Origin of the sequence: Acidovorax temperans, assembly GCF_028596105.1 — a bacterium.
In the GTDB taxonomy this organism is placed as follows: Bacteria; Pseudomonadota; Gammaproteobacteria; order Burkholderiales; family Burkholderiaceae_C; genus Acidovorax; species Acidovorax temperans.
Genome location: NZ_CP117193.1, coordinates 4,230,866 through 4,346,208, shown reverse-complemented (window position 1 = coordinate 4,346,208; position 115,343 = coordinate 4,230,866). Strand labels below are relative to the sequence as shown.

92 protein-coding genes, 8 pseudogenes, 1 CRISPR repeat array and 3 riboswitches (2 of these 104 running past the window's edge) are annotated in these 115,343 nt (G+C 61.1%); of the genes and pseudogenes, 62 read left to right on the top strand and 38 right to left on the bottom strand.

The window, feature by feature from the left end:
- From PQV96_RS20380 to PQV96_RS20365, 4 genes are all read left to right on the top strand, one after another.
- Positions 1-415 carry the final stretch of a ribonucleoside triphosphate reductase gene (locus tag PQV96_RS20380; RefSeq protein WP_066787456.1) on the top strand. Its footprint begins 1,604 nt before the window's first position, so the window shows 415 of its 2,019 coding nt (coding positions 1,605-2,019); its start codon lies beyond the left edge, outside the window; its stop codon occupies positions 413-415.
- Between the two features lie 98 nt (positions 416-513).
- On the top strand, positions 514-705 hold the full coding sequence (gene nrdD, locus PQV96_RS20375) for an anaerobic ribonucleoside-triphosphate reductase (protein ID WP_044397112.1): 192 nt from the start codon (positions 514-516) through the stop codon (positions 703-705).
- Positions 695-1,411, top strand: coding sequence for an anaerobic ribonucleoside-triphosphate reductase activating protein (locus tag PQV96_RS20370; RefSeq protein ID WP_244939159.1), 717 nt, complete (start codon positions 695-697; stop codon positions 1,409-1,411). The genes nrdD and PQV96_RS20370 overlap by 11 nt, the downstream gene beginning before the upstream one ends.
- 170 nt (positions 1,412-1,581) lie before the next feature.
- Positions 1,582-3,819: an NADP-dependent isocitrate dehydrogenase gene (locus tag PQV96_RS20365; RefSeq protein WP_273624060.1), complete on the top strand. Its 2,238-nt coding sequence runs from the start codon at positions 1,582-1,584 to the stop codon at positions 3,817-3,819.
- A 101-nt stretch (positions 3,820-3,920) separates the two neighbouring features.
- On the opposite strand, the gene recQ is transcribed toward PQV96_RS20365, so the two are convergent.
- Entirely contained in the window at positions 3,921-5,786 is a 1,866-nt protein-coding gene (recQ, locus tag PQV96_RS20360) for a DNA helicase RecQ (protein WP_273625291.1), read from the bottom strand.
- Positions 5,787-5,953: 167 nt separating this feature from the next.
- Positions 5,954-6,187, bottom strand: a pseudogene (locus tag PQV96_RS20355) (helix-turn-helix domain-containing protein); the annotation flags it as partial.
- A 421-nt stretch (positions 6,188-6,608) separates the two neighbouring features.
- Between PQV96_RS20355 and PQV96_RS20350 the strand changes: the two are divergent.
- The 3 genes from PQV96_RS20350 (at position 6,609) to PQV96_RS20340 (ending at position 9,657) form a co-directional block, all read left to right on the top strand.
- Positions 6,609-7,625 (top strand): TRAP transporter substrate-binding protein, encoded by a 1,017-nt coding sequence (locus tag PQV96_RS20350; protein ID WP_273624057.1) that lies wholly within the window; start codon positions 6,609-6,611, stop codon positions 7,623-7,625.
- Positions 7,626-7,765: 140 nt separating this feature from the next.
- Positions 7,766-8,374, top strand: a complete 609-nt coding sequence (locus PQV96_RS20345; protein WP_273624056.1) for a TRAP transporter small permease — start codon at positions 7,766-7,768, stop codon at positions 8,372-8,374.
- 2 nt (positions 8,375-8,376) lie between these two features.
- Positions 8,377-9,657 carry a TRAP transporter large permease gene (locus PQV96_RS20340; RefSeq protein WP_273624055.1) on the top strand — a complete coding sequence of 427 codons (1,281 nt, stop codon included), beginning with the start codon at positions 8,377-8,379 and terminating at the stop codon, positions 9,655-9,657.
- Between the two features lie 192 nt (positions 9,658-9,849).
- On the opposite strand, the gene dld is transcribed toward PQV96_RS20340, so the two are convergent.
- From dld to PQV96_RS20325, 3 genes are all read right to left on the bottom strand, one after another.
- On the bottom strand, positions 9,850-11,607 hold the full coding sequence (dld, locus tag PQV96_RS20335; protein ID WP_273624053.1) for a D-lactate dehydrogenase: 1,758 nt from the start codon (positions 11,605-11,607) through the stop codon (positions 9,850-9,852).
- Positions 11,604-13,202 (bottom strand): aldehyde dehydrogenase (NADP(+)), encoded by a 1,599-nt coding sequence (locus PQV96_RS20330; protein WP_273624052.1) that lies wholly within the window; start codon positions 13,200-13,202, stop codon positions 11,604-11,606. Before PQV96_RS20330 ends, dld begins: the two co-directional genes overlap by 4 nt.
- An 89-nt stretch (positions 13,203-13,291) precedes the next feature.
- The gene (locus PQV96_RS20325; RefSeq protein ID WP_273624051.1) at positions 13,292-14,428 is read right to left on the bottom strand and encodes an iron-containing alcohol dehydrogenase; all 1,137 of its coding nucleotides are present in this window, start codon (positions 14,426-14,428) and stop codon (positions 13,292-13,294) included.
- Between the two features lie 144 nt (positions 14,429-14,572).
- Here PQV96_RS20325 and PQV96_RS20320 point away from each other — a divergent pair, with 144 nt between their 5' ends.
- The 5 genes from PQV96_RS20320 to PQV96_RS20300 all read left to right on the top strand — a co-directional run bounded on the left by PQV96_RS20320 (position 14,573) and on the right by PQV96_RS20300 (position 20,568).
- Positions 14,573-15,502, top strand: a complete 930-nt coding sequence (locus PQV96_RS20320) for a LysR family transcriptional regulator (protein WP_197506420.1) — start codon at positions 14,573-14,575, stop codon at positions 15,500-15,502.
- A 24-nt stretch (positions 15,503-15,526) separates the two neighbouring features.
- Positions 15,527-16,591 (top strand): homocysteine S-methyltransferase family protein, encoded by a 1,065-nt coding sequence (locus PQV96_RS20315; RefSeq protein WP_273624049.1) that lies wholly within the window; start codon positions 15,527-15,529, stop codon positions 16,589-16,591.
- Between the two features lie 205 nt (positions 16,592-16,796).
- Entirely contained in the window at positions 16,797-17,750 is a 954-nt protein-coding gene (gene ttcA, locus PQV96_RS20310; protein WP_207374880.1) for a tRNA 2-thiocytidine(32) synthetase TtcA, read from the top strand.
- Positions 17,751-17,786: 36 nt separating this feature from the next.
- Positions 17,787-19,223 (top strand): prephenate-dependent tRNA uridine(34) hydroxylase TrhP, encoded by a 1,437-nt coding sequence (gene trhP / locus PQV96_RS20305; RefSeq protein WP_273624048.1) that lies wholly within the window; start codon positions 17,787-17,789, stop codon positions 19,221-19,223.
- Between the two features lie 247 nt (positions 19,224-19,470).
- Positions 19,471-20,568 carry a hypothetical protein gene (locus PQV96_RS20300; RefSeq protein ID WP_273624047.1) on the top strand — a complete coding sequence of 366 codons (1,098 nt, stop codon included), beginning with the start codon at positions 19,471-19,473 and terminating at the stop codon, positions 20,566-20,568.
- Between the two features lie 245 nt (positions 20,569-20,813).
- Here PQV96_RS20300 and PQV96_RS20295 read toward each other — a convergent pair whose 3' ends face one another.
- Positions 20,814-22,121 (bottom strand): Glu/Leu/Phe/Val family dehydrogenase, encoded by a 1,308-nt coding sequence (locus tag PQV96_RS20295; RefSeq protein WP_207374883.1) that lies wholly within the window; start codon positions 22,119-22,121, stop codon positions 20,814-20,816.
- A 312-nt stretch (positions 22,122-22,433) separates the two neighbouring features.
- On the opposite strand from PQV96_RS20295, the gene PQV96_RS20290 reads away from it, so the two are divergent.
- Together PQV96_RS20290 and PQV96_RS20285 are read left to right on the top strand one after the other, a co-directional pair.
- The gene (locus tag PQV96_RS20290; RefSeq protein WP_273624046.1) at positions 22,434-23,834 is read left to right on the top strand and encodes a zinc ribbon domain-containing protein; all 1,401 of its coding nucleotides are present in this window, start codon (positions 22,434-22,436) and stop codon (positions 23,832-23,834) included.
- Between the two features lie 73 nt (positions 23,835-23,907).
- Positions 23,908-25,134, top strand: coding sequence for a zinc ribbon domain-containing protein (locus PQV96_RS20285; RefSeq protein ID WP_207375398.1), 1,227 nt, complete (start codon positions 23,908-23,910; stop codon positions 25,132-25,134).
- 63 nt (positions 25,135-25,197) lie between these two features.
- Here the strand turns inward: PQV96_RS20285 and PQV96_RS20280 are convergent, their stop codons facing one another.
- Together PQV96_RS20280 and PQV96_RS20275 are read right to left on the bottom strand one after the other, a co-directional pair.
- Positions 25,198-26,109 carry a PPK2 family polyphosphate kinase gene (locus PQV96_RS20280; protein WP_207375399.1) on the bottom strand — a complete coding sequence of 304 codons (912 nt, stop codon included), beginning with the start codon at positions 26,107-26,109 and terminating at the stop codon, positions 25,198-25,200.
- A 130-nt stretch (positions 26,110-26,239) separates the two neighbouring features.
- Positions 26,240-27,181 carry a LysR family transcriptional regulator gene (locus PQV96_RS20275; RefSeq protein ID WP_198847996.1) on the bottom strand — a complete coding sequence of 314 codons (942 nt, stop codon included), beginning with the start codon at positions 27,179-27,181 and terminating at the stop codon, positions 26,240-26,242.
- Positions 27,182-27,251: 70 nt separating this feature from the next.
- Here PQV96_RS20275 and PQV96_RS20270 point away from each other — a divergent pair, with 70 nt between their 5' ends.
- A complete protein-coding gene (locus PQV96_RS20270) occupies positions 27,252-27,755 on the top strand; it encodes a PACE efflux transporter (protein ID WP_370541321.1) in 504 nt (167 codons plus the stop codon).
- Between the two features lie 110 nt (positions 27,756-27,865).
- Here PQV96_RS20270 and PQV96_RS20265 read toward each other — a convergent pair whose 3' ends face one another.
- The gene (locus PQV96_RS20265; RefSeq protein WP_207375400.1) at positions 27,866-28,609 is read right to left on the bottom strand and encodes a hypothetical protein; all 744 of its coding nucleotides are present in this window, start codon (positions 28,607-28,609) and stop codon (positions 27,866-27,868) included.
- 112 nt (positions 28,610-28,721) lie between these two features.
- On the opposite strand from PQV96_RS20265, the gene PQV96_RS20260 reads away from it, so the two are divergent.
- The 7 genes from PQV96_RS20260 (at position 28,722) to cas2 (ending at position 38,431) form a co-directional block, all read left to right on the top strand.
- Positions 28,722-28,961 (top strand): helix-turn-helix domain-containing protein, encoded by a 240-nt coding sequence (locus PQV96_RS20260; protein ID WP_198847994.1) that lies wholly within the window; start codon positions 28,722-28,724, stop codon positions 28,959-28,961.
- 16 nt (positions 28,962-28,977) lie between these two features.
- Positions 28,978-29,065, top strand: a riboswitch (S-adenosyl-L-homocysteine riboswitch).
- A 29-nt stretch (positions 29,066-29,094) separates the two neighbouring features.
- The gene (gene metH, locus PQV96_RS20255) at positions 29,095-31,830 is read left to right on the top strand and encodes a methionine synthase (protein WP_420482169.1); all 2,736 of its coding nucleotides are present in this window, start codon (positions 29,095-29,097) and stop codon (positions 31,828-31,830) included.
- A 226-nt stretch (positions 31,831-32,056) separates the two neighbouring features.
- Positions 32,057-32,326, top strand: a complete 270-nt coding sequence (locus PQV96_RS20250; protein ID WP_066698200.1) for a helix-turn-helix transcriptional regulator — start codon at positions 32,057-32,059, stop codon at positions 32,324-32,326.
- Between the two features lie 5 nt (positions 32,327-32,331).
- Positions 32,332-33,678, top strand: coding sequence for a type II toxin-antitoxin system HipA family toxin (locus PQV96_RS20245; RefSeq protein ID WP_273624037.1), 1,347 nt, complete (start codon positions 32,332-32,334; stop codon positions 33,676-33,678).
- A gap of 323 nt (positions 33,679-34,001) precedes the next feature.
- Positions 34,002-37,139 carry a type II CRISPR RNA-guided endonuclease Cas9 gene (gene cas9, locus PQV96_RS20240; RefSeq protein ID WP_337931148.1) on the top strand — a complete coding sequence of 1,046 codons (3,138 nt, stop codon included), beginning with the start codon at positions 34,002-34,004 and terminating at the stop codon, positions 37,137-37,139.
- 5 nt (positions 37,140-37,144) lie between these two features.
- On the top strand, positions 37,145-38,074 hold the full coding sequence (cas1, locus tag PQV96_RS20235; protein WP_273624033.1) for a type II CRISPR-associated endonuclease Cas1: 930 nt from the start codon (positions 37,145-37,147) through the stop codon (positions 38,072-38,074).
- 30 nt (positions 38,075-38,104) lie between these two features.
- On the top strand, positions 38,105-38,431 hold the full coding sequence (cas2, locus tag PQV96_RS20230) for a CRISPR-associated endonuclease Cas2 (protein WP_211360840.1): 327 nt from the start codon (positions 38,105-38,107) through the stop codon (positions 38,429-38,431).
- Positions 38,432-38,501: 70 nt separating this feature from the next.
- Positions 38,502-41,176: a CRISPR direct-repeat array (repeat unit 36 nt; unit sequence AGTCTAGATCACTGGGATATGCGCACTGGCCGGAAC).
- 35 nt (positions 41,177-41,211) lie between these two features.
- Here cas2 and PQV96_RS20225 read toward each other — a convergent pair.
- Positions 41,212-41,601 (bottom strand): RidA family protein, encoded by a 390-nt coding sequence (locus tag PQV96_RS20225; RefSeq protein WP_273624029.1) that lies wholly within the window; start codon positions 41,599-41,601, stop codon positions 41,212-41,214.
- Positions 41,602-41,734: 133 nt separating this feature from the next.
- On the opposite strand from PQV96_RS20225, the gene PQV96_RS20220 reads away from it, so the two are divergent.
- Positions 41,735-42,643 (top strand): LysR family transcriptional regulator, encoded by a 909-nt coding sequence (locus tag PQV96_RS20220; protein WP_273624027.1) that lies wholly within the window; start codon positions 41,735-41,737, stop codon positions 42,641-42,643.
- A gap of 173 nt (positions 42,644-42,816) precedes the next feature.
- Entirely contained in the window at positions 42,817-43,176 is a 360-nt protein-coding gene (locus tag PQV96_RS20215; RefSeq protein ID WP_273624025.1) for a response regulator, read from the top strand.
- Positions 43,177-43,195: 19 nt separating this feature from the next.
- On the opposite strand, the gene PQV96_RS20210 is transcribed toward PQV96_RS20215, so the two are convergent.
- The 3 genes from PQV96_RS20210 to PQV96_RS20200 form a co-directional block, all read right to left on the bottom strand.
- Positions 43,196-43,459, bottom strand: a complete 264-nt coding sequence (locus tag PQV96_RS20210) for a hypothetical protein (RefSeq protein WP_273624023.1) — start codon at positions 43,457-43,459, stop codon at positions 43,196-43,198.
- Positions 43,460-43,694: 235 nt separating this feature from the next.
- The gene (locus PQV96_RS20205) at positions 43,695-44,855 is read right to left on the bottom strand and encodes a serine hydrolase domain-containing protein (RefSeq protein ID WP_273624021.1); all 1,161 of its coding nucleotides are present in this window, start codon (positions 44,853-44,855) and stop codon (positions 43,695-43,697) included.
- A gap of 139 nt (positions 44,856-44,994) precedes the next feature.
- On the bottom strand, positions 44,995-45,558 hold the full coding sequence (locus PQV96_RS20200; protein ID WP_066784512.1) for a shikimate kinase: 564 nt from the start codon (positions 45,556-45,558) through the stop codon (positions 44,995-44,997).
- A gap of 224 nt (positions 45,559-45,782) precedes the next feature.
- Between PQV96_RS20200 and PQV96_RS20195 the strand changes: the two genes are divergently transcribed.
- Together PQV96_RS20195 and PQV96_RS20190 are read left to right on the top strand one after the other, a co-directional pair.
- On the top strand, positions 45,783-46,595 hold the full coding sequence (locus tag PQV96_RS20195) for an outer membrane lipoprotein (protein ID WP_242638276.1): 813 nt from the start codon (positions 45,783-45,785) through the stop codon (positions 46,593-46,595).
- 171 nt (positions 46,596-46,766) lie between these two features.
- Complete coding sequence (locus tag PQV96_RS20190; protein WP_125958944.1) at positions 46,767-48,098, top strand: IS4 family transposase; 1,332 nt, start codon at positions 46,767-46,769, stop codon at positions 48,096-48,098.
- Between the two features lie 49 nt (positions 48,099-48,147).
- On the opposite strand, the gene PQV96_RS20185 is transcribed toward PQV96_RS20190, so the two are convergent.
- Positions 48,148-48,921: a ferredoxin--NADP reductase gene (locus PQV96_RS20185; RefSeq protein ID WP_142085304.1), complete on the bottom strand. Its 774-nt coding sequence runs from the start codon at positions 48,919-48,921 to the stop codon at positions 48,148-48,150.
- Between the two features lie 187 nt (positions 48,922-49,108).
- On the opposite strand from PQV96_RS20185, the gene PQV96_RS20180 reads away from it, so the two are divergent.
- From PQV96_RS20180 to PQV96_RS20160, 5 genes are all read left to right on the top strand, one after another.
- The gene (locus tag PQV96_RS20180) at positions 49,109-50,317 is read left to right on the top strand and encodes an ABC transporter substrate-binding protein (protein ID WP_142085306.1); all 1,209 of its coding nucleotides are present in this window, start codon (positions 49,109-49,111) and stop codon (positions 50,315-50,317) included.
- Positions 50,318-50,335: 18 nt separating this feature from the next.
- Positions 50,336-52,228, top strand: a complete 1,893-nt coding sequence (locus PQV96_RS20175; RefSeq protein ID WP_207374937.1) for an ABC transporter permease — start codon at positions 50,336-50,338, stop codon at positions 52,226-52,228.
- Positions 52,225-52,992, top strand: a complete 768-nt coding sequence (locus PQV96_RS20170) for an ABC transporter ATP-binding protein (protein ID WP_207374938.1) — start codon at positions 52,225-52,227, stop codon at positions 52,990-52,992. The genes PQV96_RS20175 and PQV96_RS20170 overlap by 4 nt, the downstream gene beginning before the upstream one ends.
- Positions 52,989-53,726 (top strand): ABC transporter ATP-binding protein, encoded by a 738-nt coding sequence (locus tag PQV96_RS20165; RefSeq protein ID WP_207374939.1) that lies wholly within the window; start codon positions 52,989-52,991, stop codon positions 53,724-53,726. Before PQV96_RS20170 ends, PQV96_RS20165 begins: the two co-directional genes overlap by 4 nt.
- A 181-nt stretch (positions 53,727-53,907) precedes the next feature.
- Positions 53,908-54,936, top strand: a complete 1,029-nt coding sequence (locus tag PQV96_RS20160) for an IS30 family transposase (RefSeq protein ID WP_207374940.1) — start codon at positions 53,908-53,910, stop codon at positions 54,934-54,936.
- An 85-nt stretch (positions 54,937-55,021) separates the two neighbouring features.
- Here PQV96_RS20160 and PQV96_RS20155 read toward each other — a convergent pair.
- Positions 55,022-55,693, bottom strand: a pseudogene (locus PQV96_RS20155) (ATP-binding protein); the annotation flags it as partial.
- A gap of 91 nt (positions 55,694-55,784) precedes the next feature.
- Between PQV96_RS20155 and PQV96_RS20150 the strand changes: the two are divergent.
- The 5 genes from PQV96_RS20150 (at position 55,785) to PQV96_RS20135 (ending at position 61,865) form a co-directional block, all read left to right on the top strand.
- On the top strand, positions 55,785-56,507 hold the full coding sequence (locus PQV96_RS20150) for a TnsA endonuclease N-terminal domain-containing protein (protein ID WP_236748875.1): 723 nt from the start codon (positions 55,785-55,787) through the stop codon (positions 56,505-56,507).
- The gene (locus tag PQV96_RS20145) at positions 56,485-58,434 is read left to right on the top strand and encodes a Mu transposase C-terminal domain-containing protein (RefSeq protein ID WP_086914268.1); all 1,950 of its coding nucleotides are present in this window, start codon (positions 56,485-56,487) and stop codon (positions 58,432-58,434) included. Before PQV96_RS20150 ends, PQV96_RS20145 begins: the two co-directional genes overlap by 23 nt.
- Entirely contained in the window at positions 58,434-59,330 is an 897-nt protein-coding gene (locus tag PQV96_RS20140; RefSeq protein ID WP_273624011.1) for a TniB family NTP-binding protein, read from the top strand. Before PQV96_RS20145 ends, PQV96_RS20140 begins: the two co-directional genes overlap by 1 nt.
- Positions 59,302-60,270: a TniQ family protein gene (locus PQV96_RS22365; protein ID WP_086914270.1), complete on the top strand. Its 969-nt coding sequence runs from the start codon at positions 59,302-59,304 to the stop codon at positions 60,268-60,270. Before PQV96_RS20140 ends, PQV96_RS22365 begins: the two co-directional genes overlap by 29 nt.
- A 638-nt stretch (positions 60,271-60,908) precedes the next feature.
- Complete coding sequence (locus PQV96_RS20135; protein WP_086914271.1) at positions 60,909-61,865, top strand: hypothetical protein; 957 nt, start codon at positions 60,909-60,911, stop codon at positions 61,863-61,865.
- A 3-nt stretch (positions 61,866-61,868) separates the two neighbouring features.
- On the opposite strand, the gene PQV96_RS20130 is transcribed toward PQV96_RS20135, so the two are convergent.
- A complete protein-coding gene (locus PQV96_RS20130; RefSeq protein WP_273624008.1) occupies positions 61,869-63,515 on the bottom strand; it encodes a hypothetical protein in 1,647 nt (548 codons plus the stop codon).
- A gap of 205 nt (positions 63,516-63,720) precedes the next feature.
- Positions 63,721-64,137, bottom strand: a pseudogene (locus PQV96_RS20125) (IS30 family transposase); the annotation flags it as partial.
- Between PQV96_RS20125 and PQV96_RS20120 the strand changes: the two are divergent.
- The gene (locus PQV96_RS20120; protein ID WP_273624007.1) at positions 64,112-64,954 is read left to right on the top strand and encodes a coiled-coil domain-containing protein; all 843 of its coding nucleotides are present in this window, start codon (positions 64,112-64,114) and stop codon (positions 64,952-64,954) included. The pseudogene PQV96_RS20125 and the gene PQV96_RS20120 overlap by 26 nt on opposite strands.
- A 33-nt stretch (positions 64,955-64,987) precedes the next feature.
- Here PQV96_RS20120 and PQV96_RS20115 read toward each other — a convergent pair whose 3' ends face one another.
- Positions 64,988-65,290, bottom strand: coding sequence for a hypothetical protein (locus tag PQV96_RS20115; RefSeq protein ID WP_273624006.1), 303 nt, complete (start codon positions 65,288-65,290; stop codon positions 64,988-64,990).
- A 35-nt stretch (positions 65,291-65,325) separates the two neighbouring features.
- Between PQV96_RS20115 and PQV96_RS20110 the strand changes: the two genes are divergently transcribed.
- The gene (locus tag PQV96_RS20110) at positions 65,326-65,697 is read left to right on the top strand and encodes a hypothetical protein (protein WP_273624005.1); all 372 of its coding nucleotides are present in this window, start codon (positions 65,326-65,328) and stop codon (positions 65,695-65,697) included.
- Positions 65,698-65,829: 132 nt separating this feature from the next.
- The gene (locus PQV96_RS20105; RefSeq protein WP_273624004.1) at positions 65,830-66,021 is read left to right on the top strand and encodes a hypothetical protein; all 192 of its coding nucleotides are present in this window, start codon (positions 65,830-65,832) and stop codon (positions 66,019-66,021) included.
- 599 nt (positions 66,022-66,620) lie between these two features.
- Here PQV96_RS20105 and PQV96_RS20100 read toward each other — a convergent pair.
- Entirely contained in the window at positions 66,621-67,256 is a 636-nt protein-coding gene (locus tag PQV96_RS20100) for a cation efflux transmembrane domain-containing protein (RefSeq protein ID WP_273624003.1), read from the bottom strand.
- 26 nt (positions 67,257-67,282) lie between these two features.
- Positions 67,283-69,448 (bottom strand): protein-disulfide reductase DsbD family protein, encoded by a 2,166-nt coding sequence (locus PQV96_RS20095; protein WP_273624002.1) that lies wholly within the window; start codon positions 69,446-69,448, stop codon positions 67,283-67,285.
- A 172-nt stretch (positions 69,449-69,620) separates the two neighbouring features.
- Between PQV96_RS20095 and PQV96_RS20090 the strand changes: the two genes are divergently transcribed.
- The 4 genes from PQV96_RS20090 to PQV96_RS20070 all read left to right on the top strand — a co-directional run bounded on the left by PQV96_RS20090 (position 69,621) and on the right by PQV96_RS20070 (position 75,928).
- Positions 69,621-69,863: a hypothetical protein gene (locus PQV96_RS20090; RefSeq protein ID WP_273624001.1), complete on the top strand. Its 243-nt coding sequence runs from the start codon at positions 69,621-69,623 to the stop codon at positions 69,861-69,863.
- A gap of 114 nt (positions 69,864-69,977) precedes the next feature.
- Complete coding sequence (locus PQV96_RS20085; RefSeq protein ID WP_003049965.1) at positions 69,978-72,893, top strand: Tn3-like element IS1071 family transposase; 2,916 nt, start codon at positions 69,978-69,980, stop codon at positions 72,891-72,893.
- A gap of 1,070 nt (positions 72,894-73,963) precedes the next feature.
- The gene (locus PQV96_RS20075) at positions 73,964-74,926 is read left to right on the top strand and encodes an IS5 family transposase (protein WP_046462844.1); all 963 of its coding nucleotides are present in this window, start codon (positions 73,964-73,966) and stop codon (positions 74,924-74,926) included.
- A gap of 363 nt (positions 74,927-75,289) precedes the next feature.
- Positions 75,290-75,928, top strand: a complete 639-nt coding sequence (locus tag PQV96_RS20070) for a trimeric intracellular cation channel family protein (protein ID WP_092701314.1) — start codon at positions 75,290-75,292, stop codon at positions 75,926-75,928.
- A gap of 117 nt (positions 75,929-76,045) precedes the next feature.
- Here the strand turns inward: PQV96_RS20070 and PQV96_RS20065 are convergent, their stop codons facing one another.
- From PQV96_RS20065 to PQV96_RS20055, 3 genes and pseudogenes are all read right to left on the bottom strand, one after another.
- Positions 76,046-77,320, bottom strand: coding sequence for a D-amino acid dehydrogenase (locus tag PQV96_RS20065; protein WP_044398507.1), 1,275 nt, complete (start codon positions 77,318-77,320; stop codon positions 76,046-76,048).
- A gap of 61 nt (positions 77,321-77,381) precedes the next feature.
- A riboswitch (glycine riboswitch) is annotated at positions 77,382-77,494 on the bottom strand.
- A riboswitch (glycine riboswitch) is annotated at positions 77,495-77,584 on the bottom strand.
- 10 nt (positions 77,585-77,594) lie between these two features.
- Positions 77,595-78,508: pseudogene (locus tag PQV96_RS20060) on the bottom strand (amidohydrolase); the annotation flags it as partial.
- A 2-nt stretch (positions 78,509-78,510) separates the two neighbouring features.
- A complete protein-coding gene (locus PQV96_RS20055) occupies positions 78,511-79,341 on the bottom strand; it encodes an AraC family transcriptional regulator (RefSeq protein WP_044398509.1) in 831 nt (276 codons plus the stop codon).
- 107 nt (positions 79,342-79,448) lie between these two features.
- Between PQV96_RS20055 and PQV96_RS20050 the strand changes: the two genes are divergently transcribed.
- The 3 genes and pseudogenes from PQV96_RS20050 to PQV96_RS20040 form a co-directional block, all read left to right on the top strand.
- Complete coding sequence (locus tag PQV96_RS20050; RefSeq protein ID WP_044398511.1) at positions 79,449-79,988, top strand: carboxymuconolactone decarboxylase family protein; 540 nt, start codon at positions 79,449-79,451, stop codon at positions 79,986-79,988.
- Between the two features lie 199 nt (positions 79,989-80,187).
- Positions 80,188-80,442, top strand: coding sequence for a hypothetical protein (locus PQV96_RS20045; protein WP_052521058.1), 255 nt, complete (start codon positions 80,188-80,190; stop codon positions 80,440-80,442).
- Between the two features lie 108 nt (positions 80,443-80,550).
- A pseudogene (locus PQV96_RS20040) lies at positions 80,551-80,694 on the top strand (class II aldolase/adducin family protein); the annotation flags it as partial.
- Positions 80,695-81,227: 533 nt separating this feature from the next.
- On the opposite strand, the gene PQV96_RS20035 reads toward PQV96_RS20040, so the two are convergent.
- Genes PQV96_RS20035 through PQV96_RS20015 form a run of 5 tightly spaced genes read right to left on the bottom strand, consistent with a single transcriptional unit; the run spans position 81,228 to position 84,755 of the window.
- Complete coding sequence (locus tag PQV96_RS20035; protein WP_081770863.1) at positions 81,228-81,719, bottom strand: DM13 domain-containing protein; 492 nt, start codon at positions 81,717-81,719, stop codon at positions 81,228-81,230.
- Positions 81,720-81,727: 8 nt separating this feature from the next.
- Positions 81,728-82,429, bottom strand: coding sequence for a haloacid dehalogenase type II (locus tag PQV96_RS20030; protein ID WP_044398513.1), 702 nt, complete (start codon positions 82,427-82,429; stop codon positions 81,728-81,730).
- 20 nt (positions 82,430-82,449) lie between these two features.
- Complete coding sequence (locus PQV96_RS20025; protein WP_044398515.1) at positions 82,450-83,148, bottom strand: glutathione S-transferase N-terminal domain-containing protein; 699 nt, start codon at positions 83,146-83,148, stop codon at positions 82,450-82,452.
- Positions 83,149-83,151: 3 nt separating this feature from the next.
- Positions 83,152-83,847 carry a glutathione S-transferase family protein gene (locus PQV96_RS20020; RefSeq protein ID WP_043387357.1) on the bottom strand — a complete coding sequence of 232 codons (696 nt, stop codon included), beginning with the start codon at positions 83,845-83,847 and terminating at the stop codon, positions 83,152-83,154.
- Positions 83,848-83,879: 32 nt separating this feature from the next.
- Positions 83,880-84,755, bottom strand: a complete 876-nt coding sequence (locus PQV96_RS20015; RefSeq protein WP_044398520.1) for an AEC family transporter — start codon at positions 84,753-84,755, stop codon at positions 83,880-83,882.
- Positions 84,756-84,848: 93 nt separating this feature from the next.
- Between PQV96_RS20015 and PQV96_RS20010 the strand changes: the two genes are divergently transcribed.
- Together PQV96_RS20010 and PQV96_RS20005 are read left to right on the top strand one after the other, a co-directional pair.
- Positions 84,849-85,613, top strand: coding sequence for a helix-turn-helix domain-containing protein (locus PQV96_RS20010; RefSeq protein ID WP_084601294.1), 765 nt, complete (start codon positions 84,849-84,851; stop codon positions 85,611-85,613).
- 87 nt (positions 85,614-85,700) lie between these two features.
- Positions 85,701-86,636: pseudogene (locus PQV96_RS20005) on the top strand (IS5-like element ISAte1 family transposase); the annotation flags it as partial.
- Positions 86,637-86,697: 61 nt separating this feature from the next.
- On the opposite strand, the gene PQV96_RS20000 reads toward PQV96_RS20005, so the two are convergent.
- Entirely contained in the window at positions 86,698-87,645 is a 948-nt protein-coding gene (locus tag PQV96_RS20000; RefSeq protein ID WP_043009032.1) for an IS5 family transposase, read from the bottom strand.
- A 187-nt stretch (positions 87,646-87,832) separates the two neighbouring features.
- Between PQV96_RS20000 and PQV96_RS19995 the strand changes: the two genes are divergently transcribed.
- Positions 87,833-88,678, top strand: coding sequence for an AraC family transcriptional regulator (locus PQV96_RS19995; protein WP_003464995.1), 846 nt, complete (start codon positions 87,833-87,835; stop codon positions 88,676-88,678).
- Positions 88,679-88,707: 29 nt separating this feature from the next.
- Here PQV96_RS19995 and PQV96_RS19990 read toward each other — a convergent pair whose 3' ends face one another.
- Complete coding sequence (locus PQV96_RS19990) at positions 88,708-89,226, bottom strand: YkgB family protein (RefSeq protein WP_003464991.1); 519 nt, start codon at positions 89,224-89,226, stop codon at positions 88,708-88,710.
- Between the two features lie 762 nt (positions 89,227-89,988).
- A pseudogene (locus PQV96_RS19985) lies at positions 89,989-91,065 on the bottom strand (transposase); the annotation flags it as partial.
- Positions 91,066-91,201: 136 nt separating this feature from the next.
- On the opposite strand from PQV96_RS19985, the gene PQV96_RS19980 reads away from it, so the two are divergent.
- Complete coding sequence (locus tag PQV96_RS19980; protein ID WP_003049965.1) at positions 91,202-94,117, top strand: Tn3-like element IS1071 family transposase; 2,916 nt, start codon at positions 91,202-91,204, stop codon at positions 94,115-94,117.
- Positions 94,118-94,213: 96 nt separating this feature from the next.
- Here the strand turns inward: PQV96_RS19980 and PQV96_RS19975 are convergent, their stop codons facing one another.
- A complete protein-coding gene (locus PQV96_RS19975; RefSeq protein ID WP_273623991.1) occupies positions 94,214-94,477 on the bottom strand; it encodes a hypothetical protein in 264 nt (87 codons plus the stop codon).
- On the bottom strand, positions 94,474-94,875 hold the full coding sequence (locus PQV96_RS19970) for a disulfide bond formation protein B (protein ID WP_273623990.1): 402 nt from the start codon (positions 94,873-94,875) through the stop codon (positions 94,474-94,476). The genes PQV96_RS19975 and PQV96_RS19970 overlap by 4 nt, the downstream gene beginning before the upstream one ends.
- A 99-nt stretch (positions 94,876-94,974) precedes the next feature.
- Here PQV96_RS19970 and PQV96_RS19965 point away from each other — a divergent pair, with 99 nt between their 5' ends.
- The 5 genes from PQV96_RS19965 (at position 94,975) to PQV96_RS19945 (ending at position 98,802) form a co-directional block, all read left to right on the top strand.
- Positions 94,975-95,853: a permease gene (locus PQV96_RS19965; protein WP_273623989.1), complete on the top strand. Its 879-nt coding sequence runs from the start codon at positions 94,975-94,977 to the stop codon at positions 95,851-95,853.
- Between the two features lie 27 nt (positions 95,854-95,880).
- Positions 95,881-96,117, top strand: coding sequence for a thioredoxin family protein (locus PQV96_RS19960; RefSeq protein WP_044399295.1), 237 nt, complete (start codon positions 95,881-95,883; stop codon positions 96,115-96,117).
- 136 nt (positions 96,118-96,253) lie between these two features.
- Positions 96,254-96,652 carry a bacteriohemerythrin gene (locus PQV96_RS19955; RefSeq protein ID WP_273623988.1) on the top strand — a complete coding sequence of 133 codons (399 nt, stop codon included), beginning with the start codon at positions 96,254-96,256 and terminating at the stop codon, positions 96,650-96,652.
- Positions 96,653-97,084: 432 nt separating this feature from the next.
- Positions 97,085-97,690: a hypothetical protein gene (locus PQV96_RS19950; protein ID WP_273623987.1), complete on the top strand. Its 606-nt coding sequence runs from the start codon at positions 97,085-97,087 to the stop codon at positions 97,688-97,690.
- Positions 97,687-98,802, top strand: a complete 1,116-nt coding sequence (locus PQV96_RS19945) for an XRE family transcriptional regulator (RefSeq protein WP_273623986.1) — start codon at positions 97,687-97,689, stop codon at positions 98,800-98,802. The genes PQV96_RS19950 and PQV96_RS19945 overlap by 4 nt, the downstream gene beginning before the upstream one ends.
- Before the next feature lie 431 nt (positions 98,803-99,233).
- Here the strand turns inward: PQV96_RS19945 and PQV96_RS19940 are convergent, their stop codons facing one another.
- Positions 99,234-100,655: a UvrD-helicase domain-containing protein gene (locus PQV96_RS19940; protein WP_273623985.1), complete on the bottom strand. Its 1,422-nt coding sequence runs from the start codon at positions 100,653-100,655 to the stop codon at positions 99,234-99,236.
- Entirely contained in the window at positions 100,642-102,420 is a 1,779-nt protein-coding gene (locus tag PQV96_RS19935; RefSeq protein ID WP_273623984.1) for an ATP-dependent nuclease, read from the bottom strand. The genes PQV96_RS19940 and PQV96_RS19935 overlap by 14 nt, the downstream gene beginning before the upstream one ends.
- Before the next feature lie 297 nt (positions 102,421-102,717).
- Here PQV96_RS19935 and PQV96_RS19930 point away from each other — a divergent pair, with 297 nt between their 5' ends.
- On the top strand, positions 102,718-104,328 hold the full coding sequence (locus tag PQV96_RS19930; RefSeq protein WP_273623983.1) for a hypothetical protein: 1,611 nt from the start codon (positions 102,718-102,720) through the stop codon (positions 104,326-104,328).
- Positions 104,329-104,558: 230 nt separating this feature from the next.
- On the opposite strand, the pseudogene PQV96_RS19925 reads toward PQV96_RS19930, so the two are convergent.
- A pseudogene (locus tag PQV96_RS19925) lies at positions 104,559-105,764 on the bottom strand (Y-family DNA polymerase); the annotation flags it as partial.
- A 345-nt stretch (positions 105,765-106,109) separates the two neighbouring features.
- Positions 106,110-107,543 (bottom strand): short-chain fatty acyl-CoA regulator family protein, encoded by a 1,434-nt coding sequence (locus tag PQV96_RS19920; RefSeq protein WP_273623982.1) that lies wholly within the window; start codon positions 107,541-107,543, stop codon positions 106,110-106,112.
- A gap of 128 nt (positions 107,544-107,671) precedes the next feature.
- Here PQV96_RS19920 and PQV96_RS19915 point away from each other — a divergent pair, with 128 nt between their 5' ends.
- The 5 genes from PQV96_RS19915 (at position 107,672) to PQV96_RS19895 (ending at position 114,137) form a co-directional block, all read left to right on the top strand.
- Positions 107,672-108,085 carry an acyl-CoA thioesterase gene (locus PQV96_RS19915; protein ID WP_034692764.1) on the top strand — a complete coding sequence of 138 codons (414 nt, stop codon included), beginning with the start codon at positions 107,672-107,674 and terminating at the stop codon, positions 108,083-108,085.
- Positions 108,066-109,235, top strand: a complete 1,170-nt coding sequence (prpC, locus tag PQV96_RS19910) for a bifunctional 2-methylcitrate synthase/citrate synthase (RefSeq protein WP_008903190.1) — start codon at positions 108,066-108,068, stop codon at positions 109,233-109,235. The genes PQV96_RS19915 and prpC overlap by 20 nt, the downstream gene beginning before the upstream one ends.
- Positions 109,236-109,347: 112 nt before the next feature.
- Complete coding sequence (gene acnD / locus PQV96_RS19905) at positions 109,348-111,972, top strand: Fe/S-dependent 2-methylisocitrate dehydratase AcnD (protein ID WP_008903189.1); 2,625 nt, start codon at positions 109,348-109,350, stop codon at positions 111,970-111,972.
- Between the two features lie 33 nt (positions 111,973-112,005).
- Positions 112,006-113,202: a 2-methylaconitate cis-trans isomerase PrpF gene (gene prpF / locus PQV96_RS19900; protein ID WP_420482168.1), complete on the top strand. Its 1,197-nt coding sequence runs from the start codon at positions 112,006-112,008 to the stop codon at positions 113,200-113,202.
- 74 nt (positions 113,203-113,276) lie between these two features.
- Positions 113,277-114,137 (top strand): isocitrate lyase/PEP mutase family protein, encoded by an 861-nt coding sequence (locus PQV96_RS19895; protein ID WP_008903187.1) that lies wholly within the window; start codon positions 113,277-113,279, stop codon positions 114,135-114,137.
- On the opposite strand, the gene PQV96_RS19890 is transcribed toward PQV96_RS19895, so the two are convergent.
- A complete protein-coding gene (locus PQV96_RS19890; RefSeq protein ID WP_273623979.1) occupies positions 114,128-115,015 on the bottom strand; it encodes a LysR family transcriptional regulator in 888 nt (295 codons plus the stop codon). The genes PQV96_RS19895 and PQV96_RS19890 overlap by 10 nt on opposite strands.
- Before the next feature lie 103 nt (positions 115,016-115,118).
- Between PQV96_RS19890 and msuE the strand changes: the two genes are divergently transcribed.
- Positions 115,119-115,343, top strand: partial view of an FMN reductase gene (gene msuE / locus PQV96_RS19885; RefSeq protein WP_034692759.1) — the 5' end (the start) only. 369 nt of this gene lie beyond the right edge of the window; the window shows 225 of its 594 coding nt (coding positions 1-225); its start codon is at positions 115,119-115,121; its stop codon lies beyond the right edge, outside the window.

Genomic DNA, 115,343 nt, shown 5'->3' with positions numbered 1-115,343 from the left:
GGAAGCCACGCCCGCCGAGGGCACGACCTACCGCTTTGCCAAAGAAGACAAAAAGCGCTGGCCCCACATCTTGCAAGCGGGCACGGCCGAGCAGCCGTACTACACCAACAGCTCGCAACTGCCCGTGGGCTTCACCGACGACCCGTTCGAGGCGCTGATGCGGCAAGAGGCGCTGCAGTCCAAATACACCGGCGGCACCGTGCTGCACCTGTACATGGGCGAGCGCGTCTCCAGCGGCGCCGCCTGCCGCGAGCTGGTCAAACGCGCGCTCACCAACTTCCGCCTGCCCTACATCACCGTCACGCCCACGTTCTCCATCTGCCCCACGCACGGCTACCTGGCGGGCGAGCACCCGTTCTGCCCGCGCTGCGATGAAGAGCGGCTGGCCGCCAAGCGTGCGCAGCTGGCGGCGTAGTACAAGCCAAATAGGCCTCTAGCGCTTATCCATCAAGCGCCACCAGCTATTGTTTTTGAAGCAACCTCATTCCCAACCACCCACCAAGGAGTTTTGCCATGACCCACGTTTCCACCACCGAGAACACCGCCCTGGCCGCCGCCGTGCAGTTGACCGACGCCGAACGCCAGCCCTGCGAGGTGTGGACCCGCGTGATGGGTTACCACCGCCCCGTGGCCAGTTTCAACACCGGCAAGCAGGGCGAGCACCACGAGCGCCAGTTCTTCAGCGAGCGCGGCTGTGCCCGCTAACCCCAGCCCTGCCCCGGCGCACACGCTGCGCATTGGCGGCATCACGCCGCTGACCACCATCGACTTCCCCGGTCGGCTGGCGGCCGTGCTGTATTGCCAGGGCTGCCCCTGGCGCTGCAGCTATTGCCACAACCCCGAACTGCTCGACGCCACCACGCCCGCCGAGATGGACTGGCCGCAGGTGCTGGCCTTCCTGCGCAAGCGCCAGGGCTTGCTGGACGGCGTGGTGTTCTCGGGCGGAGAGCCCACCCTGCAAGCGGGCCTGCCGCAGGCGCTGGAAGAAGTGCGCGCCCTGGGCTTTGCCACGGCCCTGCACACCGGCGGCATGTACCCCGAGCGCCTAGCCGCTGTGCTGCCCCTGCTCGACTGGGTGGGGCTCGACATCAAAGGCCCAGAGCACCGCTATGCCGACATCACCGGCGTGCCGGGCAGCGGTGCCCGTGCGTTTGAATCGCTGACCCTTTTGCAGGCCAGCCCCGTCGCGTTTGAATGCCGCACCACCTGGCACGCCGGGCTGTATGAGGCGCAAGAACTTCAGGCCCTGGGCGACCAGCTGGCTGGCCAGGGCGTGCGCCACTGGGCCGTGCAGGTTTGCCGCCGTGTCCCCGGCGCGCCCGATGTGACGCCCTCGACCGTGGCGGCCCCGGTGGGGGCGCAAATCCCGCGTTTTGAGGTTCGGGGCGGCCAAAGAGGGGCTGTTGGGTAAAAAAACTGGCCTCCGATGGCTGTTTTTTTGCATTATGAGAATCCATTGCAAAAAAAGGGCATTTAGACAGCCCGGCGCAAGCAGAATCGGAGACCATTCGAATTTGATCGCTGTCGCTGGTCTGTTTTGCGGGCCGGTGGCTTTTCCACTCCTGTTCCTCGAGACAAGTCATGAGTACACAGCAACCCTCCATCATCTACACCCTGACAGACGAAGCGCCACGCCTGGCCACTGCGTCTTTCCTGCCCATCGTTCGCAGCTTTACGGCCCCGGCGGGTATCAACGTGACCGAGAGCGACATCTCGGTCGCAGCACGGGTGCTGGGGGAGTTTCCGGAGTACCTGAAGGAAGAACAGCGCGTGCCCAACACGCTGGCCGAACTGGGCAAGAAGACCCTGCAGCCTGATGCCAACATCATCAAGCTGCCCAACATCTCTGCTTCGGTGTCTCAGCTCAAGGCGGCCATTGCCGAGCTGCAGTCCAAGGGCTATGCGCTGCCCGACTATCCCGACCAGCCCAAGGACGACAAAGAGAAGGAAATCAAGGCCCGCTACGGCAAGTGCATCGGCTCTGCCGTGAACCCCGTGCTGCGTGAAGGCAACTCCGACCGCCGCGCCCCCAAGGCCGTCAAGGAATACGCCCGCAAGAACCCCCACAGCATGGCCGAGTGGAGCCAGGCTTCGCGCTCGCACGTCTCGCACATGCACGCTGGCGACTTCTACCACGGCGAAAAGTCCATGACGCTGGACCGCGCCCGCGACGTGAAGATGGAGCTGATCACCAAGAGCGGCAAGACCATCATCCTGAAGCCCAAGGTCAGCCTGCTCGACCGCGAAGTGATCGACAGCATGTTCATGAGCAAGAAGGCCCTGCTGGCCTTCTACGAAAAGGAAATCGAAGACGCACGCAAGACCGGCGTGATGTTCTCGCTGCACGTGAAGGCCACGATGATGAAGGTGTCGCACCCCATCGTGTTCGGCCACTGCGTGCGCATCTTCTACAAAGACGCATTCGCCAAACACGCCAAGACCTTTGAAGAGCTGGGCGTGAACGTGAACAACGGCATGGTCGATCTGTACACCAAGATCGAATCGCTGCCACAAAGCCAGCGCGACGAGATCAAGCGCGACCTGCACGCCTGCCACGAAAACCGCCCCGAGCTGGCCATGGTCGATTCCGCCAAGGGCATCACCAATTTCCACTCGCCCAACGACATCATCGTGGACGCTTCCATGCCCGCCATGATCCGCAACGGCGGCAAGATGTGGGACGCCAACGGCCGCCTCAAGGACGTGAAGGCGGTGATGCCCGAATCGACCTTTGCCCGCATCTACCAGGAGATGATCAACTTCTGCAAGTGGCACGGCGCGTTCGACCCCAAGACCATGGGCACCGTGCCCAACGTGGGCCTGATGGCCCAGCAGGCCGAGGAATACGGTAGCCACGACAAGACCTTCGAGATCCCCGAAGACGGCGTGGCCAACATCACCGACCTGGCCACCGGCGAAGTGCTGCTGAGCCAGAACGTGGAGCAAGGCGACATCTGGCGCATGTGCCAGACCAAGGACGCCGCGATCCGCGACTGGGTGAAGCTGGCCGTCACCCGCGCCCGCAACTCCGGCATGCCCGTGGTGTTCTGGCTCGACTCGTACCGTCCGCACGAGGCGCAGCTCATCACCAAGGTGAAGATGTACCTGCACGAGCACAACACCACCGGCCTGGACATCCAGATCATGAGCCAGGTGCGTGCGATGCGCTACACGCTGGAGCGCGTGATCCGTGGCCTGGACACCATCAGCGCCACCGGCAACATCCTGCGCGACTACCTGACCGACCTGTTCCCCATCATGGAACTGGGCACCTCGGCCAAGATGCTGTCCATCGTGCCTCTGATGGCTGGCGGCGGCATGTACGAAACCGGTGCAGGCGGCTCGGCTCCGAAGCACGTGCAGCAGCTGGTGGAAGAAAACCACCTGCGCTGGGATTCGCTGGGTGAATTCCTGGCACTGGCCGTGTCGCTGGAAGACCTCGGCATCAAGACCGGCAACGCCAAGGCCAAGGTCCTGGCCAAGACGCTGGATGCCGCCACCGGCAAGCTGCTGGACAACAACAAGAACCCCAGCCCCAAGACCGGCCAGCTGGACAACCGCGGCAGCCAGTTCTACCTGGCCCTGTACTGGGCGCAAGAGCTGGCCGCACAAACCGAAGACGCCGAACTGGCCGCCAAGTTTGCGCCTCTGGCCAAGCAGCTGGCTGCCGACGAGCAGAAGATCGTGGACGAGCTGAACGCCGTGCAAGGCAAGCCTGTCGATATCGGTGGCTACTACATGCCCGACGTGAGCAAGCTCGACGCCGTGATGCGCCCCAGCCAGACGTTCAACAACGCACTGAAGGCCGTGCTGGGCTGACGAGCAACTGGGCGTCTTGAGGGCTTGCGGGCCCTCAACGTCGAGTTTTCAGCCTGAGAGGCGCTGCTTGCAGCGCCTCTTTTTCATGGTGGGTGCTTGTTTCATTGGGCCGCTGCCGCACACACCCGCAGCACTTCAGAACCATACGCCTCCAGCTTCTTCGCGCCCATGCCGCTGATGCCCTGCAGGTCGTCCAGCGAAGCGGGGTTGCGCTCGGCAATGGCTGCCAGCGTGGCATCGTGGAAGATGACGTAGGCGGGCAGGTTGTGTTCGCGGGCCACCTCGGCGCGCCAGGCCTTGAGGTTGATGAAGCGCACCTGCGCGTCTGGCCCCAGGTTGGCAGCGGCGGCGGGGGGAGCGCTGCTCTTGCGTGTGCGCTTGGGCGCGGCGGCCGAGACGGATTCGCGCAGTTGCACCGGCACCTCGCCCTTGAGCACAGCGCGTGAGCCATCGGTGAGGCACAGCGTGTCAAAACTCATGCCGCTCTCGAGCATCACCTTTTGCAAGCCCACCGCGCCGGTAGCAATCAGCTGGCGCAGCACGCCGCGCAGTTGCGGCTCGGTCAGGTCCGCGCCAATGCCGAAGGTGGAGAGCTTGTCGTGCCCGAACTGCGCCACCTTGTCCGTCTTCTTCCCCCGCAAGATGTCCATGATGTGCCCAGCACCAAAGCCGATGCCGCTGGCCTGGTGCACGCGGTAGATGGTGGACAGCAGCTTGCGTGCGGCGTCCGTGGCATCCCACACCGCGGGCGGGTTCAGGCAGTTGTCGCAGTTGCCGCAGGGCGTGGAGGCTTCACCAAAGTAGGCCAGCAGCCGCACGCGGCGGCAGTCGGTGGCTTCGGCCAGGGCCAGCAGGGCATCGAGCTTGCCGCGCAACGCCTGCTTGAACTCCTCACCCGCCGGGCTCTCGTCGATCATGCGGCGCTGGTTCATCACGTCCTGCAGGCCATAAGCCATCCAGGCGTCGGCGTTCAGCCCGTCACGGCCCGCGCGGCCGGTTTCCTGGTAGTAGCCTTCGATGTTCTTGGGCATGTCCACATGCGCCACAAAGCGCACATCGGGCTTGTCGATGCCCATGCCAAACGCAATCGTCGCCACCATCACGATGCCTTCCTCGCGCAGAAAGCGGTCCTGGTGGTTCTGGCGCACCTTGGTATCGAGCCCCGCGTGGTAGGGCAGGGCGTTGATGCCTGCATCGCTCAGCGTGGCCGCCAGTTCCTCCACGCGCTTGCGCGACTGGCAATACACCACGCCCGCCTCGCCCGAATGCTCGCGCTCGATGAAGCGCAGCAGCTGCGTGGTGGCATCCTTCTTCTCGACGATGGTGTAGCGGATGTTGGGCCGGTCAAAGCTGCTGATGAACAGGCGCGCATCCTGCAACTGCAGGCGCTCGATGATGTCTTCGCGCGTGAGGGCATCGGCCGTGGCCGTGAGTGCAATGCGCGGCACCTGCGGGTAGCGCTCGTGCAGCAGCGTGAGCGCCCGGTACTCGGGCCGGAAGTCATGGCCCCACTGGCTCACGCAATGCGCTTCGTCGATGGCAAACAGTGACAGGTTGCCGCTGTCGTACAGGCTGTCGAGCAGGCCCAGAAAGCGCGGCGTGTTCAGCCGCTCGGGCGCGGCATACAGCAGCGTGATCTGGCCGGTTTGCAGCCGCCACTCCACGTCCTGCGTGGCGTCAAAGTCGAGCGTGGAGTTGAGAAACGCCGCATCCACCCCCGCTTCGTGCAGCGCACCCACTTGGTCGTGCATCAGCGCGATCAGCGGCGAGATCACGATCGTCACCCCGCGCCCTTGCTGCTGGCGCACGATGGCTGGCACTTGGTAACACAGCGACTTGCCGCCGCCCGTGGGCATGAGCACCAGCGCGTCACTGCCCGCAATCACATGCTCAACGATGGCCTGTTGCGGGCCGCGAAACTCCTCGTAGCCAAAGACATCCTGCAAAACCGATTGGGCAGGCGACAGCGCGGAAGATGGACGGAAAGACAAGCGGTGACTCTGAATTTGATAGCTATCAGCGCTTATAAATAAAGCGCTAGAGGCTAATTTGACTGATATTTCTTGGCGGGCGTGCCGCTGGCGAAGCGCGTATTGTGCGCCGGGTGCTACGCCCCGCGCGGCGGCGTCTATCACCGCCGGGCCGTGGGCTCGTCCACCGGGGCGCGTCGGCGGATACGGCAGCGCTGCTGGGCAAAGCGGCTGACGTAGCCTTTGCCTCCTGCATTTCGCAGGATCTCGCGGCTGATGGTGCTGGGGCTGCGGCCTAGAGCGCGGGCAATGGCCCGCAGGCTTTGCTTTTGCTGCAGCCCCAGTGCAATCGCGTGGCGCTCCGATTCTGTGATCTGCTCGTAGGTTCTTTTGCTCATGGAGGCCTTTATTCTGAAGGGGGTGTTGCACTTCAGATTTGAGGCCGCCAAGCGCTAAGGGCCGAAAAGGCTTGAAATATCGCGCTGCCGGCCAGTCAGACCCTCACTGCGATGAAGCTCCATTGCGCGCTCCGCCGCCGCTCTGCCCTTGCGTGCAATAGCTTTGCAGCCCGTGCACACCATCGACCCGGACTCATGCATGGCTGCCAAGGCCCGTCCTGGTATTGCTTGTGGCTATATCCATATCCCCAGTCGTCAGTTCATTTCGCAAATTGCGGCCACTAGACTTGAATTGCGCAAATACCGGCCGTCACGCCATGGCCCCCCACGGGCCGGCGCAACTGCCTGGCGGCAGGCGCATTCGCACACGCGGATGGCAGCCCGCAGCTGCTTACCCGTCAAAATAATGAAAGAGACTGTCATGAAAAAAATCACCTCGCTGCGCCGCCTCGCGGTGGCCCTGCTCGTTTCGGGCGTGTCGCTGCACGCGGCCGCCCAGGCTTATGCCGACCGCACGATCCGCGTGGGCCACCAGGCCCAGCCGGATGCTCCCATCTCGCAAGCCGCACGCAAGTTCGCCGAACTGGTGGCCGAAAAGAGCGGTGGGCGCCTGAAGATCAAGGAATTCCCCGCCTCGCAGCTGGGCAACGAAGCCCAGCAGCTGGGCGCGCTGCGCGGCGGCACGCAGGAACTCTTCATCCCTACCACCACTTCGCTCGCGTCCGTGGTCAAGGAATTCGGCCTGCTGGACTTCCCCTTCCTTGTCTCCACGACGGCGCAGGCCGAAGCGCTGCTTGACGGGCCTGCTGGCGCCGCGCTACTCGAGCGGTTGCCCGCCAAGGGTCTCATCGGCCTGGGGTACTGGGAGAACGGCTTTCGCAACGTCACCAACAGCGCACGGCCCATCCAGAAGCCAGAGGATTTCGCAGGGCTCAAGCTGCGGGTGATCCCCAACCCCGTGTTCATCGAAGCCTTCAAGGCCTTGGGTGCCAACCCGACGCCGCTGCCCTTCGGCGAGCTGTACGGCGCGCTCGAATCGCGGGCCGTGGACGGCCAGGAGAACCCCTACGTGCTGATCGACACCTCGAAGTTCTATGAGGTGCAGAAGTTCGCCAGCAACACCAACCACGTCTACAGCCCGCTGATCGTGCTGGCCGGCAAGCCTTTCTGGGACAAGCTCTCCGACAGCGAGCGGCAGATCCTGCAGGCCGCCTTCAAAGAGGCGCAGGCCTACCAGCGCGCGCTCAGCCGCCAGGCGACCACCGCGGCGATGGCGGAAGTGAAGGCCAAGGGCATGAAGATCAACGACGTAAGCCCCGCCGAGTTGCAGCGCATGGAGGCCGTGGTGCGCCCCGTCACCGACAAGTTCGCCGCCACGTACGACCCGGCGATCACGCGCGGCTTCTTCGCCGAACTGCAGAAGATCAAGCAGAAATAACCAACAGGCGCGCCCGGTCGCGGCGTGCAAGCGCGCTTCGGCCGGTCTGTGCGCGTGCACGGATGTGCGCACTGGCCGGTGGCTTCGGCCTTTCTTAAAAACCATAACAACACAGCGACCTTCGCTCAGGGGACGATCTCGTGCGAAAAATCATCGACATCTATTGCGGCATCTTCGAATTCCTGATCGCGCTCATGCTGGCGCTGATGGTGATCCTGGTATTCGGCAACGTGGTGCTGCGCTACGGCTTCAACTCCGGCATCGCGATCTCCGAAGAAGTGGCCCGCTGGCTCTTCATCTGGATCACGTTCCTGGGCGCCGTGGTGGCCCTGCGAGAACGGGCGCACCTGGGCGTGGACATGCTGGTGTCGCGGCTCCCCGTGGCGGGCAAAAAGCTCTGCCTGGCGGCCAGCTACGCCTGCATGCTCTACATCCTGTGGCTGTTGTATGAAGGCAGTCTGGCGCAGGTGCGCATCAACTGGGACACCGAAGCGCCCGTCACCGGCGCCTCCATGGCCATCGTGTATGCCGCCGGGGCGGTCTTCGCCGTGTGTGCTGCCCTCATCTTGCTGACGGATGGCGTCCGGCTGCTGACAGGCCGGATGTCGGTGGACGAGCTGGTGGCCATCCAGGAGTCCGAAGAAGCCGGTGCCCTGGCCCAGGCGCTCGGTCCGCACGGGTCGCTAGGCGCGCCCGGCACCTCTCCCGCCGCCCCCGCTGGTGGCTCCCAACACTCCACACGTTCCTGATCATGACCATCGCGGTTTTTCTTGTGTCGCTGCTGCTGGCGATGGCCATCGGCATGCCTATTTCCTTCGCGTTGTTGGCCAGTGGCGTGGCCCTCATGTGGCAGTTGGACCTGTTCGATGCGCAGATCCTCATCCAGAACCTGATCGGCGGGGCCGACAGTTTTCCGCTGCTGGCCGTGCCTTTCTTCATGCTGGCCGGCGAAATCATGAATGAGGGCGGGCTGTCCAAACGCATCGTCAACCTCGCGCTGTCGCTGGTCGGCCACGTGCGCGGCGGCCTGGGCTACGTGACCATCATGGCCGGTTGTCTGCTGTCCGCGCTGTCCGGTTCGGCCGTGGCTGACGCGGCGGCGCTCACGGCACTGCTGCTCCCCATGATGGTGAAGGCCGGGCACGACAAGGCCCAGGCTGGCGGCCTGATTGCAGCCACAGGCATCATCGGCCCGGTCATCCCGCCGAGCATCGGGCTCGTCATCTTCGGCGTAGCGGCCAACGTGTCCATCTCCAAGCTGTTCATGGCGGCCATCGTGCCGGGCCTGCTGATCGGCGGTGCTTTGTGGGTGACCTGGGCCTGGCTGGTGCGGCGTGAAAAGATCCAGCCGCCGCCGCGCAAGTCCATGCGCGAAGTCCTGGCCGCTGCGCGCGAGGCCAGCTGGGCGCTGCTGCTGCCGGTGATCATCCTCGTCGGCCTGCGCATGGGCGTGTTCACGCCGACGGAAGCCGCCGTGGTGGCCGCAGTCTATGCCTTCGTGGTGGCGACCTTCGTGTACCGCGAACTCACGCCGCGCCAGCTTTACCGCGTCTTCGTGGGTGCTGCCAAGACCAGCGCCATCGTGATGTTCCTGATCGCCGCCGCCATGGTCAGCGCCTGGCTCATCACCGTGGCCGACCTGCCCTCCAAGGTGGTGGGCCTGCTGGAGCCCTTCATGGGCAACAAGATCCTGCTGATGGCCGCCATCATGGTACTGGTGATGGTCGTCGGCACGGCGATGGACATGACGCCCACCATCCTGATCCTCACGCCCATCCTGATGCCGGTGGTCAACGCGGCGGGCATCGATCCGGTGTATTTCGGCGTGATGTTCATCATCAACAACTCCATCGGCCTGATCACGCCCCCCGTGGGCGTGGTGCTGAACGTGGTGGCCGGTGTGGGCAAGATGCGCATGGACGACGTCACGCGCGGCGTGATGCCCTTCATGCTGGCCGAGTTCGCGGTCATGTTCCTGATGATCTTCTTCCCCATCCTGGTCACGGGGCCTGCGCGCTGGTTCCATGGGTGACGGCTGACGCCGGGCGCACGAGCCTGCGCCGGTCGACGGGAGCGCTGCGGCGCCCCGGGCTCACGGCCTGAAGACTCGCAAGAGGTCTTCAGGCCGTTTCTTCTTGGTTGGCGCTCGGGTCGGAACGGGCGCGGGCCGGACGCCAAAAAAAAAGGGCCGGACCGCCAGGGCCCGGCCCGAAGGACCGCGGTATCACCGGCCGGGCGGCTCGCGATGCTCGTCGCAGCAAACCGCCCGCCAGCGATGCCGCGTCGAGGTCTGGCCGATGCCGGGATTGAAGGTGTTGGTCGGGTCCAGGCTGCGGTAGAAGCCCTCGAGCACCGGGCCTGCGCGGTAGATGTGACCGACGTTGTGTTCGGCCGGGTACTTCGCGCCGCGCGCGTCCAGAAGCGCCAGCACGCGCTCCTTGAACTGCGCGCAGTCCACGCCCTTCTTCACCAGGTATTCCTGGTGCATCACGTGGCAGAAGAAATGTCCGCAGTACATGGGCTGCTGGACCTGCGCGGCCAGCTCCGGCGGCAGGATCTCGAACCAGTCCAGCGCATTGCGCGGCAGCGCGATGTCCAGCGCCACCACGTCTTCCACCGTGTCGGCATGCACCGCCCGGTAGCGGTTGGTGGCGTTGCCGACGGCAAAGCGGTTCAGGAAGGCCGCGCCGGCCTCCTCTTCATTGCATTCGAAGAAGCCTGCCTCCGGGCGTTCGGCCATGAAGGTCTGCAGATAGGCACGCGTTTCCTCGATGCCCGCGTCGCTTACCTTCAAGAGCAGGTGGTGCGCGTAGCGGTCGCGAAAAGCGTTCATGCGCGCAGGCAGGTGTTCGGGCATCCAGTTGGCGAGCCGCTGCAGCTGGCGGTCGGCCAGGTTCCGCCCCAGCCCGCAGCGCTCGGCGAGCGCGTCGAAACGGCTCTTGAGCGCGAAGGCCAGCGGCACGCGCGCGGTGCCCAGTTTGCGGATGTAGACGAACAGGTCCTTGCCGTAGGTGCGGCTCAGATCGTAGGCCGAGCGGTGCATGTACTCGGCCGCCACGGGCAGGGAAGCGAAGCGGGCCAGCATGTGGCGGCGCAGGTCCGCGAGGTCGCGCGGCTGGTTGGTGCCGATGTAGAACACGCGGGTGTCCGTATCCGCCGCGAAGGTGTCCAGGCGCAGCGCGAAGACGGCGATCTTGCCGGCGGAGCCCGAGGCCTCGTAGAGGCGGCGCGGGTCGGCGTTGTAGCGTGCAGGCTCGCTGGAATCGATGTCGCGCACATGCTGCGAGTACTCGCGGTCAGAGGCCATGCGGCCGGGTTCGGCCGGCAGGTCGTCGCGAGCGAAACGGCCACTCTCCAGGTTGGCGAGGATCTGCTCGGGATCGTCGCCGAGTGCCATGCCCAGGTGGTTGACGAGCCGCAGTTGGCCGTCCGCGTCGATGCAAGCGAAGAGCGAGAACTGCGTGAAGGCAGGACCGCGCCGGATGAGCGAGCCCCCGGAGTTGTTGCAGATGCCGCCTGTCACCGAGGCGCCGATGCAACTCGACCCGATCACGGAATGCGGCTCGCGGCCCAGCGGCTTGAGCCTGCGTTCGAGCTGTTCGAGCGTGACGCCGGGCTGGGCCAGCACCTGCTCGCCGCGCTGCAGCAGGTCCACCTGCTTGAGCCGCAGCATGTTAATGAGCACTACCGGGCGGTCGTAGCCGCCCTCCATCGGTGTGGAGCCGCCCGTGAGGCCTGTGTTGGCGGCCTGGCAGAGGATGACGGTGCCGGCGGCGTGGCAGGCCTTCAGCGTGTGCCACAGCTGCGTCAGGCTGCCGGGGCGCACCACGGCCAACACGTCGCCGCCGCCGTAGCGAAAGCCGCTGCGGTAACGGCGCGTGGACGCATCGCCCGTCAGCACATGGCCGCCGCCGACGATCTCCTTGAGTCGGGCCAGCAGGTCGGAGGGTGCCAGGGCGGCGGCCGGTGGCATGGCCGTCATGCGCGGACGGGCGCGCCGTCGACCAGCCGCCAGAGGCCCAGCGGGTTGGCCTGCTGCAGCGCCTCGGGCAGCAGGGCGTCGGGCAGGTCCTGGTAGCACACGGGGCGCAGGAAGCGGTCAATGGCACTGGCGCCCACCGAGGTGAACATCGCGTTGGAAGTCGACGGATACGGCCCACCGTGCACCATGGCATGGCACACCTCCACGCCGGTCGGGAAGCCGTTGACCAGCAACCGGCCGGCCCTGCGCTCCAGTACCGGCAGCAGGCGGCGGGCGAGCGGATGGTCCGCGTCTTCAAGATGCAGGGTGGCGGTGAGCTGGCCTTCCAGCTGCTCGGCCACGGCGATCAGCTCATCCGCGTCCTTCGCTCGCACCACCAGCGATGCGGGGCCGAAAACCTCGGACGACAGCGCAGGCTGCTCCATCAAGGTACGGGCGTCGGTGGTGAACAGCGCGGCCTGCGCGGCGTTGTGTAAGGTGCTCGCCGTCTGGCCCTCGGCCACCCGCTGCACGCCTGGCGTGGCGGCCATCGTCTCCACGCCACTGCGGTAGGCGCCATGGATGCCAGCGGTCAGCATGGTCTGCGCGTTCTTGCGTTCCAGGGCCTCAGCTGCGGATTGCACGAATCGGTCCAGATCCGGCCCGTCGATGCCCAGCACCAGGCCGGGGTTGGTGCAGAACTGGCCGGCCCCCATGACGAGTGAGTCGGCAAAAGCCTGTCCGATGGCGTCAGCGCGCTGCGCCAGGGCGGCGGGCAGCAGAAAGACCGGGTTGATGGCGCTCATCTCGGCATAGACGGGAATCGGCTCGGGCCGGCGGTTGGCGATGGCCACCAGGGCCAGGCCGCCTTGGCGCGAGCCGGTAAAGCCCACGGCCTTGATGGCGGGATGGGCCACCAGCGCCTCGCCGATGCTGCGGCCGGCGCCGATCAGCAGCGAGAACACGCCTTCGGGCAGGCCCTGTTCGCGCACCGCGTTCTGGATGGCACGGCCCACCAGCTCGGACGTGCCCAGGTGGGCGCCATGCGCCTTCACCACCACGGGCGCGCCGGCGGCGAGGGCCGAGGCCGTATCGCCCCCAGCCACCGAGAACGCGAGCGGGAAGTTGCTGGCGCCGAACACCGCCACGGGGCCGAGCGGCACCTTGGCAAGCCGCAGGTCCGCGCGCGGCATTGGCTGGCGCTGCGGCTGGGCGGGGTCGATGGTGGCGCGCAGGAAATGGCCGTCGCGCACCACGCTGGCGAACAGACGCAGTTGGCCGACGGTGCGGCCGCGCTCGCCCGTCAGGCGCGCCATCGGCAGGCCGGTTTCGGCATGGGCGCGCTCCAGCAGCGTATCGCCCAGCGCCATGATGTTGTCGGCGATGGCCTCCAGGAAGGCCGCACGGCGTGCCAGCGGCAGCGCGCGATATTCGTCGAACGCTGCCGCGGCCAGGGTGGCGGCGCGGTCCACGTCGGCGGCCGTGCCGAAGCCGAACAGTGGCTCGGCGATCTCGGCATTCGTGGCGGGGTTGAAGGCCCGCTGGCCTCCGTCGGTGCCGGCGACCGCAGAGGCACCGATCAGCATCTTGCCCGTGAGGGTCGTGGTCATGGTCATGGCGGACTCGTTGTGAAAAAGAAAACGGGACAACCACCGGGAGCGCCGGTGGCGGTATTGCCGCCCGCACCCTGGGCGGGCACAAGCGCTCACATCGCTGCTTCGATCAGGCGGGCGTAGTCGTCCGCGCTCGCTTCGCGCGGGTTGGTCTTGTGGCTGTGGTCGGCCAGCGCGCCGGTGACGATGCGTTGCGTCAGGTCGGCCGTCACGCCCATCGCGCCCAGGCCGGCCGGGAGCCGGAGCCTGCGCGACATGTCCTGGATCGCATCCTCCACCGACACGTGTACCGGCAGGCCCATGGCCTGAGCCAGGCGGTCGATCTTCTCGTCGCGCACGACCGTGTCGGATTCGCGGTTGAAGCGCACCACCGCCGGCAGCAGCACCGCATTGAGGGTGCCGTGGTGCAGGCGCGGGTCGATACCGCCCAGCGAATGGCTCAGGCTGTGCACACAGCCCAGGCCTTTCTGAAAGGCCAGCGCACCCTGCAGCGATGCGCTCATCATGTTGGTGCGGGCCTCGATGTCGCTTGGCTCGTGGAAGGCGATTTCGATGTTCTTCCAGGCGCGGCGCAGGCCGTCCAGGGCGATGCCTTCGGCGGGCGGGTTGAAGCTGGGCGCGAGGAAGGTCTCGATGCAGTGCGCCACGGCGTCCATGCCGGTGGCGGCCGTCAGGCCCGGCGGCAGGCCCACGGTCAGCGCCGGGTCGCACAGCGCCACCTTGGGGATGACGTAGGGCGAGATGATGCCCACCTTGCGGCCATCGTCCAGGATGATGATCGCGCCGCGCCCGACCTCGCTGCCCGTGCCCGCCGTAGTGGGAATGGCCACCACCGGCACCGTGGCCGCCGTGATGCGGGCAAGCCCGCCCTCGATCAGCGCGAACTGGCGCAGCGGCCCCGGATGGCGGGCCGACACGGCCACGGCCTTGGCGAGGTCGATGGACGAGCCGCCACCCACGGCGATGATGCCGTCGCAGCCTGCTTCATGGAAGCTTGCCACCCCTTCGCGCGCCGCCGCCTCGGTGGGGTTGGAGGGCGTGCCGTCAAACACGTGAAAGTGCGGCAGGTCGTTCACGGCAAGGATGCGCTCGATCAACCCCGCCGCAACCACGCCCTTGTCGGTGATGAAGAGCGGCTTTTTGAAGCCGAGTGCCTGGCACACCTGTGCCAGCTCAGCGGCACTGCCCGCGCCGAAGCGGATTTCCGTCACGTAGTTGATCATCGCCATCGTTTATCTCCTGATATCAAGAATTTTCATATTCATCCGTCAATCGCGAAAGTCTATGAGTGAGGCGACGTCGAATAAACTAACCGTTATCGATATAGCTATAACTCCAAGTCAATGCAGAGCCCTTACAACCTCAACTCTGTGATGTCGCGTCTGCATGCCAGGCAGCTGCGGTTGCTGATCGCGGTGGCGGAGCAGGGCTCGCTGCTGGCGGCGGCGGACCGCGTGGGGCTGACGCAACCCGGGGCTAGCAAGGCGTTGAAGGAGCTGGAGTCCACGCTCAACGCGCCGCTCTTCATGCGCACCAACCGCGGGCTTGTGCCTACGGAAGCGGGAACCTGCGCGGTGCGCTTCGCGCGGCTGATCCAGTCCGACATCAGCCACTTGCAGCAGGAGCTGAGCGCCATCGCCAGTGGCGCAGGTGGCCGCATTGCCGTAGGCACCATCATGGGCGCAGTGCCGCTCCTGACGCGGGCGCTCACGCAGCTGATGGACCAGCAGCCGGACATCTCGGTGGAGATCGTCGAGGACACCAGCGAAAGTCTGCTCGCGCTCATCGACCAGGGGCGGCTGGACGCGGCCATCTGCCGCTCGTCGGTCAGTCCCAAACCCCACCTGTACGACACTGTCGTGGTCAAGGATGAGTCTCTCGCCGTCATCGCGCACCAGGCGCATCCGGCGGCGGGCCTGGCATCGATCACGCTGGAGGATCTGTCTGCCAGCCGCTGGGTGGTGTACCGCGCGCACATGCCAATGCGCCGCACGCTGGAGCGCGAATTCTTCGAAGAGAACCTGTCATTTCCGACGCATCTGATCGAGACCACATCCGCGCTGGCCACGCTTTCGCTGCTGAGCCACAACCCCAATCTGGTGGCCCTGGTGTCGGACGACGTGGCCGACTACGTCTGCCAGCACGGCATGGTCGCCCGCCTGCCGCTGCGGCTCAAGTCGCGCAGTGAGCCGTACGAACTCATCGCGCGGCGCAACGCGCACCGCCATCCGGCGCTGACGCTGCTGATCGATTCGCTGCTGGCCTTGCGTGCCGTTGCCGAAGAGGCCCCAGCGGCGCCCTGAATCGCCGCTTCTTACAATTGCGCCATGCAGCAGATCACCTACACCCGCGCCCAGCAGCTTCCCAACATCCTCGCCCAGCGCATCGTCATCCTCGACGGCGCCATGGGCACCATGATCCAGCGCTTCAAGCTGGGCGAGGCGCAATACCGGGGCGAGGGCTACACCGGGCCAGACGGTGCAGGTGACCGGTTCAAGGACTTTCCCCGCGATGTGAAGGGCAACAACGAGTTACTGAGCCTGACGCGCCCTGACGTGATCCGCGACATCCACGAGCGCTACCTGGCCGCTGGTGCCGACCTGATCGAGACCAACACCTTTGGTGCCACCACCATCGCGCAGGAAGACTACGGCATGGCCCACCTGGCGCGTGAGATGAACCTGCGCTCTGCCCAGCTGGCGCGCGCCGCCTGCGACAAGTTCAGCACGCCCGACCACCCCCGCTTTGTGGCTGGTGCCCTGGGCCCCACGCCCAAGACGGCCAGCATCAGTCCCGATGTGAACGACCCTGGCGCGCGCAACATCGACTTTGAGCAACTGCGCGCGGCCTACTACGAGCAGACCGAGGCGCTGGTCGAAGGCGGCGCCGACGTGCTGCTGGTCGAGACCATCTTCGACACCCTGAACGCCAAGGCCGCGCTGTTTGCCATTGACGAATTCTTTGAAAAGAGCGGCGAGCGCCTGCCCCTCATCATCAGCGGCACCGTGACGGACGCCTCCGGCCGCATCCTCTCCGGCCAGACCGTCACCGCCTTCTGGCACAGCGTGCGCCACGCGCGCCCGCTGGCCATCGGCCTGAACTGCGCTTTGGGTGCCACGCTGATGCGCCCCTACATCCAGGAACTCAACCGCGTGGCCGAAGACACCTTCATCAGCTGCTACCCCAACGCTGGCCTGCCCAACCCCATGAGCGACACCGGCTTTGACGAGACGCCCGAAGTGACGAGCCGTCTAGTGCACGAGTTTGCTGCCGAGGGGCTGGTCAACATCGTGGGCGGCTGCTGCGGCACCACGCCCGACCACATTGGCGCCATTGCCAAGGCGGTCGAGAAAGTGCCTGCGCGCAAGATGTTTTACCCGGCCGAAGTTTGAGAAAAACCGGGTTTGTAAGAAAATACGGCCCCAGCGCTTGATCTGCAAGCGCTGCTAGCTATCAAAATAATAGCTACCATCCCCCGGCCAAAGGGCCTTGCCGCTGGGGGCTGCTGCAGGCGCCTTCACGGGCGGCGGCAGTCCGGGGTGCCGCATGGGCGGCACCTTGTTGTTTGTGCTTCGCTGGCCCCCACCGCCTTGATCCATGCTCTCCACTGCTGAAACTCCCACTGCCGCCGCCTTGCCTGTTGACGCGGACGCGGCCACGCTCGCTGCCGATGCTGCGTTGGAACGCGAAGCCACCAAGCTCGAAAAGCGCCTGGTGCGCCAGGTGGCCCAGGCCATTGGCGACTTTGGTCTCATCGAAGACGGCGACAAAGTGATGGTGTGTGTGTCCGGCGGCAAAGACAGCTACGGCCTGCTCGATGTGCTGCGCATGCTGCAGCAGCGCAACGGCAACAAGTTCGAGCTGATCGCCGTCAACCTCGACCAGAAGCAGCCGGGCTTTCCGGCCCATGTGCTGCCCGAATACCTGACGAAGGTGGGCGTGCCCTTTCACATCGAAACGCAGGACACCTACAGCGTCGTCAAAGAGCACATCCCCGAAGGCAAGACCATGTGCAGCCTGTGCAGCCGCCTGCGCCGGGGCATTCTGTACCGCGTGGCCGATGAGCTGGGCGCCACCAAGATCGCGCTGGGCCACCACCGCGACGACATGCTGCAGACGTTCTTCCTGAACATGTTCTTCGGCGGCAAGCTCAAGGGCATGCCGCCCAAGGTGCAAAGCGACCGGGGCGACCACCTCATCATCCGCCCCCTGGCCTATGTGGCCGAGAGCGATCTCACCCGCTGGGCCGAGATCCGCAACTTCCCCATCATTCCCTGCACCCTGTGCGGCAGCCAGGAAAACCTGCAGCGCAAGCAGATCGGACAGATGCTGCGCGATTGGCAGCAGCTCTACCCCGGCCGCATCGAGAACATGGCCGTGGCGCTGCGCAACCTGGTGCCTTCGCACTTCATGGACCCACGCCAGTTCGACTTCAAGGGCCTGGTACCCAACGGCGTGGCGGATGCCGATGGCGACAAGGCCTTTGACGCCGAAGAACTTCCTGCGCAGGCCGTGGGCATGCTCGGCGGCTTGCCGCTGATGCCCCGCTGAACCTGACCTCTGACGATTTTTAGATTGGGCCACCCCATGACCACGCTCAAAGCCCCCGAACTCCTCCTGCCCGCTGGCTCGCTCGACAAGATGCGTGCCGCCTACGACTTTGGCGCCGACGCGGTGTACGCCGGCCAGCCGCGCTACAGCCTGCGCGCGCGCAACAACGAGTTCCGCCTGGAGCAAATCCGCCAGGGCATTGACGAGGCGCACGCGCGCGGCAAGAAGTTCTTTGTGACCAGCAACCTGATTGCGCACAACGACAAGATCCGCACCTACCTGCGCGACATCGAACCCGTGATCGATTGCAAGCCGGACGCCTTGATCATGGCCGACGCGGGCCTGATCATGATGGTCAAGGAAAAGTGGCCCGAGCAGGTGGTGCACCTCTCGGTGCAGGCCAACACCACCAACTGGGCGGCGGTGAAGTTCTGGCAGAAGATGGGTGTGGAGCGCATCATCCTCTCGCGCGAACTGAGCCTTCATGAAATCGAAAAAATCCGCCAGGAATGCCCCGACATGGAGCTGGAAGTGTTTGTGCACGGCGCGCTGTGCATCGCGTACTCGGGCCGCTGCCTGCTCAGCGGCTACTTCAACCACCGCGACCCCAACCAGGGCACCTGCACCAACGCGTGCCGCTGGAACTACGCTACGCACGACGCCGACATCGACCCCACCACGGGCGAAGCCATTGCGCAGAAGATGGAAGGCGACTTCAACTTCGAGGCCGCGCAGCAAAAGGCCGAGCAATCGTTCTCCACCACCGGCAGCGGCCAGCGCCACCCCAAGGCCGACAAGGTGTACCTGATCGAAGAAGCGGGCCGCCCCGGCCAGCTCATGCCCATCATGGAAGACGAGCACGGCACCTACATCATGAACAGCAAGGACCTGCGCGCGGTGGAACATGTGGCCCGCCTCACGCAGATCGGCGTCGATTCGCTCAAGATCGAAGGCCGCACCAAGAGCCTGTACTACGTGGCCCGCACCGCCCAGGTCTACCGCCGCGCCATCGACGACGCGGTGGCAGGGCGCCCCTTCAACCCTGAGCTGCTGCTGGAGCTCGAAGGCCTGTCCAACCGCGGCTACACCGGTGGCCTGCTGGAGCGCCGCCCCAGCAACGACTACCAGAACTACCTCAGCGGCCACTCCGTCACCCAGCGCAGCCAGTACGTGGGCGAGGTGCTGGGCACCGAGGGTCTGGCCGAAGCAGGCCTCAGCGGAGACTGGGTACAGGTGGAAACCAAAAACCACTTTGCCGTGGGCGACCTCATCGAAGTGGTGCACCCCAGCGGCAACACCACCGTGCGCCTGCAGGAAATGCGCAACGTGGAAGGCCAGCCCGTGCAGGTCGCCCAGGGCAGCCCCGTGCGCGTGTGGATTCCGCTGCCTGCGCGCTACAGCGGTGCGCTGCTGGCGCGCGTCGTCGAATCGCAGCCGCCTGCCGCAGTGGCAGAGCCGGCTCTCGCTGTCTAAAGTGCTTGTAGGTATTGCTGAGAACGTTTTAGGCAAAAATGCCTTCAGCGCCCTACCCATAAGCGCAATCAGCTATTTATTTGATAGCAAATCGACGGGGCGGTTGCCCGCAGCCTGACCCGCCCCAGCCCCCTGTTCACCGGGGCCGATCGGGGCCAGAATGCGTGCAGTTCCCACCGCCCGGCCCGATTGCACATTGCACAGGCGCCGGTGGCTGGTGGGTCATGCCACTGTTCATCGCTCCACCATGTCCATCCAGATGGATCCCCCCCGCAGCCCTGTGCCCGCCGTGGCGCAGGCGCTGGCCGAAGCCGCCTTGCAGCGGCAAAACATGCTGCTGGGCGCTGACAAGGGCATCTCCGGCGCAGGGGCCCCCGGCACTGGTAATCCCACGGGCGGTGTTCCACCCTTACCCACCCCAAATCCCGTCGCCCCTTTGGCACCCCCGCCCTTGCCCGAAGGCGCTAGTGATCCGGCGCTGGCGGACCGCGTCAGCCTCTCACCCCGCGCCAGCCAGGCGCTGCAGGCGCAGGGCCAAACATCCGCCGCTGCACCGCCCACTGGGGCGGCCCCGCCAGGGCGGGGCGTGGCGGTGCCACCAGCGGCCATCCCTACCCTGGCTGCTGCGGGTGCCGGGGGCGTGACGGGTGCCGCGTGGCCTGCCAGCGGGGTGTCGCCCGCCATGCGGGGTTTGTTGGATGCACTGGTGCAGCAACTGACCCCCGCTGCCCAGCGTGTGGTGGCGGTGCAGCCCTGGGGTGCGGGCCTGGGGGGCGCTGGCGGCCTGCCCGCAGACCCCGACCTGCCCCCGTTGCAAACCTGGCTGGTAGGCCAGGGCCTGTTGCACACCGAACAAGGGCCACGCGCATTCACCGCCACGCTGCGGGTGCCTGCTGCGTGGCTGCAGAGTTTGCCCGCCGCTTCGTCACCCTCCAGCCCCACGCCATCGGGCACGCTGCAGGCGGCTTTGGCGGGGCGCAGCCAGGCGCTCACCAGCGGGCTTTTTGCGCTGGTGCTGCAGCCAGGTGTGGGGGCGGGTGAGCGAGCGGCCGCCACCAGCGCCCTGTTGTCGCTCGAATTGGCCCCCTGGCAGGGCGCCGCCGCGAGCGTGGTGTACGGGCGCGACCAGCTCCAGGCCCGCAACGACCCGTGGCTGCAGATGCTGGCGCTGCAGGCCAGCGGCTACGGGCGCGAGGAGGAAGAAGCTGACCAGCGCCGCCGTGCGCGCGGCCATTGCGACACGCCCGGTTGCCCCTACGCAGGCCGTGCGCCCTGTGAGCAACCCTTTTGCCTGGCCATGCGCGTGGTGCCCGTGCAGTCTGTGCCTCCAGTGGGCGGGGTGTGATACGGATTTGCCTTCACCCGTATCACGTCGTTGGTTCGCCTTGCCGTGCTACAGCACTGTCTGCGGCTTCCCGCCTAGTGATTCGGCTGAATCCAAAACCGTAACAATCCACCTTGGTGTGCCCATGCCATGGACATAAAAAACCGCCCCGTGGTGGGGGCGGCTTTGCCGGGCGCTTGTGGCGCACCTGGATTCGGGGCGCTGGCGGTGGGCCAGCGCTGCGAAAAATCAGACCAGGGCAGGCCTCATGGATACAGGCCGCGCATTTCGCGGGCGTGCAGGATGCGCTGGCAGGCCACGATGAAGGTGGCAGTGCGCAGGCTCACCTTGTGCTCTTGCGCCACCTGCCAGATGCCCGCGAAGGCCTCTTGCATGATGCGCACCAGGCGGGCGTTGATCTCGTCCTCGCTCCAGAAGAAGCTGGAGAAGTCTTGCACCCATTCAAAGTAGCTCACCGTCACGCCGCCCGCGTTGGCGATCACGTCGGGCAGTACCAGCACGCCCTTCTCGTTCAGGATGTCGTCGGCCTCGGTGGTCGTGGGGCCGTTGGCGCCTTCGATCACCATCTTGGCCTTGATCTGCCCTGCGTTGTCCTTGGTGATCTGGCCTTCCAGCGCAGCGGGGATCAGGATCTCGCAATCCACGCCCCAGAACTCTTCGGCTTTCATCACTTCGGCGCCAGCAAAGCCGCCCACGCCGCCACGGGTTTTCACATGCGCCAGCAGCGCGGGTACATCCAGGCCCTTGCTGTTGAAGATGGTGCCGGTGTGGTCTTGCACAGCCACCACCTTGGCACCCGCTTCGGCAAACAGCTTGGCCGCAATGCCGCCCACGTTACCAAAGCCCTGCACGGCCACACGGGCGCCCTCCAGTGCCAGGCCGGTCAGCTTGGCAGCTTCCACACCCACGGTGAACACGCCACGGCCTGTGGCTTCCACGCGGCCCAGCGAGCCACCGATGTCCACCGGCTTGCCGGTGACCACGCCGGTGGCGGTGGCTCCCACGTTCATGGAGTAGGTGTCCATCATCCAGGCCATGATCTGGCCATTGGTGTTGACGTCAGGTGCCGGGATGTCCTTGGTGGGGCCGATGAGCAGGCCGATCTCGCTGGTGTAGCGGCGCGTCAGGCGCTCCAACTCACCCTTGGACAGCTTCTTGGGGTCCACGCGGATGCCGCCCTTGGCGCCGCCGTAGGGCACGTTCACCGCCGCGTTCTTCACCGACATCCAGGCCGACAGGGCCATGACTTCAGACAGCGTCACGTCCTGGTGGAAGCGCACACCGCCCTTGCCGGGGCCGCGGCTCAGGTTGTGCTGCACGCGATAGCCTTCGTAATGTGCGATGGTGCCGTTGTCCAATTCGATCGGCACGTCCACGACCAGGATGCGCTTGGGGCGCTTGAGTGTTTCGACCCAGCGCGCGAGGCTGCCGAGGTAAGGGGTGACGCGGTCTACCTGCTGCAGGTAGTTGCCCCAGGGGCCGAGGTGGTCTGCCTGCAGGTACGAAGGCAGCGGATGCGCAGATGCGGCGGGTGTGCCAGAGGGATTCGACATGGGAATTTCCTTGTGGGATCGATTCAAGCCGCGAAGCTTATGCCTGTGGTCGAGCGGTGTCTAAGGCCAGTGTGTATGCCCCTTATGCGTTCGTTGCATAACCGCAGGGGCGCCAGGATGCGGTTGTTTGAGTCAAAACAAAAACGGCACTTTTGTGCGGTTTTGCAGAGCGGAGGAGCAACGCTGGCGCCAGATGCCTGCTTTTGTGGCTTGTGCTTCATATTTGGCCGATAAACTCGACCGCCAAAGCGCTCCCTCGGCACCGTCGCACTCCAGCGCACCAGCCGCTCCTCTATTCAACAAGGTAAGCCCATGAGTTTGAACTGCCCCGCCTGCGCCACCGAAAACCGCGAGGGTGCCAAGTGCTGCAAAGACTGCGGCGCCCCGCTGGTGCAACACTGCCCTGACTGTGCTGCGCCCTGCAAGCTGGGGGCCAAGTTCTGTGGGCAGTGCGGCCATGCGTTCGCCACGGCAGCGGCTGCGGCAGCCGCTCCAGTGGCAGCAACTCCTGCCCCAGCACCGGTGGAGGAGCTGGATTTCGATTTTGATATGGACGGCCCCGCCGACCCCGAGGCCGACACCCGCCCGGCCCCGCTGGAGCCTTCGCCCGACAGCCCTTCAGATGAGGTGGATCTGCTGCTGGATACCCCCGCGGAGCCCGCTGCGCCCGCGCAGGACACCACTCTGGGTGCGGTCGCTGGCGCTGGCGCTGTCGCGACCACTGCGGTGGAGGTAGCGGACGTGGAGGAGACTGCTCCTGCTCCTGCTCCAGAGCCAGAGCCAGAGCCAGAGCCAGAGCCAGAGCCAGAGCCAGAGCCAGAGCCAGAGCCCGTCGTGCTTGCGCCGCAGGCCGCCGCGCCCAGCGTGCCAGAAGGTGACGCGTCGCCTCTTTCAGTAGCCGCACCCGTGCCTGCCCCTGAAGCTGCGCAAGCCCCTGCCGTACCAGTCGCTCCAGTGATCCCTGCTGCGCCAGAGGCGCCTGCTCCCTCGGCTCCGCCATCCAAAGCCCCGGCTCCAGCGCCCTGGCCTTTGCCGCCAGAGCCTGCAGCGCCCGAAGCGCGCGGCTCGGCTGCCAAATATGCAGCGCTCGGCCTGGGGGGTATCGCCGTGGTCGCCGGGCTGGCCTGGTGGTTGCTGGGCACCAAGCCTGCGGTCCCATCGGCCAGCGTGCAGCCACCGGCGGCGCAGGTCAGCCCTGCGGCACCGGCCGATGCCAGCCCCGCAGTGGTGCCACCGGCACCGGTTGCGCTCCCCGGCGCCGCGGTAGAGCCGCCGCCCCCGGTGGCACCCGTGACTGCTGGGCCTGCCGTGGCGTCGCCCGCGGTGGGCAGCGCTGCGGCTCCAGCCCAGGCGGCACCAGCTGCGCGGCCCGCACCCAAGACGGCCGACGCAGCGCCAAAGCCAGCCCCCAAGCCCCGCGCCAATGCGCAGACTCAGGCGCCCGCCGCCAACGAGCCGCCTTGGCAGCATGACGGCCCGCGCGGCCCCGCACCGGCCACGCTGTCGCAGCCCAGTGCAGCGCCAGCCCCCGCGCCTGCGGGCGAAGGCCTGGGCCCTTTGCGTGCAGCCCTGCGCCAGTGCGACAGCCAGGACAACATGCTGAGCAAAGGCGTGTGCGTGGTGCGTGCGCGCCACCAGCACTGCGGCAGCAACTGGGGCAAGGTGCCTGAGTGCCCTATGAGCAACCGCAACAACGACCCCTACAGCAACTGATCGGGTCGAGATCACACAACGGGCCCGCTGCTGCGGGCCCGCCATGCATACCAAACCAACCGAGGGAAAAACCATGAGCCAACCACTTGTCCGAGCGGACAACCCGTATTCCATTTTTCGCCTGCCCGAGGCACTGACCTGCTGGCCTGCCGTCTCGGTGATGGCGGCCTCTTTCCTGGTCGCCGCCCTGGTGTTTGCGCTGGGCGGTGCCCTGGCCCGCCTGTGGATGGGGTTCACGGTGCTGCTGGCACTGGTGGCCATCGTGGTGGGGCTGGCCGGCATCAGCGGCGCTGGCGCCTGCTTGTCAGACCTGGCGCGCAAGCGCCCCTACCGGGGTCTTGTGGGCTACTTCATCGCCGGGTTGCTGTGCCTGCCCAAGCTGCTGGGCGCCGGGCTGCTGATGATGCTGGCGGCGCTGGCCCTGTTCCTGGCCCTGGCCGTGGTGTTTTTCATCTGCAAGATCCCGGTGCTGGGCCCCTTGCTGCTGGTGGTGGTGGTGCCCGTGGCCGTGCTGGCGATGGCCGCGCTGATGCTGGCGCTGTACGTGGCCTCGTCCATCGTCGGCCCCGCGCTGTGGGATGGTGAGCGCGTGATGCACTCGCTGTCGATCACCTGGCACATCACCCGCAAGTACCCGTTTGCCGCCATCGGCAAGATCGTGGGCGGCATGCTGCTGTCGGCCATCTTTGCTTCGATGCTGTTCGGCCTGATCACCTCGGCCTCGTTCACGGTGGGCGGTTTGTTTGCTGCCGTGGTCGGTATGGGCGGCGACTTTGGCGGTGGCATGGGCTATGGGATGCGCCACGGCATGGGTGGCGGCTTCAATCCGCTGGCCGTCATGATGGGCGGCGCCTCGGGCCACGTGATGGGCGCGGGCGTGGGCTTCAGCCTGGTGTTTGCGCTGGCTTCGGCTTTCGTCTTCTTGCTGCCGCTGATGGTGGGCGTGCTCACCTGGTGCGAGTTTTCTGAAAAGGTCGATCTGGACAGCATTCGCCAGGCGGCCGATGAAAAGCTCCAGGACATGAACAACAAGATGGCCGACCTGAAGGAAAAGGCCCAGGTGCAGGCTGCCGCTGCGGCGGCTGCGGCCGCAGCCGCCACGCAGAAGGCGCCTGCTGCGAGCCAGGATGCAGAACAAGCCCCCGCTGCCAAGCCTGCTGCGTCTGCCGCGCCCTCAACGGTGGTAGCCACCGCTTCCCCCGCACCAGCGGCGCCCGCTGCACCGGCTTGCCCCCAGTGCCACGGCACGGTGCAAGCCGGTGACCGTTTCTGCGAACACTGCGGCCACAAGCTGGTGTAAGCCGTTGCCGCCACCACCCAGCGGGGGGTGTGGCGGTCCTGTCTGGGGGCGTCTTGCCCCCGGTCACTCCACCGTGAAATGCTCCAGCGCCGAGTCGCCCGCGGGGTAGCGCAGCTGCAGCCCTTTCAGCACTTCGCGCACCAGTGTGGCGATCATCAGGTTGCGGTGTGTCTTGGAGTTGGCTGGCACGATGGTCCATGGCGCCCAAGGCGTGTGCGTGGCCGCCAGCAGCATTTCGTACGCCTTCTGGTACTCGCTCCACTGCTTGCGTGCCTCGATGTCGCTCATCGAGAACTTCCAGTGCTTGGCCGGGTCGTCCAAGCGTTCCTGCAGGCGTTCGCGTTGCTCCTCAGCGCTGATGTGCAGCATGAACTTGAGCACGATGGTGCCGGTGTCCGTGAGCATGCGCTCGAAATCGTTGATGTGACCAAAGCGCTGGTGGTGTTGCTCCTTGGTGATCCAGCCGTTGACCGCGGGCACGAGCACATCTTCGTAGTGGCTGCGGTTGAACACCGTGATCTCGCCGGCCTTGGGCACCTTCTGGTGAATGCGCCACAGGTAATCGTGGGCACGCTCTTCCTCGTTGGGGGCCGCCCAGCCCACGGCGTGCACACCCAGCGGGCTCATGCGGCTGAACACGGCGCGGATGGTGCCGTCCTTGCCCGATGTGTCCGTGCCCTGCAGGATCACCAGCAGCTTGTAGCGTTTGTCGGCGTAGAACAGGTTCTGCAGTGTGTCCAGCTCCTGCGCGATGGACTCTGTCATTGCCTTGTCCTTGAGCTTGTCGCCCAGCGAAAAAGGCTTGGCTGACGGATCGAAGTCCGAAAGCGATACCGTGCGCCGGTGCTTGCCGGCCTTGCGCCGTTCAGGCAGGGCGTTGGCTTGCGTTTCATCGTTGTGCAGCGGCGCGTCCGGCTGCCATTGCGACCAACGCTCGGCCAGGTCTTTGTTGTTGCTGTCAAACGGGTGGTTCATGCGGACTCCTTCGGGGCCCATGGTAAGCCAGAGGCTCAGTCATTACCCTGGAAACCCAATTTCTCAATGCTATTAAAAATATAGCTCCAACGGCATGGCTGGTTGGCGTTAGCACCTGATAAAGCTCTCATCAAACTGTCTCGGTCTGCAGTGCCTGGTTGTCATTCATCAGTGCCACAAAGCGCCGCGCCCCCAGGCCCAGGGGCCGCTCTTTGGACCACACCACGTCCACCCACAGCGCAGCGCCGTTGCTCAGGTTTTCAAACGGCATCTCCACCAGTGTGCCTGCCGCCATGCGGGGCTGCACCAGGGCCCGCGGCTGCCAGCCCCAGCCCAGGCCTGCTTCGATCAGGCCCAGTGCGGCCAGGTGGTTGTCGGTGCGCCAGTGGTGGCGGGCAAACACAAAGCGCGGGTCGGTCTGGCCCAGGTCGCGGCTGGCCACCACGATCTGGCGCGTGGTGGTCAGGTGTTCCTCGCGCAGCATGGCCGCCTCGGGCGCTGCACCGCGTGCCTGCGCGGCGGCGCGGGCGGCCACCAGCACCGGGTGCTGCGGCGCCATCACGGCCACCAGGGTTTCGGTGCCCACTTCCTGAAACCCCTCGCGCCCGTCGATGCTGGGGCGCTCAAACACCAGCGCCAGTTGCGCACGGCCACTGTGCAGCAGCGCCAGTGCATCGACTTGCGGGGCGGTCAGCACTTCCACCTGCAGCAGCGGGTATTCATGCGCCAGCGCGGCCAGCGGCGCCGTCCAGCGCGAAGCCAGCAGCTCGGGCGCAATCGCCAGGGTCAGTCGTTCTTCCAGCCCCTGCGTCAGCGCCAGGGCCTGGGCGTTGAGCTGCTGCAACTGCCCGGCCAGCAGCCGCGCCTGGGGCTCCAGCGCCCGGGCGGCGGCGGTGGGTCGGGGCTCGCGCCCGCTGCGGTCAAACAACTGCACGGCCAGCTCGGCCTCCAGGTGGGCGATGGTCATGCTCACGGCCGAAGGCACGCGCGACAGCGCTCGCGCAGCGGCCGAGAACGAGCCATGGTCCAGCGCCGCGAGGAACACTTGCACGCTGTCGGAAGAAAAAGCCATGGTCGCAATTATCAGAAAAACTGAAACAAGCTGACTTTATATATCAGCAGTGCACACATAAAGTCGCCCCATGCCTTTCACCCAGACTTCTCCCGCCGCCCCCGGTACGCCAGCCCCTCAGGGGCTGCAGGGCCCGTGGCGCCGCGTTCTTTATGTCACCTTGTATGAACTGATCGCCATCGCGGTGGCCACGGCGGGGCTGGCGCAGCTCTCCGGGCAGGGCGCAGGGCACTCCAGTGTGGTGGCAGTGGCCGCGTCGGCCATTGCCGTGCTGTGGAACGTGGTGTTCAACTGGGCCTTTGAGCGCTGGGAGTCGCGCCAGACAGTGCGCGGGCGCAGCGTGGCGCGCCGGGTGGCGCACGCCATCGGGTTCGAGGGCGGGCTGGTCTTCACGCTGGTGCCGCTGTTTGCCTGGTGGTTCAAGGTGAGCCTGTGGGAGGCCTTTGTGATGGACCTTGCGCTCATCGTCTTCTTTCTTTGCTACACCTTTGTCTTCAACTGGGCGTTTGACCGCGTGTTTGGGCTGCCTGCTTCGGCACAGGGCGCGGTGAATTCGCAATCCGTGGTGTCTTAGCACGCGCTATATAAAAAAGAGCTGCCAGTGCTTGCATATCAAGCGCTGGCAGCTCTTTGTCACTTTGACCAACACAGTGGCGTCGCCGCTTGGCCGCCACTGCGGACCGTTTACTTGCGGCCGGTGAAGATGAAACCGGCTGTTTGCGATGGCAGCAGCCCCATGGCGAGCAGCGTCCCACCTTCGTAGTAGGCCACGCCTGAAACGGTTGCACCGTTGCCCAGGGCGCAGTTTGCTCCCGAGAAGGTGATGCGCAGGTCAAAGATGTTCTTGCCGCTGCTCCGCGGCGTGACGGGCCCACTGGCGCTGCACCCGAGTGATGACGGCGAGGTAATGGTGCCGGTGGCAGAGATGGTGACTGTTATCGACTGCACCGGTGCGCCCGTGCTCACGCCGGAGCCCGTATATGTGCCGGCCAGTGCGGACAGTGTGGCTGGCTGGTCGTACGCGGTCGAATAGATACCCGCAAAGGTGACGCCGCTGGGAAGCCGGATATTGGTCTTGGTCTTGGCGGTGTAGGTGCCGCTGTAAGTGCTCGACGCGATTTGTCCGGAGCGGAGATCGAATTCCCGACCCGAGCCCGTCAATGTGCCACCTGAGGAAGTAGTGTTGCCTTGCAGAGCGCCGTAGATAGCCCCGTTGCTGGTGTAAACGCCCCAGGTTTCACCGTTTTCCAGCACGGCCAAAGCAACGTCCCAGCCGGTGGAGGACTTGCCCGTCCAGAAGCCCTCCACGCTTGTAGCGGCAGGTGGTGGCGCGGGAGTGGATGAGTCGTCGCTGCCACCGCCACAGGCTGTCAGCAGTGTTGCTGCTATCAAAGCCGAATACCCTGCCAGTCGAAACTTCGTTGTCATCGCTGCTCTCTTTTCAGTGTTGGCGAGCAAGGCACCGTGCCCCACTCTGTTACGCACTGTAGCGTAAAAAGTCGTAAATGGACTATTCCGAATCGGGGTAAAGCATGCACGGGTGCCGATCACTGTCTATCACCCGCGTTACCAGGCCCTTCGGGAGGGGCTGGCTGCACTGCGAAAGAAAGCTGGTCTTTCGCAGGTGCAGTTGGCCGAGCGGTTGGGGGTGGGGCAGTCATTCGTATCCAAGATAGAGCGCGGCGAAAGTTACGTGGACGTAATGCTCTTCGTTGATTGGTGTCGCGCTTGCGATGTCCCCCGTGCGGGGCCAGAACTGGACAGGTTGACAGGAACCTGAGCCGGTAGAATTGTCGGCTCCCAAGGAGCGTTGCAGCGGCCCACCGGATGAACGGTGGCACCGTCAGGCTTGGGGCCTTTTCTTCGCAACGACGCTCACCTGTTTTTCCACTGTTTCTGCACAGGTGAGCCCTATGTCTGCTATTTCGCTGCCCCCCATGAAACTCTCTGGCCTGGAGCCCGTCTCCATCGGTCAGGACACCCTGTTCGTCAACGTGGGCGAGCGCACCAACGTCACCGGCTCCAAGGCGTTTGCGCGGATGATTTTGAACGGCCAGTACGAAGAAGCCCTGGCCGTGGCGCGCCAGCAGGTGGAAAACGGCGCGCAGGTCATCGACATCAACATGGACGAGGCCATGCTCGACAGCAAGGCCGCCATGGTGCGGTTTCTGCAGCTCATCGCGTCAGAGCCCGACATCGCCCGTGTGCCCATCATGGTGGACAGCTCCAAGTGGGACGTGATTGAAGCGGGCCTGCGCTGCATCCAGGGCAAGGGCATCGTTAACTCCATCAGCATGAAAGAAGGCGTGGAAGCCTTCAAGCACCAGGCCAAGCTGGTCAAGCGCTATGGCGCTGCGGCCGTGGTGATGGCGTTTGACGAGCAAGGCCAGGCCGACACCTTCGCGCGCAAGATCGAGATTTGCGAGCGCGCGTACCGCATCCTGGTGGACGAAGTGGGCTTCCCGCCTGAAGACATCATCTTCGACCCCAACATCTTTGCCGTGGCCACCGGCATCGAAGAGCACAACAACTACGCGGTCGATTTCATCGAAGCCACGCGCTGGATCAAGCAGCACCTGCCGGGCGCCAAGGTCAGCGGCGGCGTGTCCAACGTGTCGTTCAGCTTCCGTGGCAACGACCCCGTGCGCGAGGCCATCCACACCGTGTTCCTGTACCACGCTATCAAGGCCGGCATGGACATGGGCATCGTCAACGCGGGCATGGTGGGCGTGTACGACGACCTGGAGCCCGTGCTGCGCGAACGCGTGGAAGACGTGGTGCTGAACCGCCGCCCCGATGCGGGTGAGCGCCTGGTGGAGATTGCCGAAACCGCCAAGAGCGGCGCCAAGGACGAGAGCAAAAAGCTCGAATGGCGCGGCACGCCCGAGCACCCCAAAACCGTCAACGAACGCCTGACCCACGCGCTGGTGCATGGCATCACCGACTTCATCACCGAAGACACCGAAGAGGCCTACCGCGCCATTCTGGCCAAGGGCGGCCGCCCGCTGCACGTCATCGAAGGCCCGCTCATGGACGGCATGAACGTGGTGGGTGACCTGTTTGGCGCGGGCAAGATGTTCCTGCCCCAGGTGGTGAAAAGCGCCCGCGTGATGAAGCAGGCCGTGGCCCACCTGCTGCCCTACATCGAAGAAGAAAAGCGCCAGATGGAAGCCGCTGGCGGCGACGTGAAGACCAAGGGCAAGATCGTCATCGCCACCGTCAAGGGCGACGTGCACGACATTGGCAAGAACATCGTCACCGTCGTCTTGCAGTGCAACAACTTTGAAGTGGTGAACATGGGCGTGATGGTGCCCTGCCACGAGATCCTGGCCAAGGCCAAGGAAGAGGGCGCGGACATCGTGGGCCTGTCGGGCCTCATCACTCCGAGCCTCGAAGAAATGCAGTACGTGGCGGGCGAGATGCAGAAAGACGAGCACTTCCGCACCAAAAAAATCCCGCTGCTCATTGGCGGCGCCACCTGCTCGCGCGTGCACACGGCCGTCAAGATCGCCCCGCATTACGAAGGCCCCGTGGTGTACGTACCCGATGCCTCGCGCAGCGTGAGCGTGGCGCAAAGCCTGCTGGGCGATGGCGTAGAGAGCTACGTGGCCGAGCTGAACGCCGACTACGACAAGGTGCGTACCCAGCACGCCAACAAAAAGGCCACGCCCCTGTGGCCCCTGGCCAAGATCCGCGCCAACAAGACGCCGGTGGACTGGTCAACGTATCAACCCGCTGTGCCCCGCGCGCTGGGCCGCCGCGTGTTCAAGAACTTCGACCTGGCTGAGCTGGCCAAGTACATCGACTGGGGCCCGTTCTTCCAGACCTGGGACCTGGCTGGCCCGTACCCCGCCATCCTCACCGACGAGGTGGTGGGCGTGGAAGCCACACGCGTGTTTGCCGATGGCCAGGCCATGCTCAAGAAGATCATCGAAGGCCGGTGGCTCAGCGCCAGCGGTGTGATGGCCCTGCTGCCCGCCAACAGCGTGGGCGACGACATCGAGTTCTACACCGACGACACCCGCACCGAGGTGGCCATGACCTGGTATGGCCTGCGCCAGCAAGCTGAAAAGCACACCATCGACGGCGTGACTCGCCCCAGCCGCTGCCTGTCTGACTTTGTGGCCCCCAAAGACAGCGGCATTGCCGACTACGCGGGCCTGTTCGCCGTGACGGCCGGGCTGGGTGTGGAGAAGAAGGAAAAGGCGTTCATTGACGCGCTGGACGATTACTCCGCCATCATGTTCAAGAGCCTGGCCGACCGCCTGGCCGAAGCCTTTGCCGAATGCCTGCACCACCGCGTGCGCACCGACCTGTGGGGCTACGCAGCGGGCGAGCAGTTGAGCAACGACGACATGATTGCCGAGAAGTACCGCGGTATCCGCCCCGCCCCCGGCTACCCCGCCTGCCCTGACCACAGCGCCAAGACCGACCTGTTCCGCGTGCTGAACGCTGAAGAAATCGGCATGGGCCTGACCGAAAGCCTGGCCATGACGCCCGCCGCCAGCGTGAGCGGCTTCTACATCGGCCACCCCGACGCGGTGTACTTCAACGTCGGCAAGATTGGCGAAGACCAACTGCACGACATGGCCCAGCGCCGGGGCATGGACGAGAAGGTGCTGGAGCGGTTGCTGGCACCGAATTTGTGATGCTATGAATTGGATAGCTGCCTGCGCTTATGGGACGGGCGCTGCAGCTATTTTTTATAGACGCTTCTTGCCAGAGGCTGGTAGATAAAACCCAAGCCATAGCTTTTGGTTTGTATTTCTGAAAAACATCTTTTAATTTGTTTTTTGGATATCAGAAAACGCACTATAGTTTGTATTTTGAAAATACAATCCAAAGTATGTTTTTTGCCGAGACTAATCTGTGCCCATGGACGACACCTTCACCGTTCGCACCACTGAACAGTTACCGCAGCTTCTAAAAGCCTTTCGCAAGAATGCGGGCTTGACCCAGGCGGATGTGGCCCTGCGCCTGGGCGTGACGCAGCAGACGGTGTCTGCCCTGGAGCGCAACGCCGAGGCTGTGAGCGCCGAGCGGCTGATGCGCTTGCTGAACATCCTGGGCGTGGAGTGGGTATTGCGCACCCGCAGTGCCTCCCCAAGCGAACCATCAGCGCCGGGCGACGGCGCCCACTGGTGAGCGCCATGGCCAGCCAGCAACGCAGCCGCAAGGCGCTGGGGCTGTGGATGAACGGCCACTTTGTCGGTACCTGGAGCCTGGAAGCTGGTGGCGACGTGCTGCAGTACGACAGCCAATGGGTGCAATCGCCCCAGCGCCGTCCCCTGTCACTGTCTTTGCCCTTCACGCCGGGCAACCGCCCACACAAAGGCAACGCAGTGCGTTTCTACTTTGAGAACCTGTTGCCCGACAGCAAGGACATTCGCGAGCGGGTAGCGCGCCGCTACCAGGTAGGTGCCACAGACGCCTACACCTTGCTGCGTGAAGTGGGGCGGGACTGCGTGGGGGCGCTGCAAATCCTGCCCGCGGGCGATGAGCCGCCCACCGACCTGCGCGTGCAGGCTGAACCCATGAGCGACCACAACGTGGCCCAGCGCATCCGCACCCTGGCCCAGCCCGGGGCATTGGGCGATGCGGGCATGGCCGATGATTTCCGCATTTCGATTGCAGGGGCGCAGGAAAAGGACGCCTTGCTGTTCTGGCAAGGGCGCTGGTGCCGCCCCTTGGGGGCCACACCCACCACCCACATCTTCAAACTGCCCCTGGGGCTGATCGGCAACCTGCAACTGGACATGCAGCATTCGGTAGAAAACGAATGGCTGTGCGCACAGTTGCTGGCCGCCTATGGCCTGCCAGTGGCACCGTGCGAAATACTGCGCTTTGAAGACCTGAAAGTGCTGAGCGTGCAGCGCTTTGACCGGCGCGTATGGAACGGCGACACGCTGCTGCGCCTGCCGCAGGAGGACATGTGCCAGGCCACCGGCACATCGCCCGTGCTGAAGTACGAGGCCGACGGTGGCCCGGGGGTAGAACGCATCATGGCCGTGCTGGATGGCTCGGCCCAGCGCGAGCGTGACCGCTTTCACTTCTTCATGGCGCAGTTGCTGTTCTGGATGCTGGGCGCAACCGACGGCCACGCCAAGAACTTCAGCCTCTTCCTGCACCCTGGCGAAAGCTTCGAGATGACGCCCCTGTATGACGTGCTCTCCGTCTACCCCCTGCTGGGCGAAGGGCCCGGCAAGCTGTCGCCCCACAAGGCACACCTGGCCATGGCGGTGCGGGGCAAAAATGCGCACTGGCATCTGAACAAGATCCTGCGCCGCCACTGGCAAGACGTTGGAACGCGCTATGGCATTGCATCACCCAGCGGGCTGACGGTGGATGCCCTGATCGCCAAAGTCGTTCAGCACACCCCGACTGCGGTGCACAGCGTGCAGCAAAAGCTGCCGCAAGGCTTCCCGCAGCAGGTGGCGCAGTCCATATTTGATGGCCTCATCCAGGCCGCTGAGCGCTTGGGGCGGGTGTATGGGTGATGAAAAGCGGCTCTCGGGCGTGCTTGGCGACAGGCGCATGCGCCAACTTAGCGATCACCTTGATCTCACACGGAATGCCGGGTCTGATGGAGCAGGACGCTTCCGTGTTGGTAATTGCTATTAAATTACTAGCTGCTTGCGCTTGATAGATAAGCGCTAGGAGTGAATTTGACTAAAAAGACGAAAGCCCCGCATGCGGGGCTTTCCATTTGGTGCATCTTTCAGCTTGTTAGCGTCCAGAGCGCATATCCCAGTGATTGAGTGGTTGCGATTGTAAACCAATCTGTTACAAATGCCCTTCGGAATTCACAATGAGGTGACGAATGGCGATATCAGGAGCGTATCGGTTGGCGTTGGACTTGGGATCCACGTCGTTAGGTTGGGCGATGTTTCGGTTAGGCGAAGACGGGAGCCCCACCGCCATCATTCGTTCAGGCGTGCGCATCTTCAGCGATGGTCGAAACCCCAAAGATGGCTCCTCTTTGGCCGTGACCCGCCGCGCTGCCCGTGCCATGCGCCGCCGCCGTGACCGGCTGCTCAAGCGCAAATCCCGCATGCTGGGCCAGTTGGTGCGCCACGGGTTTTTTCCGGCGGACGAGGCGGCGCGCAAGGCGCTGGAGCGGCTCAACCCCTATCAGCTGCGGGCCAAGGGCCTGCGCGAGGCGCTCACCCCCGGCGAGTTTGCACGGGCCCTGTTTCACATCAACCAGCGCCGTGGCTTTCAAAGCAACCGCAAGACCGACCGCAAGGACAACGACAGCGGTGCGCTCAAACAAGCCATCCACCAGTTGCGCGAACGCATGACGGCCAGCGGTTGCCAGACGGTGGGCGAGTGGTTTTGGCAAGTGCGCATGCAGCAGCGGCCCGAAGGGGTGGCCAAGCAGGGCGTGCGGGCACGCTACCGTGAAACGCCCTACACCACCGATGAGGGCAAAAAGCGCATCGACAAAAGCTACGACCTGTACGTGGATCGCGCCATGATTGCGCAGGAGTTCGATGCGCTGTGGGCGGCACAGGCAGCGCTGCAGCCCGCGCTGTTCACAGAGGTGGCGCGGGCCGACTTGCGCGACACGCTGCTGCACCAGCGCCCGCTGCGCCCCGTGCGCCCTGGCCGCTGCACCTTGCTGCCCGATGAGGAGCGCGCACCGCTGGCCTTGCCCAGCACACAGCGCTTTCGCATCCTGCAGGAGGTGAACCACCTGCGCCTGCTGGATGGCACGCTGAGCGAGGTGCCGCTGACGTTGGCCCAGCGCGATGCGGTGGTGGCGGCGCTGGAGGCCCATAGCAAACGCAGTTTTGATCAGTTGCGCAAGCTGCTGAAACTGTCGGGGTCTGTGCGCTTCAACCTGGAGGATGCCAAGCGCACTGAACTCAAGGGCAACGCCACCAGCGCAGCCCTGGCGCGCAAAGATCTGCTGGGTGCGGCGTGGGCGGGCTTTGCGGCGGAGCTGCAGGACGAGATCGTCTGGCAGATCGTGAACGAAGAAGGTGAGGGCACGCTGATCGCCTGGCTGCAGCAGCACACGGGGGTGGACGAAGCCCGTGCTGAGGCGATTGCCAACGTGGCCCTGCCCGAAGGCTATGGCAGCCTGAGCCGCAAGGCGCTGGCGCGCATCGTGCCGGAGTTGCAGCGCGATGTGGTGACCTATGACAAGGCGGTGCAGGCCTCCGGGTTTGCGCACCACAGTGACCTGGGCTTTGACTTTGACCACGACAGCGACGAAGTGGAGCGGGTGGGCGAGCGCACCATCGCATCCACCGGCGAAATCAAGCCCGTGTATGCCTTCAAAGAGTTGCCCTACTACGGCCGCGCACTGCAGCGCCATGTGGCCTTTGCCAAAGACAAGCCGCGCAACGACGAAGAGCGCTACGGCAAGATTGCCAACCCCACGGTGCACATCGGCCTGAACCAGGTGCGCGTGGTGGTCAACGCCTTGATCCGCCGCTATGGCCGCCCGGCAGAGGTTGTGGTGGAGCTGGCGCGGGACTTGAAGCAAAGCCGCGAGCAAAAGCAGGAGGCGCAAAAGAAGCAGGCCGACAACCAGCGCCGCAATGCCCGCATCCGCGAACGCGTTGCCGAGACCCTGGGCATCAGCACCGAGCGCGTGCGCGCCAGCGACATCCAGAAATGGATCTTGTGGGAAGAGCTGAGCTTTGACGTGGCCGATCGACGCTGCCCCTACAGCGGTGTGCAGATCAGCGCCGCCATGCTGTTGAGCGAACAGGTGGAGATCGAGCACATCCTGCCGTTCTCGCAGACGCTGGACGACAGCCTGAACAACCGCACCGTGGCCATGCGCCAGGCCAACCGCATCAAGCGCAACCGCACGCCGTGGGCCGCGCGGGCTGACTTTGAAGCGCAGGGCTGGAGCTATGAAGGCATCTTGCAGCGCGCCGAGCGCATGCCCCTGCGCAAGCGCTACCGCTTTGCGCACGATGGGTACGAGCGCTGGCTGGGAGAGGACAAGGACTTCCTGGCCCGTGCGTTGAACGACACGCGCTACCTGTCTCGTGTAGCGTCCGAATACCTGCGGCTGGTGTGCCCCGGCAGAGCTACCCGGGTGATTCCGGGGCAGATGACAGCCATGCTGCGCGCCAAGTTTGGCCTGAATGATGTGCTGGGGCTGAATGGCGAAAAAAACCGCAACGACCACCGTCACCACGCTGTGGATGCCTGCGTGATCGGCGTGACAGACCAGGGCTTGCTACAGCGCTTTGCCCAAGCCAACGCCCAGGCCCGCGAAGGTGGCTTGACCCGCCTGGTGGAGAGCATGCCCCTGCCGTGGGACACCTACCGCGACCACGTGGAGCGCGCCGTGCGTCACATCTGGGTGAGCCATAAACCCGACCATGGCTTTGAGGGCGCGATGATGGAGGAAACCTCTTACGGCATCCGCAAAGACGGCAGCATCAAGCAGCGCCGCAAGGCCGATGGCAGCGCAGGGCGTGAGATCACCAATCTCATCCGCATTGCAGAGCCTGCACAGCCAACGCGCCACGGTGTGGATGCTGAAGGGCGGCCATTGCCTTACAAGGGCTATGTGGGCGGCAGCAACTACTGCATTGAAATCACCCGCAATGCGCAGGGGAAGTGGGAAGGCGACGTGATTTCCACCTTCAAGGCCTACGGCATCGTGCGGGCCGGGGGTTGGGCGCAACTGCGCAATCCCACGCAGGGGCAGAACGGGCAACCGCTGGTCATGCGGCTGGTGATTGGCGACAGTGTGCGGCTGGAGGTGGAGGGGCGAGAGCAGACGATGCGTGTAGTAAACATCAATGGCAATAACGGGCAGATGTTCATGGCCCCGGTCCACGAGGCCAATGTCGATGCTCGAAATCGAGACAAGCAAGACGCCTTTGCCTACACATCCAAGTACGCAGGCTCCATGCAAAAGGCCAAGGCAAGGCAGGTCACCATCTCTGCCATGGGTGAGCTGCGCGACCCCGGCTTTCAGGGCTGACCCCCATGGTAGGCCGCATCGTCGAAATCGCAGACGACCGGCGGCACCTGTTTGTGCACCGCGGCTTCATGGTGGTGAAAGACACCGAAGGCGAGCGCAAAGAGCTAGGGCAGGTGCCGCTGGATGACATTGCCGCCGTCATTGCCAACGCCCACGGCCTGACCTACACCAACAACCTGCTGGTGGCACTGGCAGAGCGCGGTGCGCCTTTTGTGCTGTGTGGAGCCAACCACAACGCCATAGGCATGCTGCTGACGTTGGATGGCCACCATGTGCAGGCCAAGCGCATCGAGGCCCAGTGGGCGGCTGCGCTGCCCTTGCACAAGCGCCTGTGGGCAGCCGTCGTCAAATGCAAGCTGGAGCAGCAGGCCGCAGCGCTGGAGGCCGCAGGCGCACCCACGGCACCGCTGCAGGCGCTGGTAGGCAAGGTCAAAAGCGGCGACCCCGAGAACATCGAAGGCCAGGGGGCGCGGCGTTACTGGGGCTTGTTGTTTGGCGCAGAGTTTCGGCGCGATCAGGACGGGGACGGTATCAACGGGCTGCTGAACTACGGCTACACCATCCTGCGCTCGGCCACGGCGCGTGCCGTGGTCGCTGCGGGCCTGCATCCCAGCATTGGCCTGCACCACAGCAACGATGCCAATGCCATGCGCCTGGTGGATGACCTGATGGAGCCGTTTCGCCCGATGGTGGATTTGAAGGTGTGGCAGCTGCATCAGGCTGCCGAGTCGCATGTCACCCCGGACACCAAGCGCGCTTTGGTGCGCGTGCTGTACGACGACATGCCCACGGCTGCAGGCGTTACACCGGTGATGGTGTGCATGCAACGCCTGGCCACTTCACTGGCCCAGGTGTACTTGGGCGAACGCACCAAGCTGGACCTGCCCTTGCCCAGCTTGCCTCTCTCGCTGGCGGGCAGTTTTGAGGCGGACTGAACTCCACCAACGCCAGCCCATTGCTACACCATGTTGTCTGGATACCGACTTATGTGGATGGTGGTCATGTTCGATTTACCCGTGATGGAGAAGGCGGAGCGCAAAGCTGCCACGCAGTTTCGCAATGGCCTGCTGGATCTGGGTTTTGAAATGAGCCAGTTCAGCGTGTACATGCGCTTTTGCACCAGCCAGGCGCAGGTAGACACCCTGTGCCGTGCCGTAGAACGCGCCTTGCCACAGGGCGGCAAAGTGAATATCTTCCAATTCACCGACAAACAGTACGAACGCGCCATCACCTACCACGGGCGCAGCAAACAGCCGGCACAAAAAGCACCGGATCAATTCGACCTCTTCTAGCAAATGGCGCGGTTTTCTAGTCTTCTGAAAGCGAAAACTTCTTTTGTTATCAAGAGGTTATCGCGATCAGAGTCTAGATCACTGGGATATGCGCACTGGCCGGAACCTCTTGCTCGTGGCGGTGCTTATCGGGGTGAGTCTAGATCACTGGGATATGCGCACTGGCCGGAACCGTTGCCATCTGCTGGCCCTGTTCGCTTCGAGTCTAGATCACTGGGATATGCGCACTGGCCGGAACCCAGGGCTTGCAGCAAAACCAGCGAATCCAAGTCTAGATCACTGGGATATGCGCACTGGCCGGAACAGTTCCAGGCATCGTTTGCCGCGGCTCAGGAGTCTAGATCACTGGGATATGCGCACTGGCCGGAACGCAATGGCCCTGGTGGCCTTCATGGCGGTAAGTCTAGATCACTGGGATATGCGCACTGGCCGGAACGGGGGGAAACTGTCGGCGCGGTGTCACAAGAGTCTAGATCACTGGGATATGCGCACTGGCCGGAACTGATTTCATCAACCCCTAGGACCTAAACCGAGTCTAGATCACTGGGATATGCGCACTGGCCGGAACAGCGGCGGGCAACGGTTCCGCGAAGCGGGAAGTCTAGATCACTGGGATATGCGCACTGGCCGGAACGGCAGCAACATTGCCGCGATGGCCTCCAGGAGTCTAGATCACTGGGATATGCGCACTGGCCGGAACAAAGGGCAGGTGCTCAATCCCGGAGGACGAAGTCTAGATCACTGGGATATGCGCACTGGCCGGAACAAAAAGACATGGGTCCATTACTACGAGGCAAGTCTAGATCACTGGGATATGCGCACTGGCCGGAACATCCGGCGAGGTCGTTGTCATCGAAGGAAAAGTCTAGATCACTGGGATATGCGCACTGGCCGGAACGCCCGCGTGGATATGAAACCATGTTCGGGTAGTCTAGATCACTGGGATATGCGCACTGGCCGGAACCGCAAGGGCCGCCCAATGCTGACAATCAACAGTCTAGATCACTGGGATATGCGCACTGGCCGGAACAGGCGGTGCCCGCGGGCAGCGGTCACAATCAGTCTAGATCACTGGGATATGCGCACTGGCCGGAACGGCATCGCCAAGATGTGGCCGGACGACGATAGTCTAGATCACTGGGATATGCGCACTGGCCGGAACCCGTAGCGTTTGGCTACGTCGGCCACCTGAAGTCTAGATCACTGGGATATGCGCACTGGCCGGAACTCCGCTACCTCACGGCAGCCTGCCGGTACGAGTCTAGATCACTGGGATATGCGCACTGGCCGGAACGACAACTCTGCTCTCGCTGATTTTGATGTAAGTCTAGATCACTGGGATATGCGCACTGGCCGGAACCGCCGAAAGGCTTTCCGAACCAAGCGCAGCAGTCTAGATCACTGGGATATGCGCACTGGCCGGAACACAGCAACACCCTGAAAATTAACCAAAGGAAGTCTAGATCACTGGGATATGCGCACTGGCCGGAACCATTCCGCGTGCCACATCCATCTTGTCGTCAGTCTAGATCACTGGGATATGCGCACTGGCCGGAACTGCTGCACCTCAAAAACGTGCAGCGCATCCAGTCTAGATCACTGGGATATGCGCACTGGCCGGAACCCGCGTGCACAACTGGATCAAGCGCGGAATAGTCTAGATCACTGGGATATGCGCACTGGCCGGAACTTCACGGCTTGCACCAGCGCAAAGGCCAGGAGTCTAGATCACTGGGATATGCGCACTGGCCGGAACTTGAGAACTTGGTTGGTCAAGAAGCCAATCAGTCTAGATCACTGGGATATGCGCACTGGCCGGAACAGCAATGAACGCCAAAGAACTTTCCCAGCGAGTCTAGATCACTGGGATATGCGCACTGGCCGGAACGTAAGTCTTGCCATCCTCACGCTGGTGCGGAGTCTAGATCACTGGGATATGCGCACTGGCCGGAACGGGCCCTCCAGGCCATCCGACAGTCGAACAAGTCTAGATCACTGGGATATGCGCACTGGCCGGAACACATAGGTGGCCTTCATCGCAAATCCAAGAAGTCTAGATCACTGGGATATGCGCACTGGCCGGAACACCACTCAAGCGGGCATCGCGACGTCTCAGAGTCTAGATCACTGGGATATGCGCACTGGCCGGAACGAATCAATCGCGGCATGGCAGGAGCGCATGAGTCTAGATCACTGGGATATGCGCACTGGCCGGAACGTATCAAGCTGGCGAGCTTCGCAGTCGATGAGTCTAGATCACTGGGATATGCGCACTGGCCGGAACGCTGCGCTTGGCTGATGGCGTCATCCAGGAGTCTAGATCACTGGGATATGCGCACTGGCCGGAACATGTGGGCGTCAGGGCCGTCAGAATGTAGAAGTCTAGATCACTGGGATATGCGCACTGGCCGGAACTCTACTGCCGGGATGGCCGCTGGCGGCCAGAGTCTAGATCACTGGGATATGCGCACTGGCCGGAACAAGCCATGGCGACTGTCGGTGGTGTGCGTGAGTCTAGATCACTGGGATATGCGCACTGGCCGGAACTTCGATAGCCATGGGTGGCGATCAGTGCACAGTCTAGATCACTGGGATATGCGCACTGGCCGGAACTGGATGTCAGAGTTGAAGGCGTCGAGGCGAAGTCTAGATCACTGGGATATGCGCACTGGCCGGAACTACTGCGCCAAGGAGCTGGGCGTGTCGCACAGTCTAGATCACTGGGATATGCGCACTGGCCTAGCAGAATGGCGTGGCATATGAGCTATTGTTTTTCAGCCCTACGGCAACCGCGCCACCACCTTGATCTCGAACTGGAACCCATTCAGCCAGCTCACCCCCATGCCCGTCAGCGTGGGGTAGGGCGCCTCGCCCCAGAACTCGGGCACCACGCTCCACACGGTCTCGAAGTTCGCCTCGGGGTTGACCACGAACATCGTCACGTCCACCACGTCGTCAAACGTGCAGCCCGCAGCGTGCAGCACGGCGTTGAGGTTGCTGAATGCCAGGCGCACTTGCGCGGTTAGGTCGGGCTCGGGCGAGCCGTCTTCGCGGCTGCCCACCTGGCCCGAGACAAACAGAAAGCCGTTGGAGCGCACGGCGGGCGAATAGCGGTTGCGCTCGTACAGCGCCTGGCGGCCTGCGGGGAAGACAACGTCACGGGTGGGCATGGAAGGTTCTTTCAGGGAAGAGTGGTTGGTGATCCAGGCACTGTAGAAGGGCGCGCTGTTCCGATAAACAGGCTGATCTGCGCAGCACTGTTCTTCATTGCCAAACAATGGGCCGCGCTGTGCCCCCATCGCCATGGACCGTTTTGATGCCCTGCAGGCCTTTGCTCGCGTGGTGGAATCGGGCAGCTTCACCAAAGCCGCCCACACCCTGCGCATGAGCCGCACCACCGTGACCCTGCTGGTGCAGCAGCTCGAAGCCCGCCTGCGCGTGAAGCTGCTGCACCGCACCACGCGCAGCGTGCAGCTCACCGCCGATGGCGCGGCCTACTACCCGCGGGTGGTACGCCTGCTGGCGGACCTTGAGGATGCGGACGCGAGCCTCTCCAGCGCCGTGGCTGCGCCCCGGGGGCGGCTGCGGGTGGATGTGCCCAGCCCGCTGGCCAGCCTGGTTCTCATCCCGGCGCTGCCGGCCTTTCATGCGCAGTACCCCGACATCCAGCTCCACCTGGGCGTGAGCGACCGCGTGGTGGACATCGTGAGCGACCAGGTGGACTGCGTGGTGCGCGGCGGCACGGTCACCAACCCCTCGCTCATCGCGCGCCATGTGGGCGACCTGGCCCTGCGCGTGTATGCCGCGCCCAGCTACCTGCAACGCTGCGGGGCACCGCAACACCCCACCGAGCTGGAAGGGCCGCACCACCACACCGTGGGCTTTGTGTGGGCCCGCACCGGCAAGCCCCTGCCCTTTGCCATGCGCCGGGGCCACGAGCAGGTGCAGGACCAGGGCCGCTATGTGTGCGCGGTGGACGATGGCAACGCCTACCTGGCTGCAGGCCTGGCGGGCCTGGGTGTGCTGTGGTTGCCCGACTACATGGCGAAGCCGCATCTGGCCGGGGGCACCTTGGTGCCGCTGTTTGCTGACTGGCAGATGGACCCCATGCCCTTGCACGTCGCCTACGCACCGCACCGCCACGTCAGCGCCAAGCTGCGCGTGTTCATCGATTGGGTGGCGGCATTGATGGCGGAACACGCGCCGCTGTAAGCCCAAATTGCTATTAAATAAATAGCTGTTGGCGCTTGTTGGGTAAGCGTTTGAGTCGGTTTTGTTGCAGAAGTGCTTCCCTGCCGGTGAGGGAGCGCGGCTTTGCGGCGCCTCCTCCTACACCGGCCCAAAGGCGTGCGGGGGTATGGTGAAACGCCTTCCAAAGCCTGCCCATGCTGATCCCCAAAGTCGTCCTCGTAGAAGACAACACCACCATTCGCGAAACGCTGGTTTCTGCGCTGCAGGAGCTGGTCGGGGCGCGCGTGGTGGCAATGGCCGATGGCGCCCAGGAGGCCCTGGCAACCCTGCGCCAGGTGCCGTGGGATGTGTTGGTGCTGGACATGTTTTTGCGCGAGGGCACGGGCCTGGAGGTGCTGGCCCAGTTGCCCGGCGAACTGGCGGGCCGCAAGGTGTATGTGCTGACGAACTACGCCACCGCAGATTTGCGCGAGGCCTGCGTGCGCTTGGGGGCGGATGCGGTGTTCGACAAATCCACGGAGCTGGATGAGTTCTTCGCGGCCTTTCTGGCGTGATGCTGTGGGGTTGGTCTGGTCAACCGCAGGCGGCTTTGCGTTGGGGCACAGGGCGCTGGCCGCTTTCGCATTCGCTCATGTAGTTCTCCAAGGCCAGCAGGGCCCGCCCGTCGGGGGTGGGGCCGTGCACGGCCACCACTTGCTCGCCCGATGCGGTGGTGTAGCACTCGCCACGCACCAGTCCGCGTTGTGCCAGCGCGTGGAAGAGGTCGATATCTTTGGGGTCTTGCAAGACCATGGGGTGTGCGGAGCTTGCGATGGCCCGCAGCAGCTTGGTTTCCATGGTGAACTTTCATTGGCCGCTGGTGCGCGGCGAAACTGAAATCCAAAGCGTGTTGCCAAGGCGCTCAAGAAGCGAGAGTCCACTCTACGCGCATCGTGTGGAAATGAATGTGTGAAAACGTATCTTGATTGTTAACTTCGAGGATGCGCCGGGCCCTGGCCCCGGTGCCACGGGGTGTGCCGCAGGGGCCTTTGCCAATTCACCAGCGCAGCAGTAGTGGCATGCCCGCCCAGGTTTACAGCGCGGCGTAGACCAAAGTGGGGAACAGTTCGCACAGCATTTCCAGCTGCCCCGGCGCCTGCGTGAGCAAGATGGCGAACAGGTCTTGCGCCGGATCGACGAAGAAAAACGTGCCGCCCATGCCGCTCCAGCTGTAGTGCCCCGCACTGCCGGGCCGCGTGGCGCCGCCCGTGGCCAGGCGCACCGCCACACCCAGTCCAAAACCGTAGCCTGCGGGCAGGATGGTGCCCGCGCGCGGCAGGGTGCCGAGGTGGTCGGCGGTCATGAAGTCCACCGTGGCGCTGCTGGCCAGGCGCACGCTGCCGGTGGGTGTGTGCACCGTGCCGCGCCCCAGCATCAGTTGCAGGAAGCGGGCGTAGTCGGCAGCGGTGGAGACCAGGCCCCCGCCCGCCGATTCAAACACCGGGGGCTCGGCCACGTCGATCAGGGTGACGCCCGCGCCGGTGAGCGGGTCGCGGGCAAAGGGCTCGGCCAGCCGGTGGCGGCTGGAGGCGGGCACGCTGAAGCCGGTGTCCTGCATGCCCAGCGGCTCAAAAACGCGCCGCTGCAGCACCTGGCCCAGCGGGGCGCCTTCAATCACTTCAATGATGGCGCCCAGCACATCGGTGGCGCGGCTGTATTCCCAGCAGGTGCCGGGCGGGTGCAGCAGGGGCAGGGGGCCGAGCGCGGCCGCCAGTTGCTGGTTGCTGTGCCTGCGCGAGCCCACGCGGGCGTTGCGGTACTGGTCGGCAATGGGGCCGGTGTCCCAGGCGTAGCCCAGGCCTGCCGTGTGGCGCAGCAGGTCGTGCACGGTGGCTTCGCGCGCGGCGGGCGCCAGGGTGCCGGTGGCGGCGTCGTACACCTGCTGCCCTTTGAAGGCGGGAAGGTAGCGGGACACGGGGTGCGCCAGCAGCAGGCGCCCTTCCTCCATCAGCATCAGCGCCACCAGCGAGGCGATGGGCTTGGTCATGGAGTAGATGCGAAACACCGTGTCTGGCGCCATGGCGGGCACGGCGAGCCCTGGCTGGGCTGGGTTTGCGGGGCGCTGCAGGCCCACGGCTTCGTGCAGCACCGTGCGACCCCGGTGCTGCACCAGCGCCACGGCGCCGGGCAACACCCCTTGGGTGACCAGATCAAGCAACACCGTGCGCACGCGCGCCAAGGCGGAAGGGTTCATGGGCAAGGCTCCCTCGGGCTGAAAGATGCCCCATTTTGCCGATGTGGCGGTGCGGCACAAGGCTGCGCCCAGGTTGACCCTGGCTTTGTGGGTTTGATACCAAAATGGGCTCTAGCGCCCATTCAGAAAGCGCAGCCAGCTATTGTTTTGATAGTGCTTCTGAGGGGCTTGCTGGCGCGGCCGGGGGTGGCGCCATCTCCAGCTGCATCATGATCATGTTGACCAGCGTCTGCACCGTGGGCCGGCCGGTCTCAATCACATAGGTGGCCGCGTCGCGGTACAGCGCATCGCGCTGGGCATACAGCTCGCGCAGCTTTTGCAGGGGGTTGTTCACCTGCAGCAGGGGGCGCGTGCGGTCGTGCTTCACGCGCTTGAAGATCTCTTCGGGCGAGGCCCGCAGATACAGCACATTGCCAAAATCGCGCAGCACCTGGCGGTTTTCCGGGCGCAGCACGGCACCGCCGCCGGTGGACAGCACCATGCCGCCGGGCCGCGCAGTCACCTCGGCCAGCACCTGGGCCTCGATGTCGCGAAAACGCGCTTCGCCTTCGGCTTCAAAAAACTGGCGGATGCTGGTCTTCAGCACCTGTTCCAGCTGGTGGTCCAGGTCAATGAATGGCACCTTTAGCCGCTGGGCCAGGTGCCTGCCCACGGTGGATTTGCCCGAGCCGGGCATGCCGACCAGTGCACAGCGAATCTGCATAAATCTCCTGTCTTGCCCCAACGGAACCAGGGCCCAAGTTTACGGCCCTGGGTGCTGCGGCGGCCCCAGGGCAGCGCGCTGTAAAGCCGCCGCATGCACTGGCACCGCTAAAACAGGTGCTTACAAGCTTTACGGAACAGCCGCTGCACAAGCCGCTGGGCCTGTGTACCTTTAGGCCATCGGGGTGCCGCCATCCATCAAGCGCCCCAAAGCAAAGGAAAACCATGCAGAAAAACACCGTTCTCACCGTACCCGCAACCCCTGTGGCAATGCCCGGCGCTTCTGCCGCTGCTGCCGGCGTCGCTTCTTCCAAGTGGATGTGGGTGGCCATTGGCGGCCTGGGCGCTTGCGTGGTGGCCTTGGCCACCGTGCTGGTGGTAGAGCGCCGCAGTGCGCCGCCTACCGAAGCCGCCATGGCGCAGACCACGCCCGCGGCCCTGGCTGCGCCTGCCGGGGCGTCGTCGCTGCAGTCTGCACCGGGGGGCGCGGCCCCTCTGGCCAGCGCCCCCCCGCAGCGTGGCGCAGCACCATCCCCCGCCTGGCCGCAAACCCCCGCAGCCCGTGGCGATGTGGCCCGCCAGCCCGCGGGCATGCCCGTGGCGCAGCGCGCGGCCAGCATTTGCAGCACCTGTGGCCGTGTGGAATCGGTCCAGGCCATTGAGCAGGCAGCGCCCGCCACCGGCGTGGGCGCCGTGGCCGGTGGTGTGCTGGGCGCCGTGGTGGGCAACCAGATCGGCAAGGGCAACGGGCGCACCGCAGCCACGGTGCTGGGCGCGGTGGGTGGCGGCTACGCCGGCCACGAGATTGAAAAACGCACCCGCACTCAGACCACCTACCAGGTGCGCGTGCGCCTGGAAGACGGCAGCAGCCGCGTCTTCACCCGCTCGCAACCGCCTGCCGTGGGCACCCCAGTGGTGCTGCAGGGCAAGGGCTTCCGCGTGGCCGACGAGGGCACCATGCCGCAGGCGCAGCAGCCCCAGCCAGCGCCCCAGTACCAGACGGTTTCGCAGCCCGGCTACGTGGCCATGCAGCAGTGAGTACGCTGACGCGGGGTTAGAACCCGGCCGCCGCCTTGCGCAGGCGCATGAAAAAAGGGAGCCCATGGGCCAATGCCAGTAAGTTAAGCAAAGGCCCTTCGGGGTCTTTGTTGTTTGTACAGTGCAGGCTTGATCAATTGAGCTTTGGCCATAGAGGTCAAGCGATAGCCAATGCTGCTGCAAGAGTACCTGAACGATACCCATGAGTTTGCGAGCCCCGAACAATGGGGTGTCGTTCAAAGCAACATACCCCAGCAGTGGATTGAACAGGCCTTGCAGATGACGGGTGTAGCCACGCTGCGCAAGCGGCGACTGCCCATGGAGCAGGCACTTTGGCTGGTATTGGGTGTGGCCTTGCTTAGAGACCGCTCCATCGTGAACGTGGCCGAGGTACTGGAGCTGGCACTGCCTGGGCAGCACAATGAACCCATCAGCTCCAGCGCGCTGAGCCAGGCGCGCCAACGGCTGGGCAGTGAGCCCCTGCAATGGCTGTTTCGCCACACTGCTGCCCATTGGGCGCACCAGCAGGCCGCTCGCCACCGCTGGCAAGGCTTGGCGCTGTACGCATTGGATGGCGTGGTCTGGCGTACCCCCGACACACAAGACAACCGCCAGCACTTTGGTTGCCAGCGCAACCACGCAGACCACCAAAGTCCCTTCCCCCTGGTGCGCATGGCCTGCTTGCTCGATGCCAGAGCTCGTTTATTGGTAGATGCCAGCCTGGATGCCTACGACACCAGTGAGTACGCATTGGCTGAACGCTTGTGGCCGAAGTTGCCGCCTGACTCGCTGGTGATTGTGGACAAAGGGTTTTACTCGGCAAGTCTGCTGTGGCCGCTGCAACACCGCCAGGGACGTCACTGGCTGATCCCTGCGCGTGCCGGACTCAGGGGCGAGGTGGTGCAAACGCATGGCCCTGGCGATGTGAGCTTGCGCATGAAGGTCTCGCCCCAAGCTCGCAAGAAAGACCCCGGCTTGCCGCTCACGTGGGAGGTGCGCGCCATCACCCGTGAACTCGATGGCAAACCCAGAACCTTGTTCACGTCCCTGATGGATCCGGCACGCTACAAGGCCGAGGAGGTGTTCGCGCTGTACCACGAACGCTGGGAGATTGAGCTGGCCTATGGAGAGATGAAGACGGACATGCTGGGCCAGGCGATGACGTTGCGCAGCCAGCAACCCGATGGGGTCAAGCAAGAGCTGTGGGCAACCTTGCTGATGTACAACCTGATCCGCTTGGAGATCACGCGCATCGCAGACGAGGCCAAAGTGCAGCCCTGTCGCATCAGCTTCATCACGGCGCTGCGCTACATCGTGGATGAGTGGCTGTGGAGTTCAGGATCACACACCCCTGGGGCCATCCCGGCCAAGCTTGCGGCCATGAGAAAGAACATCCGCCGCTTCGTGCTGCCGCCTCGCAGATCCCACAGGCGGTATCCGCGTGAGGTTCGTATGACCAAGACCCAGTATCCCGTCAAAAAAATGCCGCTCAGACTTAACTGAGCGGCATTGGCCCATGGGCTCCCTTTGTGTTGGGCAGCGTTGCCGCCGCTTATTTCTCGACGAAGGCGCGCTCCACCACGAAGTCGCCGGGCGTGCTGGTGTTTCCTTCTTCAAAGTCGCGCTTTTCCAGCATGACCTTCAGATCAGCCAGCATGGCGGGGCTGCCGCACAGCATCACGCGGTCGGTCAGCGGATCGAGCGGGGGCAGGCCGATGTTGGCGGGGAAGGTGCCGTTTGCGATCAGGTCGGTGATGCGGCCCTGGTTGCGGAAGGGCTCGCGCGTCACGGTGGGGTAGTAGATCAGCTTGTCCTTGACGATTTCGCCCAGGAACTCGTGGTTGGGTAGCTCTTTTTCGAACAGGTCCTGGTAGGCCAGCTCGTTCACTTCGCGCACGCCGTGAACCACGATCACTTTTTCAAAGCGTTCATAGGTTTCGGGGTCGCGCACGATGGACAGCCAGGGCGCCAGACCGGTGCCGGTGCCGATCAGGTACAGGTTCTTGCCGGGCAGCAGGTAGTCGATGAGCAGCGTGCCCGTGGGCTTCTTGCCGACGATGATGGTGTCACCCACCTGGATGTTTTGCAGGCGCGAGGTCAGCGGGCCGTCGGGCACCTTGATCGACAGGAACTCCAGGTGTTCTTCCCAGTTGGGGCTGGCAATGGAGTACGCGCGCAGCAGCGGCTTGCCATCCACCTTCAGGCCGATCATGGTGAAATGGCCGTTGGAAAAGCGCAGCGCGGGATCGCGCGTGGTGGTGAAGCTGAAAAGGCGGTCAGTCCAGTGGTGAACGGTCAGGACGCGTTCTTCGAGAAAGGCACTCATGGTTTCTTGCAAAGATGAGAATCGGGGGAGCCACCGCCAGACGCTGGCGGACAAAGGAGCTTGGCTGGCGCGTGTACAGGAGGCCGCAACGCCTTTGGCTAGCAGGTAAACCCGTTTATTGTCAGGCAAACGGGTGCGCAGGTACATTGTCGGCCCTCAAGCCTTTGATTCAAACGAAAGAAAAGTCATGCCCTTATGCACCGCTTTGCTCAGAACCTGGGCACCCCTGTTGGGCCTGAGCCTGCTGGCTGGCCCGGCGCTGGCCCAGGGCACCTACAAGATCGGTGAAATCAACAGCTACAAGGCCCAGCCCGCATTTCTGGAGCCCTACAAGAAGGGCATGGAGCTGGCCGTGGAGCAGGTCAATGCCAGCGGCGGCATTGCCGGGCGCAAGCTGCAGCTCATCGTGCGCGACGACAACGCCAACCCCGGCGACGCCGTGCGCGCGGCGGAGGAGCTGCTGGCGCGCGAGAAGGTCGATGTGCTGATGGGCAGCTTTCTCTCGCACGTGGGCCTGGCGCTGACAGACTTTGCCCGCCAGAAAAAGGTGTTCTTCCTGGCCGCCGAGCCGCTGACCGACAAGATCGTGTGGGAGAGCGGCAACCGCTACACCTTCCGCCTGCGCGCCTCCACCTACATGCAGGTGGCCATGCTGGTGCCCGAGGCCGCCGCGCTCAAGAAGAAGCGCTGGGCCATCGTCTACCCCAACTACGAATACGGCCAGTCGGCCGTGGCCACGTTCAAGAAGCTGCTCAAGCAGGCCCAGCCCGATGTGGAGTTCGTGGCCGAGCAGGCTGCGCCCCTGGGCAAGGTGGACGCCGGCAGCGTGGTGCAGGCCCTGGCCGATGCCAAGCCCGACGCCATCTTCAACGTGCTGTTCGCGGCCGACCTGGCGCGCTTTGTGCGCGAGGGCAACACGCGCGGCCTGTTCCAGGGCCGCGAGGTGGTGAGCCTGCTCACCGGCGAGCCCGAGTACCTGGACCCGCTCAAGAACGAAGCCCCCACCGGCTGGACCGTGACCGGCTACCCCTGGTACGGCATCACCACGCCCGAGCACCAGGCGTTTTTGAAGGCCTATCAGGACAAGTACAAAGACCACCCGCGGTTGGGTTCCGTGGTGGGTTACACGGCGATCCAGTCGCTGGCGGCAGGCATGCGCAAGGCGGGCGGGGCCGATACCGAGAAGCTCATCACCGCCTTCCGGGGGCTGGAGCTGACCTCGCCCTTCGGCCCCATCCGCTACCGCGCGGAAGACCACCAGTCCACCATGGGCGCCTTTGTGGGCAAGACGCGCAATGAAGGCGGCAAAGGCGTGATGGTCAACTTCCGCTATGCCGATGGCGCCAAGTTCCAGCCCAGCGCCGAAGAGGTCAAGAAGCTGCGCGCAGCGGACTGATACGGCGCAGCTCAACGCATGGAAGCGGGGTTCTCCAGCCTGATCGGCCAGCTGCTCAACGGGCTGGCCGGTGCGTCGTCGCTGTTCCTGGTGGCAGCGGGGCTGTCGCTGATCTTTGGCGTCACCCGCATCGTCAACTTTGCGCACGGCTCGTTCTACATGCTGGGGCTGTATGTGGCCTACACGCTGGTGGAGCGGCTGTCGGGCAGCCTCGGCTTCTGGCCCGCGCTGCTGCTGGCGCCGCTGGCCACTGGCGTGCTGGGTGCGGTGGTAGAGATGGCGCTGCTGCGGCGCATTTACCGCGCTCCGGAGCTGCTGCAACTGCTGGCCACCTTTGCGCTGGTGCTGGTCGTGAAAGACGCGGTGCTGTGGGCCTGGGGCCCTGAAGAGCTGTTTGGCCCCCGTGCGCCGGGGCTGGAGGGCTCCGTCAATGTCCTCGGGCGGCCGTTCCCTGCGTACGACCTGCTGTTGATCGCCATTGGCCCCGTGGTGCTGGGCGCCCTCTGGTGGCTGCTGCACCGCACGCGTTGGGGCACGCTGGTGCGCGCCGCCACGCAAGACCGCGAGATGGTCGGCGCCCTGGGCGTGAACCAGGCCTGGCTGTTCACCAGCGTGTTTGCCCTGGGCGCGTTGCTGGCCGGGCTGGGCGGGGCTCTGCAGCTGCCGCGCGAGCCCGCCAGCCTGGAGCTGGACATGCACACCATTGGTGCCGCCTTCGTGGTGGTGGTGGTGGGTGGCATGGGTTCGCTGCCTGGCGCCTTTGTGGCCGCGCTGCTGATTGCCGAGTTGAAGGCGCTGTGCATCTGGATCGGTCTGGTCGAGGTGGGTGGCGTGGCCTTGTCGTTCTCCAAGCTCACTCTGGTGGTGGAATTTGTGGTGATGGCCGTGGTGCTGGTGTGGCGCCCCTGGGGCCTGATGGGCAAACCGCAGGCAACCGCCCGCGTCGCGGGCGATGCCGAAACCCCGCTCAAAGCCGCAGGCCCCGCCGCCCGCACGGCGTGGCTGGCCCTGCTGGCCGCGCTGGTGCTGCTGCCCATGGCCGCTGGGGCCTGGCCCTATGCCACCGTGCTGGCAGCCGATGTGCTGGTGGCAGCCCTTTTTGCCGCCAGCCTGCATTTCTTGATGGGGCCTGCGGGCCTGCATTCGTTTGGCCACGCGGCCTACTTTGGCCTGGGCGCCTACGCCGCAGCGCTGCTGGTGCGCGCGGCGGGCCTGCCCATGGAAGCTGCTTTATTGCTGGCGCCGCTGGTGGCGGCCCTTGGCGCGCTGGTGTATGGCTGGTTCTGCGTGCGGCTGTCGGGTGTGTCGCTCACCATGCTCACGCTGGCGTTTGCACAGATCACCTGGGCCGTGTGCTACCAGTGGGACAGCCTGACCGGTGGCAGCAACGGCATCACCGGCGTGTGGCCTTCAGACTGGTGGGCCGAAGGCGCGCGCTTTTATTGGCTCACGCTCACCCTGGTGGCGCTGGGCGTGCTGCTACTGCGCCGGGTGCTGCTGGCGCCGCTGGGTTACGCCCTGCGCGCGGGGCGCGATGCGCCGCTGCGCGCCGAGGCCATCGGCATTGATGTGCGGCGTGTGCAGTGGATCGGCTTTGTGCTGGCGGGCGCGCTGGCGGGCCTGGCGGGTGCGCTGTTTTTGCTGGCCAAGGGCAGCATTTCGCCCGAAGCCCTGGCCGTGGCCAAGTCGGTGGATGGCCTGGTGATGGTGCTGCTGGGCGGCGTGCAAACGCTGGCGGGCCCCCTGCTGGGCGCGGGCGCGCTGACCTGGCTGCACGACACCGTGGCGCGCAACACCGACTACTGGCGCGCCTTGCTGGGCGCCACCATGCTGCTGCTGGTGCTGGCCTTCCCCCAGGGGCTGGCCGGTTTTGCCCAGGCCTGGTGGGCCCGCCGCAGGGGGGCTGCATGAGCGCGCCGCTGCTGCAGGTGACGGGCCTTTCACGCGCCTTTGGCGGCGTGCAGGCCGTGGATGGCGTGGGCTTTTCGCTGCTTGAGGGCGAAATGCTGGCCCTCATCGGCCCCAATGGCGCGGGCAAGTCCACCACCTTCAACATGGTGGGCGGGCAGTTGCGGCCCGATACGGGTGACGTACGGCTGGCCGGGGAATCACTCGTGGGCTTGCCTCCGCGCACCATCTGGCGCCGGGGCGTGGGCCGCACCTTCCAGATCGCCGAAACCTTCCGCTCTTTGACGGTGGTGGAAAACGTGCAGATGGCCTTGCTGTCGGCAGACCGGCGCATCCTGCACTGGTGGCGGCCCGCGGCCGCCCACCGGCGGACCGATGCGCTGGCCCTGCTGGAGCGCGTGGGCATGCAGGCCCAGGCCGACCGCCCCTGCAGCGCCCTGGCTTATGGCGATGTGAAACGCGTGGAGCTGGCCATGGCGCTGGCCCACGGCCCGCGCCTGCTGCTGATGGACGAGCCCACTGCGGGCATGGCCCCGGCCGAGCGCCTGGCCTTGATGGCGCTGACCCGCCAAATCGCCCGCGAACGCCGCATGGGCGTGCTGTTCACCGAGCACAGCATGGACGTGGTGTTTGGCCAGGCCGACCGCGTGCTGGTGTTGGTGCGCGGCCGCCTGCTGGCCGAAGGCACGCCCGAGCAGATCCAGGCCGATGCGCGCGTGCAAGAGGCCTATCTGGGCGCGGGCTTTGATGTGGAGGCGACCGCATGACAGAAAACGCCTCCGCGCCACTGCTGCAGGTGCAAGGCCTCAACGCCTGGTACGGCGCGGCGCAGATTCTGTTTGACGTGTCGCTGCAGGTGGGGCGTGGTGAGGTGGTCGCCCTCATGGGCCGCAACGGCGCTGGCAAATCGACCACGCTCAAGGCCCTCATGGGCATGGTGGCACGGCGCGGCGGTGTGCAGTTTTTGGGGCAAGACATTGCGCGGCGCGAGCCGCACGAGATTGCCCGCCTGGGCCTGGGCTATGTGCCCGAAGAGCGCCGCATCTTCACCGACCTGTCGGTGATGGACAACCTGGAGGTGGGCCGCCAGCGCCCGCGCCGCTGGCCCGACGGCACACCCGCCCCCGAGTGGACGCCCGAGAAGCTGTTTGCACTCTTCCCCAACCTGGGCGAAATGCCCCTGCGCCCCGGCGGGCGCATGAGCGGTGGCGAGCAGCAAATGCTCACCGTGGCCCGCACCCTCATGGGCCAGCCGCTGCTGGTGCTGCTCGATGAACCCTCAGAAGGCGTGGCGCCCCTCATCGTGCAACAAATGGCCCGCACCATCCGCGCCCTCAAGGCGCAGGGCGTGAGCGTGCTGCTGAGCGAGCAGAACCTGCCGTTTGCCGAAGCGGTGGCCGACCGTGCCTACCTTATCGAACAGGGCCAGGTGGTTCACGAAGGCCGCATGGCCGACGTAGTGGCCAACCCCGACGTGCGCAAGAACTGCCTGGGGGTGTGAGCGAGCCGCACGCCTTGCGCCCACCGGGGTTCATGTCCAGCGCATCAAGGCTTTGGGGATGTGCCGCAAAGGCGCTTTACCTGCACGGTTTGCAGCGTGCAGTTTCATGCATTGTTTTGGCCTCTGGCGCTTGGCGACCTCAAATCTGAAGTGCAACACCCCCTTCAGAATAAAGGCCTCCATGAGCAAAAGAACCTACGAGCAGATCAAAGAATCCGAGCGCCACGCGATTGCACTGGGGCTGCAGCAAAAGCAAAGCATCCGAGCCATCGCCAGGGCTCTGGGACGCAGCCCCAGCACCATCAGCCGGGAGATTCATCGCAATGCAGGGGGCAATGGCTACGCCAGCCGGTTTGCCCATCAGCGCAGCTGCAAGCGGCGCATTCACAGCCGCCCCCAGCCCAAGCTGCACCGCCAGGGGGCTTTGTACCGCCTCGTGTGCGACCATCTGCACCTGCACTGGTCGCCTCAGCAAATTGCCGGGCACCTCAAAAAACTCCACCCCCACGACAGGCGCGCCAGAGTGTCACACGAGAGCATCTACACCTGCATCTACGCCCACCCCCGGGGCGAACTCAAAAAGGAGCTGGTGTCCTGTCTGCGCATGGCCCACGCCAAGCGCTGGCCCCGCTCCAAGGGCAAGGACCGGCGTGGGGAAATCCAGGACTTGCTGAGCATCCATGTGCGCCCACCGGAAATAGAGGACCGTCGGCTTCCAGGCCACTGGGAGGGCGACCTCATCAAGGGGGCGAACAACGCCAGCGCCATTGGCACCCTGGTCGAGCGCACCACGCGCCTGGTATTGCTGGTCAAGCTACCCCATCCCAATCCAGCGACAGCCGCGCATGTGCTGCAGGCATTCAGCGACAAGCTCAATGGCGTTGCCAGCCCGATGCGCCAGAGCCTGACCTACGACAGGGGCAGGGAGATGGCCGAGCACGCCAGACTCACCCAGAACACAGGCATGAAGGTGTACTTCTGTGACCCCTACAGCCCTTGGCAGCGGGGCAGCAACGAGAACACCAATGGGCTGCTGCGCCAGTACTTCCCCAAGGGTACGGACCTCAGTGGCTACACCCAGGAGCAGCTTGATGCGGTGGCCGATGAACTCAACGGGCGGCCCAGGATGACCCTGGGTTACAGCACGCCCTTGGAGGTCTATGCCCAGCACCTGCATCGCTTGAGCCAGCAGCCTGAGTCTGTGGACTGAGCGATAACAGTAAATGTTGCACTTGGACTTGAATCCGCCCTTATTGGGTAAGCGCAAACAGCTATTGATTTAGTAGCAAATACGGTCAATGCTGCGTGTGGTGCAGCCCCCGGCGCAGTTGCACCGCCTCGGCCACGTGGTCTGCTCCAGTGTGCGTGGCGCCCGCCAGGTCGGCAATGGTGCGGGCCACCCGCAGGGTGCGGTGGGTGCTGCGGGCCGACCAGCCCAGCCGGTTGGCCGCGCGCTGCAAGAACTGCAGGGCGTCGTCCTGCAGCATCACCAGTTCGTCCATGCCCTGGCCCTGCAGCGCCTGGTTGGGGTGGCCTTGCCGCGCCAGCGCGCGGGCCCGGGCGCGCTCCACCCGCTCGCGCACGGTGGCGCTGGCCTCGCCCGCCGGGGCGCCCACCAGTTGCTCGGCGGGCAGGGCGGGCACCTCCACGTGCAGGTCGATGCGGTCCAGCAGCGGGCCGCTGAGCTTGCCCTGGTAGCGCGCCACCTGGTCGGGCGTGCAGCGGCAGGCCCGCTGGCTCGACCCGAGGAAGCCACAGGGGCACGGATTCATGGCCGCAATCAATTGAAACCGGGCCGGAAACTCGGCCCGCTGCGCCGCGCGGGCGATGGTGATGTGGCCGGTTTCGAGGGGCTCGCGCAGTGCCTCCAGCGCGGCACGGGGGAATTCGGGGAGTTCGTCCAAAAACAACACACCCTGGTGGGCGAGCGAGATTTCGCCGGGCCGGGGCGGCGAGCCTCTGTTGATTCCATTAATTTATGAGACTTCATGTGGTAGTTCCCCACTGAGCAACGCATTGATACACTACTAGTTGATGAGAAGGGCTACACGGTTTTCTATGACTGATCACGAAATTACAATAGTTGATGTGACTGAATCAGAGAAGGGTGTGCGCAAGATTCCGATGAGCTATCGCTCGGTGACAGGGCGGGCCCAAGCGTCAGGCGAAACCGTCCCTTATGAAAGCACTCTTGAGCGTGATTTCGCCTACTTGGCCGACTTTGACGACGAAGTGGACACAATCATCAGCCAGCCTTTGTGTATTCGCTACCGCGTGAACAACGGTCGCTTACGTCGGTACACAGTGGACTTTCTGCTGAAATTTCGGCCGCAGGATGGGCTGCGTAGGAGGCGTCCGGGGTTGTACGAGATCAAGTACCGCGAAGAGTTGCGGGATCGTTGGGGCGAACTGGAGTTTGGGTTTAGAGCGGCAAGGCAGTTGTGCCGCTCCCGAGGCTGGAGCTTCCGGGTTGTGACCGAACGGCAGATCCGAGGCCCCTACCTCGAAAACGTCCTTTTTCTTCGTGGCTTTCGCACGTACGACGACAACGCTGGCTTGGGCCTTCGCTTGCTGGAAACGTTGGAGGAACTGCAGGTCACCACTCCGGCGATTTTGCTTGCGGCGGCTTTCCAGGACCTAGAGAACCGTGCAATGGCGGTGGGAGTGATGTGGCGCCTCCTCACCATGGGCTACATCGGTGCCAACCTGGCTTTCCCGCTCAACATGGCATCAGAAATTTGGTTCGAAGAGGTGCTCAATGACGACTCAGATGCCGCTTGAGACCGTTACGGCCTTCGACGTCAGACCCGAGGCCACAGTTGCCTACAAGAACGAGTTGCATCGCGTCTGCGCCGTGCTGTCACTTGATCGGGTGATCATTCAACACGTGCAGAGTGGACGGACAGAAAGTGTATTGCTGGACCACTTGAGACATCCGAGCACTGTTCTGGAGCTTTCTGCCGAAAAGGCGGAGCCGTTACCAGCACTGGAGGCTTTTTCCCAGGCTGAGCAGGACTTGGCAAAGAAACGCCTGGAACAGCTTGGCGAGTTGATTGGCAAGGACTCGCGAACACGCGAGGACGTTGCGCGCGTTGCCACGACGATGGATCTGAGCACTGCCTCTGTGTATCGGCTTATCAAAGACTACGAACAGGCGGGTTCCCTCGTCGGGCTCATTCCAGGGCAGCGAGGGCCGAAGGGCCCGCGTCTTCCTGAGCGAGTAGAAGAGATCATTCGAGACATCATCAATGAACTCTATCTTCAGGACCAGAAGCTCAAAGTGGTGGATGTGTTCCAAGAGCTTGAGGAAAGATGCAAAGCGGAGAAGCTAAAGCTGCCGCACATCAATTCTGTGAGAAACCGGATCAAAAAAATACCGGCCAAGGAGGTACTCAGAGGGCGCGGCTATTCGCAGGAGGCTGACAAATTCACGCCTACGCCAGGTGAGTTTCCGCCAACAAGAAACGTTCTTGGGGTCGTGCAGATCGACCACGTACGCCTGGATATTACGGTGGTCTACTCTGACACGCGTGAACCATGGGGACGACCCTGGCTCACGTTGGTAATAGACGTTATGACCCGCATGATTGTTGGGTTCTATTTGAGTATGTCTGCACCTAGCTCAACCTCCGCTGGGATGGCGCTTGCGATGGGCATGCTTCCCAAGAAGGACTATCTCGCAGATTTGGGGCTGAGTGGTTCATGGCCGGTGCAGGGCAAGATTCACAAGGTGCACTGTGATAACGCCAAGGAGTTTCGTGGGGCGGTTTTGGAGCATGCCTGCCATGAACAGCGCATTGACACTGAGTTTCGCCGTGTCAAAACCCCTCGCTATGGCGGCCACATTGAACGGATGATCGGCAACGTCAACATGATGCTTCAGAAGAAGCCTGGAACGACGTTCTCGAATCCGCAAAAACGGGGCGACTATGACTCGAAGAAGAAGTCTGCCTATACGCTGCGTGAACTCGAAGTCGAGATCGCTGATTGGATCGTCAACCACTACCACGTGAGCAAACATGGTGCGTTGAAGAAGCCTCCGATCAAGGCGTGGGAAGAAGCGATCTTAGGTACTAGCAAGACGCCGGCTTGCGGTCTCCCTCAACTGATCACCAATCCAGAAAAGCTAGTCTTCGACTTTCTGCCGCAGGATACGCGGGTCGTGAGCCCTACGGGGATTCGCATCAACAAAGCTGACTACTTCTCAGAAGTGTTGATCCCCTGGATCAACTACGCTGATCCCAAAACCGGCAAGAAAAAGAAGTTCGTCATTAAGGAGCACCCGAGGCGCCGCAATGCGATCTGGTTCCTGGATCCGCAAACGAGGCAGTACTACAGGATTCCCCAGTTCCCGCCTCCACCCGATACCGACTACGAGAACCAGCTGACTGGTGAGGAGTTCTCTGCTCTGAGGTCGCGCGATGACGCGGTGGGCAAGGCGATGGAGGATACGGATGCCAAGGCTGGCTATCGTCAGCGCTCCAAAGAGCGCGAGGCGGCTTCAGTTGCGTTGACCACCACTGCCAGAAAGGCTGCCCGATCAGGGAAATCGAACCAGGCGGGCAAAAAGCCTACCAAGCCAAAGCAGCCTGATCGCTCGCAGATCGAGGACCGCATGCTGGGCGGAGTCAACACTGCTCCTGACCCTTCGGAGGCGTTCTCTGGATTCTCCAACGCGCCTGTCATGCCTTTCACTACACGTAGCTGATGGACTTCGAACATCTTCATCCCGATGCACGTGCGGTATTGCAGTCTTCTCTGGAGGACCGACTCGAATTTGTACGCAGAGACCGATTCATTGAGTATCCGGCCGCTGAAGCGATTTTGCGAGACCTTGCGGACGTGGTGGCCTATCCTCGCGTGCAAAGGCCACCATGCCGTGCGGTGATTGCGGACAGCGACAACGGGAAGACCTCGTTGACCAGCGAGCTGATAAGACGCAATCCCGTGGTCCTGGATGCGACAGGGAACCCCATCACCAAGGTTTTGTGGGCAGAGTGTCCGCCGGCACCCGATGAGGGGCGCCTGTTCAGTTCCATCCTCACAGCCTTGGATGTCCTCCACCGGCCTGATGCCGCGCCTGAGCGATTGGAGGCGATCGTCTCACAGGAGTTGATCGCTCACCAGACAAACACTCTAGTGATTGACGAGTTGCATGCAATGCTCAATGGCACAGCGCGCAATCAGCGATTGTTTATGGCAGCTCTCAAGCGGCTCTCCAATACGCGCAATATTTCCGTAGTCTGTTGTGGCACGCAGGAGGTCACGCGAGCGCTTGCAACTGACTCTCAGTTTATGACCCGGTTTCAGAAGCTTGCCTTGCCTAGATGGCAAGCCAATGAGGATTTCCAGCGTTTGTTGGTCAGCTTCGAGATGTTTGTTCCGTTGCCCAAACCGTCTGGCCTCAGTCAGGGCAAGTTGGTCCAGCTGATCTACATGAAGTCTGCTCGCACCATTGGATCCGTGCGGGCAATCGTGCGGGCAGCCGCAGAAATGGCCTTGCGCGAAGGAGAGGATCGCATTACATATGCTCTGCTGGACAAGGCGGTAGCGGGACTCGTGGAGCGCCTTCTCAATGGTGGGCGTAACGATGGTGCAATCTGATGCGCAGGTCGTGCCCCACCCGGACGAGGTGTTGGGCTCACTGCTGGCCAGGCGGGCGTGGCGTGCCGCGCATGGCACTGCATCGTTCGCGAAGTCCATGGGACTGCCGTGGGACGTTTGGTGTCGCGACATTGACCGCAGTATCAATGTACTGTTTTTGAACAAGGTTGCAGAAGGCTTGGGCATCGAGCGCGAGTGTGTGCGGACCATGACGGTCAACACCTTCCTTTCCAAGTGCGGTGTCCCGGTGCAAGCCATCGGCTTCGAGCCTTGGATCACTTATGTCGGCCTTGTCCGATGGAAACGTATACGCTACGGCCAGATGTATTGCTGCAGATGTCTAGATTCCCCGGACAGGTATCTCTGCAGAGATTGGCGCATTTCCACAAATTGGCTCTGCCCCGCGCACTCCCTTCCCCTTCAGGACTGTTGTCCGGAGTGTGGAAAGCCGTTCACGCCCTACCGCGATGATGAACTGGTGTTGGCACGTTGTGGACGATGTACCACCAGTCTTGCTGGGCACGATCTGCAACCTGTTTCAGATGAAGAACTTGAGTTGCATCGCCACATCCAGAGCATCTGGAACGATGCGCGCACAGGTAGGCCTGGGCCCCTATGCGCTTTGTACCGGCATTTGAGCGAGGTTGCCGTATGTGATCCGCGATTTGCACTCGCGGGCGAGCACTGGAGCTACTGGCGCACTTGGGAGCGCGCAGCGCTACTGCGCAGTCAGGAGGGTGTCATCGTGCGTTTGGCGTCCCACCCTTCACGGGGCGCTCTGGTGTGGTGTGGATATAGCCTGGCATGTGATCTGAGTGCTAGGCCCAAACGGAGGACTGCCTCGATGCCAATCGATCCCCAACGGCGCGCGCAGCTACTTCTTGATATGGCGCGCAGGGTACGCTGGCCGCGCCGTTCGCGAGCAAGGGTATCCCGATAAATATGGATGACAGCCAGTATTTGGGCACTAAGCTTGCCAAATCCAATTGTGGTCAGTGTGAGCGCGCTATGGACAAGGCGCATCGTGTTCACCTGGGCGTCGGCTATTGCTCAAATTGCTATCCACGGATTTTTCCGGTCCGCACTTGCCATATCTGCGGAGGCACGGCGCGCAGCCATCGTGCTGAGGAGCGACCTGTCTGTCGCCGTTGCAGGCTGAAGGAGCAGACATGCCTGCGTTGCGGGAAGCCTACGCCTCGCGCTGCACTTCGCGTTGGCGACCACGCCGCTTGTGCTGCGTGCGCGAGGTACTTCCGGGCGGCCGAACCCTGCCAAGTATGCGAGAAGCCCGCTCAGCGCCTTACCCGGATCACTGGACTGGAAGCTCTCGGCCGCATGTGCGATCGGTGTGTCCGCGAGCAGACCTGTGCGACATGCAAGTGGTGCGGAAAGCACCGTACCGTGTTCCTCGTACTGTTGACCCGAGAGCCTGTATGCAAGAGGTGTGCCGCGAACCTGGACGCAAGTCACGCCTGCCCTGACTGCGGGACCATTGTGGGTGGAGCGGGTGTCGCGCGCTGTCTTACTTGCGGTATCAAGAGGTCGAACTGGGTGAAGGCACAGGCTGCCATTGATCTGATGAGCGACGAACAGGCGCAGCACTTGACGTTGTCCTTTGTTGGGTGGGCGAACGAAAGCGGCCGACACAGCAAACTGGCTGCAGGCTTCGCTCGCTATGCTCAAGCTCTGATGCGTATCGACAATGCAGTTCTCGCGTCGGGAGGTGTCATTGATAGCGCGTTCCTGCAGAAGCTGTTCACGACGGAGGAGATCCGGTCGATGGGAATTCTGGCGCAGTACATGACCGAAACAGGACTGTTGACCGCCAACAACCAAGAACGGCTTGAAGCCTCCCTCCAAAGACTCGTCGAGCGCCAACTGCAAGAGGTCGTTGGGAAGTCGTGGGAGATGGATGTGAAGGGGTTTCACCGCTTCATGCAGGCCAAGGAGAAGCCGCTGTCGTTGCGGAGCGTCAAGGTCTATCTGAATGTGGCGATCCAGCTTCTCCAGCACAGCAAGGTTAATCGCGCCGCCGAGTTGTCAAATGCAGCGCTGGAGAAGTACCTGAGAAAGTCACCGGGTTCGACGGCATCCGCGAGCGCATTTGTCTCCTACCTTCGCGCAACTGGTGTAGTAGCGTTGCATCTTCAGAAGAAGGCGGGTCAGTCGCCGACGGTGGCGCATCGCGCCAAGGAGGTGCGCAGGATTCAGGACCGTCTTGAGTACGTGGTTCAGCGCCACGAAAGGTTGCCGCTGATTGCGAAGCTTGTTTCCTTGTTGTTCGGAGCCAGGCTTGAGCACGTGCTTCAGTTGCGCATGGACCAACTGGCGGTGTCTGCGTCAGGAACAAGGGTGTTTTTGAAGGACGAGTGGGTCGATGCACCTGAGGAGGTCGCGGCACTCGTGCATGAAATGGCAGCAGGGTCCTCGCCGACGCGAGAATCCGGTGAGAGATGGGTGTTTCCCGGTCGGATGGCTACGGATCATTTGAGCACTGCAGCAGTGCAGTATCACCTGAACAAGCTCAATCAATGAGCCTCAAGGCTGAGGTATGCCCGCAAGCTGCTCCATCTTGTGGAGGACGAGCGACGGTTTCACCATCCCATAGCGGTGATTGACCGTGCACGTGGTCAAGGCATTGTGATTGATCGCGAGATCTTTAGGCTTCCAGGCACCACTGTTCAGAACGGCTTGCTTCAAGAGCGTGTCCAAGGTGGCTACGGGCAAGGACGCGTTTTCTTGCATTCGCACGAGGAGCGCTCGATGGTGCTTTTCCCCCCGGGATTCGGTTTCCAACCAATAGAACCGTTGTCCATCAGCTCGGGTCAATTCGACTACCCAGCACATTCGAGGCCGTTCTTCGACGACGGCCCACGGCCGGTCCACGCCTCCGATTTTTGCTGGCAATGCACAGTAACTGGCTGACGGGGTCTCTACTGGATTTACGAGGCTATAGTGCGTAAACGAGAGCAAGTGCTTTTGTTGAACCATCAACTGAAAACACTCCGCCAATGCGCGAAACCGGTCTTCAACCCGCGCCTGATCTTCGCTGCTAAATGATCCGGGGGGCGCCTCACCCTGACTACTGCGCGCTCCGGTTCCGACCCGTTTCTTGGGTGGTGTTCGCTTGCGCTTCGGCTTGCCTGGGTCGTACAGTATGGTCCGCGTAGAAATGACCCGGCGACGTAAAGGCTCCAGGTCACTCCACGTGTCCTGGATGGCCAAATGCACTGCTCTCCCCATAGGCCGCACGTCCCCTGGCCTGGTAATGGAGGTTGACTCATCTTCATCTTGCTGTGTTTTCTGCTCTGGCTCGACCGCGCCCGTGGGCGCTTCGGGTTCAGCTTTCGGGATGATCTGCTGAGTCAGGCGAGTGATTGGGTATGGAAGCTTGGGGAACTGCGCATCGTGAATCCACAACGCGAGTACTCCTCCGCCGGGAAGCGGCTCGCCCATGAAGGAAATTCGCATTTCCTGGTTCTGCCATGGAGGCCAAGCCTCGATCCATGGTGAGTCATCAAGAGCTCGAATCGCGTTAACAATATTGACGTAGATCGCGGCGGCCCGGGTGAGCGCGTGAGGGGCGGTCTGAAAGAGTGCAATCGCACGGCATGCGACATTGCTCAGACTCACGAGAGGTTCTATTTCGAAGTCGCCTTCTTCCGTAACCCGGGTGGTCTCCAAGTTGACCAACTTGCCGACCTCGTTGGACCAGCGTCCACCCACGAGGGCGTTGGCCAATTCCGTGGTGATTCCGAAAAAACGGCGAAAAATTTCGTAGCAGGGGATGTAAATGTCCAATCCGGATTCTGTCTGGCCGTGGAGGACGGGCATTCTCCCTACGTTGATAGCTTTTCCGGCAGCGTCAGTTCCCGCCAGCGGTAAGCCTTTGGAATCGCTGGATGGATTCGTGGACAAACCCAGGGCCCCTAGCGTGGTCAGTTGCCATGTCTGCTCGGGCAGGATTGCATCTCGTACTTGAACCCAGTTCTGGAGGTCGTCCGGCTGAATAGTCCTATCTCGCCAAAAGGAGCCGAGGATCAGACTGGGGATTGACCCTGCAGCCTCGTCGATCACCAAAAATTTGATTGAACCGTCTTCTCGGCGCGCATAGATGGCGTCCCCTGTCGTCAGCTCTTCCATTTCGGCGAGATAGACCATCACACGACGTGTTTGTTGGTCCAAGGGAGACGGATACCTTCGGCCCGTGGCGATCAATCGGTACAGGCGCCCATCAACTGGGAAACTATCAAATTTAGTAAAACTCACGCGATAGCAGCGCCCTCGCGCAGGGCGTTTTGGGTGGCGAGACAACCACACTGGCAATCAGCATGGCCTATCCATAAACTGGGCGGTCTCAAATCTGAAGTGCAACACCGCTGGTTGATATTCAATGAATGGTAGCGGAGCTTTTCTCGGCGATAGCAGCCATGAATCGCTGGAAGGCCTGATAGGGAGAATCCCAGCCAAGCGTCTGCCGAGGACGGTTGTTCATCAGATCGGCCATGGAGTCCAGCGCATCCTGGTCATGCACGCTCAGGTCTGTGCCCTTGGGCATGAGCTGGCGCAGCAGCCCATTCGTGTTCTCACAACTGCCTTTTTGCCAAGGGCTGTGCGGATCACAAAAGTACACCCGCATGCCAAGGGCTTGGGCGAGTTCCTTGTGCCGGGCCATCTCCTTGCCCTGGTCGTAGGTGAGCGTCTGGCGCATCGGCTGTGCGATCTGGCGCAGCTTGTTGGTGAACGCGGCCAGCGCACTGTCTGCGGATGCGTCAGGCATCTTGCACAGCAGCAAGGCGCGTGTCGAAATCGATCATCCGGATCTGCCACCGGCGCTCAAGGCGACGGCGGCTGAGGCCATAGCCGCGTTGTGGCAGCAGGCCACGGCTGCCGCGCGCAACGAACTCGCAGCGCTGCGCCTGGAGGATCAGGCCGCGGTCGAGCAAGCCCAGGGGGAGGAAACCCGGGCCCGCCAGGCGGCAGCAGAGGCACTGGTCAGCGTCGAAACCCTGCGTCCGCAACTGAGCGCAGCGCAGGAATCGCTCCAGCAACGGCAAACCGACCTGGAGGCCGAGCGGCGTGCCCATGCCGGCGCCGTGGCTAGGCTGCAGGAGTTGCAGCGGCACCTCGAGGAGGCGCGCCAACAGCAGGAGCGGGTTCGGGCGGATTTCAGCGCCGAGTTGGGCAAGGTGCGGGAGGCGGTTGCCGTCGCGAACGGTCGAGCGGATGCCGCAGAGCGGCGCGCGCTGCTGGAGATCGACCAGGAGCGTCAGGCCCGGATCAAGGTCGACAAGCAGCTCGAGGCGCTGCGCGGCCAATTGGCGCAGACCGAAGGCCGCCATCGCGAGAGCCTGTTGGCGCAGGCCGACGCCGTCACGCGGCTGCGGGTCAAGGCCGATGCGGCCGAGGATTCGCAGCGGGAACTGACGGCCCGCAATCGCAGCCTCGTTGATGATCTTCAGGCGACGCGGGAACGGCTCGCGGTGGCGCAGCAAGAGGCAACGCAGTGCCGAGCCGAAGCACAGACGCTGCGTGCGCTGCTGGAGCGGCTCTCGCCACCGGAACCGGTGCCAGAGGCGCCGGCCTCGAAGGTCGCCAAGCCCGGCGCGCGAAAGGCACGATAGACAAATGAATGCGGCGTACGCGCCGGCCTGGACTCACGAGTCGGCAGCCGCGGCCGCCTTGCGCAGGGCACGCAGTTCCAGGCGTGCAGACTCGCGGATTTCATCCCGGTCCAGTTCGACGGCGGTGTCGTCGACCCAGGTTTCCCAGAGGCTTTCGAGCCAGGCCTGCCGGGTGCTGAACGCTTCGACGGCGTAGTCGAGCCAACTGGCATACCCAGGGGGCGGTGGTAACGGTTTTTGAATGGTGAAGAGGAATTCTCCTTGGTGGTGTGCTGCAATGCTGAGATCATCCGAGGGGACAGACGGTGTTTCGGCAAGTCGGGCCGGAACAGCCATTTTGGGGCCATGGACTCGCAACGAGGAAACCCACAATGATCGGCTGGTGGATAGTTGTCGCGGCCCAGACGCCCGAGGAGCGCGACCGATCTCTCGATCGCAAGGAAGCCGTGCTGGCCAACTGGGAAGTTGGTCCAGGCGGCATTGATTGGCTTCAGCAACTCGTCAGAGAAGGCAAGGCCACCTGGCTGGCCTTCAACGGCTATCCGAACCGCTACACCGCGAAAGCGGGCGATGTGCTGCCGCTGCTGGCTGGTGGTCCACCGGCGCACCGAGGCCCCGCGATCATCGGTGACGACTACGTCATGCCGGCGAACTGGAAGGGCGACGCGATCTTCCACCCGGACAAGATCGCAACCTGTCCGCCCGACCAGCCACTGACCATCGATGCCTGGGATCTGTCCTGAGACCTCCTGCAGGCCCATGAAATAACGTCCACGCAGTTGAGCACGGCATTTCGCTCCCGGACCTCATCACGGCCGATCAAGCGTCGACGTAGCCGGTTGTTCGGTGTCGCGGAGCGTTTCAGGAGGAAAATCATGGGCATGACCAAGAAGGCAAGTCAACAGAAGGTCCCGCACCCCGCTTCGCGGCCGCAGGTTCGCGGCGTCTCGACCCGATCCCGAATCGATGAGCATGCGCTGGAGAAACTGCTTGAACGGTTCGATCCAAAGCTGCACGGTGGAGAGGTGATGGCTTGGCATCCTGTTGGGGTTGAGGTGTTGCCATGACCACAAAGGAGGAGCGCCGCGATGCAATGGCTCAGGCGCTTGCAAACACGCGGATTGCGGGCCACGAACCCTAGCCGCGATTTCTGGCGGACGTCGCGGCGGTGGTTGAGGGCACGATGACGTATGACCAGGCCGTACGTGCCAGCGCGGCAAGGGCTCGAAGTCGCAATGGATCGGAGCCGCTCGGGCCCTCCAAGGCATAGAGAACCGCTTACGCGAGGATCGAGAGGGGGCCGATTCCGCGTGGACGAGCGCGGCGTGCATAAGCCAACTGTCTTTAATGACTTTGACGCTTATGAGCTAAAACTGGCCGTATCCTGGCTTAGCCTCCGTTAGATCGCAGTATTTGGGGGTGACGCCTGCAATCATGGCGACAATGTCAGGAGAGAACTTGCAGTAGAGCCTCACTGGATTGTTCCAGACGCCAAGTACTGTTGATCCCTACTTAGCCCTCTGGCAGATGCCGTAACGCATTTTCCAGGATAGGTAGGCGGCAGAAATGCCTGGACTCGTGGCAATGCTCTGGGTGCAAGACCCCATCAAGATCCAGAGTATGCGCATGGCATATCTCCTTAGTCACCGACAGTCAATCAGGCGGTTCAGTGCACGTCTTGCGATGTGCCTTTACGCACCGCAGTTTCCGCTGCCTCCCGCAGGATTTCGCGCCCGCCATTCGCAGCGATACCAGCTACAACAACGCCGAGGATGAGGTCTGGGATGTTGGTCCCCAACCACATGACCAAGATTCCGGAAAGCACGATGGCCCCATTGACGATGGAGTCGTTGCTTGTGAAGATGGCAGAGGCCTTAAAGTTCACGTCGTCGCCGCGATGGCGTCGTAGTAACCGCAGGCAGATCAGGTTCAAAGCTGCGTTGGCGGCGGCCATCGCCATCATCGCCGGGCCCACAGGCGCCTCGCCGCCGGAGAAGCGGCGCAGAACCTCCACCAGTAGTAGAACGGCAAGACCAATCAGAAGCAGGCCTGAAAGGCGTGCCGCCCGGACCTTCACCAATGCCGCCCGCCCAACCGCGTACAAGCTGACGGCATACACAGAAGCGTCAGCAAGGTTGTCGAGGCCTGCGCCCATCAATGCCGTGGACGAGGCCCAAACCCCAAATCCAATGCCTGCGGCGGATTGCCCTAGGTTGATAAGCAGCACCGTCAACAGGATTTTGCGGTCCGTCGCGTTACTCGCATCGAGGCCGCCCAGTTCGTCGTCATCAGTTTCTGCCATTACCCGCTCCTTCACTCTATAGTGACCTATAGCGACGTTGACCGGGACGCTGTCAAAGGGATCTGCGAGAGCGCCCCGCGCAACTCGGTCGCGTCCAGGATTTCTGACAAAACCCGTGGCGCAGCGTCACGGAGATAAAGAACATACAGCGGAACGCCGTTGCGTCCGAGAGATGCCAACGCTGCTGTGATGGCGGGATCGCGCAGTGTCCAGTCGGCCCTCAGCAGCACAACTCCTCTGGCGGCTAGATCGGCCAGCACCTTAGGATCCTGCAGCACTGTCTTCTTGTTGTACTGACACGTGACGCACCACGCCGCAGTGAAATCGACAAACACCGGTTGCCCGTTGGCCAGCAGTTTTTCCACACGGCCCGGCTCCCAGGCCTGCCAGTCCACGTCTCTTACTACAACCGAGCGTTCCGGCCGCCCGCTAGCGATCTGCCCAGCAAGCAACCAAACAAATCCCGTCGTCCAGGCCAGAGCGATCATGCCTACGACCAGTCGCGCTTGACCAGACAGGCCTAAGCTCCATACAAGCATTGCCGTGGCGATCAGCAGTACCAAGAGCGCGCTTACCGCATCGATCCCACTTTGCTGTCCCAGCACCCAGGCAAGCCATGCGACTGCGGCAAACATGGGGTAGGCCATCAGCTTGCGAAACGTGACCATCCAGGGGCCAGGGCGCGGCAGCAGGCGCGAAACGGCCGGCACCCAACTGGCCACGAGATACGGCAAGGACATACCTAACCCCAGCGCCGCAAAGATCAACAATGCTTGCGCGGCAGGCAGTCCTATTGCGAACCCCAGCGCCGCGCCCATGAACGGCGCGGTGCAAGGAGAGGCCACCACCACCGCAAGAACACCGGAGAGCAAGGAGTTCAGTATGGGGTGGCTGCTCTGCAGCGACGCTATGCGCGAGGGGAGAAGTTGGCGAAACTCGAACATTCCAGCCAGGTTCAGGCCGATTAGTGTGAACAGCACGGCCAGCGTCGCGACGACTCCAGGAAGTTGCAACTGAAAACCCCATCCTAGCTGTTGTCCTGCCCCGCGAAGCCCTACGACGAGCAAGCCCAGAGCCGCGAATGACGCAACGACGCCGACGGCATACGCCGTCCCATCCAGGCGACGTGCGCGCTGGCTTGTAGCATGTTGGGTAAAGCCAAACACCTTAATCGCAAGCACCGGGAAGACGCAAGGCATCAGGTTGAGTATCAGGCCGCCGAGCAGAGCACTCAGCAATGCGGCCCAGAGCGTGAGTCTGCTGCCTGAAGCCGCAGCCGCTGCGTTGTTGCGCAGAGCCTCCTGCAGAGCCGGCGGGATAGTGGTCGCAGCGCTGACCGCAGGCCAAGCTCCTTGCACTTGCGCGTCGATGCTCCAGCCATCGTTTCCGTGAGTGAGCACAATGGGCATCACCTGTGGACTGTGACTGCGCTGAGGCGACAGGGGAACCCGAGCCGTCCACACCTCGCCATCCCATGCTTGGGTCCATTGTGCTGAAGTCTCGATGACCTCCGCGGTTTCAGGGAAAAACTCCAGAGGCTTTCCTTTGAGCGCTGCGGGCAATCCGCGTACCTGAAGCCGCAAGGCAGCGCCCTCGATGGTCACAAATGCCGGTCCCGCCAGCTCTTTTGGCTGTGCGGCGAAGCTCGCCTTAAACGCGGAACCGTGCAAGGCCGTCGCGCTCCTGGCAGGAATGGAAAGAGAGAACTCCCCCTCCTCAGGGACACACTCCTTACGGCAGACCAGCCAGCGTGCCTTGAGCTTGACGACCAGCGCTGCGCCGACCAGCGAGGGCTTGAAGTCGGGCGCGATAGTGAGCGGCACCGGCAGCAGCACCGTATGCTCGTAGCCGTAGTTGATCAGCGTACCGATCGGATATTTGCGCGGAACCGGCCAGGCAATCTCACCGGCACTCACACCCGCCGGCAAATCCCATTCGAGGCGGGTAGGCAGGCCCGAGTCGCCCGAGTTCTTCCAGTACGAATGCCACTCGGGTTGGTGCGCGAGCTGCAGGCCAACCCACACGGGTTTGCCGGGCTCCACACCATCAGGCGCATGGGCCAGCAACTCGGCGCGAGTGCGTTCGGTCACCACCACACTTTTGCCCCCACCTTGAGCCCATGCCACACCACTGCACAACAAGAGCAAAAGCGTGAGGAGAGTGGTGGAGATCAAGGCAAGGCGCGCAAACATGAATCAAGGGGTAGATGCGGTGGCGGGATGCGCACCGTCTAGCCGGACTATAGGTGCTCCTCAATGCAAAACAGACAGCAGCCTGGAGTTGCGGGAGGGTTCTACATCTCTCGCTTGACTCTACTTCTACTAGAGGGTTTCCAATGCTCGCCGGAGCTTTCTGGAGACAGAAATGAACACGAGAGAATTGCCACTCATAGACGCTGCCGTTCGCTACGGGAGCTATCCGCTGGTTGTTGGGGCGACGGCCGTGGTACTTTTCGGCGGTCTGGCTGCTGGGTGGCCGTACTTCCCGACAGTGCCGCTGATAGTCGCTGCAGCGCTGGCCATCGTCGCGCTGCTGGAGCGGAAACTGCCCTTTCACGCGGCCTGGAAGTGGGACCAGGGGTCTCCTCGTTTTCAGTGCAATAAGTGACGGTACGAAAAGCTAGCACTGGCGCGGAGGTGGTGTTGGTAGATCGTTGATTTCATTGACTTTCCTGTTCGCTTTGTAAACGGGTATGGTGGCCTCCCACTTTTGAGGTTCACGATGCAGGGTTGGCACACAACGTTTTTGGGGATGCGTGGGCTCCCCCGCGATATCAGCGACTTCGAGATGAAGGCATTTTTCACCTTCGATGGTGCCGAGCGCGACGCAATCAATGCACGCCGAGGTGATTCCCACAAGCTTGGTCTGGCGCTCCATATTGGTTTCCTGCGCATGAGTGGGCGTTTGCTCGGTGCCTTTCGGGTAATTCCAGTAGCCTTGTGGCGCCACCTTGGCAACGAGCTTGGCATTGCAGCACCAGAAGTCGCCTCGCTGAGAGCCATGTATGAACGCGGGCGCACGCTATTCGATCACCAACAAGTAGCCTGCACGGTCCTTGGATTCCAGTGGATGAGCGAGCACCAGCGCCGCTCACTGGTACGTGAACTGCGCGACGAAGTGGCGCGCTGCGCCGACCGCGATCAGCTACTCGTGCGGGCGCGTCAATGGCTGTACAAGAACAAGCTGGTGATCGTGCACGAGCGGGCAATTCGGACACTGATTGCGGCGGCACTTGCCCAGCTTGAAGTTGAAACAGGCACCGCCATCGCCGCCAGCGTTGATCCAGCAACACTTGATCGCTGGCGAGCCTCAGTTTCAGAGCTGCGCCCAGATGGACAAACCCAGCAGAGTTGGCTATGGGCTGCACCGGCGAAACACTCAACCCGCCAAATCAGCGAGGTACTGGAGCGCATCGACCTGCTTTACACGCTGGACGTTCATAAGCACCTGGCAGACATCCCCGATCTCATCTTGCGCCGCTACGCGCGCCGACTTGTCTCCAGGCCGCCCTCAGCCGGAGCCAAGATCAAAGAGCCAGCGCGCACCGTGGAGGTCGCATGCTTTCTTCGGTATTGCCTGTTCACCACCACAGACCAGTTGATCCTTATGGTGCAGCGCCGGATCGCCGATCTGTGGCGTCAGGCTGCCGCCGATGTCCCCGCTACCGTCAATTGGGCCGCAATGTACAAAACGCTGCTCGGCGAACTTGTTGCCTTGAGCGCGCAAGGTGCGGTGCCAGATGCTGAGTTGCGTGCCCGTCTTGAAGCCTTGATCACCGAAACCCAGAAACGCAAACCACCGAGCAGGGCCTCCCTGGTCCGCGAGGGATTGATTGATGGAATTCGCCCCGTGCGGTCGTTGCTCGTCGCCATTGCAAAGCTGCCCTGGCAGGCCACCGGCGAGCATCCTGCCATCGAGTACCTTGCCAAGCTGCAAGCTTTATATCTCAAAGGATCCAGAAAGCTGCCAGTTGAAGTGGTGGCACCAAGTCTGGGAATGATCTGGCAGGTTTCGATCTCCAGCCCAGACCGGGAACGGGCGTTTCAGGCGTTGGAGGTGGCCACCCTGTTTGCCCTGCGCCGCGCGGTGCGCAATGGCTCGGTCTGGATTGAGCACAGCCTGAGCTTTCGGGGTCGTGCGCGCTTGTTCTTCACGGACGAGCGTTGGCAGGCAGAGTCCAAGAAACACTATGCCCGTCTATCGTTACCCAGCAAGGCTGCCACTTTCTTGAAGCCTTTGCTGGCCAGAGTAACTGCCGGTGTCGATGCGGTGGCCGCTGCAGCCCGCAGTGGCGTACTGCGCGTGGATGATGAACTCCATTTGTCGCCATTGCCCGCAGAGGACGAAGACCCAGAAGTGACCAAGCTGCGCGCGGCTTTGGATCACCGCATCGGTGAGGTTCAATTGCCGGAAGTGATTCTGGCCGTTGACGCCCAGGTGCGCTTTAGCTGGATCATGCTCGGACGTGAGCCGCGCTCTACCGACGAGCTGCTGATGGTCTATGCCGGCATCATGGCCCACGGCACCAGTCTGACTGCGGTCGAATGCGCGCGCATGATTCCGCAATTGTCTGCCACCAGCATTCGCCAGGCCATGCGCTGGGCGCGGGACGAACGGCGTCTGAGCCAGGCCTGCCAGGCTGTGCTGGAATTCATGCAGCGACACCCGATTGCCGCCACCTGGGGGCGGTCCGATTTGGCATCTTCTGACATGATGAGCATGGAGACCACCAAACGGGTGTGGCAAGCCCGGCTTGATCCTCGGCGCAACACACCTTCCATTGGAATCTACTCCCATGTAAAAGACCGGTGGGGCATCTTCCATGCGCAGCCCTTTGTGCTCAATGAGCGCCAGGCGGGCGTGGCCATTGAAGGTGTCATCCGCCAAGAAAAGCTGGAGACAAGCCAGCTTGCTGTGGATACCCATGGCTACACCGACTTTGCCATGTCACATGCCCGTTTGCTTGGTTTTGATCTTTGCCCGCGGTTGAAGGAACTCAAACAGCGCCACCTCTTTGTGCCACGCGGCACCAAAGTGCCCGCAGAAATCGCTGCGGTGTGCGAAGCCAATGTCGACGTCGCTTTGATCGAAAAGCATTGGGATAGTCTGGTGCACCTGGCAGCCTCGGTCATGAGCGGACATGCCAGTGCGGTGGCAGCTCTTGCGCGGTTCGGTTCTGCCGCCCAGGGCGATCCAATCTATGAGGCTGGCGTGCAATTGGGGCGGTTGCTGCGTACGGCGTTTTTGGCTGACTACTTTGTCAAGGACGCTTTCAGGAACGAGTTGCGCCGGGTGCTCAATCGGGGCGAGGCTGTTAACGCCCTCAAGCGCGCCATTTATACCGGCCGGATCAGCCCGGCGCAGGCCAAACGTGTCGATGAAATGCAGGCTGTGGCCGATGCGTTGAGCCTGATGGCCAACATCGTGATGGCGTGGAATACCTCACAGATGCAGGCGGTCCTGGATCGCTGGTCGAACCGCCGCCAGGTCATTCCACCGGAACTGATCGGGAAGATTGCGCCCACCAGGCTGGAGAGCATCAACTTGCGGGGTGTGTTTCGCTTCCCGGTTGACCGCTATGCTGACCAAATCCTGCCTTCGCGGCCAAATGCATCGATAACTGGCACCAATGGATGAAACCGACCACGGTTTGACGCCACGAATCGCAGATTTGAAAGTGAACAGGAAAGTCAATCAAATCAACGATCTACCAACACCACCTCCGCGCCAGTGCTAGCTTTTCGTACCGTCACTTATTGCACTGAAAACGAGGAGACCCCTGGTATGGCAACTTAGTGTTGGGTGAGGCCTATGGCGCGGGAGAGTTTCTGCAAGTTGAGAGCTACAAGAATTTAAGGCGATGGGCTAATGAAGTTCTTCAACGCCCTGCCGTCCAGCGTGGTCGAAAGGTCAACCGTACTTGGGGCAAGCTTTCAGATCAACTACACGAACGTCACGATGCAACGGACTTTGACCTCAAAACTCAAGACAAACTGGCACCTCCAAGTACCACTTGAAACGTGTGTGCTAAATGAACAAAAACCATGCTTCTAGATACCCCAATCTGTGATTTTGGCTGGCTGCTCCGGACTTCACTCTTAAGGCCCCCGATGGCTGGCGTTACCCCATAACGGTAGACAATTTCTATAGTATGAGTTGGAGTGAGTAGCACTTTGTACAGATCGATTTATGCAGCTTGCTTTTGGTCATCGACCGTGTAATAAAACGTGCAATGACTGAGAAAAATTGGTCTAAATAATGAGCTAAGTTTTAACCAGAGAACCTCTGATTAACAGAAAAACAGGCTCGTCAAAATCCCATATGAATCAATGACTTATTGGTGTTTTTGATAAACGTGTAATATTTCGTGTAATTGGGTCAAAAGTTGTGTTTCGCAACTTTTCCAAGGTTTAGTGCACTTTTGCTACGTTTGTGAGCCATCTTACTTCCCAAACGTTACACGTTACGAATAGCAAGCGAACTAAAACCTGTGGAAGTTCAAAGCTACATGGGAGGGGCGTCCAGATTCTGGACGGTTCAGCATTGAGTTGATCAACTTATTGGAGTTGAATAAGCAGGTCAATTTCCAGCGCAGGAGTAGATTTTGCAATTGGCGCTTTAAACAAGCAGGGGAAAAGTTAGGGAAATCCTGCAAAACTTCCCCCGATGTTTGGTAGGAGTCAGCAGGCGATGGCAATCTCACGGCCATGAAGCAAAGCAGCCTTGATCTGAGCCTGAGTACCAAGAAGACCCGCAAGCAGGAGCTTCTTGCCCAGATGGATCTGGTGGTTCCCTGGGCTGCGTTGGTCGAGCTCATCACGCCGTATTACCCCGAAGGCAAGAACGGTCGCCCACCCTTTGCACTGGAGACCATGCTGCGCATCCACTGCATGCAACAGTGGTTCACCCTGTCAGATCTGGCGATGGAAGAAGCCTTCTTTGACACCCCGATCTACCGAGAGTTTGCCCAGCTCGATGCCCATGGACGAATACCGGATGAGAGCACCATCCTGAGGTTTCGCCATCGGCTGGAGAAACATAAGCTGGCCGATCAGATTCTGGCCACCGTCAATGATCTGCTGGCAGCCCAGGGCTTGCTGCTCAAGGCCGGAACAGCCGTGGATGCCACCTTGATTGCAGCACCGAGTTCCACCAAGAACAAGGGCAGAAAGCGCGATCCAGAGATGCACTCCAGCCAAAAGGGCAACGAGTGGCACTTTGGCATGAAGGCCCATATCGGCGTGGACGCGGACTCTGGGCTGGTGCACACCGTCATCGGCACCTCGGGCAACGTGTCTGATGTGGTGGAAGGCAACAGTTTGCTCCATGGTCAGGAGACAGACGTCTTTGGGGATGCGGGCTACCAAGGCGCACACAAGCGCCCCGATGCCAGCAAAGACGTCACTTGGCATGTGGCGATGCGCCCAGGCAAACGCAAAGAGCTGGACAAAGAGAACAACCCCGTTGATGCGCTCATAGACCAAGTGGAGAAGATCAAGGCCAGCATCCGGGCCAAGGTGGAACACCCCTTCAGGGTGATCAAACGACAGTTTGGCTATACCAAGGTGCGTTACCGGGGGCTCAAGAAGAACACGTTGCAGCTCAAGACGCTGTTTGCACTATCGAACCTGTGGATGGTGCGCCACCAACTGCTGGCGGCGCAGGGATGAGTGCGTCTGCAAACAGGCCAGAGGCCGCAAAAGCGGCGCGAATGACCAGAAATGGCGTGAGAAATGGCGCGAAGACGCGAGCAAAACGGCTGCAATTGCGCCATCTAAAAAAACGGACCGGTAGCACTTACTAATCCGAGTTGTTCAGGACATCCTTAGACGCTTTGCTTAGTGCGCGAATCAAAAAAATTTTTTTGAGACCATGCACTGACATCGAACTGTGACAGCCCTAATTATTCGAGCTCAATTTTTAAAGTCGAACTGTTGTAGACCAGTAGCCTATAAAATTAAAAACGTGGAATTTACAGTGCGATTGAATTTGCTTTAGCTATGAAAACTTTAAATTGGTGACATAAATTTTCAATGTATTTACTTCAATCATGGGGGGACACCCTACATTTGATAGTCGAGTTGTTAGCGACCGCTGCATTTGCGTTGTCTGGACTGATGAAAGCTGCGGGTAAAAAGCTCGATGCGGTGGGCATTTGTGTTGTGGCTTTTCTGGCAGCTTTTGGAGGTGGCACCTTGCGCGACTTGCTGCTTGATCAACGCCCGTTTTTTTGGGTGCAACATACCGAAATGCTTTGGGGCGTATTGGCCTTGTGCGTATTTGCTATGGTCTTCATGCGACAGCGGCATTTTGAAGTAACTGAAAGAACAATACTCTGGCCCGACGCGCTGGGCTTGGGACTATTTACTGCGACGGGAGTTCACCTCGCCTTGCAGTCACTCATGCCGCCAGTAGTCGCCGTCTTAATGGGCCTGATCACGGGTGTTTTTGGTGGTGTGCTGCGTGACATGGTTTGCAATGAAATTCCCACGGCTTTCAAAGACCACCGCCCCTACGCGGTGTGTTCTTTTGCTGGTGGCTGGACTTACGTGGTCCTTTGGACATTAGATGCTCCAGACTGGATGGCCTTACTGGGGTGCTTATTTGTTACTGTGTGCCTTCGCGCACTGGCACTGTGGCGCAACTGGCAACTGCCGGCTTGGCGGGCTTGAATGTTAAAAAACTATAACCAATGATGAGGTTGTTTAATTTTTTAGAAAATCACCAACTAAGTTAAGAAAAAAAGCAGTAGAGAGCCGCAAGACCCCTACTGCTTATTATTTTGAACTCTAAATGTTGCCAGCAGCAACTGCATGCAAGTTCATTGAATATCCTGATTTCTTTGCTGCAGCTTTGACGATGGTGTCTGACACCAGCTCAGCTGTCACGGCTGATAACGTCCAACCCAAGTGCCCATGCCCGGTGTTGTAAAAAACATTGGGAGTTCTACCTTGACCCACCCGAGGCATCATGTTGGGCATCATAGGGCGCAAGCCTGCCCAAGGCACTACAGAGCGTGTGTTAACGCGGGGAAAACATTGTTCCACCCATTCAATCAATGGGCGGATGCGGTCTGCGCGAATGTCACGGTTCACGCCATTGAATTCGGCAGTGCCTGCAACGCGGAAACGGTTGAGGCCTAAGCGGCTGGTGACCAACTTGGTTTCGTCATCCAGTAAGCTCACGGTGGGGGCACCCAATTGACTTTCTTCATCGTTCAAGTTGACGGTGATGGAGTAGCCTTTGACGGGGTAGATGTTCACGCGATCGCCTAGCTGAGCTGCAAAGTCACGGCTGCCCACTCCTGCACACACCACCACGCTATCAAAGGTATGCAGGCTTGGGGTGGCGTCTTGTTGTGTCACGGTGATGACAGCTTGTTGGCCATCGCTTTGAATCGACGTCACATCTTGACCATACAGCGTGTGCACGCCGAGTCGTGATGCCGCATTTGCTAGTCCATTGGTGAATTTGTGAATGTCTCCCGTGGAATCGCTCTCAGTGAAGTAGCCACCGTAGTAGGTGCCTGCCAATGTCGGCTCGATGGCTTTCATTTCAGCTGGGGTCACGGCATAGCGAGGTAGGCCCCCCTTGGCCAGCATGACTGACACTTTGCCTGCATGGTCGAACCCTTTTTTGTCACGGTAAATGTGCAGGATGCCTTCCTTCTTCAGGTCGAAATCAATGCCTTCTTCCTGCGCCCAAGTAAACAAGTGTTTGCGGGCTGCGACTGCTAAGCGAGCTGTCTCAACCGTGTTGCGCTCGTAATGGGGCATCGCAGCAATGAACTCTGCAAACCAGGAGAGTTTGTGCCACGTAGGTGCTGGGTTGACCAGCAGCGGCGCATCACTTTTGAGCATCCACTTTAGCCCTTTGAGGATGGTGGACCAATGCGTCCAAACTTCTGCATTAGATGCAGAGAGTTGCCCTCCGTTTGCGAATGATGTTTCCATCGCAGCATAGCGATGGCGTTCAAACAAGGTAACGGAAAAGCCGCGTTTTGCCAAGGCATAAGCTGTTGTGACGCCCGTGATGCCGCCGCCAATAACTGCGATTGTTTTCATAGTGAATGAGCTTTCAAAAACGTCAAAGTGTTGAGCACCAACAAGCCCTGTGCATGGCTGGTGCACCCCCTCTGTTTAGAACCTGAGAGATTCGTGGTCCATCGTGTTCAATGCAACCACTTGCTCCTGCGGTGTGCCGGGTGACTAAGACCAGCAACTCTTCAGAGATATCAACGATTCAAACCGGTCCTTTTGCCTGAGAGTTTCCGGGGTGGTTGCTCCTTCGGCGTCGCGATTTAACGCGATCTCTCCCGATCTGAATTTCATAAAAAAACTACGCCAGAAAGCGCTCAGTCAACGCGACCCAGAACGCAGCACCCACAGGTATGTTGCGGTCTTCAAAATCGTAATTGGGGTTGTGCACCATGCAGGCCCCGTGACCTCCGTTAGTTGCATCGCCATTCCCGATGAATAGATAGCTGCCTGGCACTTTGTCGAGCATGTAGGCGAAGTCTTCACTGGCGGTGAGCGGTTCAGTTTGGAGCACCACGTTATCTGCGCCTACCAACGCCACCGCCACTTCGCGGGCTATTCCCGTCTCAATAGGGGTATTGACCAGCACCGGGTAACCGGGCAAAAACTCGACTTTTGCGGTCACGCCAAAACTTTTCGCCTGTAACTCAACGAGCTCCACAATGCGATTGCGCAACAACTCTCGCACATCCCGATCCAGCGCCCGTACGCTAAGCTTTAACGTGGCGTTTTGGGGGATGACGTTGTTGACCACACCCGACTGAAAAGAGCCGACCGTGATCACGGCCATGTGCAGTGGGGGTACGTTGCGTGAAACGATGGTTTGTAGCGCCATGACAATTGCCGAACCCGCAACGACCGGGTCAGCACTCTGGTGCGGCATGGCACCATGGCCGCCTTTACCTTCAATGTGCACCAGAATGTTTTCGCTGGACGCCATGGTTGCGCCTTCGCGCAATAACAACTGACCTGGCCGAAAGCCCGGCAGGTTGTGCATGGCAAAGATTGCGTCGCAGGGGAAGCGGTCAAACAGGCCGTCTTCAATCATCTTGCGCGCCCCCCCAAGCTTTCTTCAGCGGGCTGAAAGATCAAATTCAGCGTGCCATCAAACGTGGTGGACTTTGCAATATGTTCGGCCGCAGCCAGCAGCATTGCGGTGTGTCCGTCGTGGCCGCAGGCATGCATCAAACCCGCATGGCAACTGGCATGGGGCAGCCTCAGTCCTGATCGGTGTGCGTTTGCAGCCAGGCAAGTGGCGGCATGCCGACGCGGTGGGTGAAAGCGCGGGTAAGCGCTACAGCGCTGGCGTAACCCACCATGGGCGCAATGGACTTGAGCGGCTTGCCTCGTTTGAGCAAACCCTTGACTACTGTGATGCGCCAGGCCGTGAGGTAGTCGAGCGCGGTCAGGCCCGACACCTCTCGAAAGTGATTGGCAAAGCGTGCGCGCGACATGCCTGCGGTTTCGGCCAACGATTCCAGCGTCCATGCATGGCCGGGCCGGTCGTGCATGGACGTGACCGCTTTGGACAAACGTGGGTCGCCCAGCGCCGCCAGGATGCCGGTGGTGACCGATGAAATGTCAAGCAGGTGGCGCAGCAACAAGATGAGCAGGTATTCCATCAACAGGTCCAGCGCAGCTTGCCGACCACACTTTTCGTCAAAGGCTTCCTGGAACAACAGGTCCAACGCGGGTGAAAGACTGGACGACTGGTTCAGCGGAATCACCAGCACCTCGGGCATGGCAGAGATCAGCGCGCCTCGGGCCTCGTCGCCCAGATCGACAGACGCACACACCAGGTCAACACCGTCGGCGCTATCGGGCACCAGCCGGTGGGCAGAACTCTGCGGGAAAAACAACAAACTGGGCTCTTCAACCCTGCTGGCGCGCCCATGCCGGTCGATCACGCTCATGGTGCCCCTGCGCATCAAATGCACATGGCCCACATGAGCTTCGGCCTCAAAGGCGGAGATCTGGCACAGGTTGCCCGAATAGAACACGCGTGCGCTGGGCACCGAGCGGGCAAACAAAGGTGAAAGTCGGTCCATGGCGGCGCTTGATACTTTGGGTATGCTTTCTTGTACTTTCAGTGATTATACGTATCGCACAATTCACTGGTGCATGTCGCACAGCCATTCAAAACGAGAGTTTCACCATGACACGTATCGCACCTGTATCACTTGCCCAAGCCGACGCCACCACCCAAGCCACCCTCAACGGCGTCAAGGCCAAGCTCGGCATGGTACCCAACCTGTTTGCCACCTTCGCCCAGGCTCCAGCCGCCCTGAACGGCTACCTGGCTTTCTCCGACGCACTGAGCAAAGGCCGCTTGAGCGCCGCCCAGCGCGAGTTGATCGCATTGGCCGTGGGCCAAACCAACGCTTGCCAGTACTGCTTGTCTGCACACACCCTGATCGGTAAAGGTGCTGGTTTGTCGGAAGCAGCCATCCGCGCAGCCCGAAGCGGCACCGCCGAAGGCGAACAAGACAAGGCCTTGGTTGAGCTGGCCATCAAAATCGTCCGTCAGCGTGGCGTGTTGGCCGACAGCGATCTGGCCGATGCCGCAGCAGCGGGTGTGGACCATGGCCTGGTCATCGAAGTCACCGCCAACGTGGCCCTCAACGTGTTGACCAACTACACCAACCACATTGCCGACACCGACGTCGACTTCCCAGCCGTGCCAGTCGCCCTGTAAAGCCCAGCCTCGCTGACAAGCGGGGAACGCCAACGGCCACCTCCTGGTGGTCGTTGGCGCAGGTGGCCGTGTTGCTCCTGTTGGCACACAGATGGCCTTCACTCCTGCGGCCAAGCTCGCCCTCATTGACGGCAACAACTTCTACGTCTCCTGCGAACGCGTCTTCCAGCCCTGGCTGCAAGGCCCTGGGCATCAAGTTGTGCGCGCCTTATTCCAGCTGCGCGAGTCATCCATCTCCTCGCTCATCCCCACCATGCCCCAAGGCAAACCAGCGGGCGTGCCCTGCGTGCAACTTGACGAACAAATGCGCTGCAAAGTTTTTGGGCAACCCGAACGGCCCGCGATGTGTGGGCAACTGCAAGCGTCGGTGGAGATGTGTGGGGATGTGGCCGATGGCGGGGTGCACGCCCGGGCTTGGCTGATGCGGCTGGAGGAATTGACGCGGCCGGGGTGAGTGCGGCCTCATCGTTGGCAGCCCTTTACGCCCAGTCACCAACAAGTCATCCCCCCGCCCCGCTTGCCGCTAAGCTGAATCCCTTTTGCTGACCTGCGGAGCACAGCCATGGCGTTTGAGATTCCTTCCTTAAAAGATAGCGTTCACCCCGATGAATGGCAGCTGCGGCTGGGCTTGGCCGCGTGTTACCGGCTGGTGGCGCTGTATGGCTGGAGCGATCTGGTGTTCACCCACATCAGTGGCGTTACCCCATAACGGTAGACAATTTCTATAGTATGAGTTGGAGTGAGTAGCACTTTGTACAGATCGATTTATGCAGCTTGCTTTTGGTCATCGACCGTGTAATAAAACGTGCAATGACTGAGAAAAATTGGTCTAAATAATGAGCTAAGTTTTAACCAGAGAACCTCTGATTAACAGAAAGCCAGGCTCGTCAAAAATCCATATAAATCAATAATTTATAGGCAAAAACGATAAACGTGTAATAAACCGTGTAATAAGCCAAAAGTTACATAATGTAACTTTTCTGAGGTTTAAAGCACTTTTGATGTGTCCTATAGCATTTTACTCGGCAAATGATGAGCCAATCAAAAGGCAATCAAACTAGGAGCCAAGGGAAATCAAGGTTTGGTGCAGTAGTGAGACGAAAGTAGGGTGCATTGATCGAGTTCAATTTCGGGAGTCGAACTCAACGAAATGAGAAGCATACGAAGTGAAAACCGTGGAATTGACTGTGCGATTGCTCGCACTTCATATGCTGCTCATTAATTTCTTGTCTGATCAACTTACTTTGCTTGCCGTAAATCTGCCGAACCGATGTATTCTTTGAACTGCTTGCACCAAATTAGCACACTCGTTACGTCTTCTGGGTTTTGCGTTGGCAGGAGATAGAAAGCGGCACCATTAGGCTTTTTAAGCCGGCTAACTTCAATTTGTTGAACGCTAAATTCATCGTTGTCCTTGATGGCAGATTTGCTACTGATGTAGACATGGTAGTCAGGGCCTGGGCTGGATCTAAAGTTCTCGCTTGATTGCAAAAATAATTGATTTCCTACCTTTATGACAGACCACTCGCCAGAGGAGTTGTGGATTAAATCCTGCCCCTTTGCTGTTTTGTCAATCTGTCCTCGTTTGATGAGTTCGCCTTCGATTTTTTGGTGATCGTCAAATCGCACTCTTAGGTCTTGAGCATGACCACGAATTGCATCTAGCAGCTGTGCATTTGCATTTGGCACTGTGCAAAGAAGTATGAAACTTAAAAGTAGATGAAATTTCATAGCAATGATTACTCCGCTAGCTCCAACGAGTGAAGGACTGACTTGAGATCTGGCCCGGAATAATGCGGGCGAGGTGTCAAAGCCTCAAACGGCAAACCTTGTCGATTGACCCAGTGCGTTGTAAAGCCAAACCAAGTAGCACCTAGTGCATCCCATGCATTGCTTGATACGAACAGAATTTCATCTTTGTTTACGGGAATCGTCTGTTGCACAAGTCCATAGCTTTCGGGCGATGTCTTGAAAAGGCGTATTGAATCTACTGATATGACTTGATCTAAGACATCTTCCATGCCCGCGCTCTTGACAGCTGATGCCAGCATGTCCACGCTGCCATTAGAGAGGATGGCAGTCGTAACACCACTAGCTTTGATTTTCTGAAGGACTGCCAAATTTTCAGTAAACGGGGTCAGGTGAGCGTATTGCTGCATCAGTTTTTCTACCTGATCCGATTCACGATTTAGTTTCAGTCTGTCTAGGGTGTACTCCAATGACAGGCGTGTCAGCTCCCAAAATGGACGGAAGTATTGACTGCCAGATGCGTTGTGCGGATCAGACTGCGTAATCAACCTTGTGTACTCAATTTGCTTGTCGCGCCACTTCACCGCAATGTCAGCCCCATGGCTTGGGTAGAGCTCTTCAGCTAATACTTGGATGGAGTAAACATCAAACAATGTGCCGTAAGCATCAAAAACAACTGCTTTTATAGTCATGAAAATTTCCTAGTTGGGAATCAAACTACTGTCTTTGCATCTTGACCAAACAAAATGGATTTGGCGTTCTGGTCCACAGTAGGCGCGGTATTGATCGACTTTGCGATGTCATAGGCCTTTTGTGTTGCCGGACGACTTCCAATCCGTTCAAACCATGAAGATAGGTAGGGGAACTGGCTCATGTCTTGTCGTTGGCGTTCGTGTGGGACAACCCATGGATAGGAGGCCATGTCGGCAATAGAGTACTCACCGCAAATGTATTCGCGACCATCTGATAGATGCTTATTCAGCACGCCATACAAGCGTGATGTTTCTTTGACATAACGATCAATGGCATACGGCAGTTGCTCTGGTGCGTACTGGACAAAGTGATGGTTCTGACCAGCCATTGGGCCTAGACCACCCATTTGCCAGAAAAGCCATTGCAGGCATTCATTTCTTCCACGTAAGTCCTGAGGGATAAATTGTTTCGTCTTGTCTGCCAAGTACAAAAGAATGGCACCCGATTCAAAAATGGCAATGGGTTCGCTTCCACCAACAGGTGTGTGATCTACGATGGCCGGTATGCGATTGTTGGGCGCAATTTTCAAAAAATCAGGAACGAATTGTTCGCCTTTGCTGATATTGATTGGTTTGATGTTGTAGTCAAGACCTGACTCTTCCAAGAACATCGTGACCTTGTGGCCGTTAGGTGTGGTCCAGTAATAAAAATCAACCATGCCTCACACTCCAGAGGCTTTCAGGCGCTCGTTAGATGGGAACAGCTTTTTGCGTGCGTCTTCATCCATTTCGGTTTTGAAAGCAAACTTGGTCTTCAAGGCTTCTGCTCGTTGCGCCGCAGGACGTGCGTTGATTTCATCAAGCAAGCGTTTAACGTGCGGCAGTTTTTCCCAAGCATCAGCACCCAATACAAAGGGGACGACGCGAGCCCAGCCCCATACCGACATGTCCACTATTGAGTAATCATTGCCCATCATGTACGGCTGATGTGCCAAGTGGTCGTTGATGAGGTTCCAATGACGCCATGCTTCAAAGTCATAGCGGTTCACTGCGTATTCTTTGGGCTCTGGAGCGAAGTGCTTGAAGTGGACAGCCTGACCACAGTAAGGGCCAATACCTGTGGCTACAAACATCAGCCATGAATACATCTCAGCTTTGTTCTTTGGCGTCCCTACAGGCACAAACTTGCCAATCTTTTCGCCCAAATAAAGCAACATCGCATTGCTATCAAAAACTCGAATGTCGTCGTCAAGCATGGCTGGCGTCTTCGCGTTCGGGTTGATGACCTTAAAGCTATCTGAGTGCTGTTCGCCTTTACGTGTGTCGACAGGAATGAGCTCATAGGGCTCTCCTGTCTCTTCAAGGTACAGGGCAATCTTTAAAGGGTTGGGCGAAGGATGGAAATAAAACTTGATCAAGATGAACTCCTTTTTGCTTATGAATGAAAAACTTAAATGAATGCCAGCCAAATCCCGAGTGGCAGAAAAGCCAGACTCAGTAAATGTCCAACGATGACTGTGGAAGCCACCTTGTTAGGCTCCACCTGAAATTTGTCTGCAAGCATGAAATTGAAGACTGCCGATGGCAAGCATGCAAAAAGGATCAATGCCCCACGCTCTAGTCCTTCCAATGGAATGAACCAAAGGGCCAAAAGTACAGCAGCAAGCCTGATGATCAAAATAAGCACGCCTGAGCGAACACCTACCCATGCGTCCGCCACTTGACTGCTGGCAAGTCTTGCTCCGAGTGACATCAACATCATCGGGACCAGTACACTGCCAATCATGGTGCAGGATGTTTGAACCCACTCCGGAAGTGTTATCTGCAATTGAGAACTAGCAACACCCAATACGGTTGACCAAACAAGTGGGTTGGCATAAACCATCCGCCAGTCAACTTTGCCGCTCATCACGCCAGCACCAAGCGTGAAATGCAGGATATTAGAAATCACCAACAAAACGACCGCGGGAGCCATGCCCTCGGGTCCATAGGCAAGTGCAATCAAGGGAATGCCAATTGGACCAACATTAGTGAACATGGCACACGGCAAAAATGCTTGCACTGATGCGCCTGAGAATTTTGCGAATGGCCAAGCGATCAGGCCAGTCAGAAGAATCAACACGATCGATGCCCCAGTGAAAGACATGGCAGAAATGGGATCGAATGATTTAGCGGACAACGAGATAAAAATCAAAATAGGCAGTGCGATGTCCACCACCAGTTTGTTGGCTCCCCCTAGGTCCGGTTTGACGCGTCGGCTGTAGAGAAAACCAACCAGCACAAGGGTAAAAATTGGCAGCGTGATGGATGCGATTTTTGAAAACATGTGCCCTCACTTGTTACGTGAAAAACTAGAACAGATTGCAGTATCCTGCACTTGGTGCAACAATTCGTACATATAAATTTGCAATTCGTACAAATGGACGCTCCGCGCTTAGATCGACTCACCGCCTTGCTTGAGGGACTTAGTCCGAAAGTAACCTTGGCAACTAAGCCAGACGGGTTTTCGCTGCACATCATCAAGACGGGGACATCTGATCATCCAACCGACAGTTTCTCGGGTATTCAGCAGGACGCCTTGTCATTGTTGGTTTGCCCTGCGGCGAGCTATTTTGAGAATCTTCTGCAAGCAGATCAGCAGTGCTGCATGAGCTTTGATGTTGTCTTTGATGGGCCAATGGGGCCTAGCTTCTTAGCGGAGCAATCTAAGCCAATCTCAATCGTCATGAAGGATGCTGATCCATCGTTGGTGCAAGTCATGATGCTGATTGCAAACGAAATGCAGGCCAGTCGTTGTGGACAACCCTTCTTCATGAATCGGGCAGGCGATATTTTGTTGGTTAGCTTGATGCGACACCTGACTTCTCGACCACAACAATCCACAGGGTTGTTTCAGGCTTTGTCAGATCCGCGGATTGCTAAAAGTTTGGTAGCGATGCATTCCAAGCCAGCCCATCCTTGGACCTTGGAAAGTTTGGCTAACTTGGCTGGAATGTCGCGAACATCATTTGCCAATTACTTCAAGGAAGTGATGCAGGTATCACCAGGAAAGTATTTAGAAAACTTGAGGTTAGCTATTGCGCGGCAATTGGTTGACACCGGTATCGGGTTGAAGCAAATTGCAACGCGAACTGGTTATTCCAGCCCATCAACATTATCTAGGGCGCTGGGTCGCGTTGCTTAGATGACAAATTGGCGTTACCCCCAAACAGCATAAGCCACAAGGGCTTTGTTGCACAAACCAGCCCCATTGCACTGGTAACCTCGGCGCATGAATGAACCCCAAGGGCCTAAGACCCGCTACAAGACCACCAACTGGGCTGCGTACAACGCCGCACTCAAGGTCAGAGGGGCGCTGACGATCTGGCTGGACAAAGACATGCAGTGGTACGCACCTGCCAGTGGCAAACGGGGTCGCCAGCAGACGTTCACGGATGCGGCCATCCAGTTTTGCCTGAGCATCAAGTGCCTGTTTGGCTTGGCACTGCGCCAGAGCCTGGGACTGATTCAGAGCCTGCTGCGTCTGGCGGGGCTGAATTGGCGGGTTCCCGATTTCAGCACCATCAGTCGCCGTCAGAGGACGCTGCAGGTGCAGCTTCCTTACCAGCGCAGCGCCACAGCGCTGGATTTGCTGGTGGACAGTACGGGCATCAAGTTCCTGGGTGAAGGGGAATGGAAACGCAAGAAGCACGGAGCCGAATATCGGCGGCAATGGCGCAAGGTGCACCTGGGCATTGATGCCCACACGCTGGAGATTCGGGCCATTGAAGTCACAGACAACAGCGTGGGCGATGCTCCCATGCTGCCCGAACTGTTGGCCCAGATACCGCTCGATGAGCCGGTGGCAAGTGTCGGTGGGGATGGAGCCTACGACACAAAGGGGTGCCACGCGGCGATAGCGCAAAGAGGTGCGCAGGCGGTGATTCCCCCGCGCAAGAATGCAAGGCCTTGGAGACAAACGCTGGAGGGAGCGGGCGGGCGCAACGAAGCCCTGCGAGCTTGCCAAAGGCTGGGGCGCCGTATCTGGAAGAAGTGGAGCGGTTATCACCGAAGAAGCCTGGTGGAAACCAAGATGCATTGCTTCAAGCGCTTGGGCGAGCGGGTGATGGCGCGAACGTTTGAGCGCCAGGTCACAGAACTGCATGTGCGGGTGGCTTTGCTCAACCGCTTCACACAACTTGGGCGCCCGGCAACGGTGCCTGTGCCTGCTGTGGGGCTTTGTTGCACAAGTCGGAAGGCAGACGAGATTACCCCAGCCCCAGACGCAGCTATGCCATGGCACCCACGGGCACCGTGCTCGGGCGCCCGAGTTGCGTGAAACGGTTGAGCAGAGCCACACGCACATGCAACTCCACCACCTGCCGCTCAAACGTGCGCGCCATCACCCGTTGGCCCAGGCGTTTGAAGCAGTGCATCTTGGTCTCCACCAGACTTCTGCGGTGATAGCCGCTCCACTTTTTCCAGATGCTGCGCCCCAATCTGTCACAGGCTCGCAGCGCTTCGTTGCGCGCATGCGCTCCCACCAGGGTCGCCTTCCACGTCTGGGCGTTCTTGCGCGGGGGGATCACCGCCTGCGCATTTCGCTGGGCAATCGCCGCATGGCACGCCTTGGTGTCGTAGGCACCGTCCCCACTGACGCTGGCAATCGGCTCATCGGGTGGTATCTGCTCCAGCAACTCGAGCAGCATGGGCGCATCGCCCACGCTGTTGTCGGTCACCTCGATGGCCCGGATCTCCAACGTGTGGGCATCAATACCCAGGTGCACCTTGCGCCACTGGCGCCGGTACTCGGCACCGTGCTTCTTGCGTTTCCATTCGCCTTCGCCAAGGAACTGAATGCCGGTGCTGTCCACCAGCAGTTCCAGTGCGGTGGTACTGGCTCGGTAGGGCAGTTGTACCTGCAAAGTCTTCTGGCGTCGGCACACGGTGCTGTAGTCGGGCACCCGCCAGTCCAGGCCTGCCAGACGCAGCAGGCTTTCAACCATGCCCAGGCTTTGACGCAGGGCCAGACCGAACAGGCACTTGATGCCCAGACAGAACTGGATGGCTGCGTTGGAGAAGATGTGCTGGCGCCCGCGTTTGCCGCTGGATGGGGCGTACCACTGCATGCCTTTGTCCAGCCAGATTGTCAGCGACCCTCGGGCTTTGAGCGCGGCGTTGTACTCTGCCCAGTTGGTGGTCTTGTAGCGGGCCTTGGACCCCTTCGGTTCACTCATGTCTCGAGGCTACCAGCTCAGCGGACTGGCTTTGTGCAACAAAGCCCAGCCGAACTGGAAAGGGAGGCTGAGCTGCTCAGTGATCACTTTATCCGTTGGCTGATTTACGCCGGCATGTTCGCTACAGGCACTGAACGACAACGCAGATGGTATGGTCTGTGCGTTCTGACTCGTCAAGGATCGGCCAATGGATCGTTTGTCTAATTTGCTCTCGCGGTTCGGCGTGCGGGCCAATCTGTTCTATGACGGCGACCTATGCGGCTCTGCATCTTACGATGGCGCCGAGCGGCGAGGTTATATCCATCTGCTTCAGGCCGGCAGCGTGACGTTGCTTGGTCCCGATCGCAAGGATTTGCAGCTCACTCGCCCTAGCTTGATTTTTATGCCACGCCCCGCCAAGCATCAATTGTTTGCGGGTGAGTCCGATGGCGCAAAGTTGTTGTGTGCTTCCATGGAGTTTGAGGGCGGAATTGATAATCCTTTGTCGGCTTCATTACCGGACTGTTTGGTGCTCGCACTCGATGATCTGCCCATGCTGGCAGACACGTTGGAGTGGATGTTCGCCGAGGCGGCAAATGTGCATTGTGGAAGGGAAGCCGCGCTTGAGCGCTTATTTGAGCTCCTAATCATTCTGTTGCTCCGTTACCTGCTCGATCATCACCAGTTGCGCACCGGAATGATGGCTGGACTGGCCGACATGCGGCTTGCCCGATCGCTTTTACAGATGCACAACTCCCCGGAACATGCCTGGTCAATAGCAGAGCTGGCCAGTGAGTCAAATATGTCACGCGCTGCGTATGCCGTGCATTTCAAGAGTGTCATCGGACAGACGCCTGCTGATTATTTGTTGAGTTGGCGAGTTAGCCTGGCTCAGAAGCTGATGCGAGAAGGGCGCTCGATTACGCTGATTGCAGCTCAAGTCGGCTACGAAAGTCCTTCGGCGCTGTCTCGCGCATTTAGACGCAAGACGGGGTTGAGCCCTCGTGACTGGTTGAAAGATCTGGCGGGGGAAAATGACGGCAAAAAGGCCTAAGGCATTACTGCCTTAAGCCATTGAAAAAATTATGCATTAATTTTACGTTTTTCCAGTTCAACCAGCGAATGGCCTGCCACAAATATCGAAACAGCAAGCAACCCTAAGTCTTTAAGCAGAAACTGACCTGGCGCAACGGAAATCGCCGGAAACCCTAAACTAGGCTCAATGACGCCCGGAGTGGAAAACATAAAGCTAAGGGTTGTGAAGAACAGGCCTGCAGACAGAGCGCCTCCTACCACGGATAGTTTGGGTGACAGCATGCGGCCTGCGATCAGAGTGCCGATCGAAATCTCTAGTATGCCGAGCAGGCTGGAGAACATGTCGACCGAAAAAATGCTATACACCCATCCCAAAAGCGGGCTGTTGCTCACCAGTGGAACCAGGCCCTCGGCCTCGTAGTGGGTAAATTTCATGCCGCCGAACCAGAAGTAAATAATAGCGAGAGCCAAGTACGCGCCATAGATACCTAGCCCCATAGTTTTGGTTCCAAGCGTTAAGTGGGCCTGTACGCTGGACTTCGAGTTTTCAATGCCTATGGTTTTCATGTCTGAGCTTCCAGTAGTGAGTGAGAGTGTGTTGGCTGCCGAACGCCGTATGCGTTGGCGATGAGATGATTATGGCTGGCATCTCTAATCAAGAGGCATCAGAAAGTATTGATTTCAGTGCAGATCGTCTTGGGCGGTGCAATTCGCGATGAAGGGATCGCCGTGGAGAGCGATGAGTGCACTATTTCGATAAAGGAGTCGTTTTACATAGGTCGATGAAGCGCGTTGCGGCATCGCCTACTGTCATTTCTCAAATCTGACTATGGGGCTTGGGGCGAAGGGCGGCACTGACTAGGCTTAGAACAGCTACCAACTAGCCGCGCGGCCGCGATGCACAAAGAATGGTAACTGAGCCGTGAGTGCGGTGGGCGCCCGCATTTATTTCCAAACCCTACAGATACATCGATCTTCGACTTCAACCGGGCAGATAGCTGTTGCAGCAAGCCTATCAATCGACTTTGACGTGTTAAAGAGGATAGGTTTTCCAGGGTTGGGGAACAGCATGCCCTGCAGAACGACACACGTCACTTTTGTTAAATTAATAAGTTAGCTACCTATTGGGCAACGGATAGGCGTTTTAACCGCATGAGGCCAAGTATCGCACCGCGGAAGCGCCATCAAGCCGGCTGAGACACTCGATTTTCCCGCCCAGGTGTCAGGTTCACCACCAGGGTTTGGCGTTCAGGAGAGTGATTTGCGGCGCTCGGCGTGTACCGGGCGCAGAGCCAGTTCGCGGCAAGTCAAAATCGCCGCTTTGTTCATTCACCAACTGATGCGCTGATCGACCTCAAAGTCCGGTGCCGGTTGCGCCGCTAGGTCCCAGTCTGCTGGCTCGGTTTGCGCCCCGTCATCCATCTGCGCATCACTACAGTCATCCCACAGCGGTGGCCCGCGCGCCGGGGAGATGCGGGGTGGCTCTGAATCTGCCCCGATGTGGTCCAGGATGTGCCGGATGTCAGCGCTGTGCGTAATGAACGCGATGATGCGCATATGCCCGCCACACAGCGGACACAAGAGGGGGAACACCTCGTAGATGCGGGCGATCAGCACCGCCCACAGGTAGTGCGCTGCACGCTTGGGCAGCACCGGCTCGCTCTGGGATGGCAGCGCGCTGCTCATCGGTACCACACCAGGCGCGCACTCCCCCGTGCTGATCGACGCGCCCAGCACGGGAGCGGCTTGCGCCGGTGTCGCCAGCGCCGTCACCGCAGCCCTGAGCGGCGAGTTGGGTGCCAACACGCCAAAATAGCGGTGCCGGTGGGTGCGTGGCGGGGGAACCAGCGCGGCAATGCGGTCGATCAGCTCCAGCGGTGTGAGGTGCAGCTCATCAACCTTGGCACCGCGCTTGTCGCTGGTGGGTTCGCTGCGCTGCTTGCCGCAGCGGTACACCAGTTTGCTTCCCTCTTTGCGCAGCCTGTCCATCGCAAAGGGTGGGCGGGCGCAATAGCGCAAGAGCCGCTCAAGGCCTGGACGGTCGTGGGATTCAATGCACACCCCGGCATCCACCGAGAAACCGCTGTGTTTGTACCCCAGCATCTCTTTTGCCTCGAAGTTCTCCAGCTGCCCGCGGCCCACAAAGGCGCGCAGGATACGTTTTTGCAGTGTGGTCTGCACTTGTGCCACGGGTGTCGCATCGATGCCGGTGGCAGGGTGGAATACGACACCTGACGCAGAGACTTGCATTGCGGCATCAGCGCTGCCCTCGCCTGCCACTTCCTCAAACACCCCGTCCACCACACAAACGTGGAAGTGGACGTGTTCATTGAGGCTGGAGCCGAATCGGTGAATGAAGGCGATGGCACCGATGTGCAGGCCTGCCTTGTCCATATGGGGGTCTCCTCGTTTTCAGTGCAATAAGTGACGGTACGCAAAGCTAGCACTGGCGCGGGGGTGGTCTGGGTAGACCGTTGATTTCATTGACTTTCCTGTTCGCTTTGTAAACGGGTATGGTGGCCTCCCACTTTTGAGGTTCACGATGCAGGGTTGGCACACAACGTTTTTGGGGATGCGTGGGCTCCCCCGCGATATCAGCGACTTCGAGATGAAGGCATTTTTCACCTTCGATGGTGCCGAGCGCGACGCAATCAATGCACGCCGAGGTGATTCCCACAAGCTTGGTCTGGCGCTCCATATTGGTTTCCTGCGCATGAGTGGGCGTTTGCTCGGTGCCTTTCGGGTAATTCCAGTAGCCTTGTGGCGCCACCTTGGCAACGAGCTTGGCATTGCAGCACCAGAAGTCGCCTCGCTGAGAGCCATGTATGAACGCGGGCGCACGCTATTCGATCACCAACAAGTAGCCTGCACGGTCCTTGGATTCCAGTGGATGAGCGAGCACCAGCGCCGCTCACTGGTACGTGAACTGCGCGACGAAGTGGCGCGCTGCGCCGACCGCGATCAGCTACTCGTGCGGGCGCGTCAATGGCTGTACAAGAACAAGCTGGTGATCGTGCACGAGCGGGCAATTCGGACACTGATTGCGGCGGCACTTGCCCAGCTTGAAGTTGAAACAGGCACCGCCATCGCCGCCAGCGTTGATCCAGCAACACTTGATCGCTGGCGAGCCTCAGTTTCAGAGCTGCGCCCAGATGGACAAACCCAGCAGAGTTGGCTATGGGCTGCACCGGCGAAACACTCAACCCGCCAAATCAGCGAGGTACTGGAGCGCATCGACCTGCTTTACACGCTGGACGTTCATAAGCACCTGGCAGACATCCCCGATCTCATCTTGCGCCGCTACGCGCGCCGACTTGTCTCCAGGCCGCCCTCAGCCGGAGCCAAGATCAAAGAGCCAGCGCGCACCGTGGAGGTCGCATGCTTTCTTCGGTATTGCCTGTTCACCACCACAGACCAGTTGATCCTTATGGTGCAGCGCCGGATCGCCGATCTGTGGCGTCAGGCTGCCGCCGATGTCCCCGCTACCGTCAATTGGGCCGCAATGTACAAAACGCTGCTCGGCGAACTTGTTGCCTTGAGCGCGCAAGGTGCGGTGCCAGATGCTGAGTTGCGTGCCCGTCTTGAAGCCTTGATCACCGAAACCCAGAAACGCAAACCACCGAGCAGGGCCTCCCTGGTCCGCGAGGGATTGATTGATGGAATTCGCCCCGTGCGGTCGTTGCTCGTCGCCATTGCAAAGCTGCCCTGGCAGGCCACCGGCGAGCATCCTGCCATCGAGTACCTTGCCAAGCTGCAAGCTTTATATCTCAAAGGATCCAGAAAGCTGCCAGTTGAAGTGGTGGCACCAAGTCTGGGAATGATCTGGCAGGTTTCGATCTCCAGCCCAGACCGGGAACGGGCGTTTCAGGCGTTGGAGGTGGCCACCCTGTTTGCCCTGCGCCGCGCGGTGCGCAATGGCTCGGTCTGGATTGAGCACAGCCTGAGCTTTCGGGGTCGTGCGCGCTTGTTCTTCACGGACGAGCGTTGGCAGGCAGAGTCCAAGAAACACTATGCCCGTCTATCGTTACCCAGCAAGGCTGCCACTTTCTTGAAGCCTTTGCTGGCCAGAGTAACTGCCGGTGTCGATGCGGTGGCCGCTGCAGCCCGCAGTGGCGTACTGCGCGTGGATGATGAACTCCATTTGTCGCCATTGCCCGCAGAGGACGAAGACCCAGAAGTGACCAAGCTGCGCGCGGCTTTGGATCACCGCATCGGTGAGGTTCAATTGCCGGAAGTGATTCTGGCCGTTGACGCCCAGGTGCGCTTTAGCTGGATCATGCTCGGACGTGAGCCGCGCTCTACCGACGAGCTGCTGATGGTCTATGCCGGCATCATGGCCCACGGCACCAGTCTGACTGCGGTCGAATGCGCGCGCATGATTCCGCAATTGTCTGCCACCAGCATTCGCCAGGCCATGCGCTGGGCGCGGGACGAACGGCGTCTGAGCCAGGCCTGCCAGGCTGTGCTGGAATTCATGCAGCGACACCCGATTGCCGCCACCTGGGGGCGGTCCGATTTGGCATCTTCTGACATGATGAGCATGGAGACCACCAAACGGGTGTGGCAAGCCCGGCTTGATCCTCGGCGCAACACACCTTCCATTGGAATCTACTCCCATGTAAAAGACCGGTGGGGCATCTTCCATGCGCAGCCCTTTGTGCTCAATGAGCGCCAGGCGGGCGTGGCCATTGAAGGTGTCATCCGCCAAGAAAAGCTGGAGACCAGCCAGCTTGCTGTGGATACCCATGGCTACACCGACTTTGCCATGTCACATGCCCGTTTGCTTGGTTTTGATCTTTGCCCGCGGTTGAAGGAACTCAAACAGCGCCACCTCTTTGTGCCACGCGGCACCAAAGTGCCCGCAGAAATCGCTGCGGTGTGCGAAGCCAATGTCGACGTCGCTTTGATCGAAAAGCATTGGGATAGTCTGGTGCACCTGGCAGCCTCGGTCATGAGCGGACATGCCAGTGCGGTGGCAGCTCTTGCGCGGTTCGGTTCTGCCGCCCAGGGCGATCCAATCTATGAGGCTGGCGTGCAATTGGGGCGGTTGCTGCGTACGGCGTTTTTGGCTGACTACTTTGTCAAGGACGCTTTCAGGAACGAGTTGCGCCGGGTGCTCAATCGGGGCGAGGCTGTTAACGCCCTCAAGCGCGCCATTTATACCGGCCGGATCAGCCCGGCGCAGGCCAAACGTGTCGATGAAATGCAGGCTGTGGCCGATGCGTTGAGCCTGATGGCCAACATCGTGATGGCGTGGAATACCTCACAGATGCAGGCGGTCCTGGATCGCTGGTCGAACCGCCGCCAGGTCATTCCACCGGAACTGATCGGGAAGATTGCGCCCACCAGGCTGGAGAGCATCAACTTGCGGGGTGTGTTTCGCTTCCCGGTTGACCGCTATGCTGACCAAATCCTGCCTTCGCGGCCAAATGCATCGATAACTGGCACCAATGGATGAAACCGACCACGGTTTGACGCCACGAATCGCAGATTTGAAAGTGAACAGGAAAGTCAATGAAATCAACGATCTACCAACACCACCTCCGCGCCAGTGCTAGCTTTTCGTACCGTCACTTATTGCACTGAAAACGAGGAGACCCCGGCAGGTTTCACATGCGGGATCGAGGAACTCGACGATGCGCACCTTTGCGGCGGCTGGGCCGTAGGTGGGTGAATGGGGGCGAACGAATATTGAATCCGGCTGGGCCGCCAGTTCGACCAGCCGCCGCTCCTCCAGCCAAGAGTAGCCAAACATCGCCGCCACGAAAGCCAACACAAGTGCGACTGCGCTGGCGGTCATGATGCTGTGCCGGTTCATGCGCGCACTCCCTGGCGATGCGCCGCGACCAGCAGGCCAATGATCAAGGTGAAGGCGAGCAATGACATCAGCGGGATGGTGAGGAAGCCGATCAGGCGCAGATCCACGTCCGCACAAGACATGCCCTTGCTGCAAGGCTGCAGGTTTTCCGGAATCCAGCCCGTGTGCAGCAGGAAGTGATAGCCGGCCGCCAACCAGCCGGCCGCGGCAAGAAGCAAGCCTGAAAGCACGGCTCCGGCGTCCTGGCGGTACACCCCGACACCCAAGACGGCAACCAGCGGAAACATCCCGATCCGCTGGTACCAGCACAGCACGCAGGGCTGCAGATGCATCACCTCGCTGAAGAACAGACTGCCGAGGGTAGATGCCAGGCTGACCAGCCATGCGAGCAGCAGCAAGGTCCATGCGGTATGAGGCAGGGCACGTGCAGCACCAGGGGTAGCGATCGCTTGTGCGGTAATCAGGACGACTCCTTCAAATGAAACAGGATGAGTTCGATGGCCGGTTTTTGGTTTGTGAACTTGCCTTTGGGCTGGGCAGAGTCTTGGCAGGCCACCTTGTTCAGCTGGGTGCCGTTTGATGCAGCCAAGGGTGAAGAAGGGGTCACTTTCCAAGGCTCCATGCTCATCCTGTTGTTGCTCACCATCGCAATGACCGCATGGAAGGGCTTGGAAGACATCATTGAAGGCCCCAACCGCTGGACCTGGGTAACGCTAGGTCTGACTGCCGCCACCTTGCTGGTGGCAGCCCTGCGTTTCACCCCGCAGGCAGGAGGCTTGGAACTGGCCATCACCGGCCGTTTCTTTGGGGTGGCTGCCTGCCTTTGGGCCGTCTGGCACTACGCCAGCGTATTGGAGGCAGATGACCGCCAAGCCTGGCTGTGGGAGGCCTGGCGTTTTGTGAAGCAGATTTTTGGTCTGCTGGTCGTGGGCGTGTTCATTGTGGGCGTCATTCGCCAGCTCATCCGCCCCGAATGGATTGAGACCCTGGCCGGGAGCAACAGCACCACGGCCAATATGGTCGCAGTGGTCTTTGGCGTGTTCATGTACTTCCCGACGCTCGTCGAGGTGCCGGTGGCCAAGATGTTCCTGGACTTGGGCATGCACCCTGGTCCGCTGTTAGCCTACCTGATGGCAGACCCGGAGTTGAGCCTGCAAAGTATCCTGATGGTCATTGCCGTGATTGGCCGCAAAAAGACCTTTGCCTATGTGAGTCTGGTGGCGCTGTTCAGCGTGATGGCGGGGTTGCTGTACGGTTCCTGGGTAGACGGTATGTCAGCCATGCGCCTCGTAGTGAGTATGTTGGCATTTGTTGCCGTGCTCGCTGCGTTGTTGCTGGCTCTCCACCGTCGCCAGACTGCCGCCGCGGGTTCTTGATGATTTCTGTTTAAGCAAGGAAAACAAATGCTGAAAATCAAAATTCTGGGTTCGGGCTGCGCCAACTGTAAAAAGCTGGAAGCCGTGGCGCGCGACGCCGCGACCACCTCTGGCGTGGAGGCAGACTTCGAGAAGGTCACAGACATGCAGGCCATCCTGGCCTACGACATCCTGTCCACGCCAGCACTGGTCATCAACGACAAGGTGGTGGCCAGCGGCCGCATACCGACCAAGGTCGAAATCCAGCAGTGGCTGGCCGCCTGAGTTGGCGCTTTTGCTGCCAAGAGTTGTCCACAAAAATCGTGGATAAACATGGGGATAACGGTACTGGATGCACCGCTATCCCTGACGCAATGCTGTGTTGCGCTGTGATGCTGCAAAAAAAAATAGAAGGCTAGCCATGCCCAACATTCCCAAATGGAGTCACAGCCTCAGTGTGCGTAACCCACGCCTTGATGAGCAACACATCATCTTGATAGAGCTGTCCAAGGAGCTGGTCGAGCTTGTGGCCCGAGGCCCTTCAACTGACGAGCCCATTCACAGGCTACTCAAGGAGTTTTCAGACTACGCGAGGCGTCATGACGAGTTGGAGGAAGGACTGCTGGCTGCCAACGACTGCCCCACATTGGCAGAGCATCGACGGGTGCACCGTGCCGCAGAGGCTGAACTGGACCGGTGGATGGCATCCGCATCAACCGAATCGCTGGACAGAACAGCCCTGGTGGCTTACTTCCAGGGCTGGATGGAGCATCACCTGACCGAGACCGATATGCCTGTGAGTGGCTACATGCACGATTGAAACATGTCAGGTGGCCAGGCGCCTTTGATGAGCGAATGCTCAGAGTGTGTTGCTGGATTTCGAATGTCTCAGATCAGCCTTAAGCGGAAGGCCGTCCCGGCACTTCGAAAGTCAGCTCCTGGCCGATAGTACTCATTCGACAGGAAAATTCGGATGTCAGCAACCACTGCAGAACAGACCTACGGCGTGACGGCTTGAGGCTGGGAGCCGCCGTTCACAGGTCTGTTGATGAACGACTGAATCGATCAAGTATCGGACGCGAGGCGGCTTCCGAAAAATGACGCAGTCATGGTGGTTAGTTGTGGACAGCGGCATCAATAAGGATCATCTGTCAGCGGTCATCGGGCCGCCACGTGGAGGCACTTAAATGGCGGTTGACGAAATTAGAAAATAGCACCAAACTCGCGTTGACGAATTTTGAGAAGTGCACAAATGAAGCCCCAGCCACCATCCTCGTTTAAGCCTCAGCTCACCGTTGATCGCCTTCAAGCAGTGTCGAACTGGTTGCTGGAGGAACTCTACGCTACCGAAGATGATTTGAGTCGTCCGACGGACAGTGGCTACACACGGGGGTGCACCACTTTTGGTCGCCAGCGCAGTCGTCTCATGTCCGAGGCCGCTTCTGGTAAGTATCCCTGGCTTGGTCTTTGCAATGGGGGCAATGACCTTGTTTTCACGATCGGTGACGTTCCTTGCCGGTTTAGCAATGACGACCCTTCCAATCCCTCCAAGGATGCCGTGCTGACCTCTAACCGGTATCAGCTTGACTTCATGGAGTTTGCCGTTCCTGGCGAGCCTGTCCGTTTTTGTTTCGTCATTGACCGGGGTTACAACGGCGCTGCTGAGCCTCGCGTGGTGTTCTTGGGCTTTACTGCTACCAATGAGGTGGCTTGTCGCTGGGTCTCGGACACCGTCCGTATGTTGCGTGTTGAAGGGGTGCAGCCGTTGGCTCCGTCTGTACCCGTGGCTAAGCCTCAGGTGGGGCCGAAGCGTCGCGACAGCGGTGAAGGCGATGGCGCCACTGAAGCTGTGCAATGAGCGAGTTTATTGGGACCAATCTCCGACTCATCCGCCTTTTTCACGATCTGTCTCTCACAGATCTGGGAGAGCGGGTCGGTGTTTCTAAGCAGTTCCTGAGCCGCATCGAGACAGGCTCGGAAGTCGCATCTGCCCAACTGGAAACATTGTTAGCGGAAACGTTGGATGTACTGCCCGAGTTCTTCTACCGAATCGACCCGAATCCCATCGTCGATGAGCAGTGCCACTTTAGGCGTCAGCTGACGACCAAGGTCGCGTTGCGCCAAGTGGCTCGAGCGCGCGGAGAGATGCTGAAGCGGTTGGTCGGTGTTTTGGATGAACATGTTGAATTGCCGCAGTACAAGGTAGGTGAAGCCGACCCGGAGTCTTCCGAGAGCATTGAGTGCGCGGCCGAGCGTTTTCGGTCGATGTTTAGCTTGGGTCTTGGGCCATTGAGTAGCGTCACGCGGATTGCTGAGAACGCTGGCGCCGTCGTTGTTCGGGTGCGTGGTCTTGCGCAGGAAATTGATGCGGTGTCCTTTGCCACGAAGCGGCCATTGATTGCATTGAATGGCGATGGACGCTCGGCGTGCCGTGAGCGTTTTGGCATTGCCCATGAGCTTGGGCACTTCTCGCTTCACATTGGTGTCCTGACAGGAGACCGTCTAACGGAAACACAAGCCAATCGCTTTGCGAGCGCCCTATTGTTGCCGAGGACCACCTTCGCGACCGAAAGTCGAATAGCTATGCGAGGCAGTCGTCTCAATTGGCAGGGCCTTTCTGAGCTCAAGCTCCGGTGGGGCGTCTCAAAGGCCGCCATTCTTTTTAGAGGGCGTCAGCTTGGACTCTTTTCAGAAGACCAAGCTCGGGCAGGGTATGTGGGACTCAACCGGCATGGTGAGGCACTGAAGGAGTCGGAAGACCATCTGATTCCGAACGAAGAGCCGGAGGTGCTTGCAGAGGGATTGAAGGTCATGAGGGAGCATTTCGGTGTCCCTCAGGCTGCTGTTGCTAGAGAGATGAGGGTGCAACCGCAGCTTCTTCAGACGCTCCTTGATCAGCCCCAAGCCGAGCCCACCGCGAACGTTGTGTGCATGCTCAACCCGCCACTACGCAGAGTTGGTGTTGCCTGAGTCCTGCCACCGAGCATTCTGCAATGCCTGACAGGCCTATCGCTGGCTCTCCAATCATCTGCTCGATCGAAATCATAGGGAGAGTATTTCAGCCTTAGTCGTGACAAAACTCTGTTGAACTGCCTTGCCGTTGGCGAACGGCATTCGGAAACGCTCTGCAGTCGGCGGCTTCATCGACCAAAGGACAGCTCAGGGTAGGAAGCGTCGGGACGCCAATGGAGGGCGTGATCGTGCGAGGTAGGCATCCTAGCTCACGTAGAGACTCCGTTTCATGGAATTCTCTACTTCCGATTGGCTCAGGTTTTCAAGGAGGCTTCAACTTGCCAAGCAGACGCGTTCCCTCCAGAACGATTGGAAGCGTCACTGCTTCAGCTGCTTGCGTGCTTCCTGAGCAATCGCGCGGCATTCTTTTTGGGTGCCTTAAGTCCACGTCAGACGAGATGAGGCTCGAGGACTGACGTTGTGGAGCAAATTATTAAGCGTTTACTACCGCGCGTTAGAGCGACGTAGAGGTTACGTGCATCCATCTTCTCCGGCTCAAGAATTACTGCATTCTCTGCCTCAAGCCCCTTTAACAGGAGGGTACTCCCAACGGCGCGCCGTGGCATGGTGCGCGGCGCGTGTCGATATCTCTCACGCTCCTTAACTCCCGCGGCAGTCAGAGAAACATCGTCAGTAACGCTCTTCAATGCTTTTGCACAGAGTCGCACAATGTCTGGTCGAAAAACATAAGTGTCTTCGGCTTTCGCCATAGCTTCAAGCATCGAGCCTGCTGCAGCTGGACTCGGATTACGTAGATACTCAAGAGCTATTTCCTCAAGTGGTGTAGCGGCGGTTCGGGTTCTCCCACTTAAGTGACTCCTCGTGCGCGTAACCAGGGACTGGGGAGATAGTCCTGACATCAGGTTGCTGAAGTAATCTACTGCTTCGTCTAAGCAGCCGTCGCTGCCAGCGCGAAAAGAGGAGCAAAAAGCCATGAAATCCTTCATGTCGAGCGCTTCCACCATCTGTGCTCTGCACCTTGCGGCAGCTTTCCACTGCCCCTTCTTGTCGGGGCCGTCTCCGATTATTAGAGTGCTGCCGGTCGCATACTTTTTCCGAGCAGCAGCAAGGCGCGCTTCAGACTTCTCTGTGTCCGTTCCCTCCAGAGGCACCCAAGTTACCTCCCGTGGCGCATTGCTCAAGTCAACAGACTCTCTCCTTAGCAAGGCTGGTCGTACTACGTTGAGAAGCCAGTACCCGAGGTCCGGGCATTCAGCCCTGATCCAGCGCCACGGCTTGGACAGCGTGGGAAGTGCTGGAAATGACGGCTGAACGTTGTCTCTCCAACTGACTACAGGTCCAGAGAAGGAAAAAATACCTTGCAGCGGATCGCCGAGCACCGCAGTCGGGAGGCGCTCCGCAAGGGCCTCCACCATGGCATGCTGCGGTAGGCTACAGTCTTGGTACTCGTCGACGACCACTCTGGAATAGGTAGCGTCGATGATGTCATCGAGGTGCCCCGCCGTCAGCATCTTCACCGCAGCACGTCGAATGGCTGCATAGTTGGCACCACTACCCCGCACGCTGAGTACGCTGTCCGAAAGGCCGGACCTAGCGGGAAAGCTCTGAACCAACCGAATCGCCCAACTGTCCAGCGTGGCAACCCGGGCACGTTCAGATGGGATACCGGCATTTCGGATGCGCTGTTCAAGCGCAGCACGACCTGCGTTGGTGTGCGTCAGGACCAGTGCAGGCTTTACGCTCGACCACTGTTTGAGCGTAGAAGTGATTAGCTGCGTTTTCCCACAGCCCGCAGGAGCCTTCAGACTACCGAGGCGCTGCGCAAACAGGTCAACTTCAGGCTCTGACATGCGCATGCCTGAAGAGTTTCTTCATGATGCCATTGAGCACCTCGTCAGAGGAGGATAGGTAAGGTCCGACTACTTGGGCCCCGACCGCTTCCATCTTGGCAATGGACTTGAACCAGCCCTTGCGACCAGGTCCTTTCTTCGTGTCGGCAGACGAAAGCTTTGCAGCCCGGCCGAGCAGGAGACGTTCGTCATCTTCCCATGCCGAATCCCCATCCACGATGGACATGAAGTGTGCGAGATCGAACGCCCCCTTCGAGACTTCGTCGATTGCCCCGTCAACCAGCTCCTCGGAGTTGAGCCTGATTGCAAGTTTCACTAAGGCATCCACGCCATGGTCTGGCAAATAGCGAAACAGCGCTTGTTCCAAGGCGTCTTCTTCTGGCCAGTGGAACACTTGTGCGCCGACATCGGTAGTTTTCTTCAGCTCTTCTGGAGGGATCGGGACATCGTTATCAAGAAACACCTTTGTCTCGTAGCCCCAGTTTGCGAAGATGCGGCCCCGTTCGAGGATGTATGTAGGATTCCGGCCAGTCGCGTCCACGAAGGCAGTCGCACAGGAATAGGCAGAAGGTTTCCCTTTTGAGACGTAGTACCGGTCGACTCCCCTTAGTAGCCCAATTTCACTTGCTCCTTCGCAAACCACCACCGTCCTAGCGAGGAAGGCCTCTGGATAAGTGCGGGCAGTTCCTTGTATCGGGTCTACGCTACCAATGGTGCGAATCGCGTGTTGCCCTTTCCTGTCGCGCCTCACCACATGCAACTGGTCGCCACTGAGCTCCCTTACCGCCACAGCGGAGTGTGTTGTCATGAAGACCTGCAGTTGCGGCTCCACATCTGGCTCCAGAGTCTCCTTTGAGCCCACGGAGTGCAGTAATTTGATTATCCGGTGAGGCTCAAGCCCGTGCTCGACCTCATCAATCAGGAGGGTGCTAGAAGCCGAGGCGACTGAACGGTGCAAGCTCGCGAGCAGCAAGCGGGTAGAACCCGTCCCGAGACTCCGCAGAGGCACTCCATCCTCCGTGTGAAGTGAAATGGCTCCGTCTGAGAAGGAGAGTGCGCCCGAATCAATCAGGGCTTGTGCAGACTCACCTACGTCAATCCCAACCGCGTTGGCATTCATCGTGACCAACGCCAGTACGTCTCCGAGTTGTGCTCCAGCACGGTCACCAAACGCGAGCCGGGCGCCACGCGCCGCAGTGACTAAGTCTGTGCCAACAGAGAGTTTTGTTTCGCAGAGCTTCCCAAGTACTGAGTTTCGAGACCAAGAGAGATGAGACGTCGCGTGCTCGCCAATTCGGCTGGGCGCGAGCAAAGCACGGTCCTTCCAAGCAAGTTGACGTTGTCTCGTGTCCCCGCGCGTGCGCTCTGAAAACAGGCTGCGCTTGGGGTCCAAGTCTGACTCGACGCGAAGTTCGCACGTCAGCACAACCTCCAGACCTTCGGCTGGCTCGTCCTCCACCGATTGCGCTTTCGAATCAAATCCTCGGAGCACCTCACCCAGCATATCAAGGTCCTTCAGATGCTCCGGAAGTGCCCCAAGAGTTACGCGGATGACGATTGGGTTCTCGACAACAAGGTTGTGGAAATCGGAGTCAGTGAAGTCAATTGTTCTTCGAAGGGACAGACACGCGTCAATCGCTTCCAGGATCGTTGTCTTTCCGCTATCTCCAGGTCCAATAAAGCAATTCACCCCAGAGCTAGGCGCCCAACAAAGCCTCTTGATGCTTCGGAAGTTCTCAATTTCGAGGTATCGGATTTTCGCCATTGCTGAGTGGTCAAGGTCGTTGCGAGATCGAATGCTTTGGATTGTGAGCGCAGTGTCTCGTTTTAGGAGAGAACAAAGGTTAGACGCTGAGCCAGACCACAATCACAGGAACGTATTCTCCACCCGCGCAACGACTCCTTCCGCGCAAGACGATACCTGTCGATATGGGGTAAACACTGCGCCCTGACACCTCTTCATCAACCTTGAGCGTCAGCCTCTGACCCCATTGCAGCCAATCAAACCCCTAAGTGCATGTAATCTCTTCCAATAATTGAAAAGACAAAAAAAGACCGCGCCATGACAGCTTCTGCCCAAATTGACACCACCAGCTTGCTGACCATATTGGGCGTTGTCGCAGCGGTCTGGGCACTGATCTCCCCTGCTAGCAGGCTTCGGCTTCGCTTCTGCATGGCCTGGTGGGATTGGGTGATCGGTGGCATCGTCTTTCTCCTAATCCACTACCTGGTATTTTCCCCCGCCCTGGAAAGGCTCGGGCTCTACTACAGCCTCGGGCCATGGAAATGGGGGCTCGATAGTTCGAGCGCGGTCTACCTGCTCCTTCTCGCCGTAGTCTTCTACTTCTTCTGGCGGACGAGATTCCCCATGCTGATCCGGGGAAGAATCCGCGTCTTTCGCGAATTGATTGAGAACCTGCATCTCACTAAACGCTATGACGAACTGGTGCTGCTGATCGAACCGCAGTTGCCGAAGCTGATTCTCCTGACCAGATATCAGCCGCTGATTGCTGGCTGGGTCGACCGTCTCGACCCACCCCACATGGACATGGCTGCACTCCTGCGCGGGGAAGCACCCCGAGCACGGCCGGCTTGGCGGCAGCGCTGGAGTAACGCATTGCAATCTTCGAAATCCTGGATCTTGGCGCGTGACGAAACCAGCACACAGGCCCGCGAAGTTCTCTTGAATCTGCTCACTTCTCCTGAGCTCACCACCTATCTGGCCGTGGCTCATCCACACTTTTGCCTCAAGCTCCTTGAAGCTGATGAGGCGATACGCTCTGACTTCGTTGAACACTACTTGGATGCTTTGCTCGAAGCGCCGGGGAGCCGTCTTTATGTGGAGCTGAAGAACAATCAGAATTTGAATGGTGGTAGTCGCTTGTACCTGCCGAAGAACAATCGACTGCTCCATTTCTTTTTTTCCGACTCCGCTTCGGCGATGAAGAATGGTCTTGATAAGGCCATTGGAGAAGCGGTGCGCCGGCGTCTTGATGAAGACCGCAAGCTGGCCGAAAAGCTCAACGAATCATTGGGTTCCTACTACGACGGGGGACGATTCCGCTGCCCGATCAATTCTGGAATAACGCTCTTCGAGATCATGGTCCACGAGGGCATCCACCAGGGTCTGCAAGACCATATGTGGCTGCACTATTTCATGCACTTCGCGGAAAAGATCCTCAAGCAGATGCCAATGCCGCCTACCGAAGATGCCTACCAAGAGTGGCCGACGCCATTTCACTATCTTCTATACCGCTTAGTCAGCGTCGCCACCGATTGGGCTGAACAGTGTGCACACATTGATGACGCAGAGATCCCAGAGGCCACGCGCAACGCCGATGGCTTTGACCGGCACTTCATTTCCAAAGAAGCTACCAAGGTGCTGGGTTCAATGTTGCAAGACATCATTCCAAGTGAAAAGATCACCGCATCGTTCAAGACCTATTTGCTGGAGGTGACCATTCGCAGTCATAACAAACTGCAGAAAAATCGTGAACTGCTTGACGTCGCATCCTCGCTCAGGACCGCCGTGATCCGGGGCGAAGACCGTCCTACAGATACATCTTATCGACTTGAGCTTCGGAGTGTGTTTGACCGTATGGACCACAGGATGAGACACGAAGCAGCGCAGTTCGAGGAAGCCCTTGACAAGTCTGGAGCGCTGTTTCCATGAGCAGCCTTTGTAACGTGGCGCCTGTGGCCTGCTACCAAGCGTCAATGCCGGTTCGACGGACTGCTTTCGGTGACAGTGGTCATTCAGTGATGTACACGTGGATGGTGGCTCTCAGCCTCAGGCAGCCGCTGGCGAAAGACCGCTCATGGCCGATAGTACGCGTTCGATGGTCAAGTCTGGATGACGGCAATCGCTGCAAACCAGACCTACAACATGGCAGCTTATTCAGCTCACGCTCTAGCCACCGGCACATCCTCCCACCGCGTCGTGTACTGCGGCGTGCGCCTCTCCTGCTTCATTCCCCAATCCTTGCCCTTGTCCGTCCCCCCCGTGGCACCTGAATGCACGGTGCCCTTGCCATAGCGTTGGTTGAGCGTGTCCAGTGCCACCATCAACTTCGTGCGGTCACGGTGGTCTTCCTCTTCCAGATCCAGCTCACCCTGCAGCACATTGCCCGGCACCAAGTCCAGCAGCATGACCCCTGCCTTGGCCATCTTGTAGCCCGGCTCATAGATGCGCCGCATGCCAGCAGCTGCTGCCCAAACCAGCTTGCCAGTGTCGGCCGTGGGGCGGCGCAGCGGCACGACGATGCTGCGGTTGAATCGGGGTCCTGGGCGGAAGGGGGATGTATGGCAGAACACCAACAGTTGACTGGCCAAGCTGCCCTGCTTGCGCAGCTTCTCTGCTGCACGGCTAGCGAACTCGCTCACGGCCTCCACCAGCGGCGCCAGCTCTGTCACCGCTTGGCCAAAGGATCGGGTGCTGGCAATTTCTTTCTTGGGGACGGGTGCATCATCCAGGTCAATGCACTGCATGCCCTGCAGCTCGCGCACAGTGCGCTCCAGAACTACACTCCATCGCCTGCGTACGGTGGCCGGGTCTAGCCGGGCAAGGTCCAGCACGGTGTGCACACCACTCTCGTGCAGCTGTGCAGCAATCTTGCGGCCCACGCCCCAGACTTCTTCCACCAGCGTGGCGGCCAGCACATCGTCCAGGTCCTGGGCTGGTAACGCCGTCAGGTTGCAGACCTGGGCCAGCTCGGCAGGGTAGCTGCCCGGTTTGCGCTCTGCGGTCTTGGCAATGTAGTTGGCGAGTTTCGCCAACGTCTTGGTCTGGCCAATACCCACCCCGCAGGGAATGCCCACCCACTGGTGGATACGGTCGCGTATGGCATGGCTGCGTTGGGTCAGGTCGCCTCTCACGCCCTGCAGCCCGATGAACGACTCATCAATGCTGTAGATTTCCTGCGTAGGACCCAGCCCCGCTGCCAGGCTCATCATGCGATCGCTCATGTCGCCATACAGCGTGAAATTCGCGCTCAAGGCCACCAGGCCGTGCGTTTCTTCCATGTGCCGGATCTGGAACCACGGTGCCCCCATCTTGATCCCCAGGGCTTTTGCCTCATTGCTGCGGGCAATGGCGCAGCCATCGTTATTTCTGAATGACCCTAACTGTTAGTAGGTATTTAGTCGTTGATTCTTCAACAAGAATCAAGACTAACAGTTTTGTACGTAATAAGGCTCAATTCGAGCACGCTCTGAGTCGTTGAAGTAGGAGGCCCAGCGCCACCCTGATCGACGCAGGACGACCCTCAAGAGCCGCTCAGAATTTCTGGCCCAGCGCCGGCAGTGCAGCGGTTGCAGTCGGTCACGGCAATTTTCGAATGATCGCTTGTCGAGTACAAACCGACCATCACACTTCCAGCGGCGCATGGTTCTGTGCTTCCTTTAAGCCTTGCGGTAGAACCAGCTTCATCGCGAAGAAGCACCAACATTCAGGTGCTACGACAGCACATGGGCCCCATAAGGCGCAAAGCCACTGACGTTCTCATTCACGTCCAATGATCTGCCCACATACGGAAACGCGCGCTGCGGGCAATCCGGGCGCTCGCACACCTTGCAACCCATTCCGATCGGTGTCGCTGCGTCGGGGTCGGCAAGGTCCAGCCCCTTGGCATATACCAAGCGAGGCGCATGGCGCACATCGCAACCCAGACCGATAGAGAACATCTTGCCAGGTGCTCCGTATCCGCGCGATGGGCCGCTTGTCACCGTGCGCGCAATCCACAGGTAAGTCCGGCCATCGGGCATGCGTGCCAGTTGTGGAAGCACCCGCCCGGGCTGCGCAAAGGCTTCGTAGACATTCCACAGCGGGCACGTGCCGCCTGTGCGGCTGAAGTGGAAGTGCGTGGCCGACTGGCGCTTGGAAATGTTGCCGGCCCGATCCACCCGCACAAAGAAAAAAGGCACGCCAGGGTCGGTGGGACGCTGCAAGGTGCTCAGCCGGTGGCACACCGTTTCAAAGCCCACCGCGAAGCGCTGGCCCAGCAGGTCGATGTCATGGCGCAGCGTTTCCGCCGCACGTAAAAAAGACCCATAGGGCAGCAGCAGTGCCCCGGCGAAGTAGTTGGCCAGTCCGATGCGGGCCAACTGCACGGTGGAACTGTCTCCCGCGAATGGTGCAGCCCGGGTCAAACTCTCGATCGATGTGTCTGCCTCTAGCAGCGCAAGCTGGGTCGCCATCTGAAAGGCCTGCTGCCCGGCGTCCAGCGCACGCGACAGGCGTAGCGTTCGGCCGCGCGGGTCAAACACACGCTTGCCTGCGGCGACGTCATCACTCACCACGATGCGCACCCGGTGCTGCTCCAGCAAGCGCTGCGCCAACCACGGTGCCAGCGCAGCGCCTTCAAGCCCTGCCTGTTCTGCCAAGGCCTCTGCGGCGCGGTCCAACGCATCAAAGTGGTTCCGGTGCGCGAAGAAGAAATCCCGCACGGCTTCGAATGCCGTGGCGCGTACGGCGGGGGCCACCGACGTGGCGTCCGTGCGGTCATCACCCATGCGCAAGGCCATGGCTTCAAGTTGCGCAGCCGCATCCAGATTGCGGCGGTACAGCGCCACGATGGCACGCCCCAGGGCCGGCATCTGGGTCGCAACTTCCTTCAGCTCGGGCAGGCTGACCGGCTCTGGAGCATCCGCCAGCGCCTCGCGCAATGCAGCGATCAGGCGCGCCTCCTCGTCTTCTGAAAACTGCTGAATGTCCACGCCCAGTGCCCGGTTCAGCTTGAGCAGCAAGCTGACCGTGAGCGGACGCTGGTTTTGTTCCACCTGATTCAGGTAACTCGGCGAAATACCCAGCGCGTGTGCCAGTGCGATCTGCGACATGCCGCGCTCTGATCGCAGCCTGCGCAACTTCACTCCCATAAACGTCTTTGCCATCACTTGCCTTTCACACGCGAATTTTTCACAAAACATTCGCAAATTTCGCAAAACCAGCCACTGCCGTTCGCAACAATTCGCCCTTTTAGCCCTGTTGCTCTGGATGTATTTTGCGTAAATTGCGAATCATGACAACACCCCCTGGAACTGTTGAGTTGCGCGAGCTGGTTCTGCCCGTATACGCCAACCACCACGGCACGCTGTTCGCGGGCCAGGGTCTGCAGCTGATGGCCAAGGCGGCTTTCCTCGCGGCCCGCGGACTCGCTCGCCGTGAGGTCGTGATGGCCGGCGTGACTGGCGTGCAATGCCTTGCGCCTGTGCCTGTGGGCTACCAGCTCACGCTGCAAGGCTGGGTCAGCCGTGTCGGTCGCAGTTCGATGACGGTCTGTGTGCGCGGATTGGCAGATCGCCCGGATGTGCCCGCAGAGCACGTCCTCACGGGTGTGTTCGAGATGGTCGCGGTGGACTCCACCGGCCGTCCTGTCGCCATTGATTCTTCCTACCTGAACCCGGAGACCTCGCATGAACACCACAACCACTGAGCCCACGGCCACCACCCCGTTCAAGCCGAAAAAGTCGGTCGCCCTGTCGGGCGTCACTGCGGGCAATACCGCGCTGTGTACGGTTGGGCGAACCGGCAACGACCTGCACTACCGAGGCTATGACATCCTGGACATGGCGGAGACTTGCGAATTCGAAGAGATTGCCCATCTGCTGGTGCACGGAAAGCTGCCGACACGCGCTGAGCTCAAGGCATACAAGGCCAAGCTCAGGGCCCTGCGCGGCCTCCCGGGTAGCGTAAAAGCAGCGCTTGAACAACTGCCGGCGGCAAGCCATCCCATGGACGTGATGCGCACCGGCGTGTCGGCCCTGGGCTGTGCACTGCCCGAAAAAGACGACCACAACCTGCCCGGTAGCCGCGACATTGCCGACCGTCTAATGGCCAGTCTGGGCAGCATGTTGCTGTACTGGTACCACTTCAGCAACTCGGGCCGCCGCATCGACGTAGAGACGGACGACGACTCCATCGGGGCCCACTTCCTGCACCTGCTGCATGGCGAAAAACCGCCGGCAGACTGGGTGCGTGCCATGCACACCTCGCTGAACCTGTATGCCGAGCACGAGTTCAACGCCAGTACCTTCACCGCACGCGTGATTGCGGGCACAGGCAGTGATATGTATTCGAGCATCGCGGGTGCTATTGGTGCGCTGCGTGGCCCCAAGCACGGCGGCGCGAACGAGGTGGCTTTCGAGATCCAGAAGCGCTACGACAGCCCGGACGAGGCAGAGGCCGACATCCGTCGCCGAGTAGAGGCCAAGGAAGTGGTGATCGGTTTTGGTCACCCGGTCTACACCGTGAGCGATCCGCGCAACGTAGTCATCAAGGGTGTGGCCAAGCGACTGTCGGACGCGGCTGGCTCCACCAAGATGTACGACATTGCCGAGCGGCTCGAGGCGGTGATGTGGGAAGTCAAAAAGATGTTCCCCAACCTCGACTGGTTCAGCGCCGTGAGCTACCACATGATGCAGGTGCCCACCGCCATGTTCACCCCGCTGTTCGTCATTGCGCGCACCAGTGGCTGGGCGGCACACGTGATCGAGCAGCGGGTGGACAACAAAATCATTCGCCCCAGCGCCAACTACACCGGGCCGGAAGACCAGACATTCGTGCCCATCGAGGCCCGCAGCTAAAAAACCATAGCAGCTCGCGCTTACCAATCAACCATTTCAGACCATATTGCCTTGAAATCTTGATGTAACAAGCGCCAGCAGCTATCAAAAAAAGAGTGAATCCCGCGAAATGATGAACACCGCCCACCGCAAGCCGCTGCCCGGCACAGCCCTGGATTACTTTGATGCACAGGCTGCCGTCGATGCCATAGAACCCGGTGCCTGGGCCCGGCTGCCCTACACCGCCCGCGTGCACGCCGAGAACCTGGTGCGCCGCGCCAACCCGGCACAGCTCAATGACTTTCTGGGCCAGCTGATCGGACGCAAGCGCGAGATCGACTTCCCCTGGTTTCCGGTGCGCGTGGTGTGCCACGATATCCTGGGCCAGACGGCACTGGTTGACCTGGCCGGGCTGCGCGATGCGATTGCGAAAGAAGGCGGCGACCCGGCTGCCGTGAACCCGGTGGTGCCGGTGCAGCTCATCGTGGACCACTCGCTGGCCGTGGAGTGCGGTGGCTACGATCCCGACGCCTTTGCCAAGAACCGCGCCATCGAGGACCGCCGCAACGAGGACCGCTTCCACTTCATCGAGTGGACGAAGAAGGCCTTTGCCAATGTGGACGTGATCCCGGCGGGCAACGGGATCATGCACCAGATCAATCTGGAGAAGATGTCGCCCGTCGTGTACGTTCAGGATGGCGTGGCCTTCCCCGACACCTGCGTGGGCACCGACAGCCACACGCCGCACGTCGATGCGCTGGGCGTGATCGCCGTGGGCGTGGGCGGGCTGGAAGCCGAGAACGTGATGCTGGGCCGCGCCTCGTGGATGCGCCTGCCCGACATCGTGGGCGTCAGGCTCACCGGCAAGCGCCAGCCTGGCATCACCGCCACTGACATTGCTCTCGCGCTGACCGAGTTTTTGCGCAAGGAAAAGGTGGTCGGCGCCTACGTGGAGTTCTTCGGCGAGGGCGCGGACAGCCTGTCGATCGGCGACCGCGCCACCATCTCGAACATGTGCCCCGAATACGGCGCCACCGCCGCGCTGTTCTTCATCGATGCGCAAACCACGGCCTACCTGCGCCTGACCGACCGCAGCCCCGAACAGGTGCAGTTGGTGGAAACCTACGCCAAGGCCGCTGGTTTCTGGGCCGACGACCTCAAGACTGCCGAGTACGAGCGCGTGCTCGCGTTCGACCTCTCCAGCGTGGTGCGCAACATGGCCGGCCCGAGCAACCCGCACCGCCGGCTGCCCACCTCGGCGCTGGTGGACCGCGGCATCGCCGGCGCCATCAAGCTCGAAATGGCCCGCGCCGAGGAGGCCGAGGGGCTGACGCCCGATGGCGCCGTGATCATCGCCGCCATCACCAGCTGCACCAACACCAGCAACCCGCGCAACGTCATCGCCGCCGCGCTGCTGGCGCGCAATGCGCGCCGCCTGGGGCTGGCGCGCAAGCCGTGGGTGAAAACCTCGCTCGCGCCCGGCTCTAAAGCCGTGGAGCTGTATTTGAAGGAAGCGGGCTTGCTGGCCGACCTGGAGGCGCTGGGCTTTGGCATCGTCGCCTTTGCCTGCACCACCTGCAACGGCATGAGCGGCGCGCTGGAGCCGAAAATTCAGCAGGAAATCATCGAGCGCGACCTGTACGCCACCGCCGTGCTCTCGGGCAACCGCAACTTTGACGGGCGCATCCACCCCTATGCCAAGCAGGCGTTTTTGGCCAGCCCGCCGCTGGTGGTGGCCTACGCGCTGGCGGGCACGGTGCGCTTTGATATTGAAAACGACGCTTTTGCCGTGGTCGATGGCCAGCCCGTGCGCCTGAAGGATCTGTGGCCCAGTGACGAAGAAATCGATGCCATCGTGGCCCAGGCCGTCAAACCCGAACAGTTCCGCGCCGTGTACGAGCCGATGTTCGCGCTTCGCGTGGACGATGGCACGCGCGTAAGCCCGCAGTACGACTGGCGCCCCCAGTCCACCTACATCCGCCGCCCGCCTTACTGGGACGAGCAAGGTGTGGGCGCGCTGGCGGCCTACCCGCGCACGCTGAAAAGCATGCGCCCCCTGGCCATCCTGCCCGACAACATCACCACCGACCACCTGTCGCCGTCCAACGCCATCCTGGCCGACAGCGCGGCCGGCGAGTACCTGGCCAAAATGGGCCTGCCGGAGGAGGACTTCAACTCCTACGCCACGCACCGCGGCGACCACCTCACCGCCATGCGCGCCACCTTTGCCAACCCGCAGCTCGTCAACGAGATGGCCGTGGTCGATGGCCAGGTGAAGAAGGGGTCGCTGGCGCGCATCGAGCCCGAGGGCAAGGTGGTGCGCATGTGGGAGGCCATCGAGGCGTACCTGAACCGCCGCCAGCCGCTCATCATCATCGCCGGGGCCGACTACGGCCAGGGGTCGAGTCGCGACTGGGCCGCCAAGGGCGTGCGGCTGGCGGGGGTAGAGACGGTGGTGGCCGAGGGCTTCGAGCGCATCCACCGCACCAACCTCATCGGCATGGGCGTGCTGCCGCTGGAGTTCAAACCCGGCGTGAACCGCCTGACGCTGCAGCTGGACGGCACCGAGACCTACGACGTGGAAGGCCAGCTCACGCCGCGCGCCGACCTCACGCTGGTCATCCACCGCCAAAACGGCCAGACCGACCGCGTGGCCACCACCTGCCGCCTGGACACCGCCGAGGAAGTCTCGGTGTACGAAGCGGGCGGCGTGCTGCAGCGTTTTGCGCAAGACTTTTTGGCATCGAATCAGGCCTGAGCCCTTACCAGGCAAGCGCAAGCAGCTATCAAAATGGATATGACCCAGCACCTTCCCCAAATACGCATTCCCGCCACCTACATGCGTGGCGGCACCAGCAAGGGCGTGTTTTTCCGTCTGCAAGACCTGCCCGAAGCCGCGCAGCAGCCCGGCCCGGCGCGCGACAAGCTGCTGCAGCGCGTCATCGGTAGCCCCGACCCCTACGGCGCGCAGATCGACGGCATGGGCGGCGCCACCTCCAGCACCAGCAAGTGCGTGATCCTGTCAAAGAGCACACGGCCCGATCACGACGTGGACTACCTCTACGGCCAGGTGTCCATCGACAAGGACTTTGTGGACTGGTCGGGCAACTGCGGCAACCTGTCCACCGCCGCTGGCGCCTTTGCCCTTCACGCGGGCTTCGTCGATGCGGCGCGGGTGCCGCAAGACGGTGTGTGTGTGGTGCGTATCTGGCAGGCCAACATTGGCAAAACCATCATCGCCCACGTGCCCGTGGCGGGCGGACAGGTGCAGGAAACCGGCGACTTCGAGCTGGACGGCGTGACCTTTCCGGCGGCGGAAATCGTGCTGGAGTTCATCGACCCTTCGGACGATGGCGATGAGGGCGGGGCCATGTTCCCCACGGGCAACCTGGTCGATACGCTGGATGTGCCGGGCGTCGGCACCTTCCAGGCCACCATGATCAACGCGGGCATTCCCACCGTGTTCGTCAACGCCGCCGACATCGGCTACCAGGGCACGGAGCTGCGCGAGGACATCAACGGCGACCCGGCGCAACTGGCGCGTTTCGAGCAGATCCGCGTGGCCGGGGCGCTGCGCATGGGCCTGATCCAGACCCCCGAGGAAGCCGCCATACGCCAGCACACGCCCAAGATCGCGTTCGTCAGCCCGCCCAAGGACTACACCGCCTCCAGCGGTAAAACCATCGCGGCGGCGGATGTGGACCTGCTGGTGCGCGCCCTGTCCATGGGCAAGCTGCACCACGCCATGATGGGCACCTGCGCCGTGGCCATCGGCACAGCGGCAGCCATACCCGGCACGCTGGTGAACCTGGCCGCCGGTGGCGGCGCACGCAACGCGGTGCGCGTCGGCCACCCCTCGGGCACGCTGCGCGTGGGCGCCGAGGCAAAACAGGACAACGGCCAGTGGACGGTGACCAAAGCCGTGATGAGCCGCAGCGCCCGCATCCTCATGGAGGGCTTCGTGCGCGTTCCGGCGGGCTGTTTTTAAGGAAAATTGGCATCTAGCGCTTATCCAACAAGCGCTAGCAGCTATCAAACCAATAGCATCTAGATCGGCAATCCATGAACACAAAGCAGCGACTCAAGCAACTCGTCGAGGCCCGCAGCGGCCTGATCGTCCCGGGCGCGTTCAACGCGCTCTCTGCCAAGGTGATCGCCGACCTAGGCTTCCAGGCCATCTACGTCACCGGCGCGGGCGTCACCAATATGTGGTTCGGCATGCCGGACCAAGGCTTTATGGGCCTGCATGAAATTGCCGACCACACGGCACGCATCCGCGACGCGGTCGATGTGCCGCTCATCGTCGATGCCGACACGGGCTTTGGCAACGCGCTCAACGTGGTTCACACCGTGCGCACGCTGGAGCGCGCCGGCGCCGACTGCATCCAGCTCGAAGACCAGGTGGCGCCCAAGCGCTGCGGGCATTTCAGCGGCAAAGAGGTGATTTCCACCGAGGAAGCGGTGAGCAAGATCAAGGCCGCCGTCGATGCACGGCGCGACCCCGATTTCCTCATCATGGCGCGCACCGACGCCGCTGCTACGCACGGCTTCGAGGCCGCCGTGGAGCGTGCGCAGAAGTTCGCCGAGGCGGGCGCGGACATCCTGTTCGTGGAGGCCGTCACCAAGGCCGAGGAAGTGCGCGCGCTGCCGCAGCGCCTGGCCAAGCCCCAGCTCATGAACATGGTGATCGGCGGCAAGACCCCCATCTTCAATGCCGACCAGTTGGGCGAGCTGGGCTTTGGCATCGTGCTGTACGCCAATGCCGCGCTGCAAGGCGCCGTGATGGGCATGCAAAAAACCCTGACCACGCTGCGCGATGCCAAGGAAGTGCGCGAGGACAGCGGCCTGGTGACGCCCTTCGCAGAACGGCAGCGGCTGGTGAACAAGCCCGCATGGGACGCGCTGGAGCAGCGCTACACCTGAGCGTTCCGCGCAAACTGGATGAAGGCCTGCAGATAGTCCGTGTCCCTGTCCTGCTCACGCGTTCCCAGGTGAATCTGCTTGGCGATGCCGTGTCGGCCCAGCTGGACGGGCACCACATCCATCTTCTCGGCATACTCCAGTGCAAGCCAGCGCGGCAACGCTGCCACTCCGCGGCCACTGGCCACCATCTGCAGCATGATGTCCGTGGTTTCGATGGTCTTGTGGCGGCGTGGTGCAATGCCCGCCGGGGCAAGGAACTGCGTGTACACGTCCAGCCGCTCGGGGCTGACCGGGTAGGTAATGAGCGTTTCGCTCACAAGCTGGGCAGGCTTCACATGGGCCTGTTGCGCAAAGGCATGGTTTCCAGCAACCACCAGCACCTGCTCGTAGTCGAACACCGGCTCGAAATGCAGGCCGGGCTTGTGTAACGGGTCGGGGGTCACCAGCAGATCGATCTCGTAACCGAACAGCGCACCGATGCCCCCGAACTGGAATTTCTGCTTCACGTCCACGTCCACATCTGGCCAAGTGGCCAGGTAGGGCGAGACGATCTTGAGCAGCCATTGGTAACAGGGGTGGCATTCCATGCCAATGCGCAGGGTACCGCGCTCGCCCTGGGCGAACTGCCGAAGTGTGCTCTCTGCCTGATCCAGCTGCGGGAGCACACGGTTGGCGACCGCCAGCAGGTACTGCCCCGCCTGTGTGAGCCGCAGGCTTCGACCCTCGCGCAGCCAGACATCGGTGCCCAGTTGCTGCTCCAGCTTTTTCATGCTGTGGCTCAGGGCTGACTGCGTGAGGTTCAACACCCCGGCAGCCGCGGTCAGCGACCCCTGATTCTCTACCTGCTGGACGATGCTGAGATGGATGCGTTCTAGCATTCTTATGAAATCAGTTCATTGAACCATGAGATAAGACCATTTTACTTCATGGATTGATCGCCCTAGCATCCGCTCCTTGATTCGCTTGTCTCTGTCGCCATCCATGAAACAAACAACGCAATGCCCACTGCGTGTCGTCGCAGTCTCCGGCGGGCTGCAGCGCCCGTCCAAATCGGCAGCGCTGGCCGAACATCTCCTAGCACTGATTTCGGCTGAAGTCCCATGCCGCCCACATCTGACGGAAGTCGGAGAGCTGGCATCGCAGCTTTCGGGCGCGGTCCGAAGGTCCGAATTACCACCGGCGGTGGAGCGAGAACTGATGGCGGTC

Coding starts and splice junctions, on each gene's coding strand:
- PQV96_RS20285 (WP_207375398.1), top strand. CDS start 23,908: ATGAGCCAACCACTTGTCCGAGCGGACAACCCGTATTCCATTTTTCGC.
- PQV96_RS19940 (WP_273623985.1), bottom strand. CDS start 100,655: ATGTCAGAGCCTGAAGTTGACCTGTTTGCGCAGCGCCTCGGTAGTCTG.
- PQV96_RS20035 (WP_081770863.1), bottom strand. CDS start 81,719: ATGAAATTTCATCTACTTTTAAGTTTCATACTTCTTTGCACAGTGCCA.
- PQV96_RS20340 (WP_273624055.1), top strand. CDS start 8,377: ATGACCATCGCGGTTTTTCTTGTGTCGCTGCTGCTGGCGATGGCCATC.
- PQV96_RS19945 (WP_273623986.1), top strand. CDS start 97,687: ATGAGCGAGTTTATTGGGACCAATCTCCGACTCATCCGCCTTTTTCAC.
- PQV96_RS20275 (WP_198847996.1), bottom strand. CDS start 27,181: ATGGCTTTTTCTTCCGACAGCGTGCAAGTGTTCCTCGCGGCGCTGGAC.
- PQV96_RS20025 (WP_044398515.1), bottom strand. CDS start 83,148: ATGGTTGATTTTTATTACTGGACCACACCTAACGGCCACAAGGTCACG.
- PQV96_RS20295 (WP_207374883.1), bottom strand. CDS start 22,121: ATGTCGAATCCCTCTGGCACACCCGCCGCATCTGCGCATCCGCTGCCT.
- PQV96_RS20245 (WP_273624037.1), top strand. CDS start 32,332: ATGGCCAGCCAGCAACGCAGCCGCAAGGCGCTGGGGCTGTGGATGAAC.
- PQV96_RS20325 (WP_273624051.1), bottom strand. CDS start 14,428: ATGGCGATGATCAACTACGTGACGGAAATCCGCTTCGGCGCGGGCAGT.
- PQV96_RS19990 (WP_003464991.1), bottom strand. CDS start 89,226: ATGAAAACCATAGGCATTGAAAACTCGAAGTCCAGCGTACAGGCCCAC.
- PQV96_RS20050 (WP_044398511.1), top strand. CDS start 79,449: ATGACACGTATCGCACCTGTATCACTTGCCCAAGCCGACGCCACCACC.
- metH (WP_420482169.1), top strand. CDS start 29,095: ATGTCTGCTATTTCGCTGCCCCCCATGAAACTCTCTGGCCTGGAGCCC.
- PQV96_RS20160 (WP_207374940.1), top strand. CDS start 53,908: ATGAGCAAAAGAACCTACGAGCAGATCAAAGAATCCGAGCGCCACGCG.
- PQV96_RS20085 (WP_003049965.1), top strand. CDS start 69,978: ATGCAGGGTTGGCACACAACGTTTTTGGGGATGCGTGGGCTCCCCCGC.
- PQV96_RS20280 (WP_207375399.1), bottom strand. CDS start 26,109: ATGAACCACCCGTTTGACAGCAACAACAAAGACCTGGCCGAGCGTTGG.
- PQV96_RS20165 (WP_207374939.1), top strand. CDS start 52,989: ATGACAGAAAACGCCTCCGCGCCACTGCTGCAGGTGCAAGGCCTCAAC.
- cas1 (WP_273624033.1), top strand. CDS start 37,145: ATGGTAGGCCGCATCGTCGAAATCGCAGACGACCGGCGGCACCTGTTT.
- PQV96_RS20090 (WP_273624001.1), top strand. CDS start 69,621: ATGAACACGAGAGAATTGCCACTCATAGACGCTGCCGTTCGCTACGGG.
- PQV96_RS20300 (WP_273624047.1), top strand. CDS start 19,471: ATGTCCATCCAGATGGATCCCCCCCGCAGCCCTGTGCCCGCCGTGGCG.
- PQV96_RS20225 (WP_273624029.1), bottom strand. CDS start 41,601: ATGCCCACCCGTGACGTTGTCTTCCCCGCAGGCCGCCAGGCGCTGTAC.
- PQV96_RS20200 (WP_066784512.1), bottom strand. CDS start 45,558: ATGCAGATTCGCTGTGCACTGGTCGGCATGCCCGGCTCGGGCAAATCC.
- PQV96_RS22365 (WP_086914270.1), top strand. CDS start 59,302: ATGGTGGGCGTAACGATGGTGCAATCTGATGCGCAGGTCGTGCCCCAC.
- PQV96_RS20140 (WP_273624011.1), top strand. CDS start 58,434: ATGGACTTCGAACATCTTCATCCCGATGCACGTGCGGTATTGCAGTCT.
- PQV96_RS19935 (WP_273623984.1), bottom strand. CDS start 102,420: ATGGCGAAAATCCGATACCTCGAAATTGAGAACTTCCGAAGCATCAAG.
- PQV96_RS19930 (WP_273623983.1), top strand. CDS start 102,718: ATGACAGCTTCTGCCCAAATTGACACCACCAGCTTGCTGACCATATTG.
- PQV96_RS20170 (WP_207374938.1), top strand. CDS start 52,225: ATGAGCGCGCCGCTGCTGCAGGTGACGGGCCTTTCACGCGCCTTTGGC.
- PQV96_RS20150 (WP_236748875.1), top strand. CDS start 55,785: ATGACTGATCACGAAATTACAATAGTTGATGTGACTGAATCAGAGAAG.
- PQV96_RS20315 (WP_273624049.1), top strand. CDS start 15,527: ATGCAGCAGATCACCTACACCCGCGCCCAGCAGCTTCCCAACATCCTC.
- PQV96_RS19980 (WP_003049965.1), top strand. CDS start 91,202: ATGCAGGGTTGGCACACAACGTTTTTGGGGATGCGTGGGCTCCCCCGC.
- PQV96_RS20095 (WP_273624002.1), bottom strand. CDS start 69,448: ATGTTTGCGCGCCTTGCCTTGATCTCCACCACTCTCCTCACGCTTTTG.
- PQV96_RS19955 (WP_273623988.1), top strand. CDS start 96,254: ATGCCCAACATTCCCAAATGGAGTCACAGCCTCAGTGTGCGTAACCCA.
- PQV96_RS20110 (WP_273624005.1), top strand. CDS start 65,326: ATGATCGGCTGGTGGATAGTTGTCGCGGCCCAGACGCCCGAGGAGCGC.
- acnD (WP_008903189.1), top strand. CDS start 109,348: ATGAACACCGCCCACCGCAAGCCGCTGCCCGGCACAGCCCTGGATTAC.
- PQV96_RS20135 (WP_086914271.1), top strand. CDS start 60,909: ATGAGCGACGAACAGGCGCAGCACTTGACGTTGTCCTTTGTTGGGTGG.
- PQV96_RS20100 (WP_273624003.1), bottom strand. CDS start 67,256: ATGGCAGAAACTGATGACGACGAACTGGGCGGCCTCGATGCGAGTAAC.
- cas2 (WP_211360840.1), top strand. CDS start 38,105: ATGTTGTCTGGATACCGACTTATGTGGATGGTGGTCATGTTCGATTTA.
- PQV96_RS20210 (WP_273624023.1), bottom strand. CDS start 43,459: ATGGAAACCAAGCTGCTGCGGGCCATCGCAAGCTCCGCACACCCCATG.
- PQV96_RS20265 (WP_207375400.1), bottom strand. CDS start 28,609: ATGACAACGAAGTTTCGACTGGCAGGGTATTCGGCTTTGATAGCAGCA.
- prpC (WP_008903190.1), top strand. CDS start 108,066: ATGAACACCACAACCACTGAGCCCACGGCCACCACCCCGTTCAAGCCG.
- PQV96_RS20250 (WP_066698200.1), top strand. CDS start 32,057: ATGGACGACACCTTCACCGTTCGCACCACTGAACAGTTACCGCAGCTT.
- PQV96_RS20215 (WP_273624025.1), top strand. CDS start 42,817: ATGCTGATCCCCAAAGTCGTCCTCGTAGAAGACAACACCACCATTCGC.
- PQV96_RS20070 (WP_092701314.1), top strand. CDS start 75,290: ATGTATTTACTTCAATCATGGGGGGACACCCTACATTTGATAGTCGAG.
- PQV96_RS19960 (WP_044399295.1), top strand. CDS start 95,881: ATGCTGAAAATCAAAATTCTGGGTTCGGGCTGCGCCAACTGTAAAAAG.
- nrdD (WP_044397112.1), top strand. CDS start 514: ATGACCCACGTTTCCACCACCGAGAACACCGCCCTGGCCGCCGCCGTG.
- PQV96_RS20075 (WP_046462844.1), top strand. CDS start 73,964: ATGAAGCAAAGCAGCCTTGATCTGAGCCTGAGTACCAAGAAGACCCGC.
- PQV96_RS20350 (WP_273624057.1), top strand. CDS start 6,609: ATGAAAAAAATCACCTCGCTGCGCCGCCTCGCGGTGGCCCTGCTCGTT.
- PQV96_RS19895 (WP_008903187.1), top strand. CDS start 113,277: ATGAACACAAAGCAGCGACTCAAGCAACTCGTCGAGGCCCGCAGCGGC.
- PQV96_RS20180 (WP_142085306.1), top strand. CDS start 49,109: ATGCCCTTATGCACCGCTTTGCTCAGAACCTGGGCACCCCTGTTGGGC.
- cas9 (WP_337931148.1), top strand. CDS start 34,002: ATGGCGATATCAGGAGCGTATCGGTTGGCGTTGGACTTGGGATCCACG.
- PQV96_RS20115 (WP_273624006.1), bottom strand. CDS start 65,290: ATGGCTGTTCCGGCCCGACTTGCCGAAACACCGTCTGTCCCCTCGGAT.
- PQV96_RS19965 (WP_273623989.1), top strand. CDS start 94,975: ATGGCCGGTTTTTGGTTTGTGAACTTGCCTTTGGGCTGGGCAGAGTCT.
- PQV96_RS20190 (WP_125958944.1), top strand. CDS start 46,767: ATGCTGCTGCAAGAGTACCTGAACGATACCCATGAGTTTGCGAGCCCC.
- PQV96_RS20175 (WP_207374937.1), top strand. CDS start 50,336: ATGGAAGCGGGGTTCTCCAGCCTGATCGGCCAGCTGCTCAACGGGCTG.
- PQV96_RS20195 (WP_242638276.1), top strand. CDS start 45,783: ATGCAGAAAAACACCGTTCTCACCGTACCCGCAACCCCTGTGGCAATG.
- ttcA (WP_207374880.1), top strand. CDS start 16,797: ATGCTCTCCACTGCTGAAACTCCCACTGCCGCCGCCTTGCCTGTTGAC.
- PQV96_RS20065 (WP_044398507.1), bottom strand. CDS start 77,320: ATGAAAACAATCGCAGTTATTGGCGGCGGCATCACGGGCGTCACAACA.
- prpF (WP_420482168.1), top strand. CDS start 112,006: ATGGATATGACCCAGCACCTTCCCCAAATACGCATTCCCGCCACCTAC.
- PQV96_RS20055 (WP_044398509.1), bottom strand. CDS start 79,341: ATGGACCGACTTTCACCTTTGTTTGCCCGCTCGGTGCCCAGCGCACGC.
- PQV96_RS20365 (WP_273624060.1), top strand. CDS start 1,582: ATGAGTACACAGCAACCCTCCATCATCTACACCCTGACAGACGAAGCG.
- PQV96_RS19920 (WP_273623982.1), bottom strand. CDS start 107,543: ATGGCAAAGACGTTTATGGGAGTGAAGTTGCGCAGGCTGCGATCAGAG.
- PQV96_RS20000 (WP_043009032.1), bottom strand. CDS start 87,645: ATGAGTGAACCGAAGGGGTCCAAGGCCCGCTACAAGACCACCAACTGG.
- PQV96_RS20205 (WP_273624021.1), bottom strand. CDS start 44,855: ATGAACCCTTCCGCCTTGGCGCGCGTGCGCACGGTGTTGCTTGATCTG.
- PQV96_RS20185 (WP_142085304.1), bottom strand. CDS start 48,921: ATGAGTGCCTTTCTCGAAGAACGCGTCCTGACCGTTCACCACTGGACT.
- PQV96_RS20015 (WP_044398520.1), bottom strand. CDS start 84,755: ATGTTTTCAAAAATCGCATCCATCACGCTGCCAATTTTTACCCTTGTG.
- PQV96_RS20030 (WP_044398513.1), bottom strand. CDS start 82,429: ATGACTATAAAAGCAGTTGTTTTTGATGCTTACGGCACATTGTTTGAT.
- PQV96_RS19950 (WP_273623987.1), top strand. CDS start 97,085: ATGAAGCCCCAGCCACCATCCTCGTTTAAGCCTCAGCTCACCGTTGAT.
- PQV96_RS19890 (WP_273623979.1), bottom strand. CDS start 115,015: ATGCTAGAACGCATCCATCTCAGCATCGTCCAGCAGGTAGAGAATCAG.
- PQV96_RS20270 (WP_370541321.1), top strand. CDS start 27,252: ATGCCTTTCACCCAGACTTCTCCCGCCGCCCCCGGTACGCCAGCCCCT.
- PQV96_RS19995 (WP_003464995.1), top strand. CDS start 87,833: ATGGATCGTTTGTCTAATTTGCTCTCGCGGTTCGGCGTGCGGGCCAAT.
- PQV96_RS20320 (WP_197506420.1), top strand. CDS start 14,573: ATGTCGCGTCTGCATGCCAGGCAGCTGCGGTTGCTGATCGCGGTGGCG.
- PQV96_RS19915 (WP_034692764.1), top strand. CDS start 107,672: ATGACAACACCCCCTGGAACTGTTGAGTTGCGCGAGCTGGTTCTGCCC.
- PQV96_RS19975 (WP_273623991.1), bottom strand. CDS start 94,477: ATGAACCGGCACAGCATCATGACCGCCAGCGCAGTCGCACTTGTGTTG.
- PQV96_RS20145 (WP_086914268.1), top strand. CDS start 56,485: ATGACGACTCAGATGCCGCTTGAGACCGTTACGGCCTTCGACGTCAGA.
- PQV96_RS20290 (WP_273624046.1), top strand. CDS start 22,434: ATGAGTTTGAACTGCCCCGCCTGCGCCACCGAAAACCGCGAGGGTGCC.
- PQV96_RS20010 (WP_084601294.1), top strand. CDS start 84,849: ATGGACGCTCCGCGCTTAGATCGACTCACCGCCTTGCTTGAGGGACTT.
- PQV96_RS20330 (WP_273624052.1), bottom strand. CDS start 13,202: ATGACCATGACCACGACCCTCACGGGCAAGATGCTGATCGGTGCCTCT.
- trhP (WP_273624048.1), top strand. CDS start 17,787: ATGACCACGCTCAAAGCCCCCGAACTCCTCCTGCCCGCTGGCTCGCTC.
- PQV96_RS20105 (WP_273624004.1), top strand. CDS start 65,830: ATGGGCATGACCAAGAAGGCAAGTCAACAGAAGGTCCCGCACCCCGCT.
- dld (WP_273624053.1), bottom strand. CDS start 11,607: ATGACGGCCATGCCACCGGCCGCCGCCCTGGCACCCTCCGACCTGCTG.
- PQV96_RS20220 (WP_273624027.1), top strand. CDS start 41,735: ATGGACCGTTTTGATGCCCTGCAGGCCTTTGCTCGCGTGGTGGAATCG.